General features: G+C 42.6%; 114 protein-coding genes and 2 riboswitches (1 of these 116 running past the window's edge). Of the genes, 62 read left to right on the plus strand and 52 right to left on the minus strand.

Features of this window, described 5'->3' with window-relative positions:
* Positions 1-303 precede the first annotated feature (303 nt).
* Positions 304-1,515, minus strand: coding sequence for an MFS transporter (locus H9649_RS09805; protein ID WP_191694581.1), 1,212 nt, complete (start codon positions 1,513-1,515; stop codon positions 304-306).
* A 126-nt stretch (positions 1,516-1,641) separates the two neighbouring features.
* Here H9649_RS09805 and H9649_RS09810 point away from each other — a divergent pair, with 126 nt between their 5' ends.
* Positions 1,642-3,366, plus strand: a complete 1,725-nt coding sequence (locus tag H9649_RS09810) for an ABC transporter substrate-binding protein (RefSeq protein WP_191694582.1) — start codon at positions 1,642-1,644, stop codon at positions 3,364-3,366.
* 62 nt (positions 3,367-3,428) lie between these two features.
* Here H9649_RS09810 and H9649_RS09815 read toward each other — a convergent pair whose 3' ends face one another.
* Entirely contained in the window at positions 3,429-3,983 is a 555-nt protein-coding gene (locus H9649_RS09815; RefSeq protein WP_191694583.1) for a TVP38/TMEM64 family protein, read from the minus strand.
* Positions 3,984-4,278: 295 nt separating this feature from the next.
* Between H9649_RS09815 and H9649_RS09820 the strand changes: the two genes are divergently transcribed.
* Positions 4,279-5,799 carry an S-layer homology domain-containing protein gene (locus H9649_RS09820; RefSeq protein ID WP_191694584.1) on the plus strand — a complete coding sequence of 507 codons (1,521 nt, stop codon included), beginning with the start codon at positions 4,279-4,281 and terminating at the stop codon, positions 5,797-5,799.
* Positions 5,800-6,064: 265 nt separating this feature from the next.
* On the opposite strand, the gene H9649_RS09825 is transcribed toward H9649_RS09820, so the two are convergent.
* The 4 genes from H9649_RS09825 to H9649_RS09840 all read right to left on the minus strand — a co-directional run bounded on the left by H9649_RS09825 (position 6,065) and on the right by H9649_RS09840 (position 8,333).
* On the minus strand, positions 6,065-6,883 hold the full coding sequence (locus H9649_RS09825; protein WP_191694585.1) for a hypothetical protein: 819 nt from the start codon (positions 6,881-6,883) through the stop codon (positions 6,065-6,067).
* 228 nt (positions 6,884-7,111) lie between these two features.
* Entirely contained in the window at positions 7,112-7,594 is a 483-nt protein-coding gene (locus H9649_RS09830) for an NUDIX hydrolase (protein ID WP_191694586.1), read from the minus strand.
* Between the two features lie 282 nt (positions 7,595-7,876).
* Complete coding sequence (locus H9649_RS09835) at positions 7,877-8,095, minus strand: DUF2922 domain-containing protein (RefSeq protein WP_191694587.1); 219 nt, start codon at positions 8,093-8,095, stop codon at positions 7,877-7,879.
* A gap of 19 nt (positions 8,096-8,114) precedes the next feature.
* On the minus strand, positions 8,115-8,333 hold the full coding sequence (locus H9649_RS09840; RefSeq protein ID WP_191694588.1) for a DUF1659 domain-containing protein: 219 nt from the start codon (positions 8,331-8,333) through the stop codon (positions 8,115-8,117).
* Positions 8,334-8,489: 156 nt separating this feature from the next.
* Between H9649_RS09840 and H9649_RS09845 the strand changes: the two genes are divergently transcribed.
* Together H9649_RS09845 and H9649_RS09850 are read left to right on the plus strand one after the other, a co-directional pair.
* On the plus strand, positions 8,490-8,720 hold the full coding sequence (locus H9649_RS09845; protein WP_191694589.1) for a hexameric tyrosine-coordinated heme protein: 231 nt from the start codon (positions 8,490-8,492) through the stop codon (positions 8,718-8,720).
* Positions 8,721-8,867: 147 nt separating this feature from the next.
* Entirely contained in the window at positions 8,868-9,677 is an 810-nt protein-coding gene (locus H9649_RS09850) for an aldo/keto reductase family protein (protein WP_191694590.1), read from the plus strand.
* A 96-nt stretch (positions 9,678-9,773) separates the two neighbouring features.
* On the opposite strand, the gene H9649_RS09855 is transcribed toward H9649_RS09850, so the two are convergent.
* The gene (locus tag H9649_RS09855) at positions 9,774-10,154 is read right to left on the minus strand and encodes a VOC family protein (protein WP_191694591.1); all 381 of its coding nucleotides are present in this window, start codon (positions 10,152-10,154) and stop codon (positions 9,774-9,776) included.
* Positions 10,155-10,257: 103 nt separating this feature from the next.
* Positions 10,258-10,959 (minus strand): hydroxyacylglutathione hydrolase, encoded by a 702-nt coding sequence (gloB, locus tag H9649_RS09860; RefSeq protein WP_191694592.1) that lies wholly within the window; start codon positions 10,957-10,959, stop codon positions 10,258-10,260.
* A gap of 285 nt (positions 10,960-11,244) precedes the next feature.
* On the opposite strand from gloB, the gene H9649_RS09865 reads away from it, so the two are divergent.
* Together H9649_RS09865 and H9649_RS09870 are read left to right on the plus strand one after the other, a co-directional pair.
* Positions 11,245-11,805: a sigma-70 family RNA polymerase sigma factor gene (locus H9649_RS09865; RefSeq protein ID WP_191694593.1), complete on the plus strand. Its 561-nt coding sequence runs from the start codon at positions 11,245-11,247 to the stop codon at positions 11,803-11,805.
* The gene (locus tag H9649_RS09870) at positions 11,780-12,973 is read left to right on the plus strand and encodes a helix-turn-helix domain-containing protein (protein WP_191694594.1); all 1,194 of its coding nucleotides are present in this window, start codon (positions 11,780-11,782) and stop codon (positions 12,971-12,973) included. The genes H9649_RS09865 and H9649_RS09870 overlap by 26 nt, the downstream gene beginning before the upstream one ends.
* 158 nt (positions 12,974-13,131) lie before the next feature.
* Here H9649_RS09870 and H9649_RS09875 read toward each other — a convergent pair whose 3' ends face one another.
* The 3 genes from H9649_RS09875 to H9649_RS09885 all read right to left on the minus strand — a co-directional run bounded on the left by H9649_RS09875 (position 13,132) and on the right by H9649_RS09885 (position 16,706).
* Positions 13,132-13,923 (minus strand): cytochrome c oxidase assembly protein, encoded by a 792-nt coding sequence (locus H9649_RS09875; RefSeq protein ID WP_191694595.1) that lies wholly within the window; start codon positions 13,921-13,923, stop codon positions 13,132-13,134.
* The gene (locus tag H9649_RS09880) at positions 13,913-14,416 is read right to left on the minus strand and encodes a DUF2243 domain-containing protein (protein ID WP_191694596.1); all 504 of its coding nucleotides are present in this window, start codon (positions 14,414-14,416) and stop codon (positions 13,913-13,915) included. Before H9649_RS09880 ends, H9649_RS09875 begins: the two co-directional genes overlap by 11 nt.
* A 250-nt stretch (positions 14,417-14,666) precedes the next feature.
* Positions 14,667-16,706, minus strand: a complete 2,040-nt coding sequence (locus H9649_RS09885) for a catalase (protein WP_225229804.1) — start codon at positions 16,704-16,706, stop codon at positions 14,667-14,669.
* A 337-nt stretch (positions 16,707-17,043) separates the two neighbouring features.
* Here H9649_RS09885 and H9649_RS09890 point away from each other — a divergent pair, with 337 nt between their 5' ends.
* Positions 17,044-17,997 (plus strand): calcium/sodium antiporter, encoded by a 954-nt coding sequence (locus H9649_RS09890; RefSeq protein WP_191694597.1) that lies wholly within the window; start codon positions 17,044-17,046, stop codon positions 17,995-17,997.
* 58 nt (positions 17,998-18,055) lie between these two features.
* On the opposite strand, the gene H9649_RS09895 is transcribed toward H9649_RS09890, so the two are convergent.
* Both H9649_RS09895 and H9649_RS09900 read right to left on the minus strand, forming a co-directional pair.
* Positions 18,056-18,904, minus strand: a complete 849-nt coding sequence (locus tag H9649_RS09895; RefSeq protein ID WP_191694598.1) for an IS3 family transposase — start codon at positions 18,902-18,904, stop codon at positions 18,056-18,058.
* Positions 18,905-18,939: 35 nt separating this feature from the next.
* Positions 18,940-19,251 carry a transposase gene (locus H9649_RS09900; RefSeq protein WP_191694599.1) on the minus strand — a complete coding sequence of 104 codons (312 nt, stop codon included), beginning with the start codon at positions 19,249-19,251 and terminating at the stop codon, positions 18,940-18,942.
* Positions 19,252-19,405: 154 nt separating this feature from the next.
* On the opposite strand from H9649_RS09900, the gene H9649_RS09905 reads away from it, so the two are divergent.
* On the plus strand, positions 19,406-21,472 hold the full coding sequence (locus tag H9649_RS09905) for a catalase (protein ID WP_404828733.1): 2,067 nt from the start codon (positions 19,406-19,408) through the stop codon (positions 21,470-21,472).
* A gap of 195 nt (positions 21,473-21,667) precedes the next feature.
* Positions 21,668-22,705: a hypothetical protein gene (locus H9649_RS09910; protein ID WP_191694600.1), complete on the plus strand. Its 1,038-nt coding sequence runs from the start codon at positions 21,668-21,670 to the stop codon at positions 22,703-22,705.
* 231 nt (positions 22,706-22,936) lie between these two features.
* Here the strand turns inward: H9649_RS09910 and H9649_RS09915 are convergent, their stop codons facing one another.
* Together H9649_RS09915 and H9649_RS09920 are read right to left on the minus strand one after the other, a co-directional pair.
* Positions 22,937-25,162, minus strand: a complete 2,226-nt coding sequence (locus H9649_RS09915) for a YcdB/YcdC domain-containing protein (RefSeq protein WP_191694601.1) — start codon at positions 25,160-25,162, stop codon at positions 22,937-22,939.
* A 263-nt stretch (positions 25,163-25,425) separates the two neighbouring features.
* Complete coding sequence (locus H9649_RS09920) at positions 25,426-26,904, minus strand: S-layer homology domain-containing protein (RefSeq protein WP_191694602.1); 1,479 nt, start codon at positions 26,902-26,904, stop codon at positions 25,426-25,428.
* Positions 26,905-27,083: 179 nt separating this feature from the next.
* Here H9649_RS09920 and H9649_RS09925 point away from each other — a divergent pair, with 179 nt between their 5' ends.
* The 5 genes from H9649_RS09925 (at position 27,084) to H9649_RS09945 (ending at position 30,693) form a co-directional block, all read left to right on the plus strand.
* The gene (locus tag H9649_RS09925; RefSeq protein ID WP_225229805.1) at positions 27,084-27,608 is read left to right on the plus strand and encodes an RNA polymerase sigma factor; all 525 of its coding nucleotides are present in this window, start codon (positions 27,084-27,086) and stop codon (positions 27,606-27,608) included.
* Positions 27,609-27,621: 13 nt separating this feature from the next.
* Positions 27,622-28,572, plus strand: coding sequence for a hypothetical protein (locus H9649_RS09930; RefSeq protein ID WP_191694603.1), 951 nt, complete (start codon positions 27,622-27,624; stop codon positions 28,570-28,572).
* Positions 28,573-28,924: 352 nt separating this feature from the next.
* Positions 28,925-29,176: a DUF3953 domain-containing protein gene (locus H9649_RS09935; protein ID WP_191694604.1), complete on the plus strand. Its 252-nt coding sequence runs from the start codon at positions 28,925-28,927 to the stop codon at positions 29,174-29,176.
* Between the two features lie 134 nt (positions 29,177-29,310).
* On the plus strand, positions 29,311-29,865 hold the full coding sequence (locus H9649_RS09940) for a hypothetical protein (protein WP_191694605.1): 555 nt from the start codon (positions 29,311-29,313) through the stop codon (positions 29,863-29,865).
* Positions 29,866-30,075: 210 nt separating this feature from the next.
* Positions 30,076-30,693 (plus strand): hypothetical protein, encoded by a 618-nt coding sequence (locus H9649_RS09945; protein WP_191694606.1) that lies wholly within the window; start codon positions 30,076-30,078, stop codon positions 30,691-30,693.
* A 129-nt stretch (positions 30,694-30,822) separates the two neighbouring features.
* Here H9649_RS09945 and H9649_RS09950 read toward each other — a convergent pair whose 3' ends face one another.
* Genes H9649_RS09950 through H9649_RS09960 form a run of 3 tightly spaced genes read right to left on the minus strand, consistent with a single transcriptional unit; the run spans position 30,823 to position 34,022 of the window.
* Entirely contained in the window at positions 30,823-31,551 is a 729-nt protein-coding gene (locus H9649_RS09950; RefSeq protein ID WP_191694607.1) for a hypothetical protein, read from the minus strand.
* Positions 31,548-32,762: a hypothetical protein gene (locus tag H9649_RS09955; RefSeq protein WP_191694608.1), complete on the minus strand. Its 1,215-nt coding sequence runs from the start codon at positions 32,760-32,762 to the stop codon at positions 31,548-31,550. Before H9649_RS09955 ends, H9649_RS09950 begins: the two co-directional genes overlap by 4 nt.
* A gap of 21 nt (positions 32,763-32,783) precedes the next feature.
* Positions 32,784-34,022 carry a hypothetical protein gene (locus tag H9649_RS09960; protein WP_191694609.1) on the minus strand — a complete coding sequence of 413 codons (1,239 nt, stop codon included), beginning with the start codon at positions 34,020-34,022 and terminating at the stop codon, positions 32,784-32,786.
* A 293-nt stretch (positions 34,023-34,315) separates the two neighbouring features.
* Here H9649_RS09960 and H9649_RS09965 point away from each other — a divergent pair, with 293 nt between their 5' ends.
* The 4 genes from H9649_RS09965 (at position 34,316) to H9649_RS09980 (ending at position 37,324) form a co-directional block, all read left to right on the plus strand.
* On the plus strand, positions 34,316-35,899 hold the full coding sequence (locus H9649_RS09965; protein WP_191694610.1) for an aminotransferase class V-fold PLP-dependent enzyme: 1,584 nt from the start codon (positions 34,316-34,318) through the stop codon (positions 35,897-35,899).
* Between the two features lie 252 nt (positions 35,900-36,151).
* Positions 36,152-36,571, plus strand: a complete 420-nt coding sequence (locus H9649_RS09970; RefSeq protein ID WP_191694611.1) for a PH domain-containing protein — start codon at positions 36,152-36,154, stop codon at positions 36,569-36,571.
* A 13-nt stretch (positions 36,572-36,584) separates the two neighbouring features.
* The gene (locus tag H9649_RS09975; protein WP_191694612.1) at positions 36,585-36,827 is read left to right on the plus strand and encodes a hypothetical protein; all 243 of its coding nucleotides are present in this window, start codon (positions 36,585-36,587) and stop codon (positions 36,825-36,827) included.
* Between the two features lie 14 nt (positions 36,828-36,841).
* Positions 36,842-37,324, plus strand: a complete 483-nt coding sequence (locus H9649_RS09980; RefSeq protein ID WP_191694613.1) for a nucleoside deaminase — start codon at positions 36,842-36,844, stop codon at positions 37,322-37,324.
* A 175-nt stretch (positions 37,325-37,499) separates the two neighbouring features.
* Here H9649_RS09980 and H9649_RS09985 read toward each other — a convergent pair whose 3' ends face one another.
* Both H9649_RS09985 and gltS read right to left on the minus strand, forming a co-directional pair.
* Positions 37,500-38,450, minus strand: coding sequence for a hypothetical protein (locus H9649_RS09985; RefSeq protein ID WP_191694614.1), 951 nt, complete (start codon positions 38,448-38,450; stop codon positions 37,500-37,502).
* Positions 38,451-38,646: 196 nt separating this feature from the next.
* Positions 38,647-39,834, minus strand: a complete 1,188-nt coding sequence (gene gltS / locus H9649_RS09990) for a sodium/glutamate symporter (protein ID WP_191694615.1) — start codon at positions 39,832-39,834, stop codon at positions 38,647-38,649.
* 189 nt (positions 39,835-40,023) lie between these two features.
* Between gltS and H9649_RS09995 the strand changes: the two genes are divergently transcribed.
* A complete protein-coding gene (locus H9649_RS09995) occupies positions 40,024-41,499 on the plus strand; it encodes a YcdB/YcdC domain-containing protein (protein WP_191694616.1) in 1,476 nt (491 codons plus the stop codon).
* Positions 41,500-41,668: 169 nt separating this feature from the next.
* Positions 41,669-42,292: an NUDIX hydrolase gene (locus H9649_RS10000; protein WP_191694617.1), complete on the plus strand. Its 624-nt coding sequence runs from the start codon at positions 41,669-41,671 to the stop codon at positions 42,290-42,292.
* Between the two features lie 175 nt (positions 42,293-42,467).
* Here the strand turns inward: H9649_RS10000 and H9649_RS10005 are convergent, their stop codons facing one another.
* The 6 genes from H9649_RS10005 to H9649_RS10030 form a co-directional block, all read right to left on the minus strand.
* Positions 42,468-43,208 (minus strand): STAS domain-containing protein, encoded by a 741-nt coding sequence (locus H9649_RS10005; protein ID WP_191694618.1) that lies wholly within the window; start codon positions 43,206-43,208, stop codon positions 42,468-42,470.
* Positions 43,195-43,857: a cobalamin B12-binding domain-containing protein gene (locus tag H9649_RS10010; protein WP_191694619.1), complete on the minus strand. Its 663-nt coding sequence runs from the start codon at positions 43,855-43,857 to the stop codon at positions 43,195-43,197. The genes H9649_RS10005 and H9649_RS10010 overlap by 14 nt, the downstream gene beginning before the upstream one ends.
* Before the next feature lie 14 nt (positions 43,858-43,871).
* Positions 43,872-44,228 (minus strand): hypothetical protein, encoded by a 357-nt coding sequence (locus H9649_RS10015; RefSeq protein ID WP_191694620.1) that lies wholly within the window; start codon positions 44,226-44,228, stop codon positions 43,872-43,874.
* Positions 44,228-44,533, minus strand: coding sequence for an antibiotic biosynthesis monooxygenase family protein (locus tag H9649_RS10020; protein WP_191694621.1), 306 nt, complete (start codon positions 44,531-44,533; stop codon positions 44,228-44,230). The genes H9649_RS10015 and H9649_RS10020 overlap by 1 nt, the downstream gene beginning before the upstream one ends.
* Before the next feature lie 216 nt (positions 44,534-44,749).
* Entirely contained in the window at positions 44,750-46,000 is a 1,251-nt protein-coding gene (locus H9649_RS10025) for a hypothetical protein (protein WP_191694622.1), read from the minus strand.
* 138 nt (positions 46,001-46,138) lie between these two features.
* Positions 46,139-48,706, minus strand: coding sequence for a CBS domain-containing protein (locus H9649_RS10030; RefSeq protein ID WP_191694623.1), 2,568 nt, complete (start codon positions 48,704-48,706; stop codon positions 46,139-46,141).
* A 310-nt stretch (positions 48,707-49,016) separates the two neighbouring features.
* Between H9649_RS10030 and H9649_RS10035 the strand changes: the two genes are divergently transcribed.
* The 11 genes from H9649_RS10035 (at position 49,017) to H9649_RS10085 (ending at position 63,600) form a co-directional block, all read left to right on the plus strand.
* Positions 49,017-49,457 carry a cell wall hydrolase gene (locus H9649_RS10035; protein WP_191694624.1) on the plus strand — a complete coding sequence of 147 codons (441 nt, stop codon included), beginning with the start codon at positions 49,017-49,019 and terminating at the stop codon, positions 49,455-49,457.
* A gap of 276 nt (positions 49,458-49,733) precedes the next feature.
* Entirely contained in the window at positions 49,734-50,807 is a 1,074-nt protein-coding gene (locus H9649_RS10040; RefSeq protein WP_191694625.1) for a hypothetical protein, read from the plus strand.
* Positions 50,808-50,842: 35 nt separating this feature from the next.
* On the plus strand, positions 50,843-51,190 hold the full coding sequence (locus tag H9649_RS10045) for a DUF2200 domain-containing protein (protein WP_191694626.1): 348 nt from the start codon (positions 50,843-50,845) through the stop codon (positions 51,188-51,190).
* A gap of 177 nt (positions 51,191-51,367) precedes the next feature.
* Complete coding sequence (locus H9649_RS10050; protein WP_191694627.1) at positions 51,368-52,234, plus strand: response regulator transcription factor; 867 nt, start codon at positions 51,368-51,370, stop codon at positions 52,232-52,234.
* Positions 52,231-53,226 carry a HEAT repeat domain-containing protein gene (locus H9649_RS10055; protein WP_191694628.1) on the plus strand — a complete coding sequence of 332 codons (996 nt, stop codon included), beginning with the start codon at positions 52,231-52,233 and terminating at the stop codon, positions 53,224-53,226. The genes H9649_RS10050 and H9649_RS10055 overlap by 4 nt, the downstream gene beginning before the upstream one ends.
* Before the next feature lie 39 nt (positions 53,227-53,265).
* Complete coding sequence (locus H9649_RS10060) at positions 53,266-54,693, plus strand: glycosyltransferase family 2 protein (RefSeq protein ID WP_225229806.1); 1,428 nt, start codon at positions 53,266-53,268, stop codon at positions 54,691-54,693.
* Positions 54,690-57,881, plus strand: coding sequence for a hypothetical protein (locus tag H9649_RS10065; RefSeq protein ID WP_191694629.1), 3,192 nt, complete (start codon positions 54,690-54,692; stop codon positions 57,879-57,881). Before H9649_RS10060 ends, H9649_RS10065 begins: the two co-directional genes overlap by 4 nt.
* A 200-nt stretch (positions 57,882-58,081) precedes the next feature.
* A complete protein-coding gene (locus H9649_RS10070) occupies positions 58,082-59,359 on the plus strand; it encodes a polysaccharide deacetylase family protein (RefSeq protein ID WP_191694630.1) in 1,278 nt (425 codons plus the stop codon).
* Positions 59,360-59,379: 20 nt separating this feature from the next.
* Entirely contained in the window at positions 59,380-59,883 is a 504-nt protein-coding gene (locus H9649_RS10075; protein ID WP_191694631.1) for a sigma-70 family RNA polymerase sigma factor, read from the plus strand.
* A gap of 5 nt (positions 59,884-59,888) precedes the next feature.
* Positions 59,889-60,953, plus strand: coding sequence for a S26 family signal peptidase (locus tag H9649_RS10080; protein ID WP_225229817.1), 1,065 nt, complete (start codon positions 59,889-59,891; stop codon positions 60,951-60,953).
* A gap of 385 nt (positions 60,954-61,338) precedes the next feature.
* Positions 61,339-63,600: an S-layer homology domain-containing protein gene (locus H9649_RS10085; RefSeq protein ID WP_225229807.1), complete on the plus strand. Its 2,262-nt coding sequence runs from the start codon at positions 61,339-61,341 to the stop codon at positions 63,598-63,600.
* Between the two features lie 45 nt (positions 63,601-63,645).
* Here H9649_RS10085 and H9649_RS10090 read toward each other — a convergent pair whose 3' ends face one another.
* Entirely contained in the window at positions 63,646-64,566 is a 921-nt protein-coding gene (locus tag H9649_RS10090) for an MBL fold metallo-hydrolase (RefSeq protein ID WP_191694633.1), read from the minus strand.
* Between the two features lie 238 nt (positions 64,567-64,804).
* Between H9649_RS10090 and H9649_RS10095 the strand changes: the two genes are divergently transcribed.
* Together H9649_RS10095 and H9649_RS10100 are read left to right on the plus strand one after the other, a co-directional pair.
* Positions 64,805-65,509, plus strand: a complete 705-nt coding sequence (locus H9649_RS10095; protein WP_191694634.1) for a CBS domain-containing protein — start codon at positions 64,805-64,807, stop codon at positions 65,507-65,509.
* Positions 65,510-65,620: 111 nt separating this feature from the next.
* Positions 65,621-66,145, plus strand: coding sequence for a D-glycero-alpha-D-manno-heptose-1,7-bisphosphate 7-phosphatase (locus tag H9649_RS10100; RefSeq protein ID WP_191694635.1), 525 nt, complete (start codon positions 65,621-65,623; stop codon positions 66,143-66,145).
* Between the two features lie 139 nt (positions 66,146-66,284).
* Here the strand turns inward: H9649_RS10100 and H9649_RS10105 are convergent, their stop codons facing one another.
* From H9649_RS10105 to H9649_RS10115, 3 genes are all read right to left on the minus strand, one after another.
* Positions 66,285-67,166 (minus strand): DMT family transporter, encoded by an 882-nt coding sequence (locus tag H9649_RS10105; RefSeq protein WP_191694636.1) that lies wholly within the window; start codon positions 67,164-67,166, stop codon positions 66,285-66,287.
* Between the two features lie 67 nt (positions 67,167-67,233).
* Entirely contained in the window at positions 67,234-68,184 is a 951-nt protein-coding gene (locus tag H9649_RS10110) for an alpha/beta hydrolase (protein WP_191694637.1), read from the minus strand.
* Between the two features lie 129 nt (positions 68,185-68,313).
* Entirely contained in the window at positions 68,314-69,348 is a 1,035-nt protein-coding gene (locus tag H9649_RS10115) for an EAL domain-containing protein (RefSeq protein ID WP_191694638.1), read from the minus strand.
* Positions 69,349-69,555: 207 nt separating this feature from the next.
* On the opposite strand from H9649_RS10115, the gene H9649_RS10120 reads away from it, so the two are divergent.
* Positions 69,556-69,783, plus strand: coding sequence for a hypothetical protein (locus tag H9649_RS10120; protein WP_191694639.1), 228 nt, complete (start codon positions 69,556-69,558; stop codon positions 69,781-69,783).
* 181 nt (positions 69,784-69,964) lie between these two features.
* Entirely contained in the window at positions 69,965-70,348 is a 384-nt protein-coding gene (locus H9649_RS17855; RefSeq protein ID WP_225229808.1) for a hypothetical protein, read from the plus strand.
* 3 nt (positions 70,349-70,351) lie between these two features.
* Here H9649_RS17855 and H9649_RS10130 read toward each other — a convergent pair whose 3' ends face one another.
* Positions 70,352-71,125, minus strand: a complete 774-nt coding sequence (locus H9649_RS10130) for a YibE/F family protein (protein ID WP_191694640.1) — start codon at positions 71,123-71,125, stop codon at positions 70,352-70,354.
* Positions 71,122-72,228, minus strand: a complete 1,107-nt coding sequence (locus H9649_RS10135) for a YibE/F family protein (RefSeq protein ID WP_191694821.1) — start codon at positions 72,226-72,228, stop codon at positions 71,122-71,124. The genes H9649_RS10130 and H9649_RS10135 overlap by 4 nt, the downstream gene beginning before the upstream one ends.
* A gap of 281 nt (positions 72,229-72,509) precedes the next feature.
* Positions 72,510-72,617, plus strand: a riboswitch (TPP riboswitch).
* Positions 72,618-72,730: 113 nt separating this feature from the next.
* Between H9649_RS10135 and thiM the strand changes: the two genes are divergently transcribed.
* The 6 genes from thiM (at position 72,731) to H9649_RS10165 (ending at position 77,185) form a co-directional block, all read left to right on the plus strand.
* Positions 72,731-73,543, plus strand: a complete 813-nt coding sequence (thiM, locus tag H9649_RS10140) for a hydroxyethylthiazole kinase (RefSeq protein WP_191694641.1) — start codon at positions 72,731-72,733, stop codon at positions 73,541-73,543.
* A complete protein-coding gene (gene thiD, locus H9649_RS10145) occupies positions 73,540-74,379 on the plus strand; it encodes a bifunctional hydroxymethylpyrimidine kinase/phosphomethylpyrimidine kinase (protein WP_191694642.1) in 840 nt (279 codons plus the stop codon). Before thiM ends, thiD begins: the two co-directional genes overlap by 4 nt.
* Complete coding sequence (thiE, locus tag H9649_RS10150) at positions 74,366-75,028, plus strand: thiamine phosphate synthase (protein ID WP_191694643.1); 663 nt, start codon at positions 74,366-74,368, stop codon at positions 75,026-75,028. Before thiD ends, thiE begins: the two co-directional genes overlap by 14 nt.
* The gene (thiW, locus tag H9649_RS10155) at positions 75,025-75,519 is read left to right on the plus strand and encodes an energy coupling factor transporter S component ThiW (protein WP_191694822.1); all 495 of its coding nucleotides are present in this window, start codon (positions 75,025-75,027) and stop codon (positions 75,517-75,519) included. The genes thiE and thiW overlap by 4 nt, the downstream gene beginning before the upstream one ends.
* A gap of 275 nt (positions 75,520-75,794) precedes the next feature.
* Positions 75,795-76,088: a PadR family transcriptional regulator gene (locus H9649_RS10160; RefSeq protein ID WP_191694824.1), complete on the plus strand. Its 294-nt coding sequence runs from the start codon at positions 75,795-75,797 to the stop codon at positions 76,086-76,088.
* The gene (locus tag H9649_RS10165; protein ID WP_191694645.1) at positions 76,085-77,185 is read left to right on the plus strand and encodes a DUF2812 domain-containing protein; all 1,101 of its coding nucleotides are present in this window, start codon (positions 76,085-76,087) and stop codon (positions 77,183-77,185) included. The genes H9649_RS10160 and H9649_RS10165 overlap by 4 nt, the downstream gene beginning before the upstream one ends.
* Positions 77,186-77,371: 186 nt before the next feature.
* Here the strand turns inward: H9649_RS10165 and H9649_RS10170 are convergent, their stop codons facing one another.
* On the minus strand, positions 77,372-77,788 hold the full coding sequence (locus H9649_RS10170) for a MarR family winged helix-turn-helix transcriptional regulator (protein WP_191694647.1): 417 nt from the start codon (positions 77,786-77,788) through the stop codon (positions 77,372-77,374).
* Positions 77,789-77,950: 162 nt separating this feature from the next.
* Here H9649_RS10170 and H9649_RS10175 point away from each other — a divergent pair, with 162 nt between their 5' ends.
* Entirely contained in the window at positions 77,951-79,123 is a 1,173-nt protein-coding gene (locus tag H9649_RS10175) for an MFS transporter (protein ID WP_225229809.1), read from the plus strand.
* Between the two features lie 154 nt (positions 79,124-79,277).
* On the opposite strand, the gene H9649_RS10180 is transcribed toward H9649_RS10175, so the two are convergent.
* Together H9649_RS10180 and H9649_RS10185 are read right to left on the minus strand one after the other, a co-directional pair.
* A complete protein-coding gene (locus tag H9649_RS10180; RefSeq protein ID WP_191694649.1) occupies positions 79,278-80,792 on the minus strand; it encodes an MDR family MFS transporter in 1,515 nt (504 codons plus the stop codon).
* Between the two features lie 164 nt (positions 80,793-80,956).
* The gene (locus H9649_RS10185; RefSeq protein WP_191694650.1) at positions 80,957-81,178 is read right to left on the minus strand and encodes a hypothetical protein; all 222 of its coding nucleotides are present in this window, start codon (positions 81,176-81,178) and stop codon (positions 80,957-80,959) included.
* A 155-nt stretch (positions 81,179-81,333) separates the two neighbouring features.
* Here H9649_RS10185 and H9649_RS10190 point away from each other — a divergent pair, with 155 nt between their 5' ends.
* Together H9649_RS10190 and H9649_RS17965 are read left to right on the plus strand one after the other, a co-directional pair.
* Positions 81,334-82,542 carry an RtcB family protein gene (locus H9649_RS10190; protein WP_191694651.1) on the plus strand — a complete coding sequence of 403 codons (1,209 nt, stop codon included), beginning with the start codon at positions 81,334-81,336 and terminating at the stop codon, positions 82,540-82,542.
* Positions 82,543-82,682: 140 nt separating this feature from the next.
* A complete protein-coding gene (locus H9649_RS17965; protein ID WP_263614096.1) occupies positions 82,683-82,805 on the plus strand; it encodes a hypothetical protein in 123 nt (40 codons plus the stop codon).
* Positions 82,806-82,929: 124 nt separating this feature from the next.
* On the opposite strand, the gene yiaA is transcribed toward H9649_RS17965, so the two are convergent.
* Positions 82,930-83,400, minus strand: a complete 471-nt coding sequence (gene yiaA / locus H9649_RS10195) for an inner membrane protein YiaA (RefSeq protein WP_191694652.1) — start codon at positions 83,398-83,400, stop codon at positions 82,930-82,932.
* A 211-nt stretch (positions 83,401-83,611) separates the two neighbouring features.
* Between yiaA and H9649_RS10200 the strand changes: the two genes are divergently transcribed.
* Positions 83,612-84,016: an SET domain-containing protein gene (locus H9649_RS10200; RefSeq protein ID WP_191694653.1), complete on the plus strand. Its 405-nt coding sequence runs from the start codon at positions 83,612-83,614 to the stop codon at positions 84,014-84,016.
* Between the two features lie 57 nt (positions 84,017-84,073).
* On the opposite strand, the gene H9649_RS10205 is transcribed toward H9649_RS10200, so the two are convergent.
* Positions 84,074-85,243 carry an MFS transporter gene (locus tag H9649_RS10205; RefSeq protein ID WP_191694654.1) on the minus strand — a complete coding sequence of 390 codons (1,170 nt, stop codon included), beginning with the start codon at positions 85,241-85,243 and terminating at the stop codon, positions 84,074-84,076.
* Between the two features lie 54 nt (positions 85,244-85,297).
* Positions 85,298-85,397: riboswitch (purine riboswitch) on the minus strand.
* A gap of 185 nt (positions 85,398-85,582) precedes the next feature.
* Here H9649_RS10205 and H9649_RS10210 point away from each other — a divergent pair.
* Positions 85,583-86,086, plus strand: a complete 504-nt coding sequence (locus tag H9649_RS10210) for a GNAT family N-acetyltransferase (RefSeq protein ID WP_191694655.1) — start codon at positions 85,583-85,585, stop codon at positions 86,084-86,086.
* 55 nt (positions 86,087-86,141) lie between these two features.
* On the opposite strand, the gene H9649_RS10215 is transcribed toward H9649_RS10210, so the two are convergent.
* Positions 86,142-86,873, minus strand: coding sequence for a Bax inhibitor-1/YccA family protein (locus H9649_RS10215; protein ID WP_191694656.1), 732 nt, complete (start codon positions 86,871-86,873; stop codon positions 86,142-86,144).
* A gap of 226 nt (positions 86,874-87,099) precedes the next feature.
* On the opposite strand from H9649_RS10215, the gene H9649_RS10220 reads away from it, so the two are divergent.
* The 3 genes from H9649_RS10220 (at position 87,100) to H9649_RS10230 (ending at position 90,719) form a co-directional block, all read left to right on the plus strand.
* Entirely contained in the window at positions 87,100-87,909 is an 810-nt protein-coding gene (locus tag H9649_RS10220) for a cupredoxin domain-containing protein (protein WP_191694658.1), read from the plus strand.
* 21 nt (positions 87,910-87,930) lie between these two features.
* Positions 87,931-89,475 (plus strand): IPT/TIG domain-containing protein, encoded by a 1,545-nt coding sequence (locus H9649_RS10225; RefSeq protein ID WP_191694660.1) that lies wholly within the window; start codon positions 87,931-87,933, stop codon positions 89,473-89,475.
* A gap of 227 nt (positions 89,476-89,702) precedes the next feature.
* Positions 89,703-90,719 carry an LLM class flavin-dependent oxidoreductase gene (locus H9649_RS10230; protein ID WP_191694661.1) on the plus strand — a complete coding sequence of 339 codons (1,017 nt, stop codon included), beginning with the start codon at positions 89,703-89,705 and terminating at the stop codon, positions 90,717-90,719.
* Positions 90,720-90,769: 50 nt separating this feature from the next.
* Here the strand turns inward: H9649_RS10230 and H9649_RS10235 are convergent, their stop codons facing one another.
* Positions 90,770-92,002, minus strand: a complete 1,233-nt coding sequence (locus tag H9649_RS10235; RefSeq protein WP_191694663.1) for a dicarboxylate/amino acid:cation symporter — start codon at positions 92,000-92,002, stop codon at positions 90,770-90,772.
* A gap of 131 nt (positions 92,003-92,133) precedes the next feature.
* Between H9649_RS10235 and H9649_RS10240 the strand changes: the two genes are divergently transcribed.
* The gene (locus H9649_RS10240) at positions 92,134-92,286 is read left to right on the plus strand and encodes a hypothetical protein (RefSeq protein WP_191694838.1); all 153 of its coding nucleotides are present in this window, start codon (positions 92,134-92,136) and stop codon (positions 92,284-92,286) included.
* Here the strand turns inward: H9649_RS10240 and H9649_RS10245 are convergent.
* Positions 92,218-92,412: a cysteine-rich CWC family protein gene (locus H9649_RS10245; protein ID WP_191694664.1), complete on the minus strand. Its 195-nt coding sequence runs from the start codon at positions 92,410-92,412 to the stop codon at positions 92,218-92,220. The two genes, H9649_RS10240 and H9649_RS10245, sit on opposite strands and share 69 nt — an antisense overlap.
* Before the next feature lie 189 nt (positions 92,413-92,601).
* Here H9649_RS10245 and H9649_RS10250 point away from each other — a divergent pair, with 189 nt between their 5' ends.
* From H9649_RS10250 to H9649_RS10260, 3 genes are all read left to right on the plus strand, one after another.
* Entirely contained in the window at positions 92,602-93,081 is a 480-nt protein-coding gene (locus tag H9649_RS10250) for a DUF2975 domain-containing protein (protein WP_191694666.1), read from the plus strand.
* Between the two features lie 10 nt (positions 93,082-93,091).
* Positions 93,092-93,307, plus strand: a complete 216-nt coding sequence (locus H9649_RS10255) for a helix-turn-helix domain-containing protein (RefSeq protein WP_191694668.1) — start codon at positions 93,092-93,094, stop codon at positions 93,305-93,307.
* Positions 93,308-93,399: 92 nt separating this feature from the next.
* Complete coding sequence (locus H9649_RS10260) at positions 93,400-94,167, plus strand: DUF817 domain-containing protein (protein WP_191694828.1); 768 nt, start codon at positions 93,400-93,402, stop codon at positions 94,165-94,167.
* A gap of 96 nt (positions 94,168-94,263) precedes the next feature.
* On the opposite strand, the gene H9649_RS10265 is transcribed toward H9649_RS10260, so the two are convergent.
* From H9649_RS10265 to H9649_RS10280, 4 genes are all read right to left on the minus strand, one after another.
* Positions 94,264-95,487: a M20 metallopeptidase family protein gene (locus H9649_RS10265; RefSeq protein WP_225229810.1), complete on the minus strand. Its 1,224-nt coding sequence runs from the start codon at positions 95,485-95,487 to the stop codon at positions 94,264-94,266.
* A gap of 89 nt (positions 95,488-95,576) precedes the next feature.
* Entirely contained in the window at positions 95,577-96,989 is a 1,413-nt protein-coding gene (locus H9649_RS10270; RefSeq protein WP_191694670.1) for a YfcC family protein, read from the minus strand.
* 30 nt (positions 96,990-97,019) lie between these two features.
* On the minus strand, positions 97,020-98,138 hold the full coding sequence (locus tag H9649_RS10275) for a M20 metallopeptidase family protein (protein WP_191694671.1): 1,119 nt from the start codon (positions 98,136-98,138) through the stop codon (positions 97,020-97,022).
* Positions 98,139-98,280: 142 nt separating this feature from the next.
* Positions 98,281-98,928, minus strand: coding sequence for a GntR family transcriptional regulator (locus H9649_RS10280; RefSeq protein ID WP_191694673.1), 648 nt, complete (start codon positions 98,926-98,928; stop codon positions 98,281-98,283).
* Positions 98,929-99,062: 134 nt separating this feature from the next.
* On the opposite strand from H9649_RS10280, the gene H9649_RS10285 reads away from it, so the two are divergent.
* Positions 99,063-99,899 (plus strand): hypothetical protein, encoded by an 837-nt coding sequence (locus H9649_RS10285; RefSeq protein ID WP_191694675.1) that lies wholly within the window; start codon positions 99,063-99,065, stop codon positions 99,897-99,899.
* A gap of 56 nt (positions 99,900-99,955) precedes the next feature.
* Positions 99,956-100,351, plus strand: coding sequence for a VOC family protein (locus H9649_RS10290; protein ID WP_191694677.1), 396 nt, complete (start codon positions 99,956-99,958; stop codon positions 100,349-100,351).
* 67 nt (positions 100,352-100,418) lie between these two features.
* Here the strand turns inward: H9649_RS10290 and H9649_RS10295 are convergent, their stop codons facing one another.
* The 7 genes from H9649_RS10295 to H9649_RS10325 form a co-directional block, all read right to left on the minus strand.
* Entirely contained in the window at positions 100,419-101,093 is a 675-nt protein-coding gene (locus H9649_RS10295; RefSeq protein ID WP_191694680.1) for an ABC transporter ATP-binding protein, read from the minus strand.
* Position 101,094: 1 nt separating this feature from the next.
* Complete coding sequence (locus H9649_RS10300) at positions 101,095-102,126, minus strand: ABC transporter permease (protein ID WP_191694681.1); 1,032 nt, start codon at positions 102,124-102,126, stop codon at positions 101,095-101,097.
* Between the two features lie 134 nt (positions 102,127-102,260).
* Positions 102,261-103,619, minus strand: a complete 1,359-nt coding sequence (locus H9649_RS10305) for an MATE family efflux transporter (RefSeq protein WP_191694683.1) — start codon at positions 103,617-103,619, stop codon at positions 102,261-102,263.
* On the minus strand, positions 103,616-104,083 hold the full coding sequence (locus H9649_RS10310; RefSeq protein WP_191694685.1) for a GNAT family N-acetyltransferase: 468 nt from the start codon (positions 104,081-104,083) through the stop codon (positions 103,616-103,618). Before H9649_RS10310 ends, H9649_RS10305 begins: the two co-directional genes overlap by 4 nt.
* A gap of 103 nt (positions 104,084-104,186) precedes the next feature.
* The gene (locus H9649_RS10315; protein ID WP_191694687.1) at positions 104,187-104,747 is read right to left on the minus strand and encodes a TetR/AcrR family transcriptional regulator; all 561 of its coding nucleotides are present in this window, start codon (positions 104,745-104,747) and stop codon (positions 104,187-104,189) included.
* A gap of 202 nt (positions 104,748-104,949) precedes the next feature.
* A complete protein-coding gene (locus H9649_RS10320) occupies positions 104,950-105,288 on the minus strand; it encodes a stress-induced protein, KGG, repeat-containing protein (RefSeq protein ID WP_191694689.1) in 339 nt (112 codons plus the stop codon).
* Positions 105,289-105,548: 260 nt separating this feature from the next.
* Positions 105,549-105,731, minus strand: coding sequence for a small, acid-soluble spore protein tlp (locus tag H9649_RS10325; protein ID WP_191694691.1), 183 nt, complete (start codon positions 105,729-105,731; stop codon positions 105,549-105,551).
* 162 nt (positions 105,732-105,893) lie between these two features.
* Here H9649_RS10325 and H9649_RS10330 point away from each other — a divergent pair, with 162 nt between their 5' ends.
* From H9649_RS10330 to H9649_RS10360, 7 genes are all read left to right on the plus strand, one after another.
* Entirely contained in the window at positions 105,894-107,432 is a 1,539-nt protein-coding gene (locus H9649_RS10330; protein ID WP_404828730.1) for a DEAD/DEAH box helicase, read from the plus strand.
* Between the two features lie 17 nt (positions 107,433-107,449).
* A complete protein-coding gene (locus tag H9649_RS10335) occupies positions 107,450-108,250 on the plus strand; it encodes a YqhG family protein (RefSeq protein WP_191694695.1) in 801 nt (266 codons plus the stop codon).
* A 137-nt stretch (positions 108,251-108,387) separates the two neighbouring features.
* Positions 108,388-109,962 carry a M2 family metallopeptidase gene (locus H9649_RS10340; RefSeq protein ID WP_191694697.1) on the plus strand — a complete coding sequence of 525 codons (1,575 nt, stop codon included), beginning with the start codon at positions 108,388-108,390 and terminating at the stop codon, positions 109,960-109,962.
* Positions 109,963-110,186: 224 nt separating this feature from the next.
* Positions 110,187-110,528, plus strand: coding sequence for a thioredoxin family protein (locus H9649_RS10345; RefSeq protein ID WP_191694699.1), 342 nt, complete (start codon positions 110,187-110,189; stop codon positions 110,526-110,528).
* Positions 110,529-110,632: 104 nt separating this feature from the next.
* Positions 110,633-112,402 (plus strand): ABC transporter ATP-binding protein, encoded by a 1,770-nt coding sequence (locus tag H9649_RS10350; protein ID WP_191694701.1) that lies wholly within the window; start codon positions 110,633-110,635, stop codon positions 112,400-112,402.
* Positions 112,403-112,435: 33 nt separating this feature from the next.
* The gene (locus tag H9649_RS10355; RefSeq protein WP_191694703.1) at positions 112,436-114,181 is read left to right on the plus strand and encodes an ABC transporter ATP-binding protein; all 1,746 of its coding nucleotides are present in this window, start codon (positions 112,436-112,438) and stop codon (positions 114,179-114,181) included.
* Positions 114,182-114,332: 151 nt separating this feature from the next.
* The gene (locus H9649_RS10360; protein ID WP_191694705.1) at positions 114,333-115,100 is read left to right on the plus strand and encodes a 3-hydroxybutyrate dehydrogenase; all 768 of its coding nucleotides are present in this window, start codon (positions 114,333-114,335) and stop codon (positions 115,098-115,100) included.
* A gap of 124 nt (positions 115,101-115,224) precedes the next feature.
* On the opposite strand, the gene H9649_RS10365 is transcribed toward H9649_RS10360, so the two are convergent.
* Positions 115,225-115,343 carry the end of a DinB family protein gene (locus H9649_RS10365; protein ID WP_191694707.1) on the minus strand. 367 nt of this gene lie beyond the right edge of the window, so the window shows 119 of its 486 coding nt (coding positions 368-486); its start codon lies beyond the right edge, outside the window; its stop codon occupies positions 115,225-115,227.

Raw genomic sequence — 115,343 nt, forward strand, 5'->3', positions numbered from 1 at the left:
TCCTTTTGATAGTGTAGGGAACTGATTTAGTCGTCGTTTCCCTATCTACATTAGGAGCTTTTTTGTTTATTTGCAAGAGTTTTTCTGTAATATTTTGTACGCTCTTACTGTTTTTTCTTACCATGCAACGCTAGTGTGAGGTACCTGTGCAAGGTTCAATTCAGACAATACACTTCAATTGCATAAAGATAAAATGGAAGTGTCGAAATATTAGGGTTTCTAAAATTTTCTTGTATTAATATTTAAATAGTCTGAATTAACATGAATGTTTCTTGCACAGGTACCTTTACAATCATACCCCCTTCACACAAGCTTCTTAAACGGATGAAAGAACAGCCTAGCAAAAAGCATAATAAAAATACACATGGATATGAAAAACAATATTCGTATTGGAAACCATTCCGCCCATAGTCCCGCGATGAAGAGTCCTAACGGAAGGGTTAACTTCATAAGCATGGATGACGTTCCCGCGACTCTTCCAAGCAGATGATTCGGGGTGAATTCCTGACGTATGGTGAAATAGACGATATTGGATAGTGTCGTTGAGAACGTCCGTATGGCAAGGGAGATGCCGATTGTCCACCATGTCTGGGCGAATAGCAGCAGGCACATGGAGATGATATCAAAGACTAGCGAGTATGTATAAATGACGCCACGGCCGAAACGCTTGCGGATTCTGCTGATGAGACTTGCGCCGATAAGCCCACCGACTGCAGAAATCGTAAACATGAAACCGACTTGCTTAGAATTTGCGCCGAGTTGATCGGTCGCGAAGAAGATGAGTACGCCGATGACGAGACTGGATGCGAAATTGCTGAAAATTACTGCGATGGTTGGCGTTAATAGAATTTTATTGTTAAACAGTTCGAAAATTCCTTCCTTCATATCCTTCCAGATGGAATGTGACGTGTCTTCCCGTTTCGCAGTAGGCGGGACATTCAAAAATTGCATGAATATATACATGATCAGCAGACAGACAAGGTAAATCGTTAACGTCGACGTGTAGGAAAATACGGCGATCAGTACACCGGCAATCCCTGGCCCGATCATCCGAATCAGCGTATCAATGAACGATAGCTTGGCATTAGCTGAAGTCAATTGGTCCTTTGAAACGATTTGGGGAAGTACGGAATGATTGGCATTGCCGAACGTATACCCTGCGGAGGACAAGATGAAGCCGAGGATGTAGAGATGCCAAAGCTCGATATGATTTGTCAGCAGCAACGTAACGATTCCACACATTGATAGCACTTGAATAAAGCTTGTCCACACCATCATTGTCTTCCGATTTAACCGATCGACCAACGCCCCTGCAAGCATTCCCAAAAAGATATTCGGAAAAAATTCAATTGCTCGCATCATGCTCATTGCCAATGCGGATCTGCTTAGATCGTAAATGAGCAACGGAATCGCAATGCTATACATTTGCATGCCGAAACTTGAAATTGTCGAGCTCCCCCACAAAAGTAAGAAGTCCCTGTTTTTAACGAGTGAAAGCTCTGAAGCTGCCTTCATTTTCATCCCTCCAATTGTTTTCTCACATAAAAGAAGTGTAGAATAATAAAAGGTGCAGTAAAAGTGTCCGTTATTTATTTTGCAGTTCACCTTTTAAAACTTTAGATAACTGAAGGAGGATGGCTTGTGAAGTATGTGGATCATCTACTTGAATTGACGAAACATTTTATAGAAGGAATTGAAGAGGAAACGTCAGTCGCCTCTCTTGCCGACATTTTGAATTGTTCTGAAAGACATGTGAAAACCGTTGTGAACGTTTTGCATAGCGAAGGGGCTATCAAGTGGATTACGCAAAAGGGGAGGGGGAAGAAACCAAAGATTACTATCCAGTTGTCAAGTGATGAAATTTTATTGAACCAAACGAAAGAGCTGGTGCGAGCTGGGCGATATCAGGATGCGTTTTCGCTTGTGGAGTCAATGGATAAGCAAGGAAAAAAGAACTTTCAACAATGGTTTCCGCAGAATTTAGGGCTGGCACAACAACCAGTAAATAATCGGGACTTGGACATTTTACGCTATCCATTTTATGAAACGAGATTGGTCATGGATCCTATGAAGATTATCTCCCGGCACGATGGACATATGGTTCAGCAACTATTTGATCGACTAGTCGAATACGATACCGCTACGAACGAGTTAAAGCCAAGTATTGCGCATCATTGGGAGACAAAAGATGGGAAGCATTGGACATTTTATCTTCATAAAGGAATCACTTTCCATCACGGAAGGGAGTGTATATCCTCAGATGTTCAGTCAACGTTTGAAAGGTTGATGACTGAAACAAAGCTTTTTGCGAATATCGAAAAGATTGACAGTAAGAGACGAACCATTGTTCATTTTATGTTAAAAGAAGTGGATTTTTTATTCCCACGTATGTTGGCGGGGGTCAAGGCTTCTATTGTCCCGATGGAGATTGTGCGTGAAAATCCTGAAAAATTTGCAAGCAATCCTGTCGGCAGTGGTCCTTTTCGACTGATGCAGAATGATGAAAATATCATACGACTGGAAGTGAATCATTCGTATTTTTCAGCTAGGCCATGGCTGGACGAAATACATATTATTAAAACGCCTTCTAATTATGAAGAGGAAACAATTCATCCATTTGTCTTACAAGCTCCTGATTCTACGTGGAAACCTGTGAAGCGAATGGAGGATGGAGCGACTTTTGTAATGTTCAACTGTTTGAAAGAGGGAGTGCTTCAGCAAGAAGCCTTACGGGAGGCAATCTACACGAGACTTCAATCGGGGAACATTCGAAACGAGGGATTGGATAATGAAGTTGCAGCAGTGAGCTTTCTATCGAGCCGTTCTCAAAATGTTAGGTTGAATAAAATCGGTGGGAAAGTACATTATGAAGGCCTCCCTCTAAAAATTGCCGCACAGCAAATTCGACCGGGCGCTAATCATGAGAAGGCGGCAAAGCATCTACACAATGAACTGTGTAAAATGGGAATTGATTCGACATTAGATGTTGTTGATATTCATCAAATCGTCAACGACGAAAGCATGGCGACGTATGACCTTTTTGTAGGAGGCATTGCATTAGGGAAAGATCGTTTACTATCACTCCTTACTGCTTTGCAGTCTAACGAGCTCATCATCTACCAGTGTTTAAACGAGCAAATGAAGAGTTATGTAGATGAGAAAATCAAGAGAATCAGAAGTGCTCAAGTGGAATCTATACGGTGGGAAATGTACTTCGAAATCGAAGCGTTTTTGAAGTCGAATTATGCAATTTTCTTTTGCAATCACCGTTTTCACACGGTCTATGAAACGAAAGAAAACCCATATGCCAACATTGAACTGGATAGCAATGGACGGGTGGACTATCGAAAAGTTTGGAGGAAATAAATATTTTGGGTGCCAGTCACTCACACAATTCAATTGTGTGAGTGACTGGCACGCGGTTGGATTCAACTGCTCCACTTCCGCTTTAATTTCACACCTATTAGAAATAGAATAAGTACATACAGGGCGATCATTAATACAGTCCCCCAATTGCCTGCTGCTATTTGATGACCTGCGAGTGAATAGCCGAGTATGATCGGCAGCTTGCCCAGGACGGTTGCGCCGATAAAGGTCCCGACACGTACATTTGAGATGCCGGCAAGCAGATTAATGCCTGCAGAAGGGACAACTGGAATGATGCGGCCAAGCAGGACAGCTAAAAAGCCGTTTTTTTCGATTAATGCAAGGTATTTCGATAAATGCTTCTTCTTCGTTACATAGTTAAGTGAGACACTGCGCAGCACGCTTTTGCTGAAGAGGAATAAAAGAAAGGACCCGAACGTTGTCCCAAGCATGTTAATGGTAAAACCCGTAAAAAAAGCATGATTGCTTGCAATGAATGCAGCTAGTACAGGAATAGGCGCAAAGGGAATCATTGAAACGAACGCCATTAAGAAAAATTGATAAAGCCATGCAAAAGATACTTCATTTTGTATGATGTCTGTAAGTAATTTTTCCATAATCGTCCCTTTATGTCGTTTTGTTATAGTATAGCCGATAAAGGTCGAAATAAAAAAGGTACCTGTGCAAAGTGGAATTCAGACAATACACTACAATTGCATAAATATGAACTCTAAGTGTTGAAACAATAGTGTTTCTAAAATAATATTGTATGAATAGCCAAATCGTCTGAATTAACATGAATGTTTCACGCACAGGTACCTTTCACTTTGAAATTTTATTAAAACCTTTGAAACTATTTCCGGGTTTCTGCGTCTGTACGTTGCTTACATAGATAGGAGAGGTTGATATAAAATGAAAAAGATGTTGGTAACAGTATTCTGTGCAATTGTATTAACTTGCGGTATGCCATTATCGACTGTAGCAGCAAACAGCCAACCGTTTAAGGATGTCTCGCCGAAGCAGCCATACGCAAAAGCGGTGAACGACTTGGCCGCACGTACTATCATTGGTGGTTATCCAGACGGTACGTTCAAACCGGGGAATCCGATTACAAGAGGGCAAGCAGCTTCCATTATTGCGAAGATGTTGAAATTGGACACGACGAACGTCAAAAATCCCGGATTTACAGACGTTTCGACAAAAAACGGCCACTACCAAGCAATCGCTGCACTTGCCGAAGCCAATATTATCGGCGGCTATGAAGACGGCCGCTACGGTCCGAATGATCCGGTGAAACGGGGTCAGTTTGCTTCGATCATAGTGAAAGCATTCGATTTGCCGCGTTATTATTTCTACGATACTGAAAATCCGTTCAAGGATGTAGTGGAGTATCAATCGCATGGTACGAATGTTCTCATCCTGTATCGGCTCGGTATTACTTCAGGTACGTCTCCTGACAGATTCAGCATCAATGCGCAGATCACGCGTAGTCAAGCAGCAGTTTTATTGACAAAAACCGAGAAATCGAAGCCAGTGATGGTTACGGTACGGGCGGATGAATTAGGGTTCGATAGGATAAGTGTTCGTTCGGAATCGGGTGGCATCTATCAGGATCTTGATAATAAAAATGAGTTGTTTCAATCGATCTATACGTATGGAAAAAACCCATCAACGGACGGGCGGGTTCAATTGATTCCATTGAAAGAAGGAAGAGGTACACTAGCTTTAGGGGGATGGATAGATTCAAAGGAAGTAGTTAAAAAATATTACGTACAAGTGAAAAAAGTGAACGGGGAGTTGCAGCTGACGCTTGAGGAAACGAATCAGTATTTGTCAACCGCTGCGATATTCGACATGGCTACAGGGGAAAAAATCCAGCGTGTTCGCCTCTCTACAGTGGATGGTACATTGGTGAACGATGATGCCAGATTCGGAACGTATCAATATCCTACGCGTAAGTATATCGGTATCGACAAGCCGGGGGACTACATTGCGACTGTGCGTTTTACCAATGGAAAAGATGTGCGATTCGCCATTGAAGCAAAAGTGCCGAAGGATGGGTCATTTTATTATGATACCCAGGTGTTACAAGAGCAACCGTCACTTATTTATGATGTAGCGACGTCATACGATGGATATTATACCTATGATGAACAAGCTGCAAAAAATATAGGGAAGCATACAATACTCACTGAAAACGCCGAGGATATTGCGATAGTACAGCGAGAGCCGGGTACAGGCAGATTCCATATTACAGCGAAAAGCGTAGGTACGATTGATATTGCGTTTGAAAATGATATCTACTGGATGCTTGGTCAACCGGGTGACGCGGTGTCAGGGATAGATACAGGGATGACGATCCATGTGAAGGAAATGTATGGCATAGTGAATGTGTCTGTCCTCCCTATTTTTAACATCAACCCTGATATGTAACGGAACGGAAAACGAAAACGCATGATCCCATTCTACTTTCGGATGGTGTCATGCATTTTTTCAACATTACGCTCAAAACACTGCAATTTAAAAACCGGGTACCTGTGCGTGGTTGAATTCAGACAATACACTACAATTACATAAAGATGAAATTGAAATGTTGAGTAATGTGGATTTCTAAAATAATCTTGTATTAATATCCAAATCGTCTGAATTAACATGAATGTTTCTTGCACAGGTACCTTTTACTATACTGTCCACTCCGTTACTCATACTCTTTCAACTTAAATGGCTTGTCGCTGTCAAATCTATCTGCAAAGGGATCCTCAATTTTAATTCCTTCGATTTTGTCGATGGCAATCGTTACATCTGCCAACTCCACAATGATGGTTGCCGCATCTTTGTCCGTCGGGGTATCCTTATTGATAATACCTAGTACGTGACGAGCGGGGGCTGTGATGACGTTCATGGTGAATTGACCTGCTTTTTGCAGGAGGTTCTTCTTTTTCATCCTCGATAATTCGGTTATCGCTTCTTCAAAACTACGAAATTCATCTTCTAACTTCTCTAAGATCAGCTGATAGTTATGCGCGAACGTATCGAGAAGATTTACTCTCTTTGAATAGAGCTTAGGAAAGAACGAGTAGAATTCATGCTGAAGGATTCTTTTCTTCGTTTGCTGGATCTTCATCAGTTCGTTCTTGAAATATGTTATTTGGTTTGTCAGTGTCAGCTCAATTGGCAAAGCTTTTTCAATGAGCGTCAGTGCTTGCTTTTCAAGGTTCATTGTCCGGTATAGTTGCAATCTATTGTGTAAGGTTTCCTGGTTTGAATGGTTCCGAGGATAGTTATACATGATGGAATGGAACTGGTCTTTTTTCACTTTGGGATCGTTAAAGTAGAACGCTTTGTCGAATTCAATCATTTTTTTCTTCAATACACGTCTGGCGTTATAGGGATATTCTTTCTGTGGATAATCAATTTCCAAATTGCTTGCAGCCCGTTCATGTAACAAAAGACGTTTATAAGCGAATCCTCCAAGAGGGATCGCTGGTAGAAGTATAATGAGAGAGAGCCATAACATTATTCGTCCCTTCTTTCTATATAACGCTATAGCGTTTATCCGAATTGTAGTTTTTCATAAGTATACCAGATTCAGTTGATTCCAAAGTGTTTGTCAGTGCACACGACAACACAACCATTATTCCAACAGACGACTCAGGGACTCAAACAGGGATAGCTGCTGAGTGGAAAACTTTCTGGACAACAAGAAAACAAGCAGAGGGACGTCCCTCCGCTTGTTCGTATGCCGTTACAATTTCCTGCTCAGTTTCAAGTCGAACTCAGGATGCGTGACATATTCCTGGTACTCCACTTTTCCATCGAATTTGAAGTACTCTTCGATGCGCGCTCGAATTGCAGGTTGCGTGATATAGTCGAGTGCGTCCTCCTTCGCTACCCACTTGCAGTCGGACGTTTCTTCTGATGTGCAGAGTTCTCCGCCTATCGGTGTGCACGCAAAATCGAACATCACTTTCGTGGGCACATCCGTCACGCCGTCATACCATTTGTGAATTGCAGAGTTTGTATAGACTCCGATCAGATGAGACACCGCCACATCGATACCGCTTTCCTCTTTCACTTCGCGGACGACGCCATCGATCAGATTTTCTCCGACTTCCACCTGGCCGCCAGGAAACACCCAGCCCCCGTCATGCGTCTTCACAATCAATATATTTCCGTCAGCATCTTCAACCAGTCCTCCACAAGCGACAATATGCGTTGGCATTGCCATATTCCCATCCCCTTTATTCTTGAATTATTAATAAACTACTCCCGCGTGAACGCTCTGAATTAATATGAATGATTCTATCACGAAAATCTTTTGATTCAGTGTCATAATTATAGCAATCTTCTATTGTAAGAGAAACTTTATGTACGTAATGTGCTAATATTGAGATAATTAAACAGTAGGTCGTTAACAACTAAAAAAATAGATTCTCCTTACTCTAAAGATAAGAGCGGCTGGAATGTAATGAAAAAGACCCTCCAGACCGGCTGGAGAGCCTTTTTGCGTTTATGCTTTTACCAGATCTTCAACAGTACGTTCGATAATGCGGGCACTCTTGACGGTTGCGAGAAAAGAACCATCTACTTGGAACACTTGTGAATCGATGATTTCTTGCATCGCTGTTTCCACTTCGACAGGTGTCAAGTCTGCCCGTGGCTCGTCCACAGTTAGGGATGTCTGTTTCCCTGCAGCCGTCGCGAAGTTTAATTGTAATGTCTTAGCCATTTCCATCTCCCCTTTCTAGTTAGTTCATAATGTCTGTTGTTTCCACTTTCTCTGCTCCGATGAACGGACTTTCTGAGAGCTGTGCCAATTGTGAAAGTGCCAGATGTAAGTTGTCAGCCGTTGCCGCTTGTGCAATGTTGCGATACGATTTCGACTTGCGGATCATTTTCCCTTCATCTGTCATCCCGCCATCGAAATAGACTTTCCCGACTGCTGTTCTGAATTCGAGTGTCGCCATTTATCATCCCCTCCTCTCACATGCTATATAGACATGAAATGAAGGAAAGGATACTCTTTCTCATGAATTTTCTATGATATCCATCTTTGCACGAAAACAATCACTCCTTAATTTGCATAAGCTACCAGTAGAATAGAAGCAAAGGAAGTGGAAGTCATGTCAAACGGCGGGCTGCAAACGCTGCGCACAAGCACCCCGGAAGAAGGCTATGCATTAGCCGTGAACCTTGCGCAAAAAGCGATAGAACTCACACAGCCTTCTGAGGATATCAGGAAATTGCTGCGTCCCGTTTATTCTACAGACGCGAATAGTTTAATCGCAGTTTCACAAGTGGTCGCCCTACATTTTCAAACCGTCGCTTTTGCCAATAACTATTGGAATAACTGACGATGAACAACAAACAGCCATTGGCCTGTCATGCTGCCAATGGTTTTTTAGCATTGTATGAAGGTCAGTCTTAATTGACTGAACAGATAGATTGCTTCTGTGCTTTCGTATCGGTACAGTTAACTCACAAGCATAGGAGGGATTCAGATGAAAGAACGTACATTGAATAACGGCATTGCCATTCCGATTGTCGGCAGCGGAACGAATACGTATGGGAAAGAGGGCAACCAATACCGAGGCGCGTTAAGAGGGGATACCCAGGAAATCGATTGGGCTATTGAAAACGGCTACCGTCATTTAGACTGTGCCCAAGCATACAATAACGAAGAAGTTGTGGGAGAGGGGATACGGAAATCCTTTGTGCCGCGTGAAGAATTCTTCATTACGACGAAGCTTAATACATTTGAAGGCTGCGGAGGCGCAGACTGGGCTCGTGCTGAAATTGACAAGAGCCTGGAGAAATTACAGACGGATTATGTGGATCTGTTCCTGCTTCACGCGCCATGGGATCAGGATGCGGAAATGCTGGAAGCGTGGCGGATATTGGAAGACTACTATAATCGCGGTGTGTTCAAGTCGATTGGTGTGTCTAACTTCAAAAAAGAGCATCTAGACTTACTTCTTGAAAAGAGCAACGTTCCCCCAGCGGTTAATCAAATCAAGTCCCAAGTCGGCCATTGGAATGAAGACCTAATCGCTTATGATAAAATGCACGGCATTGCTACGGTCGCCTGGTCGCCACTCGGTGGTATTGATGAAAAGGCAAGGAAAGTGCTGGATGAAATCGGTCAGCCCTACGGCAAGACCTACGCGCAAGTCGTGTTGCGCTATCAAATTGAACGCGACGTCATCGTCATTCCGAAGTCGCATAATCAGGAGCGCCAAGCACAAAGTCTGGACATTTTCGACTTTGAACTCACAGCAAGCGACCGTGACCGGATTGCGGAACTTGGTTGAGTGACTGATAGTTATAAAACCAAAAAAGCCTGCCTCCCTTTCTCCTTTTTGGAAGGAGAGAGGGGGCAGGCTTGTACTGATTTTTTATAGAATTTATTAGTGCTTGCGCTTCACTTCAATACGATAGCCGTCAGGATCTGTGACGAAGAAGTAGTGAGGCGTTCCACCTGACAGGCCTTTCAATTCGCCTGTTTCATAAGCGGACGCTTTACAGATGTCATGCATTTTTTCCAAGTCATTGACGGTTACCCCTAAATGACTGAAACCATTTCCAACGACATATGGCTCTGCGTCATAATTATACGTCAGTTCAATCTGTACGTTAGCACCTGGTGAATTCAAATAGACTAAATCGAATTTACCCTCAGGGAATTTTCTGTGGCTCGCCACTTCGAAATCAAAAAGCTCCGTATAAAAATCCAATGTCGCATCCAGGTCTCTCACACGCAAACAAATTTCAACAAGTACTTGATCCATGGTATCATCCTCCATAATTTTATTGATTTAATCTTATCATAGATATTATATCCGTACACTTGATGCGAAAAATCATTCGACAAAAAGCAACCCAATAAGTGTTCTAGAAGTCATCACGGGCAGTACGCAATTCGATAAAGTCCTCCACTGTTTCCGCTTGCAGGAAGAGGTTGATCTCTCTCTCCTTACCGATTGTTGACGGAAGTGTAGGCTGTCCTTGAGCACGCAATTTCTGGACGGCTTCCAATGCGTTGGCGATTTTTTTGTTTTCCGGTTGCCTGTCTTTTGCAAAACGCAAATTCGTTTCGGTATACTCGTGACCGGCATACACATGGGTCTCATCATCCAAGTGCTTGAATGTCTGCAACGTTTCATATTGCGCTTCGTAATCGCCGGTGAAAACCCGGCCACATCCCGCTGAAAACAAGGCATCGCCGCAAAATAGATGATCTCCCATTAAAAAACTGATATGGCCATGCGTATGACCTCCTGATTTGTACACGTGGAACGTTTGGTCCAACAAGTCAAAAGAATCCCCTGGCTTTACAATCTGATCCGCCAAGTCTTTCGTTTCGTTCGGTCCATACACAGGACATTCGGGATGACTCGCTAGAATCTCCCGCACCCCGCCGGTATGATCTTCATGCATATGCGTCAACAGAATGGCCGTCAAACGAAGCTGCTTTTCATCAAGGTAATCAAGAACAACTCCCGCTTCCCCCGGATCCACCACAACTGTCTCTGTGTCTGCTTGAATGCACCATATATAATTATCTGAAAAGGCTTTGATTGGATGAATAATCACATTTGATTCCTCCTTTTTTATTAATAAAGGTACCTGTGCAAGGTTTAATTCAGACAATACACTACAATTGCATAAAGATGAAATTAAAAGATTTACTAGCAAGTCTTTCTGAAATAATTTCGTATTATTATACAAGTTGTCTGAATTAACATGAAAGTTTCTTGCACAGGTACCTTTAATTGTGTGAGTGACTGTCACTCGTTCTTTTCAAATTATGAAACCTACTGCCCCTTTGGACTCGTCTTAGAGGTAAGATTGTATGGAATGAAGGTGGAGGGGGTGGGAATGCAAATGGGAAAGTCCGGGATTAAAACCGAAGAGGAAGTATGGCTTTCCGGTTTGATGGATGATGTTGGAGGACGCTTGACGAAGCTGGCTTTCAGTTATTTGAACGATTGGGGGAAAGCGCAGGAAGTCGTACAGGATGTCTTTTATGTCTGTTATACGAAACGTCGTCATGTTCTGGAATTGGATTCTATTGAGGCATGGCTATACAGGGTAACTGTGAATCGGTGCAAAGACGTTTTAAGGACTTCTTGGTTTAAGAAAGTAATCGTGAATAATGATTTATTTCATTACCAAAAATCAGCGCAGCCATCGCCCGAAATTGCAGCGGTCACGAAAGGCGGTAATGAGAAGTTGGCGCAGCTTGTCCTAGGGTTGCCGGTTAAATATAAGGAAGTCATTCTCCTCTTCTACTATGATGATCTGTCCATTGAGGAAATCAGTTACGTGTTAAAGTCCAATTCGAACACTGTCAAAACCCGTTTGAAAAGAGGACGGGAAGCATTAATGAAGAACATGGAGAGGAGTGATTTTCTTGAAAGATCCATTGACGAATATTAAAAAGTCATTAGATGCTACGGTCTTCAAAGATCCGCAGTTCGGAGCAAAGAATAAGAATGCCGTCTTTCAAAAGATTCATAAGCCGAAGAAAATCTATATCTTGCCTGCATTTGTTAGTGGATTGCTCATCATGGTCATGGCTTCTACTGGCATTTATTTTGCGACGGAAAGAATGGGCGAAGATAGTCCGATAGCCTCTTTGCCGGACAATCCGGCTTCGACGGAAATTCATCCAAGTCAAGGGCAGACTGGAACGCAGCCTGCTCCTATATACGTTGCAAAGGATGAAAATGAATTATCCATGCAGGATGCAGAAACAGCGGTTGAACTATGCGTGGATGCATTGACGGATTATTACAAGGCGATTTGGAACGGCACGGAGATTGACCTGGATCGGTTTATCGGGAACGAGAACCTTAAAGAGTATGTAGAAACGAAAGTGTATGCTGAATTTCAAAAGTACGGCGGCTTGGATGGTAAGGTGAAGCAACTTGAAATTGGTGATTGGGAAGTGAAGTTTTCGGAGGATGAAAAGGGAGGCTATCTGTATTTGGACATCCCTGTAAACATCCAAAAGCATTATGGAGGAGGATATGGAGAGGGGACGGAATTCTTTGTGCGGAATGTAGATGGCAAGCTGGTTATTGCTGACTGGTATACGGGCGGGAAAGATACGTATGACTATTTGGTGCGCGGGTATGAGCAGAAAATCATCGACCCTGATATTTGGAATGATAACGAGTGGGTGGCGAAGTTTAAAAGCGGCACGGGCCTATATGATTTTGAGCAACAGGTTTATGATAGATTCAAGCTCAAGCATGACGTGAAAGAGTTAGCTGGTCTTAAACCGATCAGCATTGCGAAGCTCTATGCCTACGCCAGTTATCACGAAGATTTTGAAACGGCGTACGCGCTTTACACGGACAGGGAAGATCATATACTTTGGAGTAAAGAAGAGGATGAACAAATACCGTTAGCTGATCGTGGAACCTCGGAACAGGCACTGCAGACATTTAGGAAGCTTGAAAAAGGCTCATTTGTACAAACAGGAGACTACGAAGGGTACATCGAGTTTTATCCAAATGGGGACCGCGAAGAGAAATCTGGCTTTTCGATGATTAAAAACGAAGATGGCATCTGGCAAGTCGCATTTTTGCCAGTTCAGTAAATTTAATTTGGGGTACCTGTGCAAGGTTCAATTCAGACAATACACTACAATTGCATAGACATGAAATCAGAAGATTGTCTCATATGCGTTTATGAAATAATATTGTATTAATATACAAATTGTATGAATTAACATGAAAGTTTCTTGCACAGGTACCTTTACAATTGTGCGGCAGTCGGAACGATGGGTTGGCGTGCGCTTGCCGATTGGTACCAGCTCCTGAACAGTAAGAAAATGATGACCAAATCCACCGCGTCGCCTCCGTAATACATTAACATTGCCCCTACTCGCGCTTCTTCAACAGGTACTCCTTGCGGCGGATAGGCGTAAAGGAACTTCGAAAGTATGCCATGTCCTGCAAGCGCAAAAATAAATACGACTGTGCGAAAGCGGTAGCTAAATCGGCGAGATACGGGATCGATATAGAGCATGGACATAGTAAACAAATAACCGGCTGCAAACATTTGGACATGCACTAACACATATAGCGACAAATAATTGTGCATCATTGTAAATAATCCGGTTGTATATAATAGCCACAGCCCTCCGATATTCAAAACGGCAGCTGTGATTGGATGGATATAAAAACGGGCGAACTGACTTCTGAGAAAACGGCTCACAATCCGCGCCTGTTGAACAGGAAGTGCCCGAAGTAACAGTGTTACCGGTGCTCCTAGTGCCATTAGAAGAGGACCAAGCATTCCGAGGAATAGATGACCCGTCATATGCCAGGTGAAATGAGCATGAGACAAAACTGCCAGTGGGCCGAACAGCGCACTTGCTGAAATAATCGTGCCGCTTATCCAGAAAATGAGACGCATGTGGGACCACTTTCGAAGACGCGTGTTCTGATTTGATCGATAAACACCGAATACATATAACGAAATCGCAAGTAGAGCTAGAATCCCGAACAACCAATTCGTCAAAACGAAAAACGATTCATGCAACACGATTTTCCACCCGCCTTGTTCCTAACGCATCTTGATTCGCTGAACGTAAGAGCAGGAAACCGGCTGCAATCATAATAATTGCGGAACCATTCCATATGACATCATACGGTACAATATCGACGTCATATCGAATTTGGTGAATGCGCATAACCTTATGCTGGATTGTTCCATCATACAGCTGAAAAGCGCCGCCCCCAATCAGCTTCCCCCCCCAGAAAACCTTATGCCATAATGCATCTCGCCGACGCAAATCCGCCACCAAATAGAGTGCGCCCACCGTTGCGAACCAACTAAAAGCATGGAATAGTCCATCTGATACAAGGCCGATTGCTACTGTCGATTTATCATAGAATTTATGCCAATGCAGCAACTGATGAAAAACTGTTTCATCTATAAACGCCACAAATCCCAAGCCAAATAAAATCCCTGCCCATAAGTTTTTTGTTTTATAGGCTTTACGATTCGCCCAATTAATCACTGGCTTTTTTTGCATTTGCAAGCCACCACCTCTTGTATGATCAACTTATTATTTCCGATGGGGTAGTGGGTTAAACAGAGTGGCGGAAGGAATTATTTTTGATTGAAGGGAGAAGCTTGATCTTCCGTAGGGGACTATGTAAAACTAGTAAACACCTTCTTCTTTAATTCCAAAAATCGCCATGGACGTTGATAATACAACGTCCATGGCGTATTTATGTGTCAAAGATGAATTGTATGAGTGACTGGCACTCACACTATTCCTACTATTTCCGGTCCCAAAAACGCATATGAGCGATGGCGTGGATGAATTCGTTTTCAAAATTTGGATTATCTTTTGCAAATACAACGCCAGCCATGTTCATGTTAGCTGCTTTTTGGAGATAGTCCTGACCGGTCGCTGCCACGCCGATCGGTTTATAGTTTTTATAAGCGACTTGGATGTAATCGGCGATGTTATAGTCAAAACTTGGTTGGTTACCGGACTCGCCGCCTACGATATATAGAGAATCGAGAAGATAAGGACTCGTCGTGATGAATGATTCATCTACAACGAGGATTGTTCCGTCACTTGCTATCACAGTCCCAAGCATTTCACTCACGATGACGACCCAGACGCCGTACTTCTCTAGTTCCCGAATAGTTTCTGCGACTTCTTTTGCGTTAAATCCATTACCGATTAATACACCGACACGCATCGAATAAGCATATTTCGGTGTGCTCGATTGACTAAGTGAAGGGTAACTCGTCGAGACCGGCACGTTGTTTCCTTCCGGCCGCTTTACACCAATATTATCCGCTACGATGGTAGCCATTTCTTTGTCAACATTCACAAGCATATCAACACATTGCTGTCTGACTGATTCACTTTTTACGCTGCCAATCTGGTAATTGAGCGCTTCTATCATATGTTGTTTTTCAATGACCGTTAGACTGTTCCAGAAAATTCGCGGCTGTGTAAAGTAATCGTCCACTTTTACACTGCGTTTTCGAGTGACTTCACCTTCGACTTTCAGAGGGTAATGTGCATATCCTCCATCTTCAGGGGGTGTTGTGTATGGTGTGTTATTCTCTAATGAATTATTATGATAACTAGTTTCATCGACATCGATGTTGTAACGCATAAAGCCTTTTCGTTGGTTATTATGAAATGGACAAACTGGACGGTTGATTGGTAAATCTTCATAATTCTTACTGCCTAGACGATGATATTGGGCGATTTTATAAGCGATCAGCCGGCCCTGTAATACAGGGTCGGTGGAAAAGTCGATACCGGGTACGACGTTTGCAGGATTAAAGGCAGCCTGTTCAATTTCTGCAAATTCATTGTCTACATTTCGGTTCAATGTCATTTTCCCGATGATTTGAACGGGAATAATCTCTTCCGGCCAGAACTTTGTGGAATCAAGGATGTCGAAGTCAAACTTGTGCTCGTCTTCCATCGGTATGAGTTGCACACCTAATTCATATTCGGCAAAAGCGCCGCGGTCAATCGCTTCACGTAGGTCGCGTCGATGGTAATCAGGGTCAATGCCGCCGATTTTCTGTGCTTCATCCATCGTCAAGGGATGGGAGCCGAGGACAGGTTTCCAAGCGAATCGTACGAAAGTGGCTGTACCTGCTTCATTGACAAATAGATACGTGTTCACGGACCAAGACTCCATCATTCGGTAACTTCTAAGTATGCCCCGATCAGACATAACCCATAATGTCATATGGAGTGCTTCAGGATTGTTCGCAACATAATCCCAGAATGTGTCATGTGCGCCGGAAGCTTGCGGCATGCCGGTACGCGGTTCGGGTTGGTAGGCGTGAATGATGTCGGGAAACTTCATTGCATCTTGGTTGATCAAAACTGGAAAACCTATCATCGTCATATCGTAATTTCCTTCGTCGGTGTAAAATTTTACACCGAGGCACCTCAGATCCCGGGCTGTGTCTTTCGAGCCTTTACTGCCTTGTACCGTTGAAAAACGGACGAACAATGGCGTCTTCTTTCCAGCTTCCTGCAGAAATCCAGCTTTTGTAAATTGTTTCATCGATTTGTAACATTCAAATACGCCATGCGCTCCGTATCCTCTCGCATGCACTTTGCGTTCCGGGATTTCCTCGTGTACGAAAGACGTCATCTTTTCGAAGTAATGAAAGTCCTCCAAGAGCCCAGGTCCTCGTTTGCCCGCTGTCAGTATTCGCTCATCATCCGAAATCTTGATGGAATTGTTCGTCGTCATCGGTTTGCCTGCATTCAATTTCCGGAATTCATCTAATTGTTGTTGTTTGGAATTTTTTTTATCATTATTCGCCAAAGTATCACACTCCTAACAGAGTATATGCATTTATCCCGTATATGTGATCATGGCCTAGCTATCAAAATCAGGTACCTGTGCAAGATTGAATTTAGAAAATACACTACAATTACATGAATATAGATGTTGAACATTAAGAATACAAGGTTCTTACAATTTTCAATGAATATCTATGCGAATTGTGTGAATAAACATGAATGTTTCTTGCACAGGTACCTTCGAAAGAATACCTTCTAGGGTGACCGAAAATTAGTTTTCACAACCCCTGCCAAAAGGGTATACTAAAGCACAATACCATCGTGTATAAAACTTTGGCATCAGGGAAGGAAAATACGTTATGACATATATTCTTTTGCTTGTAGGGTTTGCGTTGCTCATCAAGGGCGCTGATTATTTTGTTGATGGGGCTTCGGGGATTGCCCGGTTGCTCCGTGTGCCGCCGATTTTGATCGGGTTGACGATAGTCGCGTTTGGGACAAGTTCTCCTGAGGCGACGGTCAGTATTATTGCTGCGCTGCAAGGTACTGCAGGTGTTGCAGTCGGTAATGTGGTGGGCAGCAATATTTTTAATATTACGCTCGTCATAGGTGTGGCAGCTTTCTTGTATCCATTGAAGGTCCAAAGCGACAGCATTAAAAAAGAGATTCCTTTCACGTTGCTTGCCAGTGTGGCGTTGCTAATTGTTATGAGTGACGTTGCTTTGCAAGGACTTGGCGGCAATATGATTACGCGTGCGGATGGGCTTATCTTCTTATTGTTCCTTGCGATTTTCATGTATTATGTGATCGACAATGGATTGAAAAGCCGTAGTGATGCGGTGGACAGTCCAGTACCGGAAAATGTACGATGGGGAAAAAATGTGTTCATTACACTTATAGGACTTGTAGCGATTATCATCGGCGGTCAGTTTGTCGTTTCCAACGGAACAAAAATCGCCTATTCGCTCGGTATGAGTGAAACATTGGTCGGTTTGACAATCATTGCAATCGGTACTTCTTTACCTGAACTTGTTACTTCCATCACGGCGGCGTTGAAAAAGCAGAGTGAAATAGCGATTGGAAACGTAATTGGCAGCAACATTTTCAACATCCTTTTTGTACTAGGTGTCTCTTCGGTTATTTCTCCGTTATCTGTGAGCGGGGAAGTATTGACGGATGTCGTGTTCATGATCATTCTGACGATTGTCCTCCTGATCTTCGCTCGGACGGGCTATAAGATTGGCAAGGTGGAAGGAATCGTGCTTACCGCGGCTTATGTCTTGTATTTGGTTTACATTATTATTCGGAATTGATGAATTGTGTGAGTGACTGTGGTCAAGCCCCCCTTTTTTAGACACACATAATTGTGCATCAACTAGCTAGAGAAACCGTCTTTAAATAAGCAGCCGGTGATAAATATCCTAATCTCTTCTGACTGCGTTCTTCATTGAAATATTTAATGAACTTATAAAGGTCTCTTTGTACCTGTTCTGGCGTGGAGACTGGGAAGAGACATGGATATTCCGTTTTCATATGCGAGAAAAAACTCTCAATGACCGCATTATCCCAGCAGTTGGCTTTGCGTGACATACTAGGCAAGAATTTTAGTTCCTTGGCTAGTAGAAACTGGTCAAATGAACGATAAACGCTACCTTGATCCGAATGGATGACGACATTTTCGAGATTTTTCAATCCTCTTGTTTTCATTGCCAAGTGAATTGTTTCCTTAATCAAATCGGTATTGGGACTTGAAGAGATGACAAAGGATATGATTTCCCTGTTATATAGGTCCATGATGGCAGAAATATAGAACTTTACATCCTTAACGATTAGCTCAGTCATATCGGTTACCCACTTCCGGTTAGGCAAAAGTGCGTTAAAATCGCGTTCAAGAAGATTGGGATAAACATGGCCGGCACTACTTTTCTTCGACTCTTTGTTGGTTTTGGCAACTCGAATTCTGGATTTTAGATTCATCTCTTTCATAAGGCGTGCTACGCGCTTATGGTTTACGATGTAGCCATTCGCGCGCAGCTCTCCTGCTATACGCTTCGCTCCGTAAGTTCCACCATTCTTGTTATAGAGCGATTGGATCTTTTCAATGTCCTGCGTATCTCGTTCCGATGCAACCTTTACTGGGCGGCCGAGATGTGCGTAATAACCGCCGCGTGAAACACCAATTGCCTTACATAACTGCTTTACTGTATATTCCCCTCTCAAGGCGGATATGGCTTCATATCCTTTGGCGTTTCGTTCTACTTGAGAAAGGCCTGGAACTTTTTTAGGATTTCAATCTCCGTTAATTGTTCATTGTATTTCTTTTCAATCTCTCGTAAGCGCTCCAATTCCGAATGATAATCAGTTTCTCTCGCAGAATCTGACGAACGGAGTCCGTCCATCCCTTTTTCTTTATAAATATTTATCCAATTCGTTAAGGAATTTTTATGAATATCTAATTCAATGGCGACCTCATTCTTATGACGGCCTTTTTCTAGAATCTCAAGAACTGCATATTTTTTTTGTTCAAAGGAAGCTTGCTGTTTTCGTTTCCTATTTAAGCGCCCCATAATGAAACCTCCTATATATACTGGTTGCACAATTATAACACTTCATGTGTCCATTATAAGGGGGTCGACCACTGGCACCCATACAATTCTCTCTACGTTTTGAGATTGGCCAGTCGGGAATAGAGTAGGAGACTATACTAAACCGACTGGAGGAATTGATGTGACTGCAAACAACGATCGCTTAAGCAAAGACAAACAGCTCGATCAGTACCGCTCACTCGATAAAGGTAAGAAAATGACGACCAATCAAGGGTTGAAAGTAGCTGAAGACGAACATTCCTTAAAAGCAGGTTCCAGAGGACCGACGTTAATGGAAGACTTTCATTTCCGTGAAAAAATGACACACTTTGACCACGAGCGCATCCCTGAGCGTGTTGTTCATGCTAGAGGTTTTGCTGCTCACGGAGAATTTGAATTATACGAGTCGATGAAAGACTATACGAAGGCAGCTTTTTTACAACAGCCTGGATTGAAAACCCCTGTATTTACGCGTTTTTCAACAGTGGCAGGAAGTCGTGGTTCAGCTGAGACGGTTCGGGATGTGCGCGGCTTTGCTGTTAAGTTCTATACAGAAGAGGGAAATTATGATTTAGTCGGTAATAACATGCCGGTGTTTTTCATTCAAGATGCGATTAAATTCCCTGATTTAGTTCACGCAGTGAAGCCCGAACCGCATAACGAAATGCCACAAGCAGCTTCTGCACATGATACGTTTTGGGATTTTGTCGCAAACAATCAGGAATCTGCCCATATGATCATGTGGCATATGTCAGACCGTGCCATTCCTCGCAGTTTCAGAATGATGGAAGGGTTTGGCGTCCATACGTTCCGTTTTGTCAATGCAGAAGGGAAAGCGCATTTTGTGAAGTTCCATTGGAAGCCGAAATTAGGTGTCCACTCCTTAGTTTGGGATGAAGCACAGAAAATTAGCGGGAAAGACCCCGACTTCCATCGTCGAGATCTGTGGGAATCAATTGAAAAGGGAGATTTTGTCGAGTTTGAGTTAGGTGTCCAACTCATTGACGAAAATGATGAGTTCATGTTTGACTTCGATATTCTCGATCCTACAAAGATTTGGCCTGAAGAACAAGTGCCTGTGAAAATTATTGGGAAGATGACGTTGAATCGCAATGTGGACAATGTTTTCGCTGAGACGGAACAAGTCGCATTCCATCCTGGACATGTCGTACCTGGTATCGATTTTTCGAACGACCCACTTTTGCAAGGAAGATTGTTTTCTTACACAGATACACAATTGATTCGTTTAGGTGGACCGAATTTCCATGAACTGCCGATTAACCGACCAGTTTGTCCTTTCCACAATAACCAGCGGGACGGCTATGGTAGACAGACGATCAATGTCGGACAAGTGAGTTATCATAAAAACTCGTTAGCAGATAACACCCCTTCGACGTCGAGTGAAGAAGAGGGTGGATATGTCCATTATGAAGAAAAAGTGGAAGGACGGAAAATCCAGGCACGAAGTGATTCTTTCAAAGATCATTTCTCACAAGCGAAGTTGTTCTGGAACAGTATGTCGAAAACAGAGAAAAAACATATCGTCGATGCATTCAGCTTCGAAGTCGGGAAAGTGAAGAGTAAAAATATTAGACAGCAAGTTGTCGACATGTTTGCAAATGTAGATGTCGGGCTCGCGACAGCAGTGGCGGAAGCTGTTGGAGCGGAGTTTCCAACTGATGTTGAAGAATCACAAGTGACTGAAACGTCGCCGGCATTAAGCCAAATGGAGACTGTGAAACTACCGGACACACGAAAAGTGGCTGTGCTTATCGGCAAAGGATTTGACGGCGATGAAGTGGAGTCAGTCGTCAATGCATGTGTGGCAGCCGGCATGACGGTCGATGTCGTCAGTGATAAATTCGGTGTCGTCTATGGTGAAAACGACTTGGCGGTTGAAGTCGATGAGACATTTTTAACCGTTCATTCGACATTATATGATGCCATTTATGTAGTCGGTGGAGAAGCGGATAACATGAAGAAATTCACAATGGATATGGTTGAGTTCATCAACGAAACGTATAAGCATTACAAACCGATTGGCGTTGCGTCCACGGGTAAAACGTTCTTTGACGCTTCAGCAGCAGCAGAGGGACCTGGAGTGATTGCGGACTTGGACCCTTCATCGTTTGGTAAAGCATTCGTCGATGCAGTGACGGCACATCGCCATTGGGACCGGAAAGTGTTCGGCTGGGAAGGATAAAATATAGAAAAAGCCGCTAACCTGTATGAGGTTGGCGGCTTTTAGAGTTGTGTGGGAATTGTGTGGGTGACTGGCACGCAAATAGCACGCAAATCAATTGAAACCTTCAGACAACATAAACGTATACTAGTCGTCGCGAACAATTTTAAATATTCTTTTTAGCATAGATGATTTTTATTGGAGGGGTGGATGGGGATGAGGAAGTTAAAGAAGATGATCATCGGGGGAGTCACTGCAATTTTGGTTTTACTTGCGGGATGTCAAGAGGAAGAGAAGGCAGTTGCCGACTTGGTGGAGTCGAAGAATATTGAAGAGGTTGGTCAAGTGGATGTAGCGGAGATTAATGATTACTGGTCGCAACCGATTGATTCGGAGATATGTCAAACAATTGGTGAGTGCCGCGATTTAGGGGATACATACGGAAGTGATTATTTTACTGATTTTTCAGGGACGTTAAAGCAAAGAGATAATAGGGCATATTTGAGTGTGAATACGGAAGAGGATAAATCTGTTCTTGCTTTTGCCGCTAACGATATGATGGATGAAGACAACAGTATCGCCCGCTATGAAATTATAGAAGATCAATTTGTTTTGACGAAAGGTGAAGAAGAGAGTGTCTTTAAAAGTATAGCTGATGTCGTGCTGGCTTTGTTCGATCGAAATAAAGGGAACTTGCAAATCCTTGATTTCAGGGAGGATATTTACCCGAATGCTAATCCGTATGATGGGAAATTGATGTTGCCTTCAAATTTAATAACACATTGGCTTCAGTCTGCTACTATCAGTACATTAATTCATGAATATGGCCACTTGCTGTTGTGGAATAAAGCGGATTTTGTCAATTCGGATACTTGTCCGGAAGATCAATTTCATTTAAAGAAGTACTGGGAGTGTTATAACACTGGCAGTTATATGAATCTCTATTATCAAGCTTTTTTGAAGGATTATGAGGAGCAGTGGTTAGATGCAGGTATTAAAACTACGGAAGAAAGAGTTGCTTTTTATGAAAAGAACAAAGAATCCTTTGTGTCAGTGTATGCTACGGTAGATCCTTATGAAGATATTGCGGAGTCTTTTTCTCACTTTATGTTAACGCCTTATAATGACAGCCCTCAGTCGATCTCAGAAGAAAAAGTGAACTTCTTTTATCAGTTTCCAGAATGGGTCGAGTACCGGGCTTTTGTACTGAAGGAATTGAAAGATCGAAAAGAGGATACGGGGTCGTTTTACTGAAGAGAATACACTAGCGGAAAAAATGCTGCGGACGAAACGATTCAGACCATGAACTCAATTGTAAAGATAAGCAAGCCTATCATATTAGACAAATAGTAATCTTATGTATGCCACTATGATAAGTAAGAATGCCCGTGTTAGGAAACGGTTCACGCCTGTTTCCTGTACGGGCATTCTTATTTCAATGACTCTTCAATTGTGTGAGAATTGTGTGAGTGACTGGCACACAAACTAATACCGCAAACCTCTTCCGCCTTCAGCCATTGCATGCGCCAGGCGAATCGTGGATACTGCCAACTCCGCATATGTCACTTCACGGTCAGGGTTGAACCGGTTTTGTTCCACTTCAATTAAGCCCATCGAGTTTGCCATTGCTACATAACCGACATTCGAAGACTGGATCTTTTCAGCATCTTCAAAACTAAGCTTGAAAATGTTAGCATCCTTTGCTGCCTGTTCTAGCCCCATTATACGAATCATCCACACCGAAAGTGCTTCCCTCGTAATCGGAGCATCGACATCGAAATTCTTTGTATCGGCTTTGATGATGCCTAATTCAACGGCGCGTTCAATTTCTTGATATAACGGGTGTTTCGGATCGATATTAGCAAATGTTTGGTTCGTGTTTTCTTGACCATAGTAATAATCGTTATAATAGAAATAGGTAAGCGAATTCATGAGCGCTTTCAATGCTTCGCCAGTTGAAATGGCAGCATCCCCGTTAAAGCTTTTCACATCCTTCACATCTAAAACTTTGGCGTTAATGAGATAATTAAGCTCCTCTTCCGCCGAAGGATGAGTGACAACTATCGAACCATTACCGCTAAACAAGTTAGTCCATTTCCCTGTATTCGCATTCACGTAACTAAATGGATCGTCGCTGAAAACAGGTACATACAAAAGATCATAGTGGTTCTCTTTTTCAGTTTTTTTCATATAGGAGAGTTTAAGGTCAAGCGTCTCCTCCAAAATCTTTTTCGCCTCATGCTCAGTTATGATTTCATCGCTTGATGGCCAACCTTCAATCTCTTGATAACTGACATTCAGACTGTTTAATGAACCATCAGCTGCTATTCCAACATGGATTTGATCGCCATTGACAATAATCCCATTCACAACTCTAGGGAATACAAATTGATAAGAATTAATTCTCTCTTCAAAATACGGATCTGTTACAGGCATTGCATAATTGTGCACATAAGAAGGGACCCATTCTTTCACATAGTTCACAGCTTTGGCGAGTGATTCCTGTTTGGACAGAGGGGGAGCCGTTTTATCGTTTTCACCAATTTCCTGGAAGATATGCTCTTTCATATCATAGTATTGGACGATTTCACCCGTATTTTTATTGATTTCTATGCTGGATCCATTTCCTCCATTCGCATACTGATACATATATTGCACGCTAATGACAGTCTGACCGTTATAATTTTCCCTCTCTTGAATGACTTCGATCTTTAATTTAACCTTATCCGAATCGATCGCAAGGAATTGCTCGGCAATTTTTTTCGCTTCTTCTACAGTAATGCCATCCTGTTTTGCTGGAAGAGGCTTCGCGGAAATCGCTTCAACTTTTGTTTTTGCTGGAAGGTCTGTTGCGTATCCGTCCGCAGTCATCCATTTCCCGGTTGCAGCTTCAATGCCTTGCAATGTTGCCGTTGGTCGATAGACAAGTTCTACGTTGCGTTCCCCGGTTTGGTAATCATAGTTAATGTGATAATTCAGGTCAACAGAAAGATTTGCTCTAACTTGTTGTACCATTTCATTTTTATCTTTAATTTGCGTCACTGCATCAAAAGTGGAAGAGCCGGTTTGAGGAGCCATCTTATAGAAACTCACGACTTCACCATTACCTAACACAGATACTTCCATTCTTTGATCGGCAATCGGAACTTGATTTTTCGTACGTGCAAAGGAGAAAGAGTAGCGTACTGGTTCTGTTAAAATTTGTTGAGGATAATAATTGTACGCATTCGTTTCCAATTGATAATCCTTGCCACCCAGTGACTTTTTCATAAACTCTTCCGCTATTTTTCTGGCTTCCTCTTTTGATACTTTTGCAGGGAATAAAGCATCCTTGACGTTAGGAGGCTGGTACGAAAAGTGTTCAATATCCAGATCCTCTCCGACAAAACCGATATTTCCATACACTCTCTTTCCGCTAACCAACTTTGTGAAATTCAACGAATGCCGCACAGTTTCATCCTCAGGATAAATATGCGCACTGCTCATCTGAAAATCACCGTTCGTTAAGAAATCAAACTGGTTAGGAAACATCTTTTTGAATTTCTTGATCAATTCCTCTTTCGTAATAATCGTATCAGTGGATGCGACTTGAATCCGTACCTTTTCTAGTTGTCCATTGTGTAAAGTTGAAGCATCCGCCACGGATGAAAACATACCAATAGACAACACCGAAGAGGTGACAACCATACCTAGCTTTTTGATTTTTTTCAAAATAAGCCTCCTAGTTTTACTTCATTGTTTTGTAAAGTGACCACTAGATTGTATGATTGTCCCTATGAGAAAAGAATCAAAATCTTAAAATTCAAGATGCTTTTTAGGTACCTGTGCAAGACATAATTCAGTATATTCACTACAATTGCATAAGTAGTCAAGAGAAAACCTATGAAACTGTCTTTCTTGTGTTTGTATTGTATTTTTATTCAAGATAGCTGAATTATCATGAATGTTTCTTGCACAGGTACCGATTTTAAAATTCAATCAAAAACCATATCATCTTCCTCACTGCTCATCGCACTGACATGCAGATAAGGTCCCAGCTGGCTGACCTTCACCGTGATTCCGTAATAGATCCGATGACTGCCCGGTGCCACCTTGCTATCCGGGAAGTCGATAAAGAATTCGCCCGGTTTCTTCGGTGTAATGCGGAACACATTCGATCCCGGATCTCTCGTCACTGTCGCAATCTGCTCACTTCCTTTTGGCAACACATGCTTACCAAGTAGAGCGCCTTCCCATATTGTCACCACTTCATCGGGTTTGATTTGTGTGATGTAGGTTTGATAATGAAACTTGTCATCCTGTTCACTGGACAGGATATGATAGCGTATTTCCTCGCCGTCCGTATACGTTACTGTCGCAATGAATTCCCCGGCTTGATCCATTTGGATGACGTTGCAGCTTTGGAGTGTTAAATTATCGCAGCGTGTAAATTCCACGTTTTCATTCACCATTTTTCCGTCTGCTGTAGCAAGCGTAATGGAGGAAGCGCCGATAAACCTTTCGTTCTGTTCAAGTTGTTCATATTGTTTCCACAGCTGAACAGGTGTAGAGAAAATCTCATCAGTCTCATCAAATGAAATTGCCCATTCCCCATTCACTAGTGCAACGTGTACATTCATTTTTCTATAGTTTTTATCAGATGAATTTTCTTGTGAGGCGCCTGAAAAAGTGAGCGTCCCAGTTCCTTCTTTCTTCGGAACAATATGAATCCTTGTCTGTAAATTGACCTGGCTTGGCAGTTCACTGTCTGCCACAATATCGAATACATCCGAGTTTGTCTTACTGACGTCATTGAATCGTTTCCATTTATAGTCTTTTGCGTGCAACGTCAGAATTCCGGTTTTCACTTCTTCAGACGCCTTCAATAATTTGGCCGCCTGACCTCTCGTAATAGGAGCATTCGGGCTATATGTTTCAGGGGAAGTACCCGTCGTAAGGCCGAGTTGGTACAGACTGTAAATGCCGTCCCGATGCCCATTTTTATACGCGACATCTTTGAATCCGTAATCAGGATCACGATACAGCGGCAACTCAAATGCTTTAATTATAATAGAAGCCATTTGTGCTCGCGTAATGGAGTCATTCGGTCCAAAACGCCCGTCGCCGTAGCCGTTTATGACGCCTTTTTCCGCTAATACGGCAATCGCCTCGAAGGATCCGTTTGCCGTAGAGACATCCTTGAACTTCGGATCTTTCACTTTCGACGTATCAAGCTTTGTCATCTTCACAATAATCGCCGCTGCTTGTCCCCGGGTAATGGAATCGCCAGGTCTGAATGTTCCGTCCGTATATCCGCCAATCACATTGCGTGCCGCCAGCTCATTGACCGCTTCCGCAAAGTGCTTCGATGGCGGGACATCAGGAAATACCTGTGTGTTTGCCGCCATGCTCGTTACAGACATGCTGCATGCGAGTAACATTGCGCCACATACAGAAAATAGTTTATGCTTCATATTTTTCATCCTCCCAATTATCTTGTAAAGTACCTTACAGACGCAGAATAACAGAAAAAGTTTCAAAGTTTCAGAAAAATATTTGAATATGGAACTTCTTCAATTTATCTTAGATAAGTAGAGCCAAATCGCTGAACGCCCCGTCTAATCAATGAAGATGCAATCTTGGAGGTGATCGTTTGTCGGAACTGATGAAAAAAGCACAAAAGGGAAATGAGCAGTCGTTTTTGCAATTATTCCAGCCTTTTGAAGAGGATATTTACAGGATGGCTTTCCTGTATGTGAAAAATCCGAGTGATGCACTGGATGTCGTGCAAGAGACGGCCTACCGTTCATTCAAGAATATAAAGAGTGTAAAAGAAGCAGCGTATTTTAAAACATGGCTACTTCGGATTGCTATCAACTGTTCGCTTGATGTGTTGCGAGCGAATAAAAAAAACGTCCAACTGTATGAGGGGACGGAAGGGGATATTCCTAATGTAATACAGGAAGATATCGACCTCAGGGTGACAATGGACGGCTTGATGAACGGGTTGAATGAAAGCGAGAAAAGTGTTGTCATGCTGAAATATTATGAAGGGCTGACATTCAAAGAGATTGGCGAGACATTGGATATTCCTTTAGGAACAGCAAAAACGATTCTGTACCGCGCACTGGAAAACCTCCGTGCGGAGATGGAAGGGGATGAGCGATATGGACAATAAGGTGAAACATGAAATGAACAAAATTGACATACCTGCGGAATTGAGTGATCGAAGTAAACGGGGTGTTACACGAGCCGGTTTAGAAATGAAGAAGAGCAGAAAACGATTGAATTTGACAGGTATCAGTATCGCAGCAGCCTTGTTCCTCTCCTTTGGTGCATTCCTGCTAATCGGCTCTTCGTATTTGAATGAAGCGGGCGGGGGACAGGGAGCTATCGGTAATAAAAGCGGTGAAATCTTCATTCCAGCCATCAAGCTGCCAAAAGGAAATACGGAGAACATGGACATGGTCGGGTTGATTGTCTATAAAGGAAAAGTGTATACGCAGACAAATACGAAAATCAAGCCGGCATTCGCTAAAACGCTTGTGGGAGAGAAAATCGGTGTGACGAAAGGAAATATTGACGAATGGAGCAGCAGGAAAGCGTATGGGGAAGAGCTGGCGTCGACGATTCCACGCGGAGTGGATGTCTATACGGTAGTCGGTTATGATTCTGATTTCAGGATCATGATTTATATCGAGCACGACGGTGAAACGCATTCAGAATTCTATGAAAACCTGAACGGCATCACGATCAGCAGCGGAGCGGATCTGTTCGGTCAATTGAACATGATTGGCAACGTGTCCACTGCATACTGGAGAACGCGTGATGAATGGTATAACAGCATTGAAAATTTCAAGCCCGTCACCGATACGACTGTGCTGAACGCCTTTGTAGCGGAATTGAATAACGTGAAACCGAAATTGCGTAAGCACAATCAGGAAGCACTGGACGAACTGCGTAACAGCGAAAGCGCCAAGGAACTGACGATACATCTGGAAGACGGCACGACTGTCGAACTGGAGATTCTGGGGGACGGATATATCCTGTATGGCGCAATGGATGTCTATTTTGAAATGGACGAGGCTGTTTTTGCTGATATGTGGGATTTGCTTCAGGTTAGCGAAAGTGGTAACGCGTGATTGTGGGAGTGCGGGTACATCGAATTATACGATGTACCCGTTTATCTATTAAATCCAGTGTTACGGTCATTTACAAGTGTCCGTCGCTGTCTACATTCGCCGTTACAGTCATATAGAAATTGTGTAAGTGGATTGGCATGTTTGCCCGTGACCTGCCTTTTACGGGAGGAAAGCTGTATTTACTGTTTGGTTTCTAATTACAAACGGGGAAAATATGGCTTTTTCTACAGCAAGTGGGCTACAATAGCACAAAAGAAACGAATCGAAAGCGCGTCGTTTTGTAGGTCATGAGCAGCCTGCGTTGTCGTAGGAGGGCTTTTCGTATACTGTTTCGGGATATGGAGGGATTTCCATGACAAAGTTTGATCTGATCTTTTATCCATTAGTCGTCATAGCTGCAGCCTACTTGATTTTTTCCCAACGCTATGAATTTACCATTTATTTTATGATTCTTTTAGGATTTGTTTCCCTGACGACAGGCATCCGTGATATCCGTAAAGATGACCAGGATACGAGTGCATATATGCGTATCATCCTGTTCGGCATCCTACTGGCCTACTTCCTGTTTTTATGGTTTGGTGGCGCATTCGATCAGGGATTCTGATACGGGCATACTCTACATCTTATAATTGGATGTATATCAGAAAGCGTATGGTGTGGAGGAAGTGGATGCTGAGAAAGTTCATTATTATCAGTTGCTGGATGAATTCTTTTAACCAAACTTTCAGGGGGATTGACATGATATTCGCCGTTTATGGCTCGTTTATGCTCGCTTTTATGCTTTATCTCGTTATCCGGTTCGTCCAGGTGTTAGTGAAAATGAGGAAACCTGTTGTGTTCCCGGTGACGAAAGAAGAGTGGGAAGGTGTCCAAATGATACCGCAGAAGCCGCTCGGGTCGCCGACTATCTCGGGACAGAAGATGGCTGTCTGGTTCAATAGCTTATTCATTTTGTTTTTGAGTATAGGTACCATAGTAGAAATCGCCATGTTGAAACGAAATTTATTAACACTTTTCGTGCTCGTTCCAGTACTTTTGAATTTACCAAAACTATGGAATCTGTTTGTTGTACAGGAAGATGGGATACTATGTGGCTCGCGGTTCGTACATTGGCACAAGATACAGTCCTATCAGTTCATCCCAATCGATATTCATCACCGATTTTATGGCCATTCAACTGAATTGAATAAGGGCTACGAGTTGATGATCCAGACGAAGCTCTCTGCGGTGAGCTGTCTTGTGACAACAGAAGCCGTGAAAGAAAAGCTTGCAGAGATGCTGGATGAACATTAGGTACCTGTGCAAGAGACTATTCAGTAAATACACTACAATTGCATAAAAAGTACATGTTGAATGCTGTATCGTTTGTTGTAGTGTATTTTTATTCAATTGGATTGAATTATCATGAATGTTTCTTGCACAGGTACCTTAAACGTTAGAGGGTTTCACAGTATTATGTCGAATACGTTATTAACCTAATTTAAACATCAGGAGGCGTATAGGATGAATCAAGAAGTATTAAGAAAATCTGCCGTCAGAATACCGGATCTTCGGAAAAAGGAATTGCTTTCAAAACTGACAAGTGCGGAACAACAGGAATTGGATAGATTGAGAAAAATTGAGTTGGAAAGGTACCCTAATCGCTCGACTGAGCAATATGCCGATAAAGTCAGGCTAATGGCGATAAGAAATTTTACAGTTGTAGACGCGACAGCGAAAGAATCATTCTTTAAAAAAATGTTCAAGCAGGAAAATCCTAAAGAGTATCGGCTGCATTTTACAAATGAAGAAGATGATGTAGCGGAGTACATGTTACCTTACACGGTCGGCCTTGACATCCGTCAATGGATGGACGACGCGGGGCTTGCGCTTGATTGGCCGAAAATGCTCCCGGTAGATGATGGTATGTGTTATACAGATCCGCTGGAAGACGACGACAAACAGTGGTTTGAAAATTTTCCTGATCCTTCCTGGTGTGCGGCTAAATTACACGATGTAAAAAGCGTTGATGAAAATGCGGGACAAGAAGCGGCACAAGTGATCGATTGGATGCGGACACATTGGGGAAATGGTTATCAAATTTATGCAGACATCGATCCTTGGGAAGAGGATGACTTATAATTGAGGTCATGAAAGACAGGCACTCCACAAAGGGGAAGCACTGTCTTTCATTCGGTTTCTATTTAATGATGAGTGAAGTCGTGTTATATGGTAAATGAGTATCCATTCTTCTTATACAGTTAACTTGAGCTAGTCATCCCCATCCGCTTCACTTGTCCTTTCGAAGTAAACTATCGAAACTCTTGACACGCGTACCTTTTGGCCTTCTTTCAGTTCAACGAGGCTTTTAGAGTACGTCAATCCGCCTGCAGTCAATTCGAAGAGACGGGGTTCCTCTCCTTGTTCGAAGATCTGAACAAAGCCATATCCATTCGGGGTACTGATTGTATACTCTCCTGGTTCAATATCCAACCCGACATCCCATATGCCTGCGGTCAACTCTGTAGATAGCGCTGTCTTTACTGGTTCGATCGTTGCTATGTCGTAGCCTCCGTCCAGTACGACGCTGAACGTTGAATCGATGTCAGCAGTCAAAGTAGGCACCCCGACTTTTTCCCCTACAAGTTCCTGAACGAGCAAGTTACCATTTTCATCATAAATAAAAATATTCCCTGTAGGATGTCCTGTTAGTACATACCTTCCAGTCTCAAGCGATAGCTTTACTCCGCTTTTTGAACTTACCGGACCATACTTTCTTTTTGCTCCTTTATTGCTTCGATCTACTGTCGTGAAAATGGCAGGGTGAACCGGTCCGATAATGTCATCTCGTGTCGTTCCGCTGATTTCATAGTTGTCGGCATACGCGTTGCTTATCTCCTGATTCGTTCCTTGTAAATTATGACAACCAGACAAAAGGAACATGGAACCAAAAATTCCGATTACGGCACTTTTGGCATTGAAGCGATTTCTATTGTTCATCCTGCTTCACCCAGCCTTTCATCTGATTTTTGTGTAATATGTCCACTTTTTTTCCTGTAAATTAGCTTGTTTCTACCGTATAAAATGGAGATGACAAGCAAGTTAAGGATGACGAGCCAACTATATGCATGCTTGAAATCAAGATTATCAATACCATATTCCTGCGCTGCATCGCCACTTAGAACAGCTCCGATGTCGATGAATTTCAGTGGATAGAGCCAATTGGTCTCCACTCCTATAGCTAAAAGAAGCTGCGGGGAAAGTAATATTAATAAGATGATGACAATTGAAGCGTACAAATTCTTCGTCACATGATTAAGTAAAAGGAATGCGAGCAACAGTAACAGAGCTATTAAAGCAAATGCTACGACCATGTATATTAAATAGCGCACCACGGATACTGCGATGAAATCCGCATCCTGATAAATGAGTACAGGAGCTCTGAAATCTCCCCACCCCGTTTTTCGCGCAACATAATAAATACCAATCCCTATACTTGCACACATAAAAAGCATGAGCTGCACAAAATGGACGCCAACCTTACTAATAGTTTTCCGCATGAATGAAATAGGAAAACCTTTCAAGAGGGAAGGGTGTTGTTGATCATGTATAAGCATGCTGCTGCCCATGAGCAATACAAGCAAGCAAAACAGTGTTCCGCTTAGTAGATTCAATGCGACCTGTATGTAATTATTCGCTTTGAATGGATCTTGGACGAGAGGAATTTCATGCTCTATGTGATATCGGTAGAGTGCATTTTCTTTTAGTATTTCATTAACAGGCATAATATGATCCCGTTGAATCCCTTTATTTCCTCTTCGATGCAAATCAAGACGTAATTCGTTCAGCTGGAGTCCTGCTTCAAAATACTTCTCGAAATTGGTGCCTGCGCCGAAATAGCCATCAGAATTGCCATCCGTCTTTAAGTAAAGCCTTTGCCAGTTCATCAAGCTAATTTGTTCTTTCAATATTTCACGAATTATTTTCCCTTCGTCTGTCATCCAGACGGAACCGGGAAATGTATCAAACAGGTCAATGAATTTCTCAGCTTCTGCATTCTTCTTTTCATTAATCCCAACAATGTCCGTTTGACTGTAATGCGAATAATAAATTGGGAAAAAGAGAATGAGTACAAGACCTAGCAGCCAGTTTTTCTTATTCGATAGTAATAGCTTCGCTTCAAATACTAAATAGTTCCAGAACATCCACATGTCCTTCCTCCTTTCCCACTTTTACTTTGCTAAATAGAATCGGCGCTTATTCATGAATAAAGAAACAATAAACAGGATGACCTCAATGATGAGGTAGGTAATCAAAAGAACGATAATGCCTTTTGCATAGTAAATCGTTTCCGTGTTCAGCAAAAAGTTCTTTTCCCCATCAATAATTTTCCCGAAATCAAAGTATGTCTGTGGGAACAGGCTGACGTCCTTGCCGAACAATTCCCTCGTCGATCGCGTAAAATAAAGCCGTTCTGAGAACAAAATCAGACTGCCAATAAAGAGTACAACCCATTCATTCTTAAAAAGTAATCCTAAAACGACATTCAACCTGACAAACAAGATGACGAGCAACGGCAAGACGACGAGTGTTTTCCCTAAATAGGCCGCAAGCGACATAACACTGTAATCCTCCGGTGACATCGTTTGTTGCCCGATCATAATCGGAACATTTAAATCGAAATGTCCAAATCCGAACTGAATCGTCATGATTAGCATTCCGACAACGGTGAAGACGAGAATGAACGCTGCTGAATAAAGAAATACCGATAGTGATTTCAAGTTCAACTGGCGGTACCAGGATAGGGGCAATCCTTGAAGTACTGACTGATGCTTTCGATCTCTCGAAAGAATGTCACTGCTGAAATAAATGACGCAAAATAAAAGCATGTACATCCCGTAGTTTTGAAGGAAATTTTGCAATGATTGCAACCCAGTCTTCTCATACATCAACCCAAATGTAATCGGGTGATCTTTACTGAGGTAATCCTCATATTTCATCATCGTTTGTTGGTATGCATGCTCCCGGTCTTTAATAGGGAACGGGGCGGTTTGGAATAAAAAACGATCCTCTAAATATTCGTTCGGATTACTTTGTAAATAAAACGTTCGTAATTGGAGCATGCGCTCAAAGTTTCGATCATCAAAAGATTCCAACATAGCTGAGTACAAATCATGTTCGTAGGAAAGCTTTGCATACACAGGATTTCCTACTTGAAGAAATGTTTTAATGCGTTGCATATTAAAAACAAGTCCTGTATTTCCGATACTTTCCCTTAAATCCATCTGTTCATCCAAATACGCTAAATGCTCCACCGTCTCCTTTTTATTGAAGCCTTCCTTCGTATTTGCATACGGCCATAAGATTAAACAAAAGCTGAACAATAAAAAGGCAACAAAGAAAACGAAAGGAATAGACCGTCTGCTTCTTGCTGTAATTAGAAATTCATGTTTTAAATAATTCCAATTCATCAAAGCGACCCTCTTTTATATATATATTATGATTCATTCACCATTTCTAAATATTCAATCGTATTCTACTATACTTGAACAAATTTGAAAGTTCAATAGAGTTTAGGTACCTGTGCAAGAGACTATTCAGTAAATACACTACAATTGCATAAAAATTAAACGTTTACTGCATCTTCGTGGTTTTAGTGTATGTTAATTCAATTTGATTGAATTATCATGAATGTTTCTTGCACAGGTACCTTTACTAGTTATAAACTAGATAAAACAGCTTACGAAGGAAGGAAGCAACAATAATGGCTTACTATTACAGACTCGCGATGTTGCCGCAGGATGAAGAGCGAATTCATCAGCTGAATTATAAAACGTTTGTGGAGGAGATTCCGCAGCATGCGCCAAATGAGGACGGGATGATGGTAGACCGATTCCACGCGGAAAATACATATGTGCTTTGCATGAAGGAGGAAGAGTTGGTCGGGATGATTGCATTGCGGTCTGTGCGTCCGTTTTCACTCGACGAAAAGATCGGTCCGATTGAAGACCACTTGGCGAATCTGCCGAATTATCCCGTCGAAATCCGATTGCTTGCAGTCGATCCGGCGCATCGTACAGGCCGTGCCTTTTTCGGTATGATGCAAGCCCTTGTGAACTGGTGCTTGAAAGCTGGATTTGATGCGGCTGTGATATCAGGTACAGTGCGGGAGTTAAAGTTGTACCGGAAGATGGGATACGTTCAGTTTGCTGAACCGGTCGGGACGGAAGAAGCGAAGTATGTGCCGATGATCATGACAATGGATACGTACGAACAAGGGGCAGCGGGGCGCATGAATCTACCAATGGTGAATCTGCTACCGGGACCTGTATCGATTGCCCATAATGTACGGCAGGCGATGATGAAAGAACCGCTATCCCACCGGTCGCCCGTCTATGCACGGTTGTTGAAATCGGTGACTGCACAGTTGCGGGAACTGACTGGCGCGAACCATGTCCAACTGTTGCAAGGAACGGGAACACTTGCAAATGATGCGGTGGCGGCTCAGTTGTCGAGAGTAAGTGGTAGAGGGCTCATACTAGTTAACGGTGAGTTTGGGCAACGTCTGACTGATCATGCGCAACGATTTGGTTTGTCGTTTGATTGCCTGGAAAAAGAATGGGGCGAGTCGTTTAGTCTGGATGAAGTGGAAAGACTGCTTCGTTTAGGGGGATACGATTGGATTTGGTTAACCCATCTTGAAACGTCGACAGGAGTAGTGAATGATCTGGCTGGAATTACCGCACTTTGTCATGCACACGGTATCCGGGTGGCCGTCGACTGTGCAAGTTCACTTGGCATAATTCCAGTGGATTTGACTAAGGTCGACTTCGCTTCTTCAGTGAGTGGAAAAGGGCTTGCAAGTTATGCTGGATTTGCGCTTGTGTTCCATATAGATGCGTTGGAACCGGATGATGCGTTGCCGCGTTATTTGGATATTGGGCTCTATGCGAGCAAGGCTGGTATCCCGTTTACGCAATCGTCTAATTTGCTGGCAGCAATGCATGTTGCGCTCGGGAATTTATTGAACCAAACAAAAGAACATCTGGAACACATTGCAGCGAGTGCGAATCGTATTCGCAAAGGAATCCGTGAGCTGGATTATGCGCTACTCACTTCGGAAGAAGCTACGAAGTCAAGCGTCATTACTCTCGTGCTTCCGGAAGGAGATTCCTCTAAACGGCTCGGCGATGATCTGTTTGTAAACGGCTTCCGTGTCCATTATGAAAGTAAGTATTTAGTGGAACGGAATTGGCTGCAGATTGCGGTGATGGAACCTTTGGAAGATGCGGAAGTGGAGCGTTTGCTTGAGGTTTTGAAGTTGCTGAAAGTTCATCGTCCGTATTAGAAGGAATCCAATCATAGGTACCTGTGCAAGAGACTATTCAGTAAATACACTACAATTGCATGAAAATTAAGCTTTTAATACATCTACGAAGGTGTCTTAGTATTTTTATTCAATTTATCTGAATTAACGTGAATGTTTCTTGCACAGGTACCTTTATTATTAAACGAAACCTTTAGCTAGTCGAGTCGTATAGTAGTTATCGTTTTTAATTCGAAAATTCATTCCTTTATTCATCGAAAGAGGTGGGGCATTATGTATTTCCCGTCTAAAAAAGATACATGGCTGGCAATGCTCGTCTGGGGATTTGTGCTGTTCGGTATGGCTGCTTACATTTTTGGGGGAGAACCGGTCGGTGTGGTAGGGATTGTTATCACTACTATTATAGTCGGTTTTCTATTGTGGATGTGGTTCGGCACCGGTTATAGAGTGGAGGACGGGTTGATTATCATCATATCCGGTCCATTCAAGAGTAAGGTGAAGATTGCGGACATCAGGAAGCTGACGGCGACAAAGAACCCGCTTTCTGCACCGGCCCTGTCGATCAATCGGATTGAGATTTTGTACGGTACTTATGGGATGTCGCTTGTCTCACCGAAGGACAGGGAGTTGTTCATAAGCTTGCTACTAGAAGAAAATCAGACTATCCAAGTCGATGAGGCTTTGTATAAGTAAAGGGGTGTTGGACATGCAGTACGCATACAAAGAGAAGGCAAAGAAGAACGGGACAGCCGTGTCCGTCCGTGACACATGGAACAATGCGTTGCTGGAAGCGGAAGTGAAGGATGGCCAAATAAAGCTTGTGACGTATGTGGGGACTGATAAGACGACGCATTTCACTATGCCCACGGAGTTGTTTGAGAGGATGTACCAGGATTTAATAGGGTATAACGATGTTACAATCACACACAAATCGGGCAGAGAAGAGTAAGGAGGAATGTTCTAATGGTAAACGAAACAGATATGAAACATTTACAACGTTGCGTAGAACTAGCGGAAAAAGCGCTGGAGCAAGGGAATGCACCATTCGGTTCGGTGCTCGTTTCTGCTGACGGTGAAGTACTGTTTGAAGATCATAACCGGGACGGCGACGGTGATCAGACGCAACATCCTGAATTTGCAATCGCACGCTGGGCAGCGCAGCATCTACCGCCTGACGAGCGGCAAGAAGCGACGGTTTACACATCCGGCGAGCATTGTCCGATGTGTTCTGCGGCTCATGGCTTCGCCGGTTTAGGACGCATCGTCTACGCCAGTTCGTCCAAACAGCTTGCCCAGTGGAATGAAAAGATGGGTGTCGGCCCCTCAGCCGTAAAATCATATCCCATCGAAGACATCATCCGTCATGCGCGTGTGGATGGCCCCGTACCAGAACTTGCAGACAATGTGCACGCCTTGCATCGCAGGTTTCATTCAAAGGACAAATGAATGAGCAACAGCGACCAATCATGTGAATGAAATAGGCCAGATCCAACTGCATTTTCCAGCTAACGGGAAACGCGTGGATCTGGCCTGTTTTTTTCGTTGGACACCTGTGTTAGGGACTCTTCAATCATGTTGCTTGCATTGGTAGTCGTCCATTTCTGACAGGAGTCTTTAGTTTTTACGCTTTCTTCTTTCTACCACCAGTCCAATACGCCCATCCGACAAATACAGTGACCGCAATAATGACCATGTAAACGAATGCCTCTGCTGTCAATACTGCGTAATAGATATCCCATATGGAAGTGCCGGGCACAAATATATCATATGGATTCGCATTGCGATATGTAATCGGTAGAATATCGCCAATGTTGTACTGTTGATACGTATGGTTTGTGACGTCTTTGATTACTCGGATGTGATTGCCTGCATGATCTAGGAAGGAAATAGTCAGTTCGTAAGAGGAGTCTTCATGTCTTCGATAGGTCACATAAGAATTTGTATCTACAATCATGGCGTGCTTCTCCGTTTTTCCGAACGGCCATAATTTACGCACTGTGTTTATGGCAGCCGGGGTAAGAAAGAGTAAGAAAATGAAAATGACACTCCATGCAATCCGCCAGCCGCTCCGTTCCACTTGCTCTCTGCTTTTGTTGCGCTTTTTCCGTTTGCGTTTCTTCTTGCGTTTAGAAGGTGTCTTCTTTTCAAGGCGTTCAATGCCTGGTATGGAAAAGACGAAAGCGACGAGGCAACAAAAAGCGATGAAGCCTAGAATGATAATACCGAAGAAGTAAAAAAGGCTGTCGTAGAAAATATCACGGATTGTTGAAAAGTCCGCCGAATGTGCCGAGTACCCCTCCACCCGATCACCAACTGATATAGCATTTAGTTGTTTTTTTGAAACACGATGCAAGTAAGGGGATTCTTTCCCATTCGGCAACAGTACTCGCACATGATAGGCAGGTGGCTTGAATAAACTTTTTGTTCCTGTCTTCTCAGTAACGATTCCCGACGCAGGTTCCATAGAAAGTAAATCGTACTCCTCTATGTAGGATGAAATTAAAGCCCATGTGAAAAGACTGAACAACAAGCTGATAACCGCAAGCCCTATTGTTTCTTTTATGTTCGCCAATTTATCCCCTCCCGATTTTAAGGTGCCTGTGCAAAACACGATTCAGACAATACAAGACAATTGAATAGTTATTCATTAGCGAGTCTGCTGCATTAACTTTTGTTTGAACAATTTGTATAATGATGCGAGTTGTTTGAATTATCATGAATGTTTCTTGCACAGGTACCTCTCAAAGAGGCACCTCTCTCCATTTATCTTACGGTGCTAATATGTTAATTGTTGTAATGATGATAGGTGCACTGAAAATTACATCCATAAGAAACGCGCCGACGATCGGGACGACGAGGAATGCTGTGCGGGACGGTCCGAATTTATTGACAGTTGCGCCCATGTTCGCCATCGCATTTGGTGTTGCACCGAGACCGTGTCCGAGGAAACCGGCAACCATGACGGCTGCGTCGTAGTCTTTACCAAGTGCGCGGAACATGACAAATATAGCAAAAGCAACGATGAATGCGACTTGGAACACGATGATGCCGACAAGTGGAAGCGCAAGGCCAGCAACTTCCCACAGCTTGATGCTCATAAGTGCCATGGACAGGAAAATGGCGAGTGAGACATCACCTATCAGGTTAATTTCTTTCATATTCACAGTTCCAGGAAGGAAACGGTCGACGATGTTACGGAGTAGAACTGCAACGAACATGGCGCCAATGTATGCAGGTAGGACAAAACCGGTTGCTTCAGTGAACAGATCACCGAGCATCGTTCCACCTGCCATAGATAACGTGATCATCGTCACTTGAATCATGAATGAATGTTGCCCAATTGGCTTTTCGTCTTGTTCTACATATTCTTCAACTGCACCTTCTTTAGGCTTTAAATTATACTTTCCGATTAAATGACGTGCGATGGGGCCGCCTGAAAGACTACCGAAAATGAGTCCAAGGGTAGCTGCAGCCATCCCGATTGTTACTGCGGATGTAATGCCGAGATCCTCGATTGTTTGTCCATATGCTGCTGCTCCGCCATGTCCTCCACTCATTGATACGGCCCCGCTCATGACGCCGAGCAAAGGCTCGATGTTAAAAACCTTCGCGAGAGAGACGCCAATGACGTTTTGCATGAAAACGGTTACACCGCACAGTAATAAATAGATGACAAGCAGTTTACCGCCTAATTTGATGAGTTTAAAACTCGCTCCAAGTCCGACTGTCGTGAAAAATGCAATCATGAACAGTGACTGTAAGGATGTATCGAGTGAGATTTCTACGATGCCTGTTGTTTGAAGAATGAGCGCACCGATTGCAAAGATGAGACCGCCGACGACCGGCGCAGGAATAAGGAATCGATCTAATATTCCAATTCGGTTGACGAGTGCCATGCCGAGTAAATAAAGAGCTGTCGCTAAGAATAAAGTGGTTATCTGGTTGAATTCTATCATGTGTGTTCACCTTTCCTTTTTAAAAAGCACCTGTTTCTGTTTGGTCTATTCCCTAAAACAGAGCAGTTTACCCTTCATAATTATTACGTTTTTACTATTTCGTGATGGTGCATCATTTAAACTCTAATACGTTTATAGTGTATAGTCGAATTATGAAACTATAATCATCACCCGCAGGAGTTGAATTATATGAAACCGAATTTAACAACACTAAACACTTTAACAGATTTTCTGACTGAACGAGTAGTTTTTGTCGAAAATAAAGAGGAAGAACTATTTGAAGGGAAAAGTTATGAAATCATCGATGTGGAATCAAATGAGTTAATTGCTGCGTGCACACTTGGTGAGGACGATCAATTACTTAATTTTTATTATGTAAATGAACCTGAACCGGGTAATGTAACGCTTGAAGAAATGCCTACCATTGCGGAGAAATTCATAGAAGCCTTTTATCCAAACAGCTTAGAAACTTATCGATTACAGGCAGTCATTGATTTAGATGAAATCTGTATCGTTGAATACGCATTACATGAAGAGGTATATGGGCTTTATTTACCAGGGACAGGTTTCTCAATCACGATTTCCACAGATGGTCGCGTTCTTCAATTCACTTTTTCTGTCGATCAAATAGACATTCGATATCCATCTCACGTTATTTCCGCGGATGAAGCGAAGAGGAAGTATGCTGAGCTCATCGACTTGGAGTTGGTCATTCAAAAAATCGATACAGATATTTATGTCAATGGAGATGATTCCTATCGTCTCGTTTATAAAGTGAAAGAGGCAGCGATGGAAGTGCCTGCTTCAGGGGAACAGCCGGATACCGTTTCAGAAAGCAATGTGTATGAACGTGTGCAAATGGATGTTGTGCCGGAAGCCTCTCTTCATGAACTCATAGGCATTACGGACAATCATTTGAAAATTGGCGAGCATATGAAGGATGGCATCCGAACGGAAAAGTGGCAGCACGATTCACTTGAAATGGCCGAGAACGTTGACCTTTCTGAAGCCTATAGTGAACGGATGATTACAATTCAAGTCGATTCCAAGACAGAGAAAATTGTAGCGGTCTCCAATGTTGAAGGATGGAAAGCGAGACAGAATCCGCTCGCAGATGACTTGCTAAAGCAACGTGCGCTCGATTTTCTTTGTAAGCTATTTCCACAAGCGCAAACTCATTTTATGATGGAAGTGGAAGAACAGTTTGAAGACTGGCAGGACGAAATCGGGGAGGAAGAAGAGGAAGAAGCGTGTGGGTACGTTTTACATGACGACGAAATAGATGAAGTGGAAGAGGAGGATTCTAAAGCATTCTTCTTCCAATACCATGTCGGAAATATTCCAGTTGAAGAGTGCGTAACCGTCATTCAAGTCGGTCTCTATTCAGGTCATATTATTAGTGCTTCCATTGAGCCGATCAATGAAGAATTGTTCGTCTTAATCAATACAAAACCGACGCTTTCAAAACAACAGGCACTAGAGCAACTGTTGCAAAAGTTGCAGATGGAACTTGCCATGGCAAGAGAATTTGATGAAGAGGGAAAGTCCCATTATTTAGTAACGTATTTGCCTTCCTATCCAGAGACAGTAGGGCATATTCATATGATAGATGCCGAGCACGGTAAAACCTATTTCGTAGACGTAGGAAATACAATCTTTTATTAAGGTACCTGTGTAAGGCGCAATTCAGTTTATTAACTACAATTGCATATGATAATTGGAGGAAGCTTTTTAAATGAATGTTGTTATCCGTGAAATTTGAATAACTATACGTTATTATGAATATTCATAAATGTGTCGTGCACAGGTACCTTAATGATTCGGGGGTGAGGTTGTGAAGCTGGAACAGTGGAAACAGCAGTTGTTGGAAAATGAAGAGCTATTTATCGGGGAAAAGACGGCGAAGCGCTCGGCTGTTCTCATTCCGCTTGTGGAGGTGGACGGGGAGTGGTGTGTCTTGTTTGAAGTCCGTTCATCGCGGATGCGGTTTCAACCAGGGGATGTTTGTTTTCCTGGTGGTCGGGTCGATTTGGAAGATGCGTCGCTTCTTTCTGCAGCTTTACGAGAAACGCATGAGGAACTCGGTGTGGAGCCTGATACAGTGGAGGTTCTAGGACCGTTGACACCATATATCGCCTCACTGTCTTTTGTCGTATATCCGTTTGTTGGCGTTGTTGATCTCAACAAGATTATCGACTCTTATAATAAAGATGAAGTCGAGGAAGTGTTTACGGTGCCACTCGCTTGGTTGCTTAATCATGAACCGTATATGCATGAAGTTGCGGTGGACATTACGCCTGACAATGAAACGTTCCCGTTTGAAAAGATTCCAAACGGTGATCAATATCAATGGCGGAAACGGACGATTGAAGAATGGTTTTATGAGTATGGCAATTACACAATTTGGGGCATGACAGCGCGGATTTTGAAGCAATTTATTGATGTTATCCGAGGATAGTAATAGGTACCTGTGCAAGAATCAATTCAGTCTATTCACTACAATTGCATATAAAACTATTAGAAAAGACATAGATACAACATTAAGAGAATTTATGTTGTATCACTATTCAATTTGTTGAATTGTCATAAATGTGTCTTGCACAGGTACCTTCTTAATCCCAAAGGTACCTTCTTTATACCGCAGATTTTAATGACTTCACGAACTTAATATCCTTACTAAAATCTAATTTAATCCATTCTTTTACATGCGTAGGATGCAAGCCTGAAACGATAATAGTGAATCCAAGAAGTTGCAGCATGCTGACCAATTTTTCAAGACCGGTCAATCCACATTGTTCAATATGCCTGACAGCTGTGAAGTCGATAATAATTGTTTCGACATTTGAATTGTAAGCGCGTTTAGTGATAGTAGTGGCGATTGTTGCGGATTTTTCTACATTTAATTCGCCAAAAATCGGAATGAGGGCGAGATTTTCAGTGATTTCGATGAAAGGAGAAGAAAGTATTATATTTTCCTGTAATAAAGTCTCCGCGGTCTCTTTTGCTTCAAGTAATTCAAAATTCGTTTCCGCTAACCGATTGCTCAACCGGTTCAATTGACTACTTACATTTATATAAGATTGATCCTTCTTCACGAAAACAACTTCCGCTGTCTTTTCCTCTGTCCAAGAGATGTAGAGGTCTACCAGTAAAATTTCGCTAGTAGGGGAAAGTGCGTTTATCTCTAACGCTTCAATCGTTTTAAAAGGTTGTACATTATTTCTCAGTTTAGGATGACTTTCAGAATCAATGATGTCGAACAAGCTCGTTCCAGTCGTGAAACTATTGATAGCAGCTTGATTCAGCTGAAGAATTTCCAAGTCTTTATTGATGGCATAGACGGGTAAAGGCAATGAGGCATTAGGAAACGACATTTTTAGTGTCAGCTCCTTTACTAGCATGCTCCAGCCAATCATGAAGCCTTCTTAACGTCGGCATTACGATTACTTGTTCAGGAGCCGCTTCCATGTCAAACATCACATGTGGCGCTATGCGACCACCTATAATAATGGTTGGTGCGTGTTCGGTATTTGCAAGCACTTTCACCGATTCTTTCAGCTTAGGTAGCCGGTATGAAAGAGCAGCAGTCATGGCGATGACGTCAGGTTTCCATGCATTCACTGCTGTTTCTGCATGTTGAAGCGGAAGATTCGGACCTAAATAGCGGACGGTCCATGAGAATTCCTTGAAAACAGCCGCCGCCATTTTCAATCCGATATAGTGTTCTTCACCTTCTGCACCAAATAACATTACTTTTTTATGATTAAATGGTTTTGATGAAACCATCCTGAATTCATAATCAGAAATCACGTAGTCACAGACAGCTGTTGCAAGGTGCTCGTCAGCAACTGAAATTTCATTGCATTCCCACAGTTTACCGATATGAATCATGGTAGGCGTAAGGAGATCTTCGTACAATAATAGGCGATTATTGTTAGATAACGTTTCTTCAATATAAGATTTTGATGCTTGTTCATCTCCACTAAGGAAAATTTTTGACAGCTTGATGGAATGGTCGATCACGCGATCCCTCCTTTTCAGCCTTTTTGTTTCAATAAGGCGATTGCAATTTGTAAATATTGTAAGAAAGCTGTTTCTCTATTCGTGTCCAGTTTACCTGGGAGAATCGCGACCAGTCTTTCAAAGTTGTCGATAATAATGTTTGTAGAAATTTTGCGGCTCGTCAGAACTTGGTCGAGCCAAACTGTATAATCAATGAAAAACTTGCTGTCATTCATCTGATAGGCTGTTTCTAAATGATTTAAGTGGTGGAAGTTATCTTCTGAAGTTCGTTTACGTCCATTCTCACCAAATTTTTCGGTAAGCCATGGAAATGCTTTATAAATTTGCAGAACAGTTTCGTCTACAATTTGCGCTTTTACTTCCTCGTTCATCAGTTAGCAACCACCTTATATTGCGCGACTTTCGGAATGATTGAAGCCAATTCCTGATCGGGATACTTCTTTTCCAGTTCATGGATTTCTTTGAATTCAGAGCTGCGCACCCAATTCAAATACTGATCATTCGATGCCCATTCCATATGAACGACGAGCTCTCCAGGTCGTTTTTGATTCTGAAGAAGCTGGAAAGAAACAAATCCTTCTGCCTGATCCACTCGTTTTGAACGTCCTTTGTAAATCCCGATTACTTCTTCTGCCTTCTCGGGCGGAACTTGAAAAGTCGAATTAACGATATGCATAGCAAACTCCTTTGTCGAAATTCTTCGAAATAGATAGACGATAGGGTAATTATAGCATAGTGAAGAATAATAAAACGGTTTGAGAGGTTCCTTATTTATCCTTTTCGAAGGTTTGGGTTGATCAATAACTTGACCTGGAAGTAATGATGTTTATTCAATAAAGGACTAACAAAAAAAGCCGCGGGCGCATAAATTGCGCACGCAACTTTCCTTACTTTATAAATCACGCAGTTCGATGACATCGCCTGTAACCGCGTCAATAGCCATTTCCGAGTCAAGTAAACCACAAAGGACATACTTCTTCTGCGTTTTATCATAAACGTAAACAGGGTCCAAAGTGATATAAGGAATCATTTTTTCAAACGCATTATCGTGGCCGACAGCCGTTTTGCGTGCAGGGGTAAATGAATCGAACATAGCAAGCATGGCGCCATTGTCCATCATATTCGTAACGGTCATCGTTTCTCGGTCAATGAGTGTCACGAGTTTATGCGGGAAAATGTTGTGCTCGGGACTTTCTGCATAACAGAACGCTTCAATTTGCGTCGGCGCAGACCGCAACTCTTTCAGCCGCCATTTACCGCTATCGTTTGGATCTTCCATCCGTAAAGCTTCGTGGATAAGCGTGACGCAAGCATCCGCCTGTTCAGCCGTCAATGTCACGTCTTCGCGTGTCATCCCGCCATCAAACGCTTTATCCGCGCTCACTTCACCAATCGAATCAATAAAACGACGCTCGATTTTCCCCTCAAGAGGATGCTCCCATTCCATTAAGTGATCGATTTCAGTCGTCCGTTCGTCATCACCAAATGGAATGAGTCGTTCCCCATCCGCCGTAATATAGACTTCTTCAATCGCATACACCGGAACAAACCGCTCATCCGCTTCAACAGGGTAATTCACAACAAACAGCTGTGCTTTTACAATCGGTTCAATCTCCTCAAGTGTCAACGTGAACGGCTCGATGTCAATCAATGTTAGATCAGGCATTTCACCGTACGTTGAAAAAACCATCAATCGTCCCTCCTTATCAAGCTCCACGTTCAATTGAAGACCTGGAGATAAGCTAATGCCATTGACACGGGAAGCAAAACGGAATTCACTGCGCGTCGCATGATCTGCAAAGAAGTCCTTTTCGTAGTTCAGTCCCGTCATCCTTTCCAGCCAGGCCGCTACTTCTTCAGCCGTCCGTTCCTGAAACGGCAGTGCCGTCGAAAAATTTTTACCCATTGTGAAAATGACACTCGTAAACCGGCCCGACGTCAAATCATAAGTGATACTCGCCGTCCCGTCAGGATTCAAATCTTCATCCACCGGCTCCACCTGATCTAACGGAAACCACTCCATATGTAGTTCATACCCATTACCATCATGATTAGCATAAATCGCAAAACGCTCCAATGTATACCTTTCAAGCCCAAACTCCTTCTGCGTCAGATCAACAATTCGCTCTATCCGTTTATCCATATAACCACTCCTCCTTTTAGGTACCTGTGCAAGGTTGAATTCAGTCAATACACTACAATTGCATAAAGATTCATATGTGAACTATAAGTATAAGTTGAATTAATATTTCGTGAATTTTTATTCAAATTGCATGAATTATCATGAATGTTTGTTGCACAGGTACCCGTTTAGCCATTCTACAGCATCTTGTTTAGTTGAGATGTCGCCGTTCAGTTGTTTCACTTCCGTTTGCATGAGAATTTCTGAAAAGGCGGGTCCGGGTTTAAGTCCCGCTTTCATGAGGTCAGCGCCAGTCAGTAACGCAGTCAAATCCTGACGACGAAGGACATAACCGATGACCGCAGACTGTTCTGGTACTTGACCGGCGGCTAAAGAAAAGAGGATTGCTTCATCGGATAGACCATGCAGCAACCGATGGAAATCTCCCTGATTGTCGGCGTGCTGCCAGCTTTTATCGGCCTGCAACGCCGTCGTTTCCTCAAGCAAGTTCAAGTCCTTTTTCGTCAGTGCGAACTTCTTCGCGGCATAGAGCTTTTCTTCAACGAAAAACGGCAACAGGAAATAGGCGAACGAGCTTGGCTGTACGTTTTGCCCCTGTAAATGATGTGCATACAGTTTTTGTAAGTCTTCAGCAGCTGTGCACACCAACTCCATGTGCTCACCATGAATACCAAATTGCTGGAACACGTGCAACTCGAACAATCTGCGGATCACCGATTTCGGGTCCCCTTCTTTAAACAGTCGTTTCAGCTCTTCATTAATGCGCTGCGGGGATACATAAATCACTTTATCGATGGACTCAAGCGCGAACTTCTCCGTTTGCGCATCCATTTTAAAGCCAAACCTTGCTTCAAACCGAATCGCTCGGAATATACGCGTCGGATCTTCAACGAAACTCATATTATGAAGAATGGTAATTCGCCTTTCAATCAAATCTTGCTGCCCGCCAAACGGGTCAATCAATTCACCGAATGCTTCTGCATTCAATCGAATTGCCATTGCGTTAACCGTGAAATCGCGCCGCTCTAAATCATCGCTCAGCACGGACGTTTCCACTTCAGGCAATGCTGCAGGCTGCTCGTAATATTCAAGACGTGAAGAAACCACATCGATCGACAGTCCAGACGCCGTCACCCAAGTCGCCGTCCCAAAGCTTTCATGCTCCACTACCTCGCCGCCGAACGCCTCTTTTAACCCCCGTGCCAACAAAATGCCATTTCCTTCTGCAACAATATCGATATCATCATTCGGACGGTTAAGCAAAATATCACGTACAATCCCGCCAATGAGAAAGACAGGCATATTCAAGTCACTTGCCGTTTCACCGATTTTTTTCAGCAAGCGCCATACGTCTTCTGGCAACTGTTGTTCCATCTTTTGAACAAGCGTCTCAGTACTCAAATCATCTTTATCTTTCAGCACATCCCGATGCAACACTTCGATAATATTCGTACGCGTAACAATCCCAATAATTTCGCCATTTTCAATGACTGGCAGTCGACCGATATTATGCTCAATGACCAACTCTTGAATTTCCTCCAACGTCACATCCGGTCCGATCGTCACAACATTCGTCGTCATATACGCCTTCACTGGCGCATGGCCAAGCCCGTGATGATTCGCTTTATCCAAATCCCTGCGGGTAATCAACCCAACCAACTTGCCATCCTCAACAATCGGATACCCGGAATGACCGTACCGATACATCAAGCGACCTGCTTCCTCAATCGTCGTTGATGGCGACAACGTCTTCACAGGCCGAGCCATCAACTCCCTTGCCGTAATCGCAGGCTGAAGCATCAGTTCAAGATCGCTAGTGATTTGCTTGAGAATCGCGTCCTTGTCTCCCTTTTTCACAGTGGCTGAACCCGCGTGACGGTGACCGCCGCCACCTAACTTATGCAAAATCGGTTGCAAAGAAATGCGCTCTGAATTAGCGCGTCCCACAACACATACGGAGTTCTTCATTTTGACGACTGCGATCGCTGCATCCGTCCCTTTCATGCCATGCAATTTATGGGTCACCATGGCAAGTCCATTCTGGAATTTATCAAGCTCAAATGTACTGATTGAAATGTCTAAACCATCGACTTCATGGATTTCTGTATGATTCAAAAGGTTTTCAAGTAAATCTTGCTGTTCCTGTGTAAGTGTCTCCTCTGAAAAACGCTGCACGATTTCAAGACTCATCCCTTGTTCCAATAAGAACCGCGCCATATCCAGATCGCGTGCAGTCGTATTGTTATACGTGAAATTACCTGTATCTGTATAAATACCAAGACCGAACAATGATGCTTCAAAACTTGTAATGGATAGCCCGCGTTCTTTGATTTCCTCAAGAAGCAATGTAACAGCTGCGCCAGTAAGCTCGACAACACCCTCATCATAATGGACATCTTTTTCATCTGTCGGATGATGATCGTAGACAATAATGTTGCACTTCGCCGCATCGAAATCCGCCGGTAACTTGCCGATGCGAGAAAGGGAAGCAACGTCAACAATAATCATCTCCGTCACTTGTTCCCAGTCCACTTGTGCAGTTGGCACGAAGTCGAACATATCACGATAAATATTCAAGAATCGTTGCACGCGTGTTTCCAATTTGTCTGATAGCACGAGTTGCGCATCGGGGTACAGTTTCTTCGCTGCAATCATAGAAGCAAGCGCGTCAAAGTCCGAGTTAACATGAGTAATGATAATCTGCACGATGTGAACCTCCAGTAGGTCATATGTGGCTCTATTATAACATTCTTTTTATGTTAGGTACCTGTGCAAGGGAGGATTCAGAAAATACGCTACAATTGAATGAAGATACATCAGCGACTCACATAAAGTACGAACTAAAATCCCATGTATTTATATACGAATTGTTTGAATAAACATGAATGTTTCTTGCACAGGTACCTTGTTGTTGGTACCTTGTTGTTAAAGTCACCATCCATCGACTTTAGGATTTCGATAAGATTTTCATCAAAACAAGCACCTTCTCATACACTACAAGATGGAGGTGCGCTATATGCCTAGAGTCAAATATCGAGACGCGGATGTGGACGTCATGGCGAGAATGATGCGAGCGGAAGCTGAAGGAGAAGGCAAGCAGGGAATGTTATATGTCGGGAACGTCATCGTCAATCGAGCAATCGCAGACTGTTTGGATTTTAAAGATGTCCGGACCATTAACGATGTCATCTTCCAAGTCCAAGGGAACAATTATTCATTTGAAGCAGTTCAAAAAGGGAATTTGTTTTATCAACGTGCACGGACCGTTGAAAAGAAACTGGCAAAGCAAAATCTCGACTACTGGCGGGAGCATCCGGGGAAATATGCCCTTTGGTATTTCAACCCGTACGCACCTTGCCCGCCGACATGGTACGGTCAACCTTTCACAGGTCAATACAAAGACCATTGTTTCTACGAACCAGCCCCGAACACATGCGATAGTGTATACAATGGCTAATAGGTAAAAAAAAACGCCGGCAGAAGAACTCCTTCCTGCAGGCGTTTTAAATTGTGTCGGTGCCTGTGCAAGGTGTATTTATGACAATTCAGGAAAATGGTTAAATATACATAAAATTCAAAAGAGAAATTAACATACCAACGAAAAACTTTTCGTTTTATACAATTGTAGTGTATTGTCTGAATAGTATCTTGCACAGGTACCTAAAAATAAAAGCTCACCTTCAAAAAATACGTTCAAAATGTTATGATATTACTAGAAAAAGGGGTGAAGGTTTTGAAAAATGTAAAGATGTTTATTCTGTTCGGTTTGTTTGCGATAATCCTTAGTGGGTGTTCGTCAGAGCCAAAGCCGGTTGACTCTAAAGAGACGGAAGCGATTGATGTATCCACTTATTTTCCACCGGTCGGGACGGCTAGAACATATGCCCAATATGATCCGGACGGAAAAACGCTTGAATCTACTGATGTAGTGAATTTATCGGAAAACACGGAAGGTCCCGATACGGTATATATTCATGAAAAGGGTGGACTTGCTTATGAGTCTATTAAAGAATATGCAGTGAGTAGTGAAGAGGTAAAACAGATTTATATTGCGAATGCCATGAAAAATGAAGAGACTGCGGTTCTTGAACTGGCGAATAAACCGAAGTGGGAGAAGAACGACGGAGATGATTCAGTCAGTTACTTAACACGAACAGGTTTGGACATGTCCGTTAAGGCAGGATCATATAAAGATGTAATTGAAGTGACAACAACGATTACTGGTGATGTAAAAGGAAGAAGCACAATACATTATTATGCGCCGGAAGTCGGTTTGATCAAAACAATATTTGTCTATGAAGATGGAGAAGAATTCACGTTTTCTGAACTTGTGTCCGTTGAAATGCGTGATATGAATCAGACAACCGATGTGGAGTCTGATGAAGAAGGGGTAGGGGAAGGTGAAGCTGCTACTGAAGCAGGGAATGTGGAAGGCACCTACTCCAATGCGAAGTTTGGTTTTTCATTTGAAATGCCTGCGGATATGTTGTCCAAGCTGACTGTCAAAGAGAGCGATTGGGATAAAGAAGCTGCTGGAACGATTGAGTTCCTCTATGCGGAACCGTCTCGCGATATCGAGCAAAGCCTGTTTAGTATCATAATATTTGAAAATGACGGAGATGCTGAAGGATGGAAACACGAAGTATACAAAAAAGTCGGTTCGAATGACAAATTCATCTTTGCGTACACAATGTCAGGCGATCCATCTGAAGAGATGTTGGAACCAGAAAACGAAGACTTGCTGAAAGACGCGCAAGCAATTGTGAAAACGTCCCAACAAGCGATGGATTCGTTTACTGCTGAATAAGTTACTAGCTTCAACACACTCACAGGAGGTAGGTCATGACAAAACACAAAATCTATACAATGGCTTTCTCGAAAGTGTATCCATTATATATCGCGAAAGCAGAGAGAAAAGAACGCACTAAGGCAGAGGTGGATGAAATCATCCGCTGGTTGACTGGATATAGCGATGAAGAGTTACAAATGATACTGGATAATGGAACCGATTTTGAAAGCTTCTTTGCTGAAGCGCCACATATGAACCCGTCTCGCACGCTCATTAAAGGAGTCATTTGCGGAATACGGGTAGAAGACATAGAGGAGCCATTAATGCAGGAGATCCGCTATATGGATAAGCTGATCGATGAATTGGCTAAAGGCAAGAAGATGGAAAAGATTTTACGTTGAAGAATACGCCAAAACCCATGCATTGGAGTGAGAGCTCAAAATGCATGGGTTTTTAACAACTTGCATTTGCATGCTCAAAAAATCTTCAATTCTAGGTAAAGTCAACATAGTTTGCTAAATGCAGGGTATATAAATAATATGAATAGTTAGGTGACTTAAAGGGACGAGGTGCTATAGATGGTTAACACTAAAGTTTCGGAAGTTTTGGATGGCTCATTTCTCACATATACGTTCAATTTGCTGAGAGCGAATGTTTTAAGGGAAAGGAAGACGATGTCACTCCTGTTGCTTCAAGACAATACGGAGAATGCATCGGTCATCCAAAAAGTGGCCGTAACGTTACAGCAGATTCTACGCGAAAAGGACGTCTTATTTAAAACGGAGCATACAAATGAAATCGGCATCCTCTTGCCGCATAGCGGGAGGGAAGAATCGACAGGTTTCCTTCGGCGATTGCAAGACAGTTGTGAATGCTTTTTAGATCCATCCCAAGATCGCTGCTTACTGGCATCCATTATCGAAGTGTTTCATCCGGAATTGACGTTGTCCAATGCATTGATGATGTGCAGGGATTCTCTGTCAAAAGCTTCGGAAACGAGTGGGATTCAGGCTGTTTACGCTGACTCGGGTTTCGAGCGGCCTGTCACCATGGTCAAAGTGAGTCTGTTAGAGGCAGATCGATTGTTTAGAGGATTTCTAGTTATGGCATTTGAACGGATTCACTTGCCAGGAATTGACTTGCAAATCCGTGAATTTGATGATGGATTAGCATTGTTTCAATCGGGATGGGTGAATTCATGGCATCCACATTTAGTCGTAATGAGTGATGTCTTGCCGAAGAAAAACGGGCTTGACGTCTTACATGAACTCAGAGCCATGCCGAATGAAGAGAAATTCACCGTTCTGATGATGACACGCCGTAATTCCGAAGAAGATATGATTTATGCCTACGAAAGCGGCACGGATGCTTACTTAGTGAAGCCTTTCAACCTCCGGCTTTTTGAAGCGCAAGTGAAGCGGATGTTAGCAGGTATATGGTCATGATGCAGTTACCAATTGAGTGGCTCCTTGTCATTGTTGTCGGCCTGCTGATTGCGCTCCTCGTCATGACTGTCTACATGATGATCGGTCGGGCAAGAGAGAACAGAAGACAGGTAGTGACAACCGCCTACCTGGAACGGAACCAAGAGGATTGGTATGACTATTTGTGCGTTGATGGCATTCCTAGAGAAGAGCTCATACCGAAAAACACGGCAGAATTGAAAGCTTTAGAGGAATTGTTCAGGTCGCTAGTTCACAATATTAAAAGTGAGGAAATCGATAAACGGATAAGCGCATTTGCAAACCGTTGTCTAGGCAACTTTTACCGGGATGCCTTGCGGAAGGGGAATTGGGGCGAACGGGTAAATGCACTAAGTCGGATCCGTGATTTTGGCATTGATTCGCTAGCGAAAGAATGTCGGGAAATGCTGGCGCGAAAAACTGTCAGCAAGGAAGAGTTTTTCCTGTTGCTGTTAATTGACATGAAATTCAATCCGGAAACGTTTAGCGAACGTCATATAGGAAATCTCGACAAGCTATCTTCCAAAGATACGAAAGAGCTTCTATTTAGCATGTCCGATCTTCTGTTCGATCAAATCGTTGAAACCATCGATCATTTACCCGCTCGCACCCAATATGCAGTCGTCGATGTAATAGGGATGAAACTGAATGCATCACGGTCGGATAAGCTGGAACAGTTATTCAGTTCTTCCGACAATGAGTTGCGCATCCGCATACTGCGGGCATTCAACTTACTCGAACGCCTCCCAGCTGATGAAGTGCTGATAGCAGCCATTGAATCAGATCGTTGGCAGGAGCGGCTTCAGGCTGCAAGACTATTCCACCTGCTTCCGGCGCATTCAGCGGTTGAGTATAGCAAGATATTAGCAGACGACGAACACTATCTTATCCGAGAAGAAATACGTCGGTATCTTGCACAGCCCGCTTTTGAAGTCCAAGTGGACAATGAGGCAGTAAGTAGTTTAAGAGAATAAAACATATGACCGATAATTCCTCAAAGAAAGGATAGTAAAATGATGCCATTCATTGAAACAGCTATGCAAGTATTCGCCTATCTAATCATTGGTTATATGGCTATCGTCATCATTTCTTATAGCATCATGTTCGTATTATCTTTTCAAACGTTACGAAAAGAAAGAAGCCTTGATAGAAGAGAGATGGATAGCCGTTTTGTTGATGCCTTTTATTCGAAACCCGTAACAATTCTTGTTCCTGCCTATAATGAAGAAAGTGGTGTCGTTGCGACGATTCACTCCTTGCTGAACTTGGATTATCCGCAAACAGAGCTCATTATTATCGATGATGGTTCAAAAGACGGAACAGCTGCTGCTGTCATCAAACAGTTTGATATGACAGTGAGTGAAAAAAGCGGAAATCCCACGCTTAGCACGAAGCCGATCCTAGGAATATACCGTTCCAATGTCCATCCGAACCTATGGCTCATCAAGAAAGAGAATGGCGGAAAGGGAGATGCCCTCAATGTCGGCATCAATTATGCCCGCTATTCGTATTTCTGCACGATAGATGGAGATTCCATTTTAGACGGAAACTCCCTTCTGCGAGTCATGAAGCCGGTCATAGCGTCTGACGGAAAAGTCATCGCAGCAGGCGGGAATGTCCGAATTGTAAACGGTCTCGATGTAGAATATGGTACGGTTTCAGAAATGAAACTATCAGGCCGCCCATTCGTCGTCATGCAAATCGTCGAATATTTACGGGCGTTCCTCATGGGGAGAATTGCACTCAGCAAATATAATCTCGTACTGATCATATCGGGTGCATTCAGTGTGTTCTCAAAAAAACACGTAATACAAGCGGGTGGTTACAATGTCACGACAATCGGGGAAGACATGGAAATGGTCGTAAAACTTCAACGTATGCTGAAGGAAAACAAACTCGACGGCCGAATAGAATTTGTAGCGGATCCCGTATGCTGGACTGAAGCCCCGCAGACGCTATCTGTCCTGCGTAAACAGCGACGCAGATGGCACCAAGGACTACTTGAAAGTTTGTGGGCCCATCGGAAAATGACATTCAATCCTAAGTATGGAGCGGTTGGAATGATCTCTGTCCCTTATTTCTGGATTGTCGAATGTCTGGGCCCGTTAATTGAATTAGCGGGTTACATGTATATCATTGCAGCCTTCTTCGTTGGCGGCATTTATTATGAGTATTCCGTATTTCTCATATTGCTTTTTGTCTTATATGGAACCGTATTTTCAATGGGAGCCGTGTTGTTGGAATCATGGAGTCTTGGAACGTACCCGAAAATTTCCGCCTTATTTCGGATGATGCTGCTCACATTGACAGAAGTGATTTGGTACCGACCCCTCACGTTAATATGGCGTGTGGAAGGGCTATTCCGCTCCATGCTGCGTATTTCATCGTGGGGTGAAATGGAACGTGTTGGCGCAACAGATTCAAAGGGGGCGGTGAAATGAGAAAGTTCTATGTAGTTGTTATCCTCATCGTCCTTCTTTTCATCCTTCCTTTCATTCTTTGGAACATGCAAAATGAACGCCCGCTGTCAGTTGCCATCATTGATAAAACGATAAGTGATGACTCTTACCGCGAACATCTGGGCGTCATGTGGGTGCTGAATCACTTGAAAGTCAAAAACGCCGATGGGAAACCTTTCGATGCAGCCACCGATTATTATGGTGTGCTGCCAATGAGTAAGACGGACGAAAAACCGGAAGTACGGGAACTGCCGACGAATTATGAAGATACCGATGTCATCTATATTGCGGATACGTACGGCGTATTTGAAGATGATGTCGAGAGGACCGATACGATTCGCAACGGAGCGCGTACGCCTAAAATTATCGGAGGTCTCGAACAGGAAGAATGGGAGGCGATCGAAGAACGGACTGCCTCAGAAAAACCTTCCTTGCTCATCGCTGAATACAACACATTCGCCTCTCCGACTGAGGAAACAGTCCGTCAGCAGGTGACTAGACATTTTGGCGTAGAGTGGCAAGGTTGGAATGCCCGTTATTTCGATAATCTTAATTATGAGGAAAACAGTGAAATTCCACAATGGGTGGTAGATGATCATCATGGCAATTGGCCTTACAACGGAGGCGGATTCTTACTCGTCAATGATTTTGATGGAAAAGTTGTCGTACTCGAGGATGAAAAGCATCTGCTTGACGGAAGCGTGAATATGACAATTACGGATAGGGGGAAAGAGCGTCTAGGCATAAAAGGGTCCCACCGTTACAACTATTGGTTCGATATCGTCACGCCAAGACCCGGAGCGGATGTGCTTGCTACTTATGATTGGTCACTCACTGATGAAGGAAAGCAGGTACTGAAAGAACAAGGTATTCCTTCCGAATTTGCGGCTGTCGTTCAGAAACTTTCGGGCGCATCTGAAAGCCTCTACTTTGCTGGTGATTATAACGATGTGCCAACTGTTCCGAAGTTTTACCAAGTGACAGGGTTGCCGCAAATCTACAAAGCGCTCTATGCCTTTTCAAATGACTCCTTTTTCTGGTCGAGCTACGTTCCGATGATGAAAGGAATCTTGGACGGATTCGGCCACTCGGAAGAAAAGGCTGTCAGTACAAACAATCAGGAGGACGCTAAGATGCCAGCCCGTATTCATAATAAACAAATGGAAATCCTGGAAAATGGAAAATGGACACCCATTACCGTCAAGGGCGTCAACATAGGTATGGCAAAACCCGGTCTGTTTCCTGGTGAAGCGGGCATCGAAGAAAGTGATTATTACAGATGGTTTCAAGCGATCGGGGAGATGAACGCAAATACAATTCGCGTCTATACACTACACCCTCCAGCTTTTTATCGAGCACTGAAGGATTACAATGAATCGAATGATGCACAGATTCACGTTATGCACGGCGTGTGGATCAACGAAGAAGAACTGGTTGACTCACTTGACGCATTTGAAGAAAAAAATCTGGAAGACTTCCGCCATGAAATGGTGCAACTCGTAGATGTCATTCATGGAAATGCAGATGTCAAAGAACGTCCTGGACACGCATCAGGCGTATATACTGCGGATGTTTCTGATTGGGTGAGTGCATGGATGATTGGCGTCGAATGGTATCCTGATATGGTTGTCGGTACAAATGAAGCGCATGCTGAAATCGGAGACTATACAGGTACATTCTTTGATACGAAAAATGCGGCACCATTTGAGTATTGGCTTGCTGAACAGATGGATATCCTCGTCTCGTATGAGATGGAGACCTATAACGCCATCCGTCCGATGAGCTTTACAAACTGGGTGACGACAGATTTATTGGACCATCCCGCAGACTCATCAGATGCAGAGGATCTTGTCACGGTTGATCCGAATAATATTTATACGAAAGGACAAATGGATGAAGCGGGTCAATTTGCTTCTTATCACGTGTACCCATATTATCCTGACTTCCTTAACTATGAAAAAAGCTACCGTGAGTATATTGACTTCAGAGGCAAGAAAAATAATTATGCAGCCTATTTGAAAGATTTACATGCGGCACACCGGCTTCCGGTGTTAATTGCTGAGTTCGGCATTCCCGCGTCACGCGGAAAAACCCATGAGAACCCTTTTGGTTGGAATCAAGGATTCATGTCTGAAAAACAGCAAGGAGAAGTGCTGACCCTTCTATACGAAGATATCATTCATGAAGGGATGATGGGAGGACTTGTGTTCACGTGGCAAGACGAATGGTTTAAACGAACATGGAATACATTGGATTATGACAATCCAGACCGCAGGCCATTTTGGTCAAATGCACAGACAAACGAGCAGCAATTCGGTCTGCTCAGTTTTGACACAATAAAGATTAAAATGGATGGTACCACAGAAGACTGGCAAGGGAATCCTTTCTACGAGAAGGACAGAGGCATTTTGGAAAAAGTGTTTGTCGATCATGACGAACGCTACTTGTATATACGTGTGGATATGGATGAGCAGCAACTGCTTGACGGTGCTTTTCCAGTCATTGGAATTGATACAATCCCTGACCAAGGAAATACAACGATTGAAAATCTACCCACTGAGACATTTAGTAATGGCCTTGATTTCATTGCCAGGATGGATGGTGACAAATCCAGGTTGCTGATCGATCCGTACTATGATTTATATCATTACATGTACGGGCATAAATTGAAATTGATTGACGATATTGAGCGTGAAAACGATTCGGGTCAATTCATCCCTATCGAATACGCCCTCAACAAACCGTACTTCATCCCGAATGAAAACAGGACAGTCCCTTACTCATCTTACGAAACAGGGAAGTTGAAAGAAGGGAACGGCAATCCCGAATCACCGGATTATGATTCGCTCATGGATTACGCGATTGTCGACGGAAGACTCGAACTGAGAATCCCTTGGCTCCTGATCCAGTCGAAAGATCCAAGTCAAAAAGAGTTCATCGGCAATATTGCGGAGCAAGGAGCCGAAGCATCCGTGAAAATCGAAGATATCGGTATCGGAGTCCTCTATGTCGATAAAGAAAACAATGTTCTCGATACGTTCCCCAAAAAAGATGGAGATGTACTGAACGCTTTCAATCGATACACGTGGGATAACTGGGACATGCCTTCTTATAAAGAGCGTTTGAAACAATCGTATTACATCATGCAGAAAACGTTCAGTGAAGAGTGAGGACCGTGGACAGCCTTCCTTGACTCATTGACATAGAGCAAGCAAGTGGGGACTCTCCTTCTGCTTGCTCTTTTTTTGTCCTGACAAACAGGCAGCAACAGCTCTCCAAGTGACATCATAAAAAAAATCGCATGTCAGTTGAAACTTTTTCTGATTATCTCCGTCTGTACGGTGCTTGAATGATTATGGAGGTACAGGGAATGAAGAAAAGATGGATACTGGGTTTATTATTTGTAAGCGCATTTGTTTTTATAGGAATGAAATGGGACCTACCGAACACTTTCTTGTTGAATGAACACTTAGGGAAAGTATTTGCTCAAAGTGCAGAAGACGAACCGCTCGTCGTACAGCGGGAATTTGAAAAAGTGCTCACTTTACAGCACGAACAACCTATTTATATGAAAACAGAGCGTTTCATCCAAATAGGCGAATTGCAAGCGGACCAATCCGTAGCGATCATCGAAGAGGATGAAGACTATTACGAGCTGCGGTTCGGTAAGATGAATGTGTATGTCCGCAAGGCGGAAGGCACTATTGAAAAGAAGAAGATCCCAACTTTGACGCAAATGAAACGATACGGAGCGATGAAAACATTCCAAACGACGACCGTACATGAGAAGGCGGATAGCCAAAGTGCCGTCTTACTGAAATTGGAAGAAAATTATCGATTCCCTATTCTCCACGAGGAAGAAGATTGGTATATCATTGAACTGGGTGGGCGACCAGGGTACATTCAAAAGCACTCCGTAGAATTGGATAAAGGGCTGCCCGTACTTGTCTATCACCATATGGTGCCGCGTGATTTGATGAAGTCCGCTGCAAGTACCGTTTCGGTGGAAGCTTTCGACGAACAGATGGCCTACTTGAACGACGAGCAATTCAAGTCCCTTTCAGCACAGCAACTGTATGATTATTTGGAAGGGCGTCTAGTCTTGCCGGACAAAATGGTGCTCATCACTTTCGATGACGGTTTACTATCGGCGAAAGAGTATGCTTACCCGATATTGAAAAAATATGGATTCACCGCGCCGCACCATATCATCACTTCCAGAACACATAAAGCGGAAGGTGCGCAGCAATTCGATGCAGAAGGTCCAATCCAGTATTTAACCATGTCGGATCTGAAAGAAATGCAGGACGTCTTTCAATTCGAAGCACATACCGACGATTTGCATACATTGACAGATCGAAAATACGGTGTTGGGTTGGCATTGCAGCGAGATGAAATTAGAGCAGATCTGCAAGCGAATTTGGCGCAGTTGCCGAATGCCGTTGCACTTGCCTATCCTTATGGGCAATATAATGAAGAGTTTATTGCTGCAGCTAAAGATGCAGGTTTGCTTATCGGATTCACGATTATTGAAGGCTATGCCAATATGAATGATTCAAATTATGAAGTACGTCGATTCGGAATGACGGAAAACAGGTCATTTGAGCAATTTGCAAAGTACGTGGATGGGAACACGTCTTGGCAATAGAAAAGGGTGAGATTCCGTAAATGAATGAAATGGATCAACTAATGAATGAGCACTCACGATATCTCGTGCGCATCGCTTATTTATATGTGAAAAATTGGTCGACAGCAGAAGATCTGGTGCAAGAAGTGTTTATTACCTATTTTCGGAAAAGCGATCAATTTCGCAATGAAGCTTCTCTAAAAACCTACTTGACTAAAATGACAGCCAACCGTTCCAAAGATTATCTGCGTTCGTGGAAGCATAAAAAAGATGTCTTGTTTGATACGGTTTTCACATCCGTCAAAAGCACAGAAGAATTATTGCTGGAGCAAGAGCGTTTGGCATCGCTTGAAAAGAATCTGTTCCAGCTGCCATTGAAATACCGTGAACCGTTAATTTTATTTTATTATGATGAACAATCGATAACTGAAATAGCCAATTACTTACAGCTGAATGAAAATACCGTAAAAACGCGTCTTCGAAGAGCGAAACACCAATTGAAAGAGTTTTTTGATCAAGAAGACGAGGAGGTTATGAACAATTGAGCGATATGAAACGAAAGTTCGATCAAATGATGGGTGATACATCTGAACAGGAAAGACGTATTCAACAAGGCGTGCGCGAAAAGTTGCGGACACCTGTTAGAAAGACGTCTTGGCCCGTGCTGTTTGTATCGGTTGCCATACCGGCTATTGCGCTGTTCCTGTTCTTCAGCATGAACCCGATGAATCAGCTTTCATCGGACGAAGGCCCGGGCACACCGTACGATCCGCTTGATGATTTGGCACAGATTTCAGCGTTGCAAAAGAAGAAACTGCTGTCAGACGTGGATTATGAATCGTTTTCTTCATTACCGCATTTTGATGAAGTAGACGGTTTGTATTATGTAGATCGTGAACGGTTTGCGATGAAGGGAAGTTCGTATGCATTCCATACAGTCATCGAACGAAAAGAAGGCTTGTATGATGATGTAGTCTACAAAGCAGGCGATATTGTGCGGACGATGACCAATACGACGAGCCATTTACCGACTTATTCGGATGCCTATTATGAAGTGCTTGCTGTTCCGGGCGATCGGGTCGTGCTGAAAGATGGCGAGCTGCGCATCAATGGAAAACCTTTGGATTCTGACATTTTAGCACATTTCACAGAACAGGAAGTCACCATTGCAGGAGGCTACGACCAACTATTGAATGCACGTGAATACTTCTTGTTGAATCACTTTCCTGCGGCAAAAACAGTGCAAGGGGCGACAATTACACCCGTTCATAAAATTTATGGACAGGTTGTTGGTCTAGCGACGGAGGAGCAAACAAAATCGATCTATCTAGATTATATAACGGATCGTCTTGACGGGGATTATACTCCTGAGCAAACGTTCGATTTGTATATGTATGACAAGCTCATGGGCGCAAGTAAATTGCCGCAGACGCCGGAGTTTACGCAAATTAACCGATTAGGCGAATTGTTCCTAGAAGCCTCTTACCGGAAAGTGTCACCGTTATCAGACGACCAAGTCGAAGTGCGCTACAAGTATGGTCGCGAAGGAGTAGCTGAGCAAGTGTTCCAAATGGGATGGGACCCAACTGTTGGACGCTGGCTCATTGAGGAATAAGAAAGACAAAGTCAACCAACCGTAGATTGTCTGAAGTGAGTGGCGCATTAAAATAGAAATGATGAGTTTGTGAAGCGTACGGGCATCCTAATTGCATGCGATTCATTGAAGCGCTCAATGTAAGCGTGAATCCGCTCAATAGGAAGCCCGAAGCGCTCAATGCAAGCGTGGATCCGCTCAATAGGAAGCCCGAAGCGCTCAATGTGAGCGTGGATCCGCTCAATAGGAAGCCCGAAGCGCTCAATGCAAGCGTGGATGCGCTCGATAGGAAGCCTGGAGCGCTCAATGCCAAGGCAGAACGAATACCAGATTTTCATTGCTTAATCAAAACAGTACATACTACGCATTAAACTGTTGCACTACATAACAGGAGGCATGAAAAAATATGTTCATTTCCAAACTAGCACAACCTATCTTAGCAAGTGTGCTCGCGATGATGCTTGCACTCTTTGGATTCAACACCAATGCAAACGCGATGGAAATCGAGCAAAACTTCTCAGATATCCATAATGAATTTTGGGCAAAAGATGAGGTGACACAACTCGTCAAGATGGGAATTATTAACGGCTATCCCGATAAGCAGTTCCGTCCGGCGCTGGAAGTATCACGCGGACAAGCTGCGAATCTACTGTCGCAGGCACTCGGATTACCCGATGCGCCATACCGCCCAATCTTCAAGGATGTCAGCAGTAAGTCATCCCATTTACGAGGTGCGATGTCCACGTACAAAGCGGAGATTTTCCTCGGTAAAGAAGATGGAACGTTCGGTGTCGCCGACTCATTGACACGTGAACAGATGGCGACTGTCATCGTGCGTGCGTTCAAGTTGCAAGACACGGGTGAAGAGATTCAATTTAAGGACCAAAAGAGGATCAGTGAATCTCACCGTGATGGCGTCAAAATCCTTGCACAACACGGCATTACAACAGGTAAGGAAGATGGCACATTTGATCCGAAAACGGCTGTTAATCGAGCGACCTATGTCGTTTTCCTTCACCGTGCAATGGTCAAGACAGACAAAATTACCGAGACACCCCAGATTTCATTCAAGAAGGCAGGAACGTACGGCAATTTCAAACCCGTACGCCATGAACAGAATTTCGTAGAAGTGCCCGTTTCAAAAACGGATAAAACCTATTTACGATCGAATGCTTACTTGCAGTTAACGAACGAAAAAACGAAAAAGCATTCGCATTCAACGGATACCGTATATACGTATAGTATTGCAGGTATGTCGCCTGCAGTTGTGAATGTGACGAAAAGACAACTTGAAAATGGCGATTATTTCATTTTCACAGAACTAAGAAATCCACAACGCCTGCCTATTACAGTTGACCTTATACAGTCTGAAAGTAATGTAGCAAAAGGAATAGTGCGCACATACGACCGTTATCCCATTAAGAAAAATGCAGATGGGACATTCGGTTTCGATATGACGACGTATCCGACGGGGGTTTTTGAAAAGACCTTAGCTGAAGGGAATAAAGCGCAGAAAATGATCGGCAAGTCATTCCGTTCAAAAGAGCTATCACTGAAGTATAAGAATGGCGAAAGCAGTCATACGCGCGAATTGATGGATGAAAGTGAAGCGTTCAGTGGCATTTTGCTTGGCGATACAGTGCTTTCTGTTTATACACTACAATCGCAAGGGTATGATGTTGTCGACCATTGGCTGCTACTTTCCGATCAACAGCTATTCTCTTCGAATCAACAGATGGACGACTGGATGCATGAATCCGCCATCTATTATAAAAAGCGTAACAAATGGTATACAGCAAACGGCCCTTACAATAAAATGGCGACAACAATTGAGCCGATGCCTGCTTCAGGACGAGGATACGGACGGAATCTTCTGCTCGTGAAGGAAGACCGTGTCATGGGGAAATATAATGAAACACAAGAACGATATTACGAAAGTCTGCTCTATAATTCATTTGCCAATCTGGATATTTTCAAAGGGGACAAGACGTATTGGGAAACTGAAGTGACGAGCACCTATTTAAAAAATCTGTTCGGCATAACAGCGCCATTTGTCGATACACGTTTCAACGAACAGATTGCGTTATTTCTCTATAATGGCGGCAAAGCATTTGGTCATAGCGACTACAATCGAGGGCTGATCAATTATGCCGATCTACTCGTTTCACAAAAGAGCAAAGGGAATATTATTAAAGTGGATGCAAATTCTTACTACATTCAGGATTATTTCCCTTCAAAGCAAAACGTCAAAACGCATACATCAATGAATCACTTGCTCGGGGGCATGAACATTCTTCTACTCGCATACAAGGAAACGGGTAAACCGATATATTTGGAGACAGCTACGAGTCTACAATCAGCGATTGAAAAAGACGTCACAAAATGGATTCGTCCAAATGGTGACATCTGGTACAAAATGTCGCCGAATCGAACGCTAGTCGGCGAAGATTATGTCCACTTGACATTAGAGGATTTGATACATTCTTACGAAATGTGGATGGATGTCGACCCATCCAAAACTGCTGTATTTGAGCGGATGATTCGTTCAAAGGCAGGTTATATGAATAAAAACAATAAAGGCTACACAACGAAAATCAAAAACGGTTTGGAACGAATTGGTATGCCACAGTTGTTGCCTGCGGGTCTTGAACATACTGATGCACTATAAAAAGAGGCTTGGACGAAACCAAATAGGTTAGTCCAAGCCTCTTTTTTAAATCCACCATGTTTCCCCAATAAGCAATTTCTTCAACCGCGATTCATCCAATCCTAATCGCTTCCACTCTGCGTCCAGTCTTGCAATCGCTTCCGGTCCTGTATCATCCGCCAGATGATACGTGCCATAGTGCATAGGAATGAATGTCTTTCCTTTCAATTCCAAAAAGGCTTTTACTGCATCTTCGGGATTAATATGTGTCGCTTTCATAAACCATTCCGGCTCATAAGCACCAATCGGCATGAGCACAGTATCGATATCGAATCTTTCTGCTAAATCGCTAAATCCGGGAAAATCAGCCGTATCCCCAGCAAAGTAAATGGAGCTATCCTCGTTCTCGATTACCCACCCACCCCAATGAGATGTATTCGTATCCGTCAATGTCCTTTTTGTCCAATGTTGAGCCGGGACGAAAGTGAACGTCATTCCACTATGTTGTATGGAGTCGTACCAATTAAATTCCAATACTTTCATAAGTCCGCGTGTCGTAAAGGTGCGCGCCAATCCAGCAGGTACATAATAGGTAGGATTGCCTTTCAACTGCTTAATGGATTTGAAATTCAAATGATCATAATGACTGTGAGAAATCAGTACAGCGTGGATTTCAGGTAAGTCATCTATTTCGAGTCCCGGAGCCGTTAGTCGTTTCCCGAATCCCATCCGCTCCGCCCAGACAGGATCAGTAATAATATTCAAACCATTCATCTGAATTAAAAAAGTGGAGTGGCCGATCCAAGTGATTGAAGTAGTAGAGCGGTTTTGCTTAATTTTTTTAATGTCTTTATAGGGAGCTTGTGCAATTGTATGCTCTAAATCTTTGTTTTTTGCCCGTCGTTCTTTCTGCCACTGAAACAACTCAGTAAGCGTACTGGACGTATTTGCACAATCTATATTCGTATATCGTTTTTTCTGAGCCATACTATCCCTCTTTCACATACGATGATTCATAAAAAATATATTATCCTATAACTTTTTAACATTTGCGAGTGTGGATCCACACCGAAAGTTTGACATAGTTGAATTATAATTCCCTTTACACAGTTCATCTAAACGGGAAGAAACAATACATTTTCGTAGTTGTTCAAGTCATCACTTAGTTTTCGAATGCACACCATCAATGAATTGTGGGTATACTTTCAAAAAGGAGCTGAAACCCATGTCAGTTAAAAATTCAGAGAGGTTTGTTGTCGCATATAACCGGATTGAAAAATTGCTTGCAGGAAAAGTTGATGAAAGTGGGTATATGCCATTTTACCGTTTAATTGATAAAGCGAAAATCAAAAATTCGGTAGTCCGCAATTATGAAGAGGATTTACGTGAGTATGGAGATTTGCGGAATGCAATTGTTCATCATCGGACAGGCATTGACTACGTTATTGCCGAACCTCATGATGATACAGTAGAACGTATCGAAGAAATCGAACGTAAACTGAGCAATCCACTTACTGTCGGAGCACTCTTCGGAGGTAAAGTGCATACACTCCAATCCACAGAACGATTGACCGCAGCATTAAAATTAATGACTGATAATAAATTCAGTCAAGTGCCGATCTATGAAAATGGGAAATTTAAAGGACTTATAACGGCTGTAGGTATTACATATTGGTTAGCAGGCCAATCGACAGAGAATTCTATTCCCCGGGAAATACCGACTCTTTCTGCGGTATATGACTATGAAAAACGCAAGGAATCATTTGAGTTTGTCGAAAAGGATCTATCTGTGTATGAAGCGGAAAACTATTTTAAACGAGCAATTACGAGAGGTACTCGCCTTGAAGCATTGCTTATTACGAAAAATGCCGATCATAATGAAGATTTGATTGGTATTATTACACCTTTTGACTTGTTGAAAATCAAGTGACAGAGTTTTACTCAGCCTAATCGGAACCTGTAAACGATGTGGTACATGTTATCTACATAGAAGAACATGTACATACTAGGTTTGAAAATAAATATAAGGAATGAATATTTCATGAAAAAAGCTGTTTTCCTAGATCGGGATGGCGTCATTAATGAAGTACTCACCGACCGAGTAAAGTTTGTTAATCGTCCCGATCAGCTGTACTTTTTACCTGGTGTGCCGGAAGCGATTCGCCAATTGAACAAAGTATTCGATTATGTGTTTGTTGTCACCAATCAAGGAGGCGTCGGTTTAGGTTTTATGAAGGAAACTCAGTTGCACGCGATTCATGCCCATATGATAGATGAGCTTCAGAAAGTGGATGCCATAATTGAAGAAGTTGCCTATTGCCCACACAAACCAAAAGCGGGCTGTGCATGCAGGAAGCCGAAGGGCAAGTTGATAGAAGACTTGGCTGAAAAATATGATGTAGAACTTTCCTCTTCGTACATGGTCGGGGATACCGACACAGATATCATCGCAGGGAAAAAGGCGGGAACAAAAACAGTGTTCATTGGGGAAAGCGATCCGCTAGCAGATGCTGCTTTTCCTGATCTCCTGAGCGCGTCAAAATGGATCATCCAGCATATTGAATGAGTTTCTTGCTTTATGCTATTTTCATTATCCATAAACCATTGGACGTAACATATTTCAGTTCTCTGTTGTAAATCTGTTGAAAATGGAACAAACTATACGGAACAAGAGCGAAGTTCTGAACAACAGAACCTCGCTCTTTTCACGTTTTACGCATGGATTCTACACTGAAGACATTATCATCTTTGTTCTTCTTGAACATATAGAACGAGGCACCGAAAATAATGAGATAGCCGATGATGCTGTAAATATCGGGTGCTTGCCCAAGGAATGTTAATCCGAGCAGTGCTGTAAACACGACGGTGAAGTAGTTGAACACCGAAATCTCTTTTGCAGGTGCAAACTTATATGCAAGCGTGATTCCGAACTGGCCAATTGTCGCGAATACACCACCGAGCAGTAAGTAAATCGTCTGCTGCATCGTCATCGGCTCATACCCATATATAACAAACGGCAACAACACGACTGTCGTGAACCCTGAGAAATAGAAGACAATCGTATAAAATTTTTCCCGGTTGCCGAGTGCGCGCAAGGCGGTATACGCAGCACCTGCAAAAATGGCTGAAAGTATGCCGGCTGCATAAGGAACAACATCGAGTGAAAATGACGGTTTAATAATGAACAGCGTACCGAGGAAAGCGACGATAATACTAATCACCTGGAACCGTTTCACATGTTCTTTCAAGAAAATCGCTGCAAAGACAATGGTGAAAAAGGGACTCATTTTATTCAACATATCTGCATCCGCAATAACGAGGTGGTCGATTGCGTAAAATAATAAGATGATACCGATCATGCCAAGTACCGAGCGCAACAGTAACAGTGGTTGGTTTTCACGTTTGCCGAATAAGCGCTCTTTGAAGTAAATGACAAAGAAGAATGAAATGACCATCGATACGCCATTTCTGAAGATGGTTTTCTGCAACGTTGGCACGTCACCCGAAAGTTTAACGAACAACGTCATGAGCGAAAAACCGAAAGCTGATGCCAATAAATATAAAATGCCTTTAGTACGATTCGTCATAATAGCCTCCGGTCTTTTATGTATCCGGTATGTATGTTAACACAATCCGCATTTGAGTACACGAAGTCTATTCTTTCATTACACTATCCAAAAACGTTTGTAAGCGTCGTTCAAATTCCATCGTTACATTATCATAAGCTTTCACATGTCCAGCATCTGGAACAATCCATAAATCTTTGTCGCCATTTGCGGCACCATAAATTTGTTGTGCCATCTCAGTTGGTACAAGATCATCAGCATCTCCATGAATGATAAAGACAGGACGTGTGTTTTTCTTCACTTGATTAACGACAGAAGCTTCACCGAATGTATAACCTGCACGCAGTTTAGTAACAAAGCTAGTCACTTCCAACAATGGAAAAGCAGGTAGATTATAAATATGCTTCAGTTGGTGCGCAAGTTCTTCTTTGACACTGCTATAAGAACTGTCCGCAACAATCCCTCTCACTTCAACAGGAAGTTCTTCTCCACTTGCCATTAAAACGGTGGCAGCACCCATTGAATTTCCGTGTAAAATGATCTGTTCATCTCCGTGCGCAGTGAGAAAATCCACCCATTGTAAAATATCCATTCTATCATGCCAGCCGAAGCCGATATAGTCTCCTTCACTGTCACCATGTCCACGTGCATCAGGCAAGAGAACATCAAACCCTTGATCATAATAGAATTTTGCAAGCTTCCCCATGTCACCCCCAGTACTCCGAAATCCGTGGACAAGAACGACACCTTTTTGCTCGGGAGTAGGTTGGGCTATGAATTGTGAATGGATGCGGATACCTTCATCTGTTTCAACAGAAACAATTTCTGGCTGTTGGTCATCGTACCACTTCTTTGCTTCCTTCAAGTATACTTGATCCTCTTCGCTGGCAAGCGCATTTAAAGAAACATTTTCTTTATGTAACACAACTTCCGTTCCTCTTTTAACTGCTTGATTGTAAAAGTAATTTCCTGCAACGAGAAAAGCGACAATTATTAAAGTAATTATAATTCCAAGTGCAATCCCTAGTTTCTTTCTCAAACCTTCCACCCCTGTCAAATCGATACATTGTATATTCTGAGTTAAATTCAATCTGCCGTAAATATGCATGAGAAAGGACCCGCAAAGGAAGCGGTGCTTCTGCTACGGGTCTTTGTCGGTCACGCATTTTTACAATACAGCAGAAAGTGCTTCTACTGGTATTTCACTCGGCTTGGCAAACAAGTAACCTTGATATAAATCGTACCCCATCTCAATTAGACAGTCCAAGTCTTCCTTTTGTTCAACACCTTCAGCAAGCGCTCGGGCACCAACTTTATGGGCCATGTCCATAACTAATTTAGCGACTTCCCACTTAGCGGGATCTGTACTTACTCCATCTGTATATTCTCTTGCAAGCTTAACGAAATCAGGCTCCATACGGGACAATAAATCTAAATCATTGAAGCCTGTACCGACATCATCCAGCGCATATTTGATGCCGTGAGATCTATAATACTCTAGTATCTTCAGTAAATGTGCCATATTCTCAATCTTGTCAGTTTCCACGACTTCAAACACGACCTGTTCAGGTTTTATTCCTAACTTTTTAATAGCGGCGAACGTTGTTGCTAAACAATGCTCAGGCACGTAAATAGCTGTAGGTATAAAGTTAATGAAGATAAGCTTATCCGCAACAGGTAATGCATTGTTAATGGACTCAAGGCGGCAAAGCCGATCTAGCGCAAAGAGTCTGTTTCGTTTTCTAGCAGCTTCAAATAGTAGATAAGGTGAAATGATATTGCTATTATTATCTAACCCTCTGCTTAATAGCTCGTTGCCAAAGATTTCAGCTTGTCCGTTCGTTACGCTCACGATAGGTTGGAAGTGGGTAACGATTGCTTTCTTTTTTATCAATTCATCAATCCAACTTGCTTCGCGTTCCGCTTGAAACTCCATAATCGGTTTCATTTTATATAATTCTCTTAGAGGATCATGTGGATCGGACTCCACAGCATAAATGGATGAAATATGCAAATGAGCGTTTACATAATCCATCAAGCTGAAGAAAATTGGTTCATCCGTCCAAAACATCCGGTCGTTCATTTTATGCCATCTCGTTTTGGGAAACTCGCTGAAATAGTGTTCAAGAGGCTCTATTTGCTGGTCATCCGCAAAATAGATTGTATAGACTTTCGTGATCGGATCGCATATATCGCACTTCATTTGTTATCTCCTTTTTTATGCTGTTTTAAATTGTAAAAAATTTGTATCTTCTTTGATTATACATATATAGTTACGCAAGTTCTAATAAAAATCAAAGCAATCTATGAATTTACTAAGGAAGTGGATAGGTGGATTTTTCGCGGGAAATGAGTTATATCTATATACGTGGGTATTCTAATATAAAACATCAAGATGGAAGGTGAGACCATGAAAAGAATAACATTATTGTTATCATCTATTTTGCTATTATTTGCATTGACGGCATGTAACGTCAAAGAAAATCGCAATGAAATGGGTGGAGCAAGAAAAGCACCTGCTGAAGTGGAGCAACCGGCTGCTGAAGACGAAGGCGCAGAAGACGTCGAAGGCGAAGATACTGATGTGGATGATGCGGAGATATCGGAAGATACGGAAACCGATAGTGACTCCAAGTAAATCCAGTCAGCATAGTGGAAAAATGTATGATGGCAAGACTAAAATAGCAATAATTATAGGAGAAACCAATCAGAGCTCTATATGATTGGTTTCTTTTTTAATTGCGCATAAAAGAAGGGATAGCGACATTCGAGATTTTACGGACATATACTGTAAGAGCTTAGCTAAGGAGGAATAGCAAATGGCTTATTGGTATATCCCCTATATTGTCCACGCAGCTTATCCGCACATTGCGGTACCGTTTGACAGCAGGAGTGTCAGATTGAACGAGACGAGCTCTTTTCCGCCAGTGAACACGACAAGATTTCACAGTTCTGCAAAACAAACGTTGGATTTAATGAAACAAGTCGAACTACTCACAACAAAAATTGCGAATTCAGCTGATTTTGCCAATGAATTAATGCAAGCAGCACAAGCTTCTGATCAGAAGAAAGTGGATGAATTAATAACGTCTGCAGGTATCTCCACGACATTTCAGTCAAAATATACACCTGACGGAATTCGTATTCAAGTGCATGATAAAGCTGGCATTTGCTGTGAACTCATACTCACTTTACATTGGTAGGAATTAAGAGTCCGACTTCATTTTTCCTGGTTTCTTCAAGTAATTTGCATTGATCCACGATGTAATCGGAATGACAAGAGCAATACCTGTACCCGCACAAAGAATGAGCATCAGCTCGGAACTGAATATTTTCGAATTGACAATTTCACCTATGGAATAGGTCAGGTCCTTGAACCAGATAAGCAATGCCAAATAGCCGCCAAAGAAGGCGAAAAACAGCGTATTCGTATCAGTTCCTAATATATCCCTTCCAATACTCATGCCCGATGCGAAAAGCTCTTTCTTACTGACGGAAGGATTGTGCTTATTCATTTCAAACATGGACGAAGCAATGGAAATCGCTACATCCATAATCGCGCCGATCGTACTTAAAATAATGACCGACACACCGATCTTCAAGAAATCAATACCAATGTAAAGAGAGTATCCACTAATCGCTTCCGTTTCCTCTTCTCCAAAACCTTGAATCATTAATGTATTAGAAACGAAGAAGATGAAAGCGAGTAGCAGTGTAATTGTAATCATCGTAGAAATGAACGCTATGACTGTCTTACTATTAACTTCATTAATGAAAAACAGACTGATACACCCTATTAACGCACTCGCAATGAACGTCAAAATGACAGGGTTCAAGTCGGGGTTGAGCAAGAGTGCCAGCGTAATGAAAATAACTCCGAAATTCAGGAAAAGTGAAAAGAATGATCTCAGCCCTTTCCTTCCACCAATAAGTAACATGAGACCAAGCAGAACAACTGAAAGTACTACAATGGCATTCATATGCGAGCCTTCTTTCTATTAATGAAAAAGATGGACGTATATACTCCAATCGGAATCGTTAGGACGATACCGATTCCTCCTACTAAAGCGCGTGTCACTTCTAGTGATAAATTCATAGAAAAAGTGAAGCCTAACGGTGTACCGTTTTTAAATGACAAGACAAGCATCGGTAAGGAACCGCAAATGTAGGCGAGAAATAAAATGTTCGTAATCGTCCCCATAATGTCACGACCGATATCCATGCCGGAATCCCTCAATGCTTTCATGGATAACGTATGATCCTTTTCATAAAGTGCGAACATGGAAGAAGATAGCGTAATCGCGATATCCATAATCGCGCCGAGCGATCCGATGAATAGCCCGCCAATAAATACAAGTCGATACGGCCTCGTTATGAATTGCATCTCCTCATAACGCAATCCGTTGTCAGAGGTAAGCCGAAGAACGAGAAGTGCAATTGCGATTGAAGCTGTTGTCCCGACTAGGGTCGCAATAATCGCTGCATACGTTTTTCCTGTGAACCCACTGACAAACCCTAACGAAATAACAGTAAATAAAAGCATGCAAATGCCGCATATGACAAGCAAGTTCAGTGAAGGATACTTCACATAAATATCAAGTGCGACAGATAGGATAATGACGTTAATGGCAAAACTGATAATCGCAAACAACCCTTGTCGTTTACCGACAATCAATAAGGCGAAAATGAAAATCCACCCGATAATCAATGCTTGTTTATCCCTTTTAACATCTGTTATGATACCTGTCAGATTTCCTGACGGATCCATCGTTTTATCAGGTATGACAAAGAGGTCATTCCCAACGTAGTATTCCTGATCATAAGCACCTGAAGCAGAATATTCATTTGTCAGTTGAATGACTTGTCCTTTTTCAGTACCGTTTTTCATGACGGCAGTGAGTTGTTGGTTGTAAAGTAGATCTTTATTGCCATTGCGATCTGACATAGGGGTAGTTTTTTCTAGAACCACTTCCGTCACTTGGGCGATTGGACGATCATAAAATTGATAATTATTGTTGACGAAAAAGACAGAAACGCCAACGCAAAGAAAAATGAAAACATAGATTATTAAACGCTTATACATACTTTTCAAATCGAGACCGCCTGTCTTTTTTCAGTAACCATATCATAAGCATACCCCATCGTAAAACTACTGGAAGGTACCTACCGGAAGGTACCTGTGCAAGACACACTTATGACTATTTAAGAACTTGTATATAAATTCGAATTGGTCCCTATCAAACGTTGATTTAATTAGTTTTCTGTCTGATTTTTATGCAATTGTAGTGTATTGTCAGAATAGCGTCTTGCACAGGTACCCAAATCTAGTTATCTATGCTATAGTGAATTTGAAAACTGAATAAAGTTTACCACTGGGGGAGTCTTTGTGTAAGACTGAGACGTGTAGGAATATGCGGACCCTTGGAACCTGATCTGGCTCATACCAGCGTAGGGAAGTGGATCGCATCCTTTCGAGTTGTTACTGAATGCTAATTTGCGAGCCGCTTTCTCAACGTTTGTGTTGAGCAACGCGGCTTTTTTGTATTCCATTGAATTATAGGCTTTTTAAAAGAGGAGGGTTAATTATGAATTCAAGAATTTCATTACTCAAAGAACTGCGTGACAAAAGCCCGCTCGTCCATTGCATAACAAATATCGTCGTAGCCAATTTCCAAGCGAACGGCTTACTAGCACTCGGTGCGTCGCCGATCATGGCGGCAGCTATTGAAGAAGCGGGGGAGGTGTCTGCCATTTCTTCAAGCACACTGCTGAACATCGGTACGCTTGATGGTGTATCGATCGCCTCCATGATTGCGGCCGGAAAAATGGCCAATGAGAAAGGTAACCCCCTCGTCCTCGATCCGGTCGGCGCAGGTGCTACGGCATTCAGAAAACAAACCGTTTCAACATTGCTGGCTGAATTGGACGTGTCGCTAATCAGAGGGAATGCGGGCGAAATTGCGGCGATTGCAAATTTCCCGTGGGATGCAAAAGGTGTTGATGCTGGTGACGGGACGGCAGATATTGTGGAGGCTGCGAAAGGTGTAGCCGTTCGCCATAAATGCCTCGTTGCAGTTACGGGGAAGACGGATATCGTGACGGATGGTGCGTTCGTGGCACAAATTACAGGTGGGCATCCGCTAATGAGTCAAATCACAGGAATGGGCTGTCTGCTGAGTGCGGTTTGCGCTGCATTCCTTTCTGTGGGAAAAAATCATCCACTTGAAGCGGTTGCTTATAGTCTTGCTTTTTATAAACAGGCGGGGGAAAGAGCTGCTGAACTGGCATCAGGTCCCGGTGATTTCGCGGTCCACTTTTTGAATGCACTACATTTGTTAAAGGACAGTGATGTGAATCAAGCATCAATTTTCATCCAAAAGGAGGCTTTCCAACAATGACTTCAGTAACACTTACAATTGCAGGATCTGATAGTGGTGGAGGGGCAGGAATACAAGCAGATCTAAAAACATTCCAGGAGCTTGACACGTTCGGGACGTCCGTGTTAACCGCGGTCACTGCACAAAATACAGAAGGCGTGCATGCGGTTCAGCCAATTCAGACGGATATCGTCATTGCGCAACTTGAAGCGGTGCTCGACGATTTCACAATCGGTGCTGCGAAGACAGGCATGTTGTTTTCATCAGAGATTATTGAAGCGGTTGCGGAAACGATAAGGAGATATCCTGCTTTTCCGTTGGTGATTGATCCTGTGATGATTGCAAAAGGCGGGTCTTCATTGCTCCAGCAAAGCGCGATCGACGCATTGAAAACGCATCTAATTCCGCTTGCGACACTATTGACACCTAATCTGCCTGAAGCGGAAGTACTGACGGGGGTGTCTATTAAAACACTGGCGGATATGGAGTTTGCGGCACAGCATTTATTGAAGATGGGCTGCAAGGCAGTCGTTATGAAAGGCGGCCACCGGGAGGAGGCTTCATTTGCAGAAGACCTGTTCATGTCAGCGGAAGGTGATTCCTTTTTGATGAAGAGCAAGCGAATTGAAACGAAAGATACACACGGGACAGGGTGCACATTTGCCGCTGCCATTACAGCAGAACTCTCGAAAGGTCAAACAATTGCAGACGCTGTTATTACGGCGAAGCATTTCATCCAAGCGGCAATCGAGGATGGTCTGAATCTCGGCAATGGACACGGACCGACAAACCACGCTGCACTTCGAAATCGTGGTAGTGCAGAACGAAAGGATGTTGAATTGAATGGAAAACGTTGATTATAGCTTGTATTTCATTATGGGTTCTATGAATGTGGATAATCCATTCTCCATCTTGGAGGATGCCTTAAAAGGTGGTATCACTTGTTTTCAGTTCCGTGAAAAAGGTCGAAATGCCTTAGTTGGCAATGAAAAAAAAGCTTTTGCACAAAGTTGCCAACGCTTATGTGCACAATATGGCGTACCGTTCATCGTCAATGATGATGTTGACCTTGCTATAGAAATCGATGCAGATGGCGTGCATGTTGGACAGGATGATGCTTGTGCAACGGAGGTCCGGAAGAAGATTGGACCGACCAAGTTGCTAGGAGTGTCTGTCCACTCGGTTGAAGAAGCTAGGATGGCCATTGAGGCTGGAGCAAATTATGTCGGCATGGGGCCGGTCTACGCAACACCATCAAAAGCGGATGCCAAACCCGTGGCCGGTACGTCAATGATTCAACACGTTGCCAACCTGTACCCTGATCTTCCGATTGTCGGAATCGGCGGCATTGCAACGCACAATCTCGGACCGGTGATTCAAGCGGGAGCTACAGGCGTATCCGTCATTTCGGCTATCGCTTCTGCCAAGGACGCTGAAATGGCTACTGCAGATTTGAAAGGGGCTTTCTTACAGTGGAAAACACAAAAAAGCACAGTGCAGGGATAAGCACAAAAAAACTCGTGTTAATGACGGTATTTACTGCCGTTGCGGTAGCAGGATCGACATTCGTTTCCTTCCCTGCAGGAATCGCACGCGCATATCCGATTCAGCATGCGGTCAACGTTATCGCAGCCATACTGTTAGGTCCGTTACCAGCTGTGATTATCGCATTTATGACTGGTCTCGTACGCATACTTACAGGTACCGGGTCACTTCTTGCATTTCCAGGAGGTATGATAGGAGCTGCACTGGCGGGTTTACTATACAAGTATTCTGGCCGGACATGGTTGGCGGTAGTCGGGGAAGTCATCGGTACGGGCATCATTGCTTCGCTCTTCGCTGTTCCGTACGCAGCCATTCTTATGGGCACGACCGTAACCGCATTTTTCTTCATGCCTCCTTTTCTTGTTTCAAGCATCAGCGGAGCAGTGCTTGGCATTATCGTAGCCGTGCGATTACAAGCAGTACCTGCAGGTAAGCGCCTTCAAAGTTATTGAATACCTTTTAAATATGTCGGTACCTGTGCACAACACATTTATGACTATTTGTAAAAAAGTATAAAAATACAGAGGAACCTCATCGAATATTCATTTGATGAGGTTCCTCTCCTGATTTTATGCAATTGTAGTGTATTGTCTGAATTGCGTCTTGCACAGGTACCTAAAATTCATTTGTACTTATATGTCGCGGTGTGATATAGTCGCATCATGACATATAGCGACAAGACATATGGAGGAGTTCTGTGGATAAACTACTAAAGAAATACGTACCGATGACGGAAACTGCCTTTTACATTCTATTGTCATTGACGGAACCGCGACATGGCTATGGCATCATAAAGTGCGTCGAAGAGCTGACGGAAGGCCGATTAAAACTTGGGTCTGGAACTGTGTACGGTACGTTGACGAAAATGCAGAAGGATGCGATGATTGCTGTTTTTGCAGATGAAAAGCGGAAAACGATTTATGAAGTGACGGATTGCGGCAAACGAATAATGCAGGTAGAGATGAGACGTTTAAAAGAACTGTACACGAATGCTGTTAAATTTGAGGGGGACTTTTTATGAAAAAGACTCGATTGTTTTGGAGTTATCGGATTGATAATACCGAGCGATGGCTATCTCAAATGGCGCAAGATGGTAATCACGTTCAGGATCTCAATCCATTGGCCAGAACGTTTACGTTTCAAAAAGGACCAAGTTCTGAAACGTCGTACGCCATTCAATACAATGAAAAAGAACTGACATCCGGTTTACGTTCTTCGGGTTGGAAAAAAGCCGCTTCTGCCGGTAAATGGAGAATTCTAAAAAATGACTCGAAGAATGCAAGGACGATTCCGTTGCGCAACTCCATTTTGAAAAGGACTCGATTCCATTCCTATCTGTTCCTAGCATTAGCAACCTTACTCTTGTCACTTCAACTTCCATTGATCGTAATTATGGGAATCGGGTTAAGTGTTTCAGAAGCAAGATTCATATGGACTCCGTTGCTCATGCCGTTTATCTTATTCGTGTGCCTTGGAGGATTGGCCATTTACGTATTCCGCGCATACAGGAAATTTGAAGTGAGTGAAATGGGCGCTGAAGTAGATGAAGTTACGAGTGGAGAGAAGACTCGTAAACTACGTCCAGGTTGGATGTATCAACCATATCAAACGAAAAAATGGCTTGAAAGTTTAGCGGCGCAAGGACTCATACTTGAATCCGTAAGTACACTTTTCTTCACATTCACAAAATGCGAACCACAACAAATAAGCTACGAAGTGAACTTCGAGTCTAAAGTAAACACGGATTTCTATTCATTCCATAAGGAAAATGGCTGGCAATTAAAATTTGCTTCTAATCTCTCTTGGCTAAACTACTCGATTTGGGCGATGCCATACAAAGCTGGTGAAAAAGTGCCTGCATTCATCTACGATCCTGAAGAAAAAGCGCGCCATATGCGAAAAGCATTTCGCATGAATATAGGAATAGCTGCACTCATTGTGCTTATGACAATCCAGTCAATATATATAAACACCGTCTCATCACCAAGTCCATTTTTCGAATGGTCCTTTATAGGTTTCATCCGTTCTTTACTCATTGTAAGCATGATTCTATGGATTTACCTAATAATAAAAATCATCGCGAGCTACCGCAAAGAAATGAAGCTACTCCAACTATAAATATGTCGGTACCTGTGCACGGCACATTTATGACTATTTAACAAAAAGTATAAAAATACAGAGGGACCTCGTCGAATATTCATTTGATGAGGTTCCTCTCCTGTTTTTATGCAATTGTAGTGTATTGTCTGAATTACGTCTTGCACAGGTACCTCGAAAGGTACCTCGAAAGGTACCTCGAAAAAATTACAACAAGTTATCGTCCATCTGTTGCAGGATTCTGCGCAGTAGCAATAATTCCTCGGGTACGATTCCTGCAAGTAGCACCTGTTCATGTGCTTTCCAAATCTCCATAATCGGACCTTCGAGTTGCCGTCCTTTCGATGTGAGAAAAACATTTGAAATTCGGTGATCTGCATCATCCACTTTACGGTAGATGATGTCATCTTGCTCCAGTTTCCTCAACATATTGCTCACTGTCGAAGCTTCTGAGCCCATTTTTAAGCGCAATTGTGATTGTGTAATGCCATCCTGTTCCCATAAATGAGAGAGGGCGAGTTCTTGGCCGATATGTAACCCGAGTTCGCGCAATTGATTGGCATAGCGCTTTCTAGTTTGGATAGCGATTGATTGTAATAAAATACGGATTTCGCTTTCGATCATTGCGTAACCTCCATGAACGTTTAGTCTGCTAATTATAGCAAAACAGATGCCAACTCACAAAGGTAATAATTATAGCCTGTTTGACTTTTTGAAGGAAATGAGTTTTAATTAGCATGCTAACTAATATAAGAAACTGAAATTATTCTTTTGGGGGTATATAACATGAATAAAATGTTAAAGCCGACAATTATCGCGATTGCAATGGCGACAGTTATGGCAGGTGCAGCAATTTCACCGGCATTAGGACTGATTGCGGCGCAGTTCCATGATTCTGATCCGATGCTCATCAAGCTTGTTCTGACGATTCCGTCACTGATGATCATCCCTTTTTCGTTCATCTCCAGTTTCCTGACGAAGAAGATTTCCAAACGCTCCATTGTCCTCATCGGACTTGCCATCTATGTTTTTGGTGGTGTAGGGGCGCAATTTTCCAACACGATCGAAGTGTTGCTTGCGTTCCGTCTAATCCTCGGAGCGGGTGTTGGACTGGTCATGCCGCTTTCGTTCACGCTGATCAGTGACCACTTCCAGGGGAAAGAACGGACGAAAATGATGGGATACAATACCGCATTCAGTAATGTCGGCGGTATTATTACGATGTTGCTTGCAGGTTACTTGGCAGCATTCAATTGGAGTGTTCCTTTCAATGTCTATTGGCTGGGGCTTGTCATCTTTGTTCTCGTATTCTTCTTCCTGCCTAAAAATGAACCATTGAAACCGCGGGTCGGGCAGGATAAACCGAAAATGCCCCTTTCCGTCATCGGGATTGCTTTAGGGGCTTGCGGTCTCATGCTGGCTTATTATGCTGTCGCAACGAATATGGCGCTTTATCTCGAACAGAGTGACCTCGGCAATTCAAAGACTGCAGGTTTTGTCATGGCATTCTCTACAGTGGGCGGCATGATTACGAGCATGACACTCGTCAGCCTGCAAACGTTCTTCAAGAAGTATCTGATGCCTGCGGCCGTTTTGTCGATGGGTCTCGCATTTGGTCTTCTGACAATTACACATTCCATCCCGTTAATTCTGCTAGGCGTCTGCATGGTCGGTTTCGGCCAAGGAATTGTCTTCCCGCTCATCAACGTCAAAGTTCTAGGGAATGTAGATCCACGATTGAGTGACCGGGTCATTTCCATCGTTTCGAGCATGATCTATGTCGGACAATTCCTGTCCCCGGTCGTGCTGGATTCAATCGGCAAACTGGTAGGTTCCGAAACAATCCGTTTCCAATATAGTGTTCTTTCCATCAGTCTTATCGTGTCTGTTGCGATAATGTTAGTCGTTATCATTGCAAAAAAGTCACCAGTTAAAAAAGAAGTGGAAGCGGAAATTTGAATAGTGATTAGTAGAGAATAAAATAAAGAAAAACCGAGTGCCTCCTTACCGTTTTTGGTAGTAGGCACTCGGTTTTTTCAAGTTCTTTGGACAAATGAATAGACTAAATAATAAGCCCGTAATACTTACTAGGGAAAACATCTCAAAAAATACCTTAGTTCTCTTTTTTACTCGGTACTTCCAATCGTTCTGGACCCATATAAAAGACCGCGAATATCGAAATTGCAACCGGGATCAAAGCCCATAGGAACGTCGTGGAAATCGAGTGGGACATCGCATTCGTGATAACGTCCAACACATCAGGCGGAATCGTCTTCCGCGTTTCAGGCAAGAAGGCGCTTTGAACATTGCCGAATGATTCGACTCCGCCAGCTCCATTGCCAGGAAGTTTTGCAAAGCCAGCAGCCATATCACGCGTCAGTATTTTCGTCTGGATTGCACCGAAAATCGTAATACCAAGGGCAAGTCCCAACGACCGGAAAAATGAATTCGTCGAATTGGCAGATCCGCGATGGCGGAAATCCATTTTGTGCACGGAAGCCGCAGGGAGCAGGGAGAATGAAAATCCTACTCCGAAACCGACGAAAACCATATACGTCGATAAAACGACTCTTGAAGTATCGGGTGAAATCGTGCTCATCAAAATCATTCCGATCGAATAAGCAATCACCGAGATGGCCATGATCTTTCGGTATGTGGTCTTCGTCTGCAAAATCCCCCCAAGCGCACTTCCGACAACCGAGCCCAACAACATCGGCATCAGTATGATCCCGGCATTAGTTGCAGACCCTCCATAGACGGCTTGTACAAAGATTGGGATGAAAATCGTCAGCCCAATAAAAGTTGCCCCATACAGGAAGGCAAGTATTTGAGAGGAAGCAAACAACCGATTTTTGAACATCCAAAACGAAATGATCGGTTCTTTCGCACGTGTTTCTGCCCAAATGAAAATGATGAAAAAGACTGCAAAAATACTGAACAACGTAATGCTTTGCCAAGAAGACCAAGCAAATTCCTTCCCGCCGAATTCAAGCCCGAACATAAGACTGACAACTGCGGTGACAAGCGTAATGGCACCAAGCCAATCGATTGCCTGTTTCGAAGGTTTTGTGGCCTCTTTGTAAAAACGGACAATTAATAATAAAGAAATAAGACCAATCGGCAAGTTTACATAGAAAACCCAATGCCAGCTGATAGCCTCTGTAATCCAAGCACCGAGCAACGGCCCAATGACACTGGAGGCACCAAAAACAGCACCAAGAAGACCTGTCATCTTACCTCGTTGTTCAGGCGGGAATACATCGAATACGATTGTAAAAGCAATCGGTAACAGTGCGCCGCCACCAATTCCTTGGATTGCCCGGAAAGCGGCAAGTTGTGGAACGGATTGTGCCAATCCACATAGTGCGGATCCAATCATGAAAACAATAATCCCGAAAACGAAAAATCGCTTTCGGCCATACATATCTGACAGTTTTCCGAAAATAGGCATACCCGCAAGTACGGCAACCGCATAAGCCGAAGTGATCCATATATAACTATCCACACCACCCAAATCCCCTAAAATGGAACCGAGCGCAGTTGCCACGATCGTATTGTCCATAGCAGCCATTAATATGCCTAATAGGATCCCCGCAAGTACAAGTCGCAACTTACTTTTATCTTCCATTACAGCAACTCCTTTTTGAATATATTCAATTAACGAATTGATTTGCTAACTAACTTTAGCAGTTTTTTTTGAAATTTGCACGCTGGGATGAAAAATGACATTTCAATCATAAGTACGAAAAAATGCCTATGCATGGTGGATGCCATGAACAGACATTGTAGAGGTTATCTTCTTTTCTTCTTAAGATCTCTTGGATCAATTTTACTCTTATCAATTACCTTCTCAAACTCAATAAACACAAAATACTTTTGCTCACCCTTTTGCTCTACGTTCAACACTTTCCCGTTGCGCCCTTTAATTCTGATCGTTTCATCCACGGAAGGAACGTTTTCTGTAGCATGGTTAAATACATACACCTTATTTTCATAATAATGAATAGCAAACATACCCTTGTCCCCTTTTTTAAAATGAATTTTTGCTCTCCTATCATCGTATGAGGCTATTCAGAATTTAGAACAAGCCTACAAAAGAGGATTTTGACAGTGCGATATCGAAATGGGAGGTTAACGGTTTTATCCAGACAGAAAGGAAGGTTTCATTCATGAAAAAGAAAATTTACGGCATTCACGATGACAATACATTACGTCAATTCGATAACTGTTTACAGACGGGACAAGTAGTAGGTGGCGTGTTATGTGCAGATGGGCATTATGGCTACAGCCAGCCAGTCGGTGGTGTCATTGTCTATGACGGACAAATTTCACCGTCCGGCGTCGGATACGACATCGCCTGCGGCAATAAAGCGGTCCGAACCAATTTAAAATGGCAAGACATGCAAAAGGATTTGCCGCACTTAATGGATGAAATTGCAACAGCGATTTCGTTTGGTGTCGGTCGAAAAAATAATGAGCGTGTAGACGATGACCTATTCGATGATGACAATTGGCTTATTTATAAGGAAATCGGTCAACAAGAACACGACAAGTTGAAGAAGCTGGCGAAAGACCAGCTAGGAACGGTCGGGTCTGGGAATCATTTTGTCGATCTGTTAGTGGAAGAAAAAACAGGGGACGTATGGGTTGCCAATCATTTCGGGAGCAGAGGATTCGGCCATAAGACAGCGAGCGGATTTATGAACTTGGCGAATGGTCGTAGATTTTCAGATCGTGCACCCGGCGAAAGTATGGAACAAGCACCGACATTGATCGATCTCGACAGTGAGCTGGGCGATCTGTATTACCGTGCCATGGAGTTAAGCGGAAAGTTCGCGTATGCGGGTAGAAATTATGTGATGGATAAAGTGCTGTCCATTTTAGGGGCAACGTCAGAATTTGCCGTGCATAACCATCATAACTATGCGTGGAAAGAGACGCACGGTGGCAAAAACTATGTCGTCGTCCGAAAAGGCGCAACTCCTTCCGCTCCTGGACAGATGGGGTTCATTGGTGGAAGCATGGGTGACATTTCGGTAATTGTGCGCGGTAAAAACAATGAAGCAAATGCAGATTCTTTCTATAGTACTGTTCATGGGGCAGGCAGAATTATGAGTCGCACCCAGGCTGCTGGGAAGATGAATTGGAAAACGAAGAAGCGAAGTGGCGGAGAAGTTTCCCAGGAACAGATGGATCAAGCAATAAAGGATTACGGTGTGGAACTACGTGGCGGTGGAACGGATGAAAGCCCTTTCGTTTACCGGAAATTACAGGAAGTCCTCGATGCACATGAAGAGACCGTTGACGTGTTGCATAGTTTGAAACCGGTCGGCGTCTGTATGGCTGGTGCAAATGAGTTCGATCCCTACAAAGATTAAAGGATGCAAAAGCCCATGGACAAGAAGCTGTCCTATGGCGCTTCTTTTTTGATAATGTCACCATCATTGTCGTGAATGTTTAAACATTCCTTTCAAAGGGTATAGTCATCATGTAACTGAAATAGGTAGGTGAATACGATATGAAGAAACAATGGAATTTCATTATGGAGAACAAGCTCATTACTGTTTACAGTAAAACCAAACAGGCGGCTGAACAAAAAGCCCGTAAGATACATGAAGAGTTAAAACAAGACGTATCATGAAACACACCGGCCCCGTAAACGGCTGGTGTATTTTTTATTTGAAGTCTCTAAAAAAACGTTTGTCGTTTTTTATACGGAAAAAGAGCGGATTCCTTCGTGGAGTCCGCTCTTTTGACTTAAACTCTCAGTCATCACTACGAGCTTTTTGTGTATCCCGTACATTCTTCTGCACAGTAACTGCAGCAAAGACACTCAGCACAAAAGCCATTGCATAAAATCCTTTTTCACTCAAAACTATACTGCCCGCATTATACAAACCAATTGCCATAAGTGCAACAGCAGTTATGAGTGCAAACCAGCTGATACCGTAATAGACAGCAGTGACGGGGATGTCTTCCTCTTTATCCCGCACAGCTTTTTGCAAGGAAACAGCGGCATACAAACCAAAGATTAAAATTGCAAAATAATAGCCTTTCTCATTCAGTTCCATTGCTGCATTATACAAACCGAGCAAATAGGAGATGACTCCAATAGCGAGAGCGGCAAGAGCAGCTCCCTTAAACGCCGCTGTAGGTTCACCATCCCGTCTTACGACTTTCGATTTCGGTTCCGGACGTTTTTCTTTATTAAATAAATCCCCATTATCATTATTCATTAGCAAACTACCTCCCTTAAAGCAATCATATCCAAATCTATCTGTATCGGCAATATCTTTTAAATAGTTTAGATAATCAGTCCCTTCGTATGAACAGAGTCATGCATACAATATTCCTGCTTTTGATTGGATAAATATAATGCGTAATGTCATATATATATGTGAATTGATGGTATAGTGGAATCTACTTATAAGTGAGCAGGTGATGAAATTGATCGAAGTGAAAGTTTCGCCCGTCAGTGACGGTGAATTCAATAGAGGTGTATTTGCTACAAGTGATATAGCAAAAGGGACTGTCTTCCACGAGGCGCCCGTCGTAGCCTATCCGAATGAAGAGCATGTCCATATAGAAAAGACCGCCCTGGCGGATTACGCTTTCGAATATGGCGCGAATCATACAGCAATCCTTTTAGGATATGGTATGCTGTTCAATCATTCCTATGAACCGAATGCAGATTATGACATCAGTTTTGAGAAACACGCATTCATTTTCTTCGCTCATCGAGATATCAAAGCGGGGGAAGAAATCTTCATTAACTATAATGGAGAAGTGGATGATCAGGAACAGCTCTGGTTCAATGAAGACTATGACGGAACCGCAAACGATAAGGATTGACAGTGCATCAAAAAACTCCCGGGAATGATTTACATTCCGGGGAGTTTTTGTGTGGATTTACAATCGAGATGAACGTATCTTTTTCGTCACTGGAATGGATAGTGAAATCGCAGCACAAGTAAAGGCAATAAGTACAACCCCTCCACCGACAGGCGGCATCATCGCAACACTTTCCGTCTGGCTGTAGACAATCCCGCCTATACCGGAGCCAAGCGCAATTCCGATCTGCAGCGCCGAATTATTAAAGCTTTGATGAATATCAGATGACACCGGATCACTTTCAATAATATAGTCCTGCTGTGGTGGCGCGAGTGCCCAGCTTAACGCACCCCAAATCATCATAATGATTATGAAAACAGGAATCGAAAACGTCGAGAATGGTAAGATGAATAGACTTACTGCAAAAGCGCCTAATATGATTAATATACTTTTAGTCGATCCAATCCAAGTAGCAAGACTGCCACCGAACACACCGCCACCGACAGCTGCGAGTCCGAACAGGAAGTAGAAGACGCTAATCCAGTAAGGGCTGATCTGCATTGTCGTTTCTAGGAACGGCGTGAAATAGGCATATACCGTATAATGGCCAGCCAACATGAACATCGTTGCTAAGTGAGCAAAAATGATTTTTTTATTCGCTAAAGCTTTAATCTGTTCTTTTAGCGGTTGTACTTCACCTGGCGGAATCTCTTCAAAGAACTTGGCGATCAGCAGAATTGATCCGATCGACATGATTGCAATTCCGAGAAACACCGAACGCCATCCAAATGCGTTTGTTAGGACAATGCCAATTGGCACGCCAAGAACGAGTGAAGAACTGATACCCATATAAATATAGCCCAATGCCTTTGCTCTTTTTTGAGGCGTTGCAATACGGGCGGTTATTGTTAATGAAAGGACGATGACCAATGCCGCACTGGCAGCCGTGAAAATGCGGGCAACCATCATCAATGCGAATGTAGGACTGAAATACGTGAACACGTTACCGACGAAAAATACGCCTAACGCAATGAGATAAAGCTTCTTCCTGCCGACTTTTGCGGTCAAAGATAAAAGCACCGGCCCAGCGACTGCATATACTAAAGCGAAAACGGTGATCAGTTGACCTGCCGTCGCAATCGAGACATCCAAATCTTCCGCAATAACAGGCAAAATCCCTCCGACGACCAATTCAACCAATCCTACTGTAATCGCCGATATGGCTAATAAAAACACTCTGAAATCCATTCTGATTCCTCCAACCAAGGGCTATTGTGCCCGTTATAAACATAGAAAAATCCCGATTACAAAAATAGCTTTTGTAATCAGGATTTAACGGTTCCTGGTAGAGACCCCCGAACCATATTATCGGGGTTATACAGATGGTTTTTATAATGCAATTTTTCCTACAGACCAACTTATCATGAATTGCTCGAAATGACAAGGTGTGCACATTATGCAACCACTCGATCCAAGTCTAGAATCGCTCAACCCAATAAGATAACCGCCCACACTTCTATCAAACTTAACCTTCCACATGATAGAATCAAATAAATTGCACAAGTCAGCAAGAAGGGAGCGATTTGCATGCGACTCGAAAAGCCGTCTGAAAAATGGCAGAATGAACACCTTGCCTACATATCGGAGTGGGGTGAAGGAAAATTGTCCCCAAACCGTTTTCGATTGGAGCCTGACGTCTCATACAATCAATTTCTGGACCAACTTACTCACCTGGAAAGTGGACAGCCGGGCCAAATCCCGACATCCAATTTCTTTCTCGTCGACGATGACCGTATACTCGGAATGGTGACGATCCGCCACAAGTTAAACGATTATCTTCTAAATGTCGACGGGCATATCGGCTGCAGTATCCGTCCTTCTGAAAGGAGAAAAGGATACGCCACAAAGATTCTGTCAGAAGCTATGAAGATCACAGATGAACTTGGCATTGATGATGTTCTGATTACATGCAATGAAGACAATATTGGTTCTGCAAAAGCCATTCTAAACAATGGCGGTATAGAAGCTGAGCCATTCGAAGAGGAACACGGTAATGTCATAAGAAGATTCTGGATTAAAAGAAGGCAATAATATAAAGATCTATTCTTCCAACGTCTTGCTGGCTGAGGCAGAGTAGATCTTTTACTCATTTATTGCTTCTGATTTTAGCCAATAACCGCAAAATCTCCAAGTATAGCCAGACAAGCGTTACCATCAAGCCGAATGCTCCATACCATTCCATATACTTCGGTGCCCGCTGATCGGTACCTTGCTCAATGAAATCGAAATCCAGAACAAGATTCAATGCGGCGACTACCACAATCACAACGGATATACCAATACCGATCAATCCTGTTTCATGGATGAAAGGTACATTCATCCCGAAAAAGCGAAGGATGAAATCGGCGATATAGACAAAGAATATGGCGCCGGTTGCAGCGAATACCCCTAATTTAAAGTTCTCAGTCACTTTGATGAGTCTCGTTTTATAGGCAAACAATAAAGCGAACAACGTTCCGAATGTCAGCAAAATGGCTTGTGTCGTTATTCCCGCATACATTGTTTCGTACATAGCGGACAGTCCGCCAAGTGCCAGACCTTCCAGCAATGCATAGAGCGGGGCAGTATATGCGGCAGTTTTCTTAACAAAAATCGTAATTAGCGCTACAACAAACCCTCCACCAAACCCGATCCACACGAGTGATTGGATGTCTTTCCCGGCAAAATACTGCGTCCAAGTAAATGTAGCGGTTGCGCACATCAGCAAGAATAGGATGAGTGTTTTATTCACGGTACCTTGAATTGTCATAACATTGCCGTCGTTGACTTGAAGATCCTTGAACGTAGTTTTCCCTAAACTTGGGTTTGATGATCTCATATTGCTCAACCCTTTCTCCGTATCCTACTATCCTATACGAATCAACAGCGAATTAGTTTCATCGGATCACAAACCGATTTTGCATCGTAAGAGGTGGGTCTATGTACTCGTTTATCTGGTAAAACCATTGTTAAACCTCTTATGTTGAAATTTAATGTTTCGGAAACACAAATGTTAGGGAATAGAAATATAAGATACATATTCTATTCATCTAGGAGGAAAACATATGAAAAACAAAAGATTTTTGATTTTTTCGTTGCTGTTTGGAGCGCTGTTAGTTCTAGGTGCATGCAGTGAAGACAAAAAAGAAACAACTGAAACGGATATGAACGGCAAGGAGTTTTTGATGATTTCCGGGGATACAGTGTCTGAACAGGGCGGCTGCGTACTTGCAAGCCGTTATTCTGCAGGTGACAAACTGGTCTTCCGTATGAACGCATTGGACTCAAGAACGAACGAACAAGTGAAAGACGCAAATTTGAAAGTGCACTTATCTACAGGTGAAGAACTTGACATGGTATACGGAACACATGGCGACGAAGACTTTTGGGTTGTTGCTTATCCAGTCACTGCAGAAACACCTACAGGCAGCCTGGAGTATTACGTAACAGGTGAAGCAGGAGATCTGAAAGGTGAATTCCGTCCGTTCAATGTAGCCCCTTCATTATTATCAATCGTCGATGTGGATGGTGAAGCTGCGACGGAACCTGAAGAAGAGCCAGACGAAGAAGAAGTGGACTTATCAAAAGTGGAAACGAACCAGAACGTCGATGTGCATGCAGTGAACTTTGAATTCGCAGGTCCTAAAGGCGAGAAAGTCTTCTACGTAAAAGCAGGCGAAGAAGTGAAAGTATCTTTGACTTCTGATGAAGGCATGCACGGTCTTGCGATTGAAGATACGGATATCAATATTAAGGATGCAAACGGCGAAGCGAAATTTACACCGGAAAAACCCGGTGAGTACAAAATCTACTGCAGCGTGTTCTGCGGCGCAGGACACTCGGACATGACAGCTAAATTAGTCGTCGTAGAATAATAGGAAAGTTAGGTGACCGTATTGCCTTCAAAAATGAAAAAAAATCTGTCATTCGCTTTCATGATGATCTTCGGTGTCATGATCGTCCTGGCAGGATGCAGTGATGGAGAGAAATCCGAAGCTGCAACTGATAATGATCAAGCAAGTGGTGTAGATAACAGTTCTACAGCTGCAGCTGAAAAGAAGAATAACGACAAACTGATGGACAAAGCGGAAGAGATGAAAAACAACATCAAGCTTTCGGCTTCAAGAGGTTTTATCGGTGATGAAGTCGAGTTTACGATCGATCAGCTTCCTAAAAATGCAGATGTCCAGCTCGTCTGGCCGACAGTCGATGGCTCCTATGCAATCGAGAACGAATACGAAGTGATCGGACCCGAATTTGTGACGGAAGATGTCGTCATATTGGAAGGGAAAAGTGATGCTGATGGAAAGTGGGCAGATTCATTCACGATTCCTGAAGGCTTCGGTGGCGATTACACAGTCTACGTAGCGACTGATAATAAGAAAATCGGTCAAACGGCTTACACAGTCGACCCTACATTCAAAATGACACCCGAATCCGGACCGGTCGGAACGGAAATCACGATTGAAGTGGAAGGTCTTGGTCATAGCACGTATATGCGAAACTGGCAATTGACGTATGACAATAAATACACGGGTCTTGTATCCGCCATTGCAACAAACGGTAAAGCGGAGGCAAAAATCCGGGCTGCAGGAAATCCTGGAGATCATGCCATTCGTCTCCGTACAGGCTATCTTGGTATGCAGTACATTAACTATCTACAATCGCCTTATCCCGATAAACCGGCACCTGACTTCATGTTTACAATTACTGACGAACCTTTTATCGGTGAGAGTCATGTAGAAGATGCTCCCGTTGCAGCAAACGGCGGAGTTGAAATGCCTGAACTGAAAAATGATTCAGGTGTGACAATGACGCTCGATACAGAAATCGGTGCAGTCGGTGATCCTGTAACAATGACTGCTGAAGGATTGGATAAAGATAAAGAAGTGGAACTTGTCTGGAATACGATGAAAGGCAGCCGTGTCAGCGGTTTAGGCTTCGCTGAAGAAAGTTCTGTCCTTGATACGATCAAGACAGACGGCGATGGCGCTTTCACGTATGATTTCAAGATTCCCGACGATCTTGGCGGAATCCCTCACCGGATTGATGCGAAAATCGGAGATAAAGTCGTTGGTCAAACGTACTTGAGTATTAAGCCTACACTTGTCAGCATCTCTCCGACATCTGGTCCAGTCGGAACGAAGATTGAAGTGACAATCAAAGGCGGCGGGTGGACAGAGTTCGATAACGCATATTATCTGACATATGATAATGCCTATACAGGTTATCTCTGTTCATTCAATAGCCAGGGAACTTTGACATTCGATGTGATTGCTACAGGCGATGTCGGGTACCATGTCATTGATATGTATCCTGGTCTTTACAGACAGAAGGAAAAAGATACGGATATGACATTGATTCCTCAATTGACGTATTCTACAGATCATCCGGGTTCTGCAATGCCGGCAATCCGTCTAGGTTTTGAAGTGACAGAATAAGAGCGGCATATGGAAAAGACTCTCGGGAAATACAGTGTAAACTGTTTTCCTTTGAGTCTTTTTTAGATAACCATATGAATCCGTTCATTGGAAGACGGAAGGGCAAAACGGTATGATAGAAGGTGAACAGCCGTTCATTACTAATGAAAAAAAGATTCCATACACTATTTTCAAGTCTGAATAAAAACTTGAACCGCGATTCCATATACTGAAGGAGTGAGTTCCATATGATTACTGCACAATCAAAAAAATTCAACGGCATTCCGCTTTCCATCCTGGATCTGGCAATGATCAACGAGGGAAGCGATGCGACGCAATCATTCAAGAACAGTGTCGATCTAGCGCAACACGTTGAAAAGTGGGGATTCAACCGCTATTGGCTTGCTGAACATCATAATATGCCGGGTGTTGCCAGTTCAGCGACATCGATCATTATTGGCCATGTAGCGGGTGCAACGAAAACCATCCGCGTAGGAGCAGGCGGCGTCATGCTTCCGAACCATGCACCGCTCGTCATTGCGGAACAATTTGGTACATTGAATGCACTCTATCCGGGACGTATCGACTTAGGACTCGGCCGTGCGCCAGGAAGTGACCAGGCGACAGCTTATGCGCTAAGAAGAACGCTTCATAGCAACGGCAATGATTTCCCTGACCAACTTACAGAGTTACGTTCGTTTTTCAAATACGATCCATCAGCACGCGTACGCGCCGTTCCAGGAGAAGGTCAGGATGTGCCGCTCTGGCTTCTTGGCTCAAGTGATTTTAGTGCAAGACTATCTGCTGAACTAGGTTTGCCATTTTCATTCGCCAGTCACTTTGCACCTGCCTATCTCATGCAGGCATTGCAGATTTACCATAGCAATTTCAAGCCTTCGAAAGATTTGAAGGAGCCGTACGTCATGCTTGGTGTCAACGCAATCGTTGCAGATACGGATGAACGGGCGAAATACCTTGCCACTTCGTATCAGCAGCAATTCCTGAATATCCGAAAAGGCGTTTCGACGAAGTTCAAGCCACCCGTTGAAGACGTTGATGCTTTCTGGTCTCCTTACGAAAAAGCGGCGCTTGCCGAAACCGCAGACTGGCCGTCTGTATTGATCGGCGGTCCTAAAACAGTGAAAGCGAAAATGGAGGCATTTGTTCAAGCGACCAAAGCGAATGAATTGATCATCAGCTCGGGTGTTTTCAATCATGAAGAACGTCTGCATTCGTATGAATTGCTTGGGGATATGATGGAGTAAAGAAATCAAATAAGCCAAGTATCGGTTACATTATCCGATACTTGGTTTTTTCATCTTGTCAATTTCCTATACCTTCTCTTCTCATGCTGGTCAATCAATTTTGTTCCGACGAGATCGCCAGTAACATTTAGCGCGGTGGCTCCCATTCCAATTAATGCATCAATTGCTGTTAGCAAAGCGACTGCTTCCATAGGAAGGCCGAGTTGTATAAAGACAGTTGAAATCATGACGATGCCCGCACCTGGTACACCTGCTGTACCAATGGAAGAGAGAGTTCCAATTAGAACGACCATTACCATATCCGTCAAACTCAATGGTTCTCCAACAATGTTAGCAGCAAAAACGGCTGAAACGGCTATTCGTATTGCAGCGCCATCCATATTGACGGTTGCACCAAGCGGTAAGCTAAAGCCGTATAAGCTTTTGGATATCCCCATATTCTTTGCTGCAGTCAACGTAAGTGGCAATGTACCCGTGCTACTTTGGGTGACAAATGCAGTAATCATCGGAGTCCTCGCATGTTTAAAGAAGTTGCCCGGCTTCACTTTGAAAAGAACGAGCAATATGACGTACAAAACAACTTGAACGAGCAAAGCGATATAGAAGACACCAATCATGCCTCCAAGTGACAAGAGCGTATCAATGCCTTGGCTACCGACCGTTTGCGCCATGATAGCGAAAATCCCGAACGGAACATATTGAAGAATTGCTCTTAGTATGAAAAGAGAGGCTTCATTTAAAGCTGTAATGGTCATCAATAAAGAATTGCCTAAATCCTGAAAGTCTTTAGAAGCAAGCATAGCGGAAATCGCAATCCCGAACGCTAAAGCGGTAAAGATGATGCCAAGCAGATTCATTTCCGTAAAAGCCGTGACGATATTGGACGGCACAATATTCAGTAATACAGTGACAATCCCAGGATTCTCCGGGACATCGAATGTATCATTACCAGTTAGTTTCATCCCTGTGCCAGGCCGTAAAATACTGGCGACAATTAGTCCAACTATAATTGCAAAGGCGGAACTGACAGTGTAATAAATAAAAACCTTACTACCCATACGACCAAGATTTGCGATACTCGTTTGATTCACCCCGACAATAAGCGTAAACAAAATCAATGGGATGATGAGAAAGGTAAGCAACCGGAGGAGTAATTCTCCGAGCGGTGCAAGGACCGCAGCTTGTTCCCCTAAAACAAAGCCGGCGATAACTCCTGCTATCAAAGCAATTGTAATTTTAACTATCAATGAAGCATGGAGGTAGGAACGAATAATCTTCATCATAGCTTGCCCTCCTTCTACTACATAGCTTCTCAATTAATGAATGGTTCTATTCAGTACAGAACAAACATCTGTTGCATGGTCGAAATGGAGAGTAATCATCTCAGTCATCGTAGCGGTCCCCATTGAGGTGTTTGACAGTTTCCGTAAAGCGAAAATCAGAGTATGAAGATAGAATTGAACAGCGCCACCGCATACCGATTTGCGGTGGCGTTTTATTAGTTCTTAAACTGAAGCAGGCATTCCTGACAGATGCACTTCTTCCTTATATCTTCCTCGGACAATAAGTCAAAAATTTCTTGGGGAAAGGTTTCATTTGTGCACCAGCAGATACCGCGCGACTTATCTATACCGTTACAGCAGTTGTTGGATTTCCCGCAAAGCGGACATGTAGTGTTTAAGGGAATATTCATAGTAAGGCTCCTTTGTTCTACTGAATTTCTTATTAGTATATCACTGGATCACTAATAAGAAGTTGTAAAAATACACAAGGTTTTAACTGACTTACAATAATGTAATGTTCTTTTTCGATAATAACTTATTGATATTCGATAAATCTCATGTTAAATTTAAATGGACATTAACTATGTGAGGTGCTTGGAATGAAACGCGAAACAATATTCTTGAAGATGGCTGTTATCCTGATGGGCGTACCGATTCTCGCTTTATGTATATTTGTAGTGCCCGGCATCGCAAGTTTTGCAGCGGAATTGTATCCTGAGATGGCTTATTTGAAATATCTCGTTTTAATCAATATATACGCCGGAGCGATCCCATTTTACTTTGCGCTGTATCAAACATTCAAACTGCTAAGCTATATTGACAAGAACAATGCCTTCTCGGAACAATCTATAAAAGCATTGAAGAATATTAAACACTGTGCAGTTCTGATAAGCGGATTGTATGTAGTTGGCATGCCGCTTTATTATCTAATGGCGGAAAGAGACGATGCCCCAGGTATTATTGTTATTGGGTTAGTCATCATTTTTGCTTCAATAGTGATTGCAGTCTTTGCGGCCGTTCTTCAAAAGCTATTGACGAGCGCCATCGAAATAAAAACTGAAAATGATTTAACGGTTTGAGGTGAATACAATGGCGACTATTATTCATATTGACGTAATGCTGGCGAAAAGGAAAATGAGCGTAACGGAGCTGTCCGAAAAGGTAGGAATTACGATGGCCAATCTTTCCATTCTAAAAAATGGAAAAGCAAAAGCAATCCGTTTTTCTACATTGGAAGGGATTTGCAAAGCACTGGACTGTCAACCAGGAGATATACTGGAATACCGGAATGATGAAGATGTATAGGGTTGATTGAATGAAAAGGGTTGGAGGTTTTATGTATGAGCATGCTTAGTAACTATCAGCAGCAATTAGGGATAAAAGTTGGTACGAAGAAAATGAAGTTTGCGATCCAACAACTTTTTCGCTTTGGTAGGGAACAGGCGCTGTCCTGTCTGTTTCCTGTCATTATTTTTTCCTCATTGGCGATAACGAAATTTGTACCGCTACCATTTCTGCCACGGTATGATTGGCTGCTAATCATTTTCCTTCTGACGCAGTGGTGGATGGTGCGATCAGGTCTTGAAACGCGTGACGAACTAAAAGTTATAACGTTATTCCATCTGATTGGACTAGCACTGGAACTTTTTAAAGTACATATGGGCTCGTGGACGTATCCGGAAGAAGGGTATTCCAAATTCTTCGGCGTGCCTTTATATAGCGGCTTCATGTATGCAAGTGTAGCAAGTTATCTTTGTCAGGCGTGGAGAAGGTTAGAAGTTGACTTGGTCAAGTGGCCACCGTTTTGGATAGTTGTCCCACTAGCCGCTGCGATATACTTGAATTTCTTCATTCACCATTTTTGGATGGACGTCCGTTGGTGGCTATCCGCTCTAGTAATTATTGTATTTTGGCGTTCTTGGGTAACGTACGCGGTCGGAGGCATCCGATACCGCATGCCTATAGCCCTGTCATTTGTCTTAATCGGATTTTTCATCTGGATAGCAGAAAATATCGCAACGTTCTTCGGTGCATGGAAATATCCCAACCAATCTGAAGTGTGGAAATTGGTTGGTCTTGGAAAGCTCAGCTCCTGGCTACTGCTCGTCATCGTCAGCTTTCTTATTGTAGCTACATTGAAACGGGTGAAGGGGAGAAGGGAGTGAACCTTGTTTGATTTTTTGCGACACAACAAATCAAATCCTTTGCATAACACTAAAAAACACTTATGAAGTGATCCAGCACCTCATAAGTGTTTTCAATCATTTATGCTGACTCTTTAACCATTCAATCGCCACGTTCGCATGTAACGCAGCCCCGTATTTAAAGATATCCTCGTCTTGCTTCATACGTGGGTTATGAACAGGTGCTTCACCTTCTTTTCCCGTACCCAATACGACAAATGCTGACGGAACGAGCTGGGAGATATACGAAAAGTCTTCCGATCCACTCATCGGTCCATTATCCACAATGTTTTCCAAGCCAACAACATCCTCCATATAAGAATTGATTTCATCAATGAAACTAGGATCATTATAGGTCGTTGGTGTATGGAATTCAGTAGTATTGTAGTCTCCACGCCAAGCCTTAACGACATGGTCAATCATTTCAGGAATCCGTTGACATAAATGGTCGCGCGTCTTCTGATCATAACTACGCATATTCCCGCTTAAAACAGCTTTATCGGGAATTACGTTTGTCACCGTCCCACCATTAAGGGAACCTACAGAAAATGTGACATTTTGATTGGGAGGAACTTCACGGGTAAATAAAAGATTCAGACTTGTATATAGCTGATTCATGATCATGTTAGCATCAATTGTTTTATGAGGTTGTGAGCTATGGCCGCCAGATCCTTTAATGTCTACAATATACGTGTCCATTGCTTGTGTTAACGTTCCTTTTGTGACAGATAAAGTGCCGGCTTGCTGGTCGGGCATGATGTGAATTCCGAAAGCGGCATCCACTTTCGGGTTTTCAAGTGCACCGTCATCAATCATCAACTTTGAACCGTACCCCCATTCTTCACCAGGTTGGAAGAATAATTTTACAGTCCCTTCCAATTCGCCTTCGTGGTCTTTCAATAGTTGAGCGGCACCTAACAGCATGGCAACATGTGAATCATGTCCACATGCATGCATAAGTCCCGGTTTTTTTGACTTGAATTCTGATTCGACTTCCTCTTCAATCGGTAATGCATCCATGTCCGCTCGGAGAAGAATACATGGGGAACCTTGACCGATTGTCGCGATGACACCTGTGCAGTTTGCCTGTTCAGCAAATCCAGCTCTTGCATACTTTTCTCTTATTTCCTGGGGTACAATACCACAAGGTTTATGTTCAATGCCGATTTCATCAAGGCGTTGCTGAATGTATTTTTGAGTGTTTGGAAGATCAAAGCCGAGCTCCGGATTTTCATGCAGATAACGACGGTCCTTAATAATTTGAGTTTCATATTGTTTTACCTTTTCAATCATTTGATTCATGTTGACATCTCCTTTTTTTATCACTATTTCTCCTTGATTAAAACGAAGGGCGGTGACTCCGTAGAAATCATCCGCCATTCGTATACTATTTAGCTAGGTCCAAGCCCGATATAATGAGCGATTACGATTAATAGGAATGCTGCGAAATGAAGGATCATAAATAGTTTCAGAGAGAATTTAACCCAATCCGCGTAATTTACATTCGACATTCCTAATGCCGCCATTAATCCACCTGAAGTTGGCCATAAATAGTTCGTGAAACCATCACCGAATTGATAAACGACAACCATTACTTGTTGGTTGATTCCTAATATTTTCCCGAGTGGCCCCATAATAGGCATCAAAATCATTGCCTTTCCGCTTCCTGAAACAACAAAGAAGTTGAAGAAGATGACGACTAAGAAAAGAACAAGGAGTGTAATAATAGATCCAGTGCTACTTAATAGCCCGGATAATGCATGGACAGCCGTATCGATAATTTGGGCTTGGTCCATTAAAATCATGACAGATCTTGCAAAACCAATGGCTAGAGCAGTCGGTAGAAGTCTAGATGCACCCGTTCCAAATGTTACCGCTGCTTCACTCGGGCTCAATCTTAGAATGAGGACTAAGAATACGGCATAGATTGCATATACTGCTGATAACTGAGGCATTCCCCAACCGAGTTGGATTGCTCCATAAGCACTTCCGACTAACACGCCAACTAGTCCAAGTAGTGCAATCTTTCTTGATAAAGTGAACGCTTCTTCTTCATACTCAGCTGTTTTCGCATTTTCCAGTTGTTCAACATATTCTCCGGCGACAATACTTTTTGCTGGATCTTTTTTCGTTTTATTCGCATAACGAAGGATGTAAATCATCGAAATCAGGATGAAAATCACTAAAGAAATAATACGGAAGCTCAGTCCCGAATAGATTGGCAACCCTACAATCGATTGGCTGACTCCGGTCGTGTAAAAATTGACTGCCCCTGCCGTGAAACCAATTGCTAGACCGACCGTAGAAGTTGCGAACGCAGTGATACGGTCATAACCCAACCCCATTACAACTGCCATGGCAAGTGGGATGAAAGGAATTCCACCTTCGCCGAAGCCGATTGTGCCCATAATCGAGAACAGTGTCAGTAAAGAGACGATGATCAGTTTTTCTTTGCCATCCGCTACTCGTAGCAGCTTATGGATTCCTGCTGCAATTGCTCCTGACTTTTCAAGGATATAAAGTGCACCGCTTGCAAAGAGGAGCATAACGATAATGTCTCCGGACTGAACGACCCCAGTATGTAACGCTGAGAAAAAGTCCATGAATCCAATAGGTTTTGCTTGGTCGACATACTCAAAGACGTTTGTATTCAGTTCAGTGATACCTGTATCAGGATTCACTGAACGTTCATACTGACCACTAGGTACAATCCAAGATAAAATGACTACTAGTAACATAACGAGTAAAAACATTATGTATACATGTGGAAAGTTAAAACCTTTTCGCTTTTTCTCATTTGCCATATAATTTCCCCCTGGTCCCTTTATAAAAAATTACAATCCTGCTAAGCCTTTAAACAACTCAACCCCACATCCGATTAATTCATCAGGAAAGTCGTATTCACTTGTGTGGAGATTCGGATAATCTTTTCCATTCCCGATGAAGCAATACGCACCTTTAGTCAACTTTGTAAAGTGTCCGAAGTCCTCGGATCCACGGTACGCTTCTTTTAATTCGAAAACATCCATTCCTTTAGCATTTGCAATGGAGCGAATTTTATTTGCACTTTCAACATGGTTCAGTGTTTCTGGAAATTCGTCGTTGAAGTGGAAGCTGACTTTCAAACCAAATTCATCTGCTTGCGATTGTGCGAAGCTTTCAAGATTCGCTTGCAACTGATCCATCTCCTCTTCAAAGAGAGCTCTAATTGTCATACGTAAAGTTCCTTTAGAAGCAGCAAGACCGAAAGCGTTTTCACCAACATCAATTTGAACGACTGTACAAAGGACAAGACCTTTGTTTTTATCAGGTGAGATGAACTGAGGAATTTCCTTTACAATGTTAGCGATTGCAAGAGACGGATTCACACCATCTTCTGGTTGACTTGCATGAGCAGGAGAACCTTCCATACGGATTGTCATTCCTTTTGAGGCACATAGCGCTGTACCATCAATAATTCCTACACTTTTAAAAGGTAAACCACTCATATTATGATAGGCGAAAATTTCATCAATGTTGTGTTCCTTAATGAAGTCCACACATTGGATGGCTCCATCGCCAGTTTCTTCTGCAGGCTGGAAGAGACAAAAGATATTGTTATCAGATCCATGTTGATCAATTTCAAGAGCAAATGCTGCAAGTGTCGCAGAGTGGCCATCATGACCACATTTGTGTGCTTTACCCGGAAATTTTGAAGCCCATGGCAATTCAATCACTTCGTCCATAGGAAGAGCATCAAAATCAGCACGGAAAGCAATATTCGGTCGGTTTTCGCCGGACCGATAAATCGTGTAGAACCAATTTCCTCTGTCTACAATTTCCAGATTGTTTGTATGCGTTTTCAAAAAGTCGATTATATATTGTTTTGTCCAAACTTCTTCGTTGGAAAGTTCGGGATGTTGATGAAGCTCATGCCGTAATTGTTTAGCTAACTCAAGATTTTGACTATTCACTATAAGTGAACCTCCTAACTATCTATAATTCACATTCATGAAAAGTGAATTAAGTATATTGTATATTGTACATTATATTTTATAGTTTTCAATAAAAAAATTCTGTCCGGAGACAGAATTTTTTTCTTATTTGTTAAATGAATCAAAGGGGAAGGGAAACAGCTTTTTCCGGATTCCAATGAATATCCCGCATATAGACTTCCAGTTCGGACGATTTACCGTTGCGAAAAAGTTCCATCATCTTTCTATGTTCATTATTAGTTTCTGTAAGTTTATTTGCTATCCAGGCATGATCTTCAGACCACTCAAAGTTTTTCAAGAACTTCTTTTCTAACTGGAGCAGAAGGGTCACAAGACTTCTGTTAGGACAAATGGACAAATATACATTATGGAAAGCTTCCTGCATTTTATGATACATGGAAAAATTCCCTGTGTTAATGGCCAGATCGATACTTTCAATATAGAAATCCATTTCCTTCAAATGTTTCTCCGCCAAAAGAGGAGCAGCCATCGATGCGGCTAATCCATCCAATGCCCCAATTAGGAAATAGGTTTCTTTCGCCTCTTCGGTAGTGAGACTTTTAATTACAAAACCTTTCCGAGGGATATTCTCCAACAGACCCTCCGAAGAAAGCTGTATAAGTGCTTCCCTAACAGGCGTCCTACTAACATTTAACGCATCGCAAATTGCGCTTTCATTAATCTTTTTATTAGGAGTTAGGGTTCTGTTGTTAATGTTATCGACGATATAGTTATATACATGATCCGTTAAAGATAGATAATTAGTCATATTAAAACCTCGATGTCTTTTTTGTACTTAATTATATATATAGTATATCAAAAATCCAAATTAGTAAGTATCCCCATTGTTCAAAAAAAGGGTTTTAGAATCTGAATCAAGAATACTACCTATTAGAATGGGGGATGATTGGACAGATGGTAACGGATGAATATGGTGCATTTACTATTCCGGATGAAGTTCTGAAGTTAATCCAATTGGAGGAGGATTTACAGAAAGAGGGAGAAACGCTGGATACAATCGGCTTTAGACCGATTGTTACCGAATGTGCGTATTCAATAACGCCGATTGATGTCATACCGTTTGCCTATACCGGAGGCGATGGTGTTCACTTTGGTTTCCTCACTGATTTTGGCAAAGTCGGTAATTTGAATGATGCTTCGATTGTATGTGTTTCACCAACGAATGATCCACCTATCCGACTAATAGCAAGCACACTACAGGAATTCTTAAGGATGGCGACATCTGTTCCTCATGTAGGACTGCTTGAAGAGTGCTGGCAATGGAATGATAGGGAAATGGTAGATGGCATCCTAGAAGAATGGCGCTCGGATGACTACCAGAGTAAGAGGAATAGGATTTTTAATCGTGTTCGTGAAATATATAACACTGAGGAAATCGATGTTGTGAAACATATACAACTTGCGAATGAAGAACGAAACAGCAAGATTATCCTTCCGACATATGATGGACTTGGCATTTTATCTATAGATAATGAAAATGGGGAGAAACGTTACCAATTCAATACAGATCGTAGTCAAGATGAGGAAGAACTTGCTAGAATGCGAGCGTTTTTGAGCGTTGCAACTACTGCAGAAAAATTAGGATTTATTCGTGATGCAACATTTTGGTATATACTCGCTCACGATTATCATAATGAAGTCTTGAACTTAATACGCGAAATTTTGCAATCGCTACAACTTAAAGATGAACTAAAGAGACTTGAAGTAAGGGATTTATAAATGAGTATCCGTAACAATTAGGGTAAACCCAAAAAAAAATAAGGAGGTAGTTAACGATGGGCAGAGTAATTCATTTTGAGATTCATGTAAATGACATGGATAAAGCAAAAGCGTTTTATGGTGAGGTTTTCGATTGGACGTTTCAAGACTGGAGCGACTATGCAGGAATGCCTTATTTCGGAGTAGTTACAGGAGAAGAAAAAGAATTGGGCATCAATGGTGCTTTAATGCTCCGACAAAGTGCTCCACCTGAACCGAATCAAGCGCTAAATGGTTATGTTTGTACAATTGGTGTAGAAGATTATGATGCAACGGAAGCTAAAATCATTCAAAATGGTGGAACGGTCGCTATGCCGAAAGCTGCATTGCCTGGAATGGCGTGGCAGGGCTATTATTTAGACACCGAGGGAAATATTTTCGGACTTCATCAGCCTGATGAGAATGCTAAATAAAGAAAGTTTCCTATACAAAAGATCCATCCTACAAAGAATCTTTCTTGTAGGATGGATTATTTTCATATCACACAATAACCCCATCACGCATCGTAATCACACGATCCGCATACGGTAGCATTTCATCATCATGCGTCACCATTAACGTCGTCAATCCAAGGGATTTCGTCAACTCATGAATCAATTCCATCACTTCTTTTTTACGTTTCGTATCCAAACTTGCAGTCGGTTCATCCGCAAATAAAATCTTCGGTTTGTGGATGATAGCCCGCGCAATAGCAACACGCTGTTTTTCGCCGCCGGACAGGGAAGGCGGGTATGCATCTTTCCTGTGATCCATGCCGACGAGCTTTAATATACGTGAGATTTCTTCTTTTTGCTGTTTCTTATCCATCTTTGTCTCCGCCACATCCAACATGAGATCCAATTGCTCCTCGACAGTCAGGAAAGGTACAAGATGTGAAGATTGGAAGACAAATCCGAATTCGCTTGAACGTACTTTCCGGATATTTTCCTGACTCATTGCTGTCATATCATCGCCGTCAAACAGGATCTGTCCACCGGAAGCTTTTTGCAGGCCTGCAGCAATCGTCAATATTGTCGACTTACCGGATCCTGAAGGGCCAACAAGTGCCGTAATTTCTCCTTCAGTCAACGTTAGGTTAACACCTTTCAATATTTTTGCTTCCACTTCACCGTTTTGGAAAGACTTCGTTACATCCTCAATGATAAATGTCTCCATCTTACATCTCTCCTTGTTGAATCGCTTGTAGCGGTTCGATTTTTTTGATCTGGAATCCTGAAATTGTCGCACCGATGAAACCGACAACGAGGAACACAGCTGAAAGTGTCAAAACAGTATTCATCGTCAAAGAAAACGGCATTCCTTCAGGTGCAACCAAGTTGAATGCTTGACTCAGTGCAATCGAAATGACTAATGAAACCGCTGTAATTGCGATCATCTGGTACCAAATCATCTGGAACAATGAAATCGTCTTCATACCGATCGCTTTCAAAATACCGTACAAACCAATTTTCTGGACGTTCATCATATAGAAGAAAATCGCAAACAGCATGCCGCTAATAATAACGAGGAACCAGATAATCATATTGAGTGACATCTGTTCAGCACTGTAACTCGGAATCGTATCCAAGAAACCTTTATTTGTAAATGAATCTAAACCTGAAATAGCCGGTACATCTTTACCAGGTATAAACAACGTCTGCATTTCCATTACACGATACATTTCCTGGTAGTTCGTTTGATTAATAAACGCTACAGGCGCATGACTGTATTTCTGCTCATCCACAAAGCCGATCACCTTGAAATCACCGCTGAACTGATTATTCGTCAAAATGTCTCCGACTTTCACGCCTTCTTTTTCAAGTGTCCGGTCTAAAACGATTTCACCGTCTTTTACATATTGAAACAGATCCGATTCAGTTGACGTGACAAAAGCTACACTATGCTGCTTATCTTCTGCATCATTGAAAAATCCCATCTGGATTGAAAATGCAGTCGCTTCGGGATGCTCTGCCAACACATCTTTCTGCAAACCTTCATCGATTTTGGATAAATTGTATTTTGCGTTTGCATCCTCATTCAAATAATAATGCCCGCTTGGCATGTTTTTGATGAGCGCTGCATTGTCCATTGATAATCCATTCGCAAGCCCCGAGATGATGAATGTCAGGAAACTGACGAGAAAGATGATGGAACCTAAAATAAGAAACTTTGATTTACTTTTTTTCATTTCTTTAAATGCCATTTTCATTGAAAACGCCTCCGCTTTTTCTTGATGTCCTTAGTGTAAATCTTGAACATGAACGGAGCGTGAACAGTAGATGACATATTTAAAAAGCAGGCGTGAGCGAAAAGATTCGCAACGCCTGCCTCTTGTAGATGCATTCAACTTGTAATCATTCTGCGGGAAGAAGATCTTACAGCTCTTCTCTGATATATAAATACACTTACAAACACTATAAACTCAGAAGTGGGGATGGATAGCCAAATGCCATCCAGCCCAAGAAATTGTGGCAATAGCAACAAGAAGACCAACATGACAATGATTTCACGCGATGCCGTCATCATCGTTGCAATTCGCACGTTGCCGACGGACTGAAAATACGTCATCATGACGAAATTCGTTCCTGTAAACAAATAGGCAAAGAAGAATAGCCTGATGCCTCTCGTAGCGAGAGACGCCACTTCTTCAGGGAAGTCACCAAAGATAGAAACAATGGATCCTGCTGCAAACTGGCCGAGCAAGAAAAACAGTGTACCGGCAGCCATAACGGTTATCGTCGCTTTAATGACAGTCTCGCGCATTCGACTTGCATTTTTCGCGCCATGATAATAACTGACTAGCGGTTGAATGGTGCTACCCATACCAAGGAACATCATCAGCATGACGCCATGTACATAGTTCAAAATGGAAAAAGCAGCAACCCCTTCAGTTCCGGCCGCCCGTTCAAAGGCGATATTATGAGAAATCGTAAAGACGGAAATACCGACTTCAGAAAGAAAACTTGGAAAACCGACGACAATAATTGCGGCAAATAGTTTTTTATTGAAGGAAATCCGAACAAGCTTTAAATTATTCGATTTCCTGAAAAAGTGACTGCACAATACAAGCATACCGAGGAACGAAGCAAGAATTGTTGCAAATGCAGCTCCGCTAACACCCCAATCGAGGATGAATAAAAAAATGTAGTTCAGCACAATATTGGTGATGGACGTAACGATAAGCCCCGTCATTGCAAGCGTAGGCGCACCATCATTCCTTATGAAGACGCTGAACGTATTTTCTACAGTAAAGATGAAGCCGAACAATAAAATAACATATAAATAATCAGAGACGAACGGGAAAGTCGTAGTGTTTGCCCCGAGTGCGTAAGCCAACGGATTTCTGAATATAAATGCCGTCAATCCAATAAGTAAGGTAAATACAAATATGGACAAAATGGCATGGGTGAAAATTATACGACTCTCTTTCATATTCTTTTGCCCTAATGCAATCGAATATTTTGTTGCAGCCCCGATACCGATCCATAGTGAAATAGCGAAAAATAGCGTATAAACTGGGGAAGCGATCCCAACGCCAGCAAGTGCTTCTTCGCCTAATCGGTTTCCGACCATTATCCCGTCCGCGACGATATTAGCTGCCATGAGTCCCATACCGATCATGGAGGGAATAAGGTAACGGAGAAAAATTCGTCCAACTGGTTGCGTGTCCAATTCGTTCAATCTAGATGAAGTTGAACTCATCCTATATCATCTCTTTCTATATCTAACTTCATGACGAGACAAGGAAACTCACCGACATTGTCAATGTCACCGTTCAGTTTGAAACCAAACTTCTCATATAAACGTTGCGCTCCTAAATTATCAGGTGAGATGCTAAGGAATATCTTGTCACAAGCATACAAATCAGTCATATGTACAAGAAGTATGGGGAGGAATCTGCTAGCGTAGCCTTGTCCCTGATAGGTCGAGTCAATCATGAATCGATCCAGCCACACATCGCCATTCGACATATCAATACCATGCATCGCATAACCGACTAGCAAATTACCGTCATATAATCCAACAGATTTCCACTCAGGTTCAAATTTTGATTGTGCTAATGAAAACGAATTGCTTTCGATAAAGTCTTTCTGGTTGTCATTTACTGATAAGGAGGCGATAGCCATCCAATTAGCAGCAGTAACCTCACGTATGTGGAGGCTCATAATTCCATCTCACTTTCTGTATTCAGATAAAACGAAAAAACTCTAATTGTTTTATTGGTTTACAACTACATGTAAAAAACCGCTCTTTACAAAGTCGGTTTCTTTATTCTTTATTTTTTTTAATGAAACCGAACAGCAAAATATCCACAATCGAATCAAGTGCGTCGGAAACGGTAATGCTGTTATCGTAAAAGAATTTGCGGTCCATCGTCGAGTTTGTCGCATCTATAATCAGTTTCATCAATAAAGCCACATTCTGCTCAGCAATTTCACCATTTTTTATCCCTTGTTCTATTAATTCACGTAAAGCATCCCACTCATTAATCGCATCATGCACTCTTTTCCATTGTTCGGGGTATGATTTTTTCATCTGCTCTAGAATCGTCCAACTGTAGAAGTCATTGTATTTAGGGATGACTGTAATAGCACCTTTAATCTTTTCAATCAATGAAAGTTTGGAATCGTTAACGATTATAGCGGTTTTTTCGTCGAACTCCAGCAATGTAGAGTCAATAATCGCATCAAGTATTTCGCTTTTTGAAGAAAAGTGTTCATACAAAGTCCTCTTACTAATACCTAATCGTTTCGCAAGATCATCCATTGTGAACTTCATACTTTTTTCATGAATCTCTTCCAAAAATGCATTCATTATACGAGCTCTCATATCGTGCCTCCTTTTGAAAAAACTTAAAAAACAACTTTAGTTTTATAAGTATTACAGTAGTATAACCGCATATGGTATTCAAAGCAATTAAGACACTTCCATTCATCAATCAATTTCAACAATAAAAAGAAGTGAAAGCCACGTTTATAGTCGCTTTCACTTCTTATACCATCATATGGGATTATTTAATTGTTCTAATCGCTTATGATCTGTTATTGTCATTTTGATTTCTGGAATTGTTCTGGTTTCTAGAATTACTTTGATTTTGTTGTTCATTATAGGAGTTTTGCGGATTATTATAATCATTTTGTTGGGCGCGTGCCTCTCCGCCTTTTTGGCCGATTTCTTCATAGAATTCTTTGCCATGATCTTGCGCGGTAGCTTCTCCACCTTTTCGTCCGATTTCTTCATAAAAACGTTGATCGTGGTTTTGAGCTGTTGCATCTCCACCCATTCGACCTGCTTCTTCGTGGGACATTTTACTACGGTTATTCTGACGTTGATTCTGGTTTTGGTTCCTAGTTTCTCTGTCTTGTGCCATAATGAAAATCTCTCCCTTTGTTTTATGATTTTATCGTACATCAGTTATATAACCGCCTATTGTTTTTTAAAACATATATATTTCAAGAAAAATGGAAGATTAAGAGGAACACCTTGTTATAGAGCTGTTTATTAGTCTTTATTACATTTATTACAAATAAAAAATAGTGAAAATGTAAATTCCATTAAATTATTAAACATGAAACACCCCTTCCTTTTAGTATAAAAGGAAAGGGTAATTATGATTATTATAGTAAATTCTCAATACTTTCCAAAATTACGCATTGCTTCTTCGCGCCGTTCGTTTTTTTCCTGTATAGCTTTCAACTCATCACCTTTAGCGAACTTCATCGCTTCTTGTGCAGCGCGTTTATTATCAATCGTCTTTTTCAATCGTTCGACATCATTCGCCCCATCATTTGGAATCGGTGTAATATCCGGCATCCTCATCGCCCCTTTCATTTTTAAAAGCACATTTTTAGTATCACCGAGTTTGAAGGATTTATTTACACTTCCTGAACGCTGTCTGCTTCCTAATTTACGAATGCTTAACATAGGAATGACAAAGATGGACATTATACATAGAAAGAAAACGATTTCGAGGGGATGTCTATGCTGATTGAACGTTCTTCAAATTGGAAAGAGAGCTTTACGGAACGTCTGGAAAAAGATGATGGCTGGGATAATTGGACGCTTTACAATATGGCTTACGAAGTTGCCAAATCTACATTAATCACTGATTTTCGCGGTTTGCAATCTCCTAACTATCTTCCTAACCTCACGCCGTTTGCCCATCAATTGGAAGTTGCGGAAACGGTCATTGAGCGAATGAACGGAAAAGCGATTTTGGCTGATGAGGTAGGACTTGGAAAAACGATTGAAGCGGGTCTAATCTTAAAAGAATATATGATACGGGGCCTTGTGAAAAAAGCGCTCATACTCGCTCCAGCTTCACTCGTCAATCAATGGATCGATGAATTGAACCGCAAATTCCATATACCTGCCATGCAGTTCAATAAGAAATACGACCTGAATCATTGCGATATTGTCGTCATGAGCATTGATATGGCAAAGCGAAGTCCCCATAAAGAACGGATTTACGAGCAGGATTTTGATTTAGTTATTATAGATGAAGCTCATAAATTGAAAAACCATCGAACGAAAAATTACGAGTTCGTCCAACATTTGAAGAAGAAGTTCTGCCTTTTGCTCACAGCAACCCCTATTCAAAATGATGTGTTTGAACTGTTTTATTTAATCACGTTATTAAAACCGGGTCATCTCGGCAACTACGAAACGTTCCAATCTGCTTTTTCTGCGAGCAAGCATAATGTAGAGCACGAAGAGTTTCTCAGGGAACTCGTCAATCAAGTGATGGTGCGCAATACAAGGGAAGCAACGGGCATTAAATGGCCAGACCGTCACGTGGAAATCATTCCTATCCGTTTTTCTCCAGAAGAGCGCGAATTGTACGATATGATTGCTGCGCTTAAAGAGCATTCCGACGTTTTTTCTGATGCGTTTTCTGTCATTACATTGCAAAGAGAAATGTGCAGCAGTAAAGAAGCTGTCTTCTATACATTAATGAACATGCGGGAAAAATGTACATCTGCAGAAGATTTAGCAGCTGTCGATTGCCTAGTCTTGAAATTGCAGGCCTTACAAATGAATTCAAAAGCAGAGCAAGCGTTGAAATTGATTCGGAAAGCAAATGATAAAGTGATCATATTCACGGAATATCGAGCAACGCAATCCTATTTGCAAGCGTATTTATATGAAAAAGGCATTACAAGTGTCTTATTCAATGGGAAATTCAGCAAAAGCAAACGAGATTGGATGAAACATTTATTCCAACAAAACGCACAAGTGCTTATTGCTACGGAATCAGGGAGCGAAGGCATCAACTTGCAATTTTGCAATTACGTCGTCAACTATGACTTACCGTGGAATCCGATGAAACTCGAGCAGCGGATTGGGCGTGTGCATCGATTAGGACAACAAAAGGACGTGCACATTTACAACTTAGCAGTAGAAGATACAATCGATGATCATATTGTGGAATTGCTTCATACGAAAATCGGAGTGTTCGAGAAAGTGGTCGGAGAACTTGACGCGATTTTAACATCCTATAAAATGTCCATTTAACGAAAGGAGTATACCTAATGCTTCCACAACAGATACACAATTATGTGAACCGGTTCTTCCGTGAAAACAACTGTCAAATCATTGATGATCAAGGGCATTACATGCGCATCCAGTTGACAATCGACATGGATAAAAAGATTATGAACCGTCCCTATTATTGGCAATACGTTGAAAGCACGGATGCAGTTCCATGTCCTGCGCAACTCACATTCATCACAGATGTGACGAAAAACAAGGAAGCAGTATTCGGAGAAGTAATCCATTACGGTTCACGCCGACTCGATCAGCTGTTTCAAGTGACGAGAGAGCAAGGATCTGTTGTTAGAATGTATGAACGCATTCAGCGGACAGATGGTGTAACGATTGTCCTAACACCGTGGCTAGGTGTCAATTTTAAAGTAACCTATTCGAGTGATCAGACAAAGGAGTCCCTCTATTCGTTAGGGATGAATTTGATGACTGGTCAAATGGTCGATGGCTTCCAAGAGTTTTTGAATGAAGTCCGACTCGATGCAAAGACGTCTGAACATGTATTCAACTTACCGTATACAATCAAACCGTTGAGGGCGCTGGGAAGGATGGAACTGGCCATAATGGATTTGATCAAGCAAGATGATCATAGTTGGATTGAAGATGTGCACAAGAGATGGAAAAAAGATCGAAATGTATTGGAGTATTTTTACGAAGGAGTAGAGGAACGACCTGATAGTTACGATGTGGAGAAAAAGGCGATGGAAGAGCAATATGAACCTAGGATTAAGATTGAAATTGTAAATGGAGGCTTATTTTATTTGAAAGCCATGCAAGCTGGTTACTGAATATAGACGAAAAGCGGCTTTGCTATTTACTGTAGCGAAGCCATTTTGTTTAAAAAAAGTTTAGGGAGTCGAAAGGGTTTTTAGTAGTCCACGACGAATAGAGAGAGAGACGTATTAAAATAAAAGGGGTGCAGTACATGACAGTTCAACAGTTTTTGAATAACTATAATGAAGAAGTCCGAAAACTACATATCGAAAGCGCAAGTAATTCATGGAAAGCAAATACTACGGGTGAAGAACAATGGAGAAATAAAACAGCACAAGCACAAACCGCCTACAAACTGTATTTGGCGGATAAAGAACGTTTCGAGCAAGTGAAAGTCTATTTGAAACAAGAAGATTTGACAGATCTTGAAAAGCGGCAGCTCGATGTGATCCATAATGGGATGGCACAGAACCAGATCCCGGAGGAGGACCTGAAAGAAATGGTAGAGCTGTCTACGGAATTGATCGGGGTCTTCAATACATTCCGGTCGGAAATCGATGGGCAGTCGGTGACTGAAAACGATATCCGTCAGATTCTTGTCAAAAGTAATGATTCTGCGGAGCGGGAGAAAGCGTGGCTTGCGAGCAAGCAAATCGGCAAGGAAGTGGAAGAAAAACTTTTAGTATTAGTGAAGAAAAGAAATGAAGTGGCCCGTTCATTAGGCTACGCCAACTACCATGAAATGAGCTTTGCATTACAGGATTTAGATCGTGAGGAAGTATTTTCGATATTCCGTGAGTTGAAGGAACTGTCCGACAAACCTTTCGGGGAGCTAAAGCAAGAAATCGATGCAGATTTGGCAGAACGTTTCAATCTATCGGTCGATGAGTTGCGTCCATGGCATTACGGCGATCCGTTTTTCCAAGAAGCACCTGCGCTGAAAGGGCTCGATCTAGATCCATTTTATGACGGGAAAGACCTGGAAGGCTTGACGGTAGATACGTTCAAGAGCACAGGCATGGATATTACGGATATGATTGAAAACAGTGATCTGTATCCAAGGGACAATAAAAACCAACACGCATTCTGTACAGATATCGACCGTGAAGGGGATACGCGTGTCTTATGCAACAATACGCAATCGGATTATTGGTCCACAACGATGTTGCACGAATTCGGCCATGCCGTCTATTTCAAATATATCGACAGTGACCTGCCATTCATCTTGCGCACGCCGGCACATACGCTGACGACGGAAGCGATTGCAATGCTGTATGGTCGCTTCAGCAAAAATCCGGCATGGCTTGAGAAATTTATCGAGTTGGATAAATCCCAAGTTGCAGAGCTCACACCGCTCATCGAAAAATCGTTGCGCTGGCAAATGCTCATAGCAGGAAGATGGATGATGACATTCACCTTCTTCGAACGGGAACTGTATGAAAATCCCGATCAGGATTTGAACACGCTTTGGTGGAAAATTGTCAAAGACACTCAATTTGTCAATCCTCCTGACAATCAGGATTATCCACATTGGGCAGCAAAAATCCATTTCACTCTGGCACCGGTTTATTACCAGAACTATTTGCTTGGCGAGTTGACGACTTCACAGCTACAAGCGTTTATCGAAAAAGAAGTAACAGAGGATTTATTCACGGAAAAAGCGGGTGAATTCCTCATTAACGAGTTTTTCAAACCGGGTGCACGTTATCCGTGGAATGAAAAGATTGAAAAAGCGACGGGTGAAAAATTGAATCCCCAACATTTCATCGATCAGTTCGTGAAGTGATGGATATCCAACGACCATAGTATACAACCTATCCAGTTCACTTTTGCTGGATGGGTTTTTTTGTCTGTTTTTAATGAAAGTCGAGATTTCGTACAGTATGTGCACGGTTATGGAAGATATGGACAGAAGTTATTGCCCTACACTAAGATAGGCGATATTGTAGGAAGTATGAAATCTAAATTGTTAGCCTAATAGAGTTATTCAAAAATGGGGGAATGAAAAAAATGACAGCGTTTACAAACGTTACACCAGAAAACTTTGAACAAGAAGTACTTGAATCTGAAACTCCAGTCGTTCTAATCTTTTCAACAGATAATTGTGGAGCATGTGAAGCAATGGATCCCGTCAGCAAAGAATTCGCGGAAGAGTTTGAAGGCAAGTTGCTCTTTAAAAAAGTCTATGCAAAAACAGAAGAAGTGATTGCAGAATCACATGAACTCGTAAACAAATACGATATCATGGGCTTTCCGTCTGTGATTTTATTCCAAAAAGGACAAGAGCCAAAAGTGAATCTTGGCCATATGGATCGTCAGTTCTACTTGGAATTCATTTCTCAAGCTTTATAAAAAATCATTCCAAGACAGTTTTTTTTATGATGAATTAACAGAAATTTAAAACAATCAAAAGTGCTTGTATATTGTCTTGATGTAGTGAATAAGGAGGTACTTGAATGGTTACAAAGCCTGAAAAAGAAGAATCGATATTTGCCAAAGCCGATGCCCAGGAGCGAGGTATCTGGAAATCCTATTTTAAACTTATATTCAAAGCGAAAATTCCTTGGGTATGGATGATCATCGTAATCGCTGTATGGATTTTATCCGCACAATTGACACTTATGCTGCCAGGATATTCATCTAAGATTATGACTGGGGTCATAACAAAACCAGTCATCTATGGCGCGGTCATCGTTATCGTTTTAGGTACGCTAATATCAGGGGTCGTCCGTTATCTAAACAATTTACTGAACTTCAAAATCGATGTCCGTTATCGTTCGTTAATTTGGAATCGTATTATGAAATCGCCTATGAATATGTTTGATCATGTGAAGCCGACAGAGATGATCAGTCGGATAACAACGGATTCAGCGACAATCAGTAACGTATTAGGTACATGGTTACCTTCTACAATTGCTACAGTTTATACGACTTTTGGCGTTATTGCCGTACTATTTACATATAATTGGAGATTGGCTCTTGCGGTCATGTTCTACATTCCGATCAATATTCTCTTTAACGTCTATTACGGAAAATGGAGTTACCGCGTCAATAAAATCACATTTAACAGACTTTCCAAACTGACATCTTTCTTATCCGAACTTCTGATGAGTGTTCCTGTCATTAAAACATTTGTTACAGAATCTAAAGAAGATTTACGTGGGCAGCAAAACTTACAATATTACTATAAAGCGAATTTAAAGCGGTCGATTGTTGCATGGATTGAAAATCCGGTATCTCAGTTTCTAGGTATCATTCAAAATATCATCATCATCGGATACGGAGTCTTCTTGTTGAAAGCTGATTTGATAACGATGACAGAATGGGTTGGATTCTTCCTATATGTCGGTATGCTTTCAGGAACAATCAGCGTCTACTTCATGGTGTATATTGAATTGAAAAATAGCCAAGGAGCGACAACTCGTATTTCAGAACTGATGGATAATGAACTGGAAGTGTACGATAAAGGAGAATCAATTGACCGTCTGACAGGTGATATTACCTTTACTAATGTCGCTTTTGGATATGGTGATAAAAATGTCTTCTCCAACTTGAATTTCACGATACCTAAAGGTAAGAAAACAGCGATTGTCGGTCCAAGTGGAAGTGGCAAGTCGACTGTCTTTGCACTATTACAGCAGTTTTACACACCACAACTCGGCACAATCAAAGCAGATGGAAAACCGATTGCAGAATATGACCTACATAGCTGGCGTAATCTTTTTTCAGTCGTCGACCAAGATAGCTTGCTTATTTCAGGAACAGTCCGTGAAAATATCATCTACGGCATGAATCGTGAAGTGTCAGATGCGGAAATAGCAGAAGCTGCAGATAAAGCGAACGCACTTTTATTCATCGAAGAGCTGGAATTCGGGTTTGACACATATGTCGGGGAAGCCGGTTCGAACCTTTCAGGTGGACAACGCCAACGGGTTGCAATTGCCAGAGCGATATTACGTAATTCCGATATCCTATTATTGGACGAAGCAACAGCGAGCCTCGACAGTAAGGCGGAACAATTTGTGCAGGAAGCGATTCATACACTTATGGAAGGACGTACATCTGTCGTCATTTCTCACGACCTGTCCAATATCCAGGATGCGGATCAAATCATCCTCATCAACGAAGGCGAAGTAGATGGAGCAGGTACGCACAAAGAGCTATTGAAATCGAATGAACTATATCGTGAGTTTGTCCGTTTACACCAAAAATCATCTGCGCAGTAAAGGATATGTTCATACTTAGAAGGAGGTATTTACATGGAAGAGAATAAGAAGCGCGGATGGAAAGGCTTTTTTGGACTCGTCAAAAAATCCAAACTGCCATGGGGATTGTATATCATTGGGTTGATTTTCGGATTCGCAGGGGCCGGCCTCGGACTTCTATTGCCGCAATATACGATGAAAATCATAGATGGTCAAATATTTGATAACAAAGTGGTTTTTGCATACATTGGATTAGGTATTTTGGCCGCCATTCTTGCTGCCAGTTCAGCATTATTCAGTGCAATAGCAGGCCCGATCGCAAAAAGAAATATCCAACAAACAGTTTGGACGAAATTAATGCGAATGCCGATACCTGAATATAACAAACAACCGTCCCAACAACTGATCAGCCGTATTACAGTTGACCCGGGATACATTGATATCGTAGTGAAAAATGCTAAAGCAACAATTCTAGCGACATTCACGTTAGTATCTTCGATTGCAATCATGTATAACATGAACGTCAAGCTGACATTGGCGCTTTTACCGGTCATTCCGTACATCTTGATCGTCACGGCTGGCGTCGGGCATTACACACAGAAGACACAGCTCGGTGTACAAGCCAGATTTGCAGGGATTACTGCGTTTTTCGCAGAAAGACTACAGCGAATGCGCCTTGTAAAGTCATTCGGTAAAGAGGAAGAGGAAATTGAGCATGGTGATGAAGTTCTGCTAAAGCACTACACAGCAGAGAAAAAACGGGCTATTGTCGACCTGTTTGCTGAACCGCTCATGCAAAGTACACAGGCGATCGTCGTCGGAACTGTACTTATCTATGGTGGAATTTTAGTAGGGAACGGCGAAATGCGTGTCAGTGAATTGATCGGTTTTTACATGTACGTTCAGTTCATCCATAACAATGTCCTAAAATACGGGATTCTTTGGCAGACGCTCAAACAAGCTAGAGGAGCAACGGAAAACATTGCAGATATTGTTGAGGGTGAAGATGAAGATTTGAAACGACAAAAACCGATGGCACCAGAAATCGGCAAAGACTTGGACTTCGAGAATGTTTCATTCGGCTATACGGACCGCAAAGTCCTGAATAACTTGAACTTGACGATTCCAGCAGGCAAAGTGACGGCTTTCGTAGGCCCGAGTGGGTGTGGGAAATCGACAATCTTGAAATTGGTTGAGCGTTTTTACAAACCAGGCGTCGGTCGTGTAATGATCGGGAATACGCCTGCTGAAGCGATTCACGTCGATGACTGGCGCCGTTCGATTGCCTATGTTGCGCAAGCTAGTCCACTCATTTCCGGTACTATCCGCGATAACATTACGTACGGTCTGGATCACGAGGCATCCATTGAAGAATTGCGTCAGGCGGCAGAACATGCTGATGCACTGAGCTTCATCGAGAAATTCCCAGAAGGCTTCGATACAGAAGTAGGGGAGTTCGGTTCTAAGTTGTCAGGCGGACAACGTCAACGTATTGCCATTGCTCGTGCATTCATTAAAAATGCACCCATTCTCTTGTTGGATGAAGCGACAGCAAGCCTGGATGCAAAGTCGGAACATGCTGTCCAAAAGGCGCTGAAGGAATTGATGAAGAACCGCACGACAATCATTGTTGCGCATGATATGGACCTCGTTAAGGAGGCTGACCAGATCATTGTCATTGATAAAGGACAAGCAATCGATCAAGGTACACATAAGCAATTGTTAAAGAGCAATGAATTATATCGTCAGCTCGTTGATATCCAGACAGAAAAAGATGGGCGGATGTCATTTGAATTTTAAGTACTATCAAAATGGCGGAGGGAGCTATAGGCTTTCTCCATTTTTTTGTGGTGAAGATCGAGCTGTCTAACATACGGGCCTATTTGATTAATCTATTTGTAAAATACGTGTACTATTAAAGGAACAACATATGGATTAAGGAGGAAATACTATGGTCAAAGACAAAGTACTATTCATCACCGGTGCGGCTCAAGGGATCGGATTTGAGATTTCAAAAGAGTTTTCAGAAGCAGGTGCACTTGTTGTACTTACGGATCTGAATGAAGAGAAAGTGAAAGCTGCGGCTTCCGCTTTAGGTGGACGTGCAATCGGTATTAAGTGTGATGTGACAAGTGAAGAGGAAATCCAACAAGCAATCGATGAAGCAATTGCTCATTTTGGAAGAATTGATATTTTGATCAACAATGCAGGTTTGCAACATGTAGCGATGCTTGAAGACTTCCCGACGGAGAAGTTCGAACTGCTTGTGAAAGTCATGTTGACCGCACCATTTATTGCAACGAAATTGGTTATACCGCATATGAGAAAGCAGAAATTCGGACGAATCTTGAATATGGCTTCAATTAATGGACTAGTTGGATTTGCAGGGAAAGCAGCCTACAACTCTTCCAAACATGGTGTCATTGGTCTGACAAAAGTTGCTGCTTTGGAAACGGCATCGGACGGCATTACGGTCAATGCCATTTGCCCGGGATATGTCGACACACCGCTCGTCCGCAATCAGTTGGAAGACTTAGCTGTAGTTCGCGGTGTTCCATTAGAATCTGTTTTAGAGGAAGTCATCTATCCTCTTGTTCCACAAAAACGTTTGCTGGACGTCAAAGAGATTGCGGATCTTGCTCTATATTTATCGAGCGAAAGTGCTAAAGGAATAACGGGTCAAGCGGTTGTGTTGGATGGCGGTTATACGGTTCAGTGAGATAGAAGTTATGGACTTTTGGGTGAATATATGAGCTTTTAGAAGAGTTAATGGACTTCTCTAGGAGTTTATGGACTTTTGTAAAAGTAAAGTGACAGGCACCTAGTAAATAGGTGCCTGTCACTTATTTCAAAGCTTCTTTCACTTCTTGGATCTGATTGATGTGACGCAGTTCGTGATAGCCGACAAAAGGGATCCATTGCTTCAGGTTCATGTCGCCGAATACTGGATGAGGGAACGATT

Source organism: Sporosarcina quadrami, from assembly GCF_014836615.1.
Lineage (GTDB): Bacteria > Bacillota > Bacilli > Bacillales_A > Planococcaceae > Sporosarcina > Sporosarcina quadrami.

Bases quoted from the DNA above. Each gene is read 5' to 3' on its own strand.
- H9649_RS10280 (WP_191694673.1), bottom strand. From the start codon at position 98,928: ATGACTAATTATCTATCTTTAACGGATCATGTATATAACTATATCGTC.
- H9649_RS10220 (WP_191694658.1), top strand. From the start codon at position 87,100: ATGAAAAACAAAAGATTTTTGATTTTTTCGTTGCTGTTTGGAGCGCTG.
- H9649_RS10300 (WP_191694681.1), bottom strand. From the start codon at position 102,126: ATGAAAATGGCATTTAAAGAAATGAAAAAAAGTAAATCAAAGTTTCTT.
- H9649_RS10175 (WP_225229809.1), top strand. From the start codon at position 77,951: ATGAATAAAATGTTAAAGCCGACAATTATCGCGATTGCAATGGCGACA.
- H9649_RS09970 (WP_191694611.1), top strand. From the start codon at position 36,152: ATGTATTTCCCGTCTAAAAAAGATACATGGCTGGCAATGCTCGTCTGG.
- H9649_RS10120 (WP_191694639.1), top strand. From the start codon at position 69,556: ATGAAAAGAATAACATTATTGTTATCATCTATTTTGCTATTATTTGCA.
- H9649_RS10285 (WP_191694675.1), top strand. From the start codon at position 99,063: ATGATTGGACAGATGGTAACGGATGAATATGGTGCATTTACTATTCCG.
- H9649_RS10105 (WP_191694636.1), bottom strand. From the start codon at position 67,166: ATGACGAATCGTACTAAAGGCATTTTATATTTATTGGCATCAGCTTTC.
- H9649_RS10360 (WP_191694705.1), top strand. From the start codon at position 114,333: ATGGTCAAAGACAAAGTACTATTCATCACCGGTGCGGCTCAAGGGATC.
- H9649_RS10135 (WP_191694821.1), bottom strand. From the start codon at position 72,228: ATGTATAAGCGTTTAATAATCTATGTTTTCATTTTTCTTTGCGTTGGC.
- H9649_RS10090 (WP_191694633.1), bottom strand. From the start codon at position 64,566: ATGGCTCAGAAAAAACGATATACGAATATAGATTGTGCAAATACGTCC.
- H9649_RS09920 (WP_191694602.1), bottom strand. From the start codon at position 26,904: ATGAAGCATAAACTATTTTCTGTATGTGGCGCAATGTTACTCGCATGC.
- H9649_RS10075 (WP_191694631.1), top strand. From the start codon at position 59,380: ATGAATGAAATGGATCAACTAATGAATGAGCACTCACGATATCTCGTG.
- H9649_RS10045 (WP_191694626.1), top strand. From the start codon at position 50,843: ATGACAAAACACAAAATCTATACAATGGCTTTCTCGAAAGTGTATCCA.
- H9649_RS09995 (WP_191694616.1), top strand. From the start codon at position 40,024: ATGAAACCGAATTTAACAACACTAAACACTTTAACAGATTTTCTGACT.
- H9649_RS10270 (WP_191694670.1), bottom strand. From the start codon at position 96,989: ATGGCAAATGAGAAAAAGCGAAAAGGTTTTAACTTTCCACATGTATAC.
- H9649_RS10035 (WP_191694624.1), top strand. From the start codon at position 49,017: ATGCCTAGAGTCAAATATCGAGACGCGGATGTGGACGTCATGGCGAGA.
- H9649_RS17965 (WP_263614096.1), top strand. From the start codon at position 82,683: ATGAAGAAACAATGGAATTTCATTATGGAGAACAAGCTCATTACTGTT.
- thiM (WP_191694641.1), top strand. From the start codon at position 72,731: ATGAATTCAAGAATTTCATTACTCAAAGAACTGCGTGACAAAAGCCCG.
- H9649_RS10210 (WP_191694655.1), top strand. From the start codon at position 85,583: ATGCGACTCGAAAAGCCGTCTGAAAAATGGCAGAATGAACACCTTGCC.
- H9649_RS09965 (WP_191694610.1), top strand. From the start codon at position 34,316: ATGGCTTACTATTACAGACTCGCGATGTTGCCGCAGGATGAAGAGCGA.
- H9649_RS17855 (WP_225229808.1), top strand. From the start codon at position 69,965: ATGGCTTATTGGTATATCCCCTATATTGTCCACGCAGCTTATCCGCAC.
- H9649_RS09900 (WP_191694599.1), bottom strand. From the start codon at position 19,251: ATGGGGCGCTTAAATAGGAAACGAAAACAGCAAGCTTCCTTTGAACAA.
- H9649_RS10130 (WP_191694640.1), bottom strand. From the start codon at position 71,125: ATGAATGCCATTGTAGTACTTTCAGTTGTTCTGCTTGGTCTCATGTTA.
- thiD (WP_191694642.1), top strand. From the start codon at position 73,540: ATGACTTCAGTAACACTTACAATTGCAGGATCTGATAGTGGTGGAGGG.
- H9649_RS10060 (WP_225229806.1), top strand. From the start codon at position 53,266: ATGATGCCATTCATTGAAACAGCTATGCAAGTATTCGCCTATCTAATC.
- H9649_RS10160 (WP_191694824.1), top strand. From the start codon at position 75,795: ATGACGGAAACTGCCTTTTACATTCTATTGTCATTGACGGAACCGCGA.
- H9649_RS09855 (WP_191694591.1), bottom strand. From the start codon at position 10,154: ATGGATCAAGTACTTGTTGAAATTTGTTTGCGTGTGAGAGACCTGGAT.
- H9649_RS10345 (WP_191694699.1), top strand. From the start codon at position 110,187: ATGACAGCGTTTACAAACGTTACACCAGAAAACTTTGAACAAGAAGTA.
- yiaA (WP_191694652.1), bottom strand. From the start codon at position 83,400: ATGAATAATGATAATGGGGATTTATTTAATAAAGAAAAACGTCCGGAA.
- H9649_RS09910 (WP_191694600.1), top strand. From the start codon at position 21,668: ATGAGGAAGTTAAAGAAGATGATCATCGGGGGAGTCACTGCAATTTTG.
- H9649_RS10330 (WP_404828730.1), top strand. From the start codon at position 105,894: ATGTCTATGCTGATTGAACGTTCTTCAAATTGGAAAGAGAGCTTTACG.
- H9649_RS09840 (WP_191694588.1), bottom strand. From the start codon at position 8,333: ATGGCGACACTCGAATTCAGAACAGCAGTCGGGAAAGTCTATTTCGAT.
- H9649_RS10350 (WP_191694701.1), top strand. From the start codon at position 110,633: ATGGTTACAAAGCCTGAAAAAGAAGAATCGATATTTGCCAAAGCCGAT.
- H9649_RS09950 (WP_191694607.1), bottom strand. From the start codon at position 31,551: ATGAACAATAGAAATCGCTTCAATGCCAAAAGTGCCGTAATCGGAATT.
- H9649_RS09935 (WP_191694604.1), top strand. From the start codon at position 28,925: ATGACAAAGTTTGATCTGATCTTTTATCCATTAGTCGTCATAGCTGCA.
- H9649_RS10245 (WP_191694664.1), bottom strand. From the start codon at position 92,412: ATGAATATTCCCTTAAACACTACATGTCCGCTTTGCGGGAAATCCAAC.
- H9649_RS10025 (WP_191694622.1), bottom strand. From the start codon at position 46,000: ATGGATAAACGGATAGAGCGAATTGTTGATCTGACGCAGAAGGAGTTT.
- H9649_RS10205 (WP_191694654.1), bottom strand. From the start codon at position 85,243: ATGGATTTCAGAGTGTTTTTATTAGCCATATCGGCGATTACAGTAGGA.
- H9649_RS09880 (WP_191694596.1), bottom strand. From the start codon at position 14,416: ATGCAAAAAAAGCCAGTGATTAATTGGGCGAATCGTAAAGCCTATAAA.
- H9649_RS10100 (WP_191694635.1), top strand. From the start codon at position 65,621: ATGAAAAAAGCTGTTTTCCTAGATCGGGATGGCGTCATTAATGAAGTA.
- H9649_RS10215 (WP_191694656.1), bottom strand. From the start codon at position 86,873: ATGAGATCATCAAACCCAAGTTTAGGGAAAACTACGTTCAAGGATCTT.
- H9649_RS09975 (WP_191694612.1), top strand. From the start codon at position 36,585: ATGCAGTACGCATACAAAGAGAAGGCAAAGAAGAACGGGACAGCCGTG.
- H9649_RS10050 (WP_191694627.1), top strand. From the start codon at position 51,368: ATGGTTAACACTAAAGTTTCGGAAGTTTTGGATGGCTCATTTCTCACA.
- H9649_RS09865 (WP_191694593.1), top strand. From the start codon at position 11,245: ATGCAAATGGGAAAGTCCGGGATTAAAACCGAAGAGGAAGTATGGCTT.
- gltS (WP_191694615.1), bottom strand. From the start codon at position 39,834: ATGATAGAATTCAACCAGATAACCACTTTATTCTTAGCGACAGCTCTT.
- H9649_RS10115 (WP_191694638.1), bottom strand. From the start codon at position 69,348: ATGAAGTGCGATATATGCGATCCGATCACGAAAGTCTATACAATCTAT.
- H9649_RS09955 (WP_191694608.1), bottom strand. From the start codon at position 32,762: ATGTGGATGTTCTGGAACTATTTAGTATTTGAAGCGAAGCTATTACTA.
- H9649_RS10265 (WP_225229810.1), bottom strand. From the start codon at position 95,487: ATGAATCAAATGATTGAAAAGGTAAAACAATATGAAACTCAAATTATT.
- H9649_RS10165 (WP_191694645.1), top strand. From the start codon at position 76,085: ATGAAAAAGACTCGATTGTTTTGGAGTTATCGGATTGATAATACCGAG.
- H9649_RS09825 (WP_191694585.1), bottom strand. From the start codon at position 6,883: ATGTTATGGCTCTCTCTCATTATACTTCTACCAGCGATCCCTCTTGGA.
- H9649_RS10355 (WP_191694703.1), top strand. From the start codon at position 112,436: ATGGAAGAGAATAAGAAGCGCGGATGGAAAGGCTTTTTTGGACTCGTC.
- H9649_RS09815 (WP_191694583.1), bottom strand. From the start codon at position 3,983: ATGGAAAAATTACTTACAGACATCATACAAAATGAAGTATCTTTTGCA.
- H9649_RS10015 (WP_191694620.1), bottom strand. From the start codon at position 44,228: ATGAACGAGGAAGTAAAAGCGCAAATTGTAGACGAAACTGTTCTGCAA.
- H9649_RS10255 (WP_191694668.1), top strand. From the start codon at position 93,092: ATGGCGACTATTATTCATATTGACGTAATGCTGGCGAAAAGGAAAATG.
- H9649_RS10020 (WP_191694621.1), bottom strand. From the start codon at position 44,533: ATGCATATCGTTAATTCGACTTTTCAAGTTCCGCCCGAGAAGGCAGAA.
- H9649_RS09830 (WP_191694586.1), bottom strand. From the start codon at position 7,594: ATGGCAATGCCAACGCATATTGTCGCTTGTGGAGGACTGGTTGAAGAT.
- H9649_RS10170 (WP_191694647.1), bottom strand. From the start codon at position 77,788: ATGATCGAAAGCGAAATCCGTATTTTATTACAATCAATCGCTATCCAA.
- H9649_RS10340 (WP_191694697.1), top strand. From the start codon at position 108,388: ATGACAGTTCAACAGTTTTTGAATAACTATAATGAAGAAGTCCGAAAA.
- H9649_RS10260 (WP_191694828.1), top strand. From the start codon at position 93,400: ATGAAGTTTGCGATCCAACAACTTTTTCGCTTTGGTAGGGAACAGGCG.
- H9649_RS09940 (WP_191694605.1), top strand. From the start codon at position 29,311: ATGATATTCGCCGTTTATGGCTCGTTTATGCTCGCTTTTATGCTTTAT.
- H9649_RS09805 (WP_191694581.1), bottom strand. From the start codon at position 1,515: ATGAAGGCAGCTTCAGAGCTTTCACTCGTTAAAAACAGGGACTTCTTA.
- H9649_RS10180 (WP_191694649.1), bottom strand. From the start codon at position 80,792: ATGGAAGATAAAAGTAAGTTGCGACTTGTACTTGCGGGGATCCTATTA.
- H9649_RS10005 (WP_191694618.1), bottom strand. From the start codon at position 43,208: ATGTCGTTTCCTAATGCCTCATTGCCTTTACCCGTCTATGCCATCAAT.
- H9649_RS10325 (WP_191694691.1), bottom strand. From the start codon at position 105,731: ATGCCGGATATTACACCGATTCCAAATGATGGGGCGAATGATGTCGAA.
- H9649_RS10185 (WP_191694650.1), bottom strand. From the start codon at position 81,178: ATGTTTGCTATTCATTATTATGAAAATAAGGTGTATGTATTTAACCAT.
- H9649_RS09850 (WP_191694590.1), top strand. From the start codon at position 8,868: ATGAAAGAACGTACATTGAATAACGGCATTGCCATTCCGATTGTCGGC.
- H9649_RS10080 (WP_225229817.1), top strand. From the start codon at position 59,889: ATGAAACGAAAGTTCGATCAAATGATGGGTGATACATCTGAACAGGAA.
- H9649_RS10310 (WP_191694685.1), bottom strand. From the start codon at position 104,083: ATGAGCCTCCACATACGTGAGGTTACTGCTGCTAATTGGATGGCTATC.
- H9649_RS10250 (WP_191694666.1), top strand. From the start codon at position 92,602: ATGAAACGCGAAACAATATTCTTGAAGATGGCTGTTATCCTGATGGGC.
- H9649_RS10295 (WP_191694680.1), bottom strand. From the start codon at position 101,093: ATGGAGACATTTATCATTGAGGATGTAACGAAGTCTTTCCAAAACGGT.
- H9649_RS10320 (WP_191694689.1), bottom strand. From the start codon at position 105,288: ATGGCACAAGACAGAGAAACTAGGAACCAAAACCAGAATCAACGTCAG.
- H9649_RS10055 (WP_191694628.1), top strand. From the start codon at position 52,231: ATGATGCAGTTACCAATTGAGTGGCTCCTTGTCATTGTTGTCGGCCTG.
- H9649_RS09960 (WP_191694609.1), bottom strand. From the start codon at position 34,022: ATGAATTGGAATTATTTAAAACATGAATTTCTAATTACAGCAAGAAGC.
- H9649_RS09890 (WP_191694597.1), top strand. From the start codon at position 17,044: ATGACATATATTCTTTTGCTTGTAGGGTTTGCGTTGCTCATCAAGGGC.
- H9649_RS10070 (WP_191694630.1), top strand. From the start codon at position 58,082: ATGAAGAAAAGATGGATACTGGGTTTATTATTTGTAAGCGCATTTGTT.
- H9649_RS10085 (WP_225229807.1), top strand. From the start codon at position 61,339: ATGTTCATTTCCAAACTAGCACAACCTATCTTAGCAAGTGTGCTCGCG.
- H9649_RS09835 (WP_191694587.1), bottom strand. From the start codon at position 8,095: ATGGCTAAGACATTACAATTAAACTTCGCGACGGCTGCAGGGAAACAG.
- H9649_RS09845 (WP_191694589.1), top strand. From the start codon at position 8,490: ATGTCAAACGGCGGGCTGCAAACGCTGCGCACAAGCACCCCGGAAGAA.
- H9649_RS10335 (WP_191694695.1), top strand. From the start codon at position 107,450: ATGCTTCCACAACAGATACACAATTATGTGAACCGGTTCTTCCGTGAA.
- H9649_RS10290 (WP_191694677.1), top strand. From the start codon at position 99,956: ATGGGCAGAGTAATTCATTTTGAGATTCATGTAAATGACATGGATAAA.
- H9649_RS10230 (WP_191694661.1), top strand. From the start codon at position 89,703: ATGATTACTGCACAATCAAAAAAATTCAACGGCATTCCGCTTTCCATC.
- thiE (WP_191694643.1), top strand. From the start codon at position 74,366: ATGGAAAACGTTGATTATAGCTTGTATTTCATTATGGGTTCTATGAAT.
- H9649_RS10095 (WP_191694634.1), top strand. From the start codon at position 64,805: ATGTCAGTTAAAAATTCAGAGAGGTTTGTTGTCGCATATAACCGGATT.
- H9649_RS09930 (WP_191694603.1), top strand. From the start codon at position 27,622: ATGAACAAAATTGACATACCTGCGGAATTGAGTGATCGAAGTAAACGG.
- H9649_RS09980 (WP_191694613.1), top strand. From the start codon at position 36,842: ATGGTAAACGAAACAGATATGAAACATTTACAACGTTGCGTAGAACTA.
- H9649_RS09945 (WP_191694606.1), top strand. From the start codon at position 30,076: ATGAATCAAGAAGTATTAAGAAAATCTGCCGTCAGAATACCGGATCTT.
- H9649_RS10235 (WP_191694663.1), bottom strand. From the start codon at position 92,002: ATGATGAAGATTATTCGTTCCTACCTCCATGCTTCATTGATAGTTAAA.
- H9649_RS10190 (WP_191694651.1), top strand. From the start codon at position 81,334: ATGAAAAAGAAAATTTACGGCATTCACGATGACAATACATTACGTCAA.
- H9649_RS09820 (WP_191694584.1), top strand. From the start codon at position 4,279: ATGAAAAAGATGTTGGTAACAGTATTCTGTGCAATTGTATTAACTTGC.
- H9649_RS10305 (WP_191694683.1), bottom strand. From the start codon at position 103,619: ATGAGTTCAACTTCATCTAGATTGAACGAATTGGACACGCAACCAGTT.
- H9649_RS10315 (WP_191694687.1), bottom strand. From the start codon at position 104,747: ATGAGAGCTCGTATAATGAATGCATTTTTGGAAGAGATTCATGAAAAA.
- H9649_RS10065 (WP_191694629.1), top strand. From the start codon at position 54,690: ATGAGAAAGTTCTATGTAGTTGTTATCCTCATCGTCCTTCTTTTCATC.